Origin of the sequence: Marivita sp., assembly GCF_020055635.1 — a bacterium.
Classification (GTDB): Bacteria; Pseudomonadota; Alphaproteobacteria; order Rhodobacterales; family Rhodobacteraceae; genus Marivita.
On record NZ_JAIPUT010000015.1, the window covers coordinates 1 to 87,260 of the forward strand.

Genomic DNA, 87,260 nt, shown 5'->3' on the forward strand with positions numbered 1-87,260 from the left:
GATAGGAACAGAACAGGACCAGAACAAGAAACTGCGAAACTAACTGCGAAACTCGAAAAACCCGAAAGGACAAAGAGCAGGATGAAGCCGGGAAAACTCAATCAATTCAATATGGTGCGGGTGAAGGGACTCGAACCCCCACGCCAAAGGCGCCAGAACCTAAATCTGGTGCGTCTACCAATTCCGCCACACCCGCATTGTGCTGGTCAGTAGCAAAGCTCCGAGGCCGATGCGAGCAGAATTTTCGTACGAAAATTCTGGGTGCCAAGAAACTTCGTACGAAGTTTCTTAGCTGGCGAGCGTCCGCAAGACCTTTGGCAATATCTCGGGCAGATCTTCTGCGATCAGGCCAGGTCCGAACAGGCGCGCCGCCTCGCAATGTAGCCAGACCGCGGCCTCGACAACGCAAAAAAGGTCTGGCGACGTTTCGGGTGCCGCGAGCCCTGCGACAAGCCCGGCCAGCACATCCCCCGCTCCTGCAGTGGCGAGCCATGGGACCGCGCGGTCGCCGGTCGCGGAATGCACGCTCGCGCCGCCGCCGGGGTGGGCAATGACCGTGTCTTCCCCCTTGAGCAGCACAATGCACCCTGCCCGGTCCGCCGCAATCCGCACCACGTCGATCTTCGACAGGGCGCCACGTCGGGACTGGGCAAGGTCGGGAAACAGGCGGGCAAATTCACCTTCGTGCGGCGTCAGCACCGAGCGGCCATGGCATTGGCTGAACAGGGTATCGGGGTCGTTCTCGAACGAGGTCAGCGCATCCGCGTCGAGCACGACAGCCGCGTTGCGCCGGCCACGGTCTCCTCTTCGATGCGCCAGGGCCGCCGCAACCATGTCCCGGGTCTGGGCGCCCACGCCCATGCCAGGCCCGAGGCAAATCGCCGTCACCCTGTCATCCGCGATCTCGCCGAAGGCTGTCGCACTGTCGCAGGCGCGCAGCATCACCGCATCGAGATGGCAGGCGTTTTCGGTCACTGCATCCTGGGGACAGAGTACCGTGACAAGCCCCGCGCCGGACCGCAGCGCCATCCTTGCGGCCATGCGCCCGGCACCTCCCCGACCCGGCCCGCCGGCCACAACCATCACGTGGCCATAATCGTATTTGTGTCCCTGCCCCTGCATTTTGGCGATCATGCCTCCGGGCCAGACGCGCGGCGGCAAAGCCGTGTTCATGAACTCCGGAGTGACAAGCCGCGCCCGTTCGGCATCGGGTGCGGTGCCGACCATCGCGCGTTCAGCCGCATCCGGCCCCGTCAGTCCGATATCGACGACCCGCAGGTCTCCGCAAAGCTTCGGCCCCAGACCCAGCTTGTGACCGGCCTTGAGGCTGTGAAACGACACCGTCAGATGCGCGGAATTGACCCGTGCAGGCGCGTCTTCGTCCGAGGACGGGATCAACCCCGTGTCGAGGTTCAAGCCGGAGGGACAGTCGATCGCGAGACGCCGTATCGCCGCACCGCGCGTCCAGTCGTCCATCATCCGGACATCGAGAGCCATGGCGAGATCGTCCGGGATCGGGCGGGTCAGCCCTGTTCCGAACACGGCATCGACAAACAGGTCAGGCCGATCACAGCCCCGGATCGCGGCCGGCTCGAATGGCGCGACACGACCCATCGCCCGCCAGAGGTCATGGTTGGTCTTCGCATCGGGCGGAAGCTGTTCGGCGTCGCCATAAAGGAAGACATCCACGTCCCATCCCCGGTCGGCCAGCCGTCGCGCGATGACGAAGCCGTCGCCGCCATTGTTGCCGGGCCCGCATAGGATCAGCGCCCTGTGACGCCCCTGAGCAAGCTCCGGCCATTTGGCGAGCGCTGCCCCGACCGCACCCCGTCCGGCACGCTCCATCAGGTGAAGCCCGGTCACCTCACCCGACTCGATTTGGGCCTGTTCGATGGCGCGCATCTGGGCAGCGGTCAGCAATTCGGTCACGGTTTCGCCTCTCACGATTCAGTTTCGCATAATTTTTATGCAGCTTGCACGTTTTTTAATCGCTTCTTTTCAATCCCGGCGCCACCGGCCCCAACATCCACCCTAGCTGATTGTGGCCCCCAAACAGAAGTGGTCTGACGAGCGCAATGCAGGAGCGAGGGACGTGCCATGAAAAAGATCGAAGCCATTATCAAGCCCTTCAAACTCGACGAAGTGAAAGAAGCCCTTCAGGACGCCGGCATTCAGGGCCTCAGCGTTGTCGAGGTCAAGGGGTTCGGGCGCCAGAAAGGCCACACGGAACTGTATCGCGGGGCCGAATATGTCGTCGATTTCCTGCCCAAGGTGAAGATCGAGGTCGTTCTTGACGATGATCAGGTCGAAGGTGCCATCGAAGCCATCGTCGACGCCGCCAAGACCGACAAGATCGGTGACGGCAAGATTTTCGTGTCCCCGGTCGAGCAGGCCATCCGCATCCGCACAGGCGAAATCGGGTCCGAAGCCCTTTGAGCCGCAAGACTTAGACCAAATACCCCCAAAATATCAGTGAAAGGGAAGAGAGAATGAGCACAGAAGCGCTTCTCAAGATGATCAAGGACGAAGATGTCGCCTATGTGGACATCCGCTTTACCGACCCGCGCGGTAAGCTGCAGCATGTGACCGTGATAGCCGACGAGGTCGATGAAGATTTCCTCGAGGAAGGCTTCATGTTCGACGGCTCCTCCATTGCCGGCTGGAAGTCCATCGAAGCCTCCGACATGAAACTCATGCCCGACACCGAAAGCGCGTATATCGATCCGTTCTACGCCGAAAAGACGGTTTGTGTGCATTGCTCCATCGTGGAACCCGATACCGGCGAAGCCTATGACCGCGACCCGCGTTCGACTGCCGAAAAGGCCGAAGCCTACCTGAAATCTTCGGGTATCGGCGATGTGTCCTACTGGGGCCCGGAAGCGGAATTCTTCCTGTTCGACGACGTGCGCTACAGCAACACCATCAACAAGGTGTCCTACGAGGTCGATGCGCTCGACGCGTCCTGGAACACCGACACCGAATACGAGATGGGCAACACCGGCCACCGTCCGGGCATCAAGGGCGGTTACTTCCCGGTGAACCCGATCGATGACGGCCAGGACATCCGGTCCGAGATGCTGTCGACGATGAAGCGTCTGGGCATGAAGGTCGACAAGCACCACCACGAGGTGGCGTCCTGTCAGCACGAGCTGGGCCTGATCTTCGGCACGCTGACCAAACAGGCGGACGAGCTTCAGAAGTACAAGTACGTGATCCACAACGTGGCACAGGCCTATGGCAAGTCCGCGACGTTCATGCCCAAGCCGATCTACGGCGACAACGGCACCGGCATGCATTGCAACATGTCGATCTGGAAAGACGGCAAGCCGTTGTTTGCAGGCGACAAGTATGCGGACCTGAGCCAGGAGGCGCTGTATTTCATCGGCGGCATCCTGAAGCACGCGAAAGCGCTCAACGCCTTCACCAACCCGTCGACCAACTCCTACAAGCGTCTGATCCCGGGCTTCGAGGCCCCCGTCCTGCGCGCCTATTCGGCCCGCAACCGGTCCGGCTGCGTCCGTATCCCGTGGACCGAAAGCCCGAAGGCCAAGCGCGTCGAGGCCCGGTTCCCCGACCCGTCGGCAAACCCCTATCTGTGCTTTGCAGCCCTGCTGATGGCCGGTCTTGACGGCATCACCAACAAGATCGATCCGGGCGAGGCCATGGACAAGAACCTCTATGATCTGCCTGCCGAAGAGCTTGAAGGCATCCCGACGGTCTGCGGATCGCTGCGCGAAGCCATCGACGAGCTGAAGGCGGACATGGACTTCCTGCTGGCCGGTGACGTGTTCACCAAGGATCAGATCGAAGGCTATATCGCGCTCAAGATGGAAGAGATCGAGCTTTACGAACACACGCCGCACCCGGTCGAGTTCGGCATGTATTACAGCTGCTGATCCCTGCGATCAGGCCACGTTTCGAGAAAAGGCGCTCTTCGGAGCGCCTTTTTTCTTGTGTCGAATTCGCAGGGACTTGCCCCGAAATCGCCCCGCTCCGGCCGCAGGAGCGACAAATCCCGATGGGACATCTCGGGTCGGTCCTGTCATCGGTTTGGGCCGACAACCTGCACAAGTCCGAGGACCATCCCGATGAGTACGGATTTCGAAGACCGGATCGCGCGTCTCAATGCCAAGAACGGCCCCCAGGCGTCAGAGCCCGCCGCTGATCCCCAAGGCGCGCCGCGGAGGTCCCGTCCTTCCCGCTCCACTGGATCGATTGCGACATACATTCTTGTCGGGATCCTGATCCTTGTGGTCATGCCGGTCGGTGCGGCGATGGGCACGATCTATTTCGCCCAGGGCAAGGACAACCTGGCGGTGATGCGCCAGCCTTGACCGCCCGGTTCACGTCAAACCACAGACCAATTCCTCCAGAAAAAGCCCGAAACAGGCCAAATTTCCCGAGTGAGCCTGATTCTGTGCGCATTTCGAACACATTCCGGGCCTTTAAGCTCGTTGACACAGAGTTTCATGAGCCAGAGGAGGTCCGGATATGACCCGTTCGGATGTGACTGCAATCAGCCTTGTGACGGACAAGGCACGTGACGAGATCTGTCAGTCCGTTGTCCCCTCGATTGCGCGCGCCCTGTCAACGCGGCAGGTCTCTTACAAGCGTATGCCCGTGACGCGGGACCATATCGACTGGATCCTCAATGACACCGACAGCCTGACGGTGGCGATCGACGAAGTGGGCTATACCAGCGTCATCGCTGTTGTCGCGCGGGGGCCGGATACGCAGAACCGTGCGGCGCGGCTGGCGCATGTCGCGGCGGACCTGTGCGGTGATTTCGGCGTCCATACCGTCTTCTGGAACGGGTCCCGGCAGCCTCTCCCGGTCGCGGATTTTCTTGCCGCCGGCGATAGCATCCTCGATCATGGTGCCGCCCATGTCCGGATCATTCCGCGCACGGCAAAGGCCTCAGCGATGTCCCGCGCCTTGCAGCACCACCAGATGGCGGAGGCGGAGAACAGGATGATGTCCGCGGTTCGCAAGCAGATGAATGGTGTCACGCTGCAAGAGATCGAGCAGCTCGAGCTCGAAGAGCGACGCGCCAAATCTGCTCCGATGCGGCTTGCCGCCTGGGCGATTTCGTTCACCACCGCATTGATTGCCGCGCCGCTTGCCATCCCGCTGATCGCTCACAATCTCGTGCGCGGCGAGGACGTCCGTTCGGGTGCGATGGCCCTGGGTGTCGCGGGCCTTTACGCGGTTCTGGCCCAGTCCGGCATGGCTCCGGGCCTGGCCGGGATGCTCTGATCCCGCAATCCGACCCACGCCACGCCTTGCATGACGTCGCGCGATGCCGCTTGCCGATCACGTCACGTTTGCTACCCTCCGGCGGATTTTGATTGTTGGAGTGCCCCGCGATGCGTCGTCTGATTGTTGCTGCCTGTCTGTCTGCCTGTGCCGCCCTGCCCGCCTTCGCGGCCGAGTGCATCACGAGCAAGGGGGCTTTCGGCCAATACAAGCAAACCCTTGCGCAACAGGCGGCTGCCGCAGGCGTCGGTCAGCGCGGGCTGACGGCGTTGCAGAACGCGCAATTGTCCGGCATCACCTGGCGGTTTGAATCCAACCCCGGCAACCAGACCGGCACCTTGCAGGGCGATCCGGCCCGGTTCCTGGCCAAGCGGTCGGGCAGCACGGCGGACAGCTTCATCAGCCAGACCCGCAACAGGATCGCGCGCAATCCCAACACCTTCGGCTCTATCGAACGCAATTACGGCGTGCCCGCGGGCATCCTGGCGACGATCTGGGGGCTCGAGACAAGCTGGGGTGGCTATCTTGGCGGCACATCGGTCGTCGATGGCGCGGTCACGCTATCGTCCTATTGCCGCCGCCATCCCCGGTTCGAGCCACATGCGATCGCGGCGCTCCAGATGGTCGATGACGGCATTCTATCGCCGAGCACGCAGGGCGGACCCTCCGGCGAACTGGGGCACATGCAGTTTCTTGCGGGCAACTGGCTGAAATACCGCGTCGACGGCAATGGCGACGGCCGCGCCGATCCCTACAATGCTGTCGATGCCTTGGCCTCGGCCGCGAACATGCTGCGGCTCAATGGCTGGCAGGCGGGCCAGCCGTTCGGCGAAGGCACGCATAATTTCAACGTGTTGTCGGTCTGGAACGACAGCGGAAATTACCTTCGCGCGATCGTCTATTCGGCACAGCGCGCGGGCAGCTAGACCAGGTCCGCTGCGCCCGGAACATCACTCCGGGCCAGCATGAAGGTATGGATCGTGAACAGCACGGCATCGCTTTCCGGCAGCCGCCAGATCACCTGCCGTTCGCTGCGCAGATAGGGCGTCGTCCCGGCTTTCGTCACGGGCCGAGGCTCGGTTTCCGCGCGCGGCTGAAACAGGCCGGGGTCATCGTACCAGAGCGCGTTGAAGCGCCAGATCGGCCGACCCGGGCGCACCCCGTCAAACAGGCGCTGAACCCGTCGCGCGATGTCGTCCGTGTAGGATGCGACCGGGGTATGGATATGGGTCAGCGGATGGCCGATCTTTTCCCGCAACCGCCAGCTTGCCGGGAAACAGAGCACCGCACCGGTCAGAACATGCTCGGACCCGCGTTTTTCCAGCAGGCAGATGTCGTCCTGCACGATCTGGCCCAGAGTTCCGAACGGGTCGGTCGGGTCGATCAGCACCTGCCATCCGTCCGGGCAGCGCACGCTGTCGCCGGATCGCACGAAGCCCGAAGGCAGATGCGCCAGCACCGTTTCCATCAGGTTGCACAGCGCCACTGGATCCGGGTTTTCCGTCGCGATGACCTCGTCGCGCCTGTCCGCCATGAGCGTCCGCCGCAGCGCCATCTGCGGCGCATAGGCTTCGTCCACGACGAACCACGGCGCGTCCCCCAACGGCGCGACACCGGGCAGCGCGCGGGGCGAGAACACATCATAGGGCAAGGTCTTTTGCAGGATCATGGGTGAGCCATATCGAAACCGCAGCGGATCGCAATCCCCGCCGGCGCCTCTCGGGACACAGGGTCTAGGGGTCGAACACGAACACATTCGCCAACACGCCCCTGTGGTCCGACCCAAGCAACGGGCGCGCGGTCGCCGCTCCGCCCATGGGCGCAAAGACATGGTCGATCGGCAAGGGTGCGCCCAGCTTGGACAAGGTCGAAAACAGCGGCCCGGCGCGATGCGTCTGCGTCGTGGCCGACAGGCGCCGCAACACGTGTGACCACGGCACCATGTTGAAATCACCGGCAATGACGACCGGCCCCTCAAGCTCGGCCAGGACCGGCAGAAGGGTGTCCATCTGCGCGGCCTGATCATGAGGCCAGGGCCAGTAGGCATGCAGGCTGACGGCCCAGAACGCACCCTGCGGAGACTCGACATTGATGCCGACAAGGCCCTGTTTTTCGATGCAGATTTCGCCGTCGACAGGCCAACGCGACAGGATCGCGACCCGCGCCCACCTGACCAGTGCGCAGCTTGCCTGATGGGGGTATTCGGCGCGCAGTTCGCGCAGCAGCGACGCATTCCGCGAGGTCACCTCCTGAAGCGTGACGATGTCCGGATCGGCGGCGCGGATGTCGGCCGCAAGGGCCGCGACCTGATCGTTTTCGAACAGCAGGTTCTTCTGGTAGACCGCAACCGTTCCGGAGGGGTGCGACACGTATTTCTGCGCCACGATCTGCGTCATCGCGGCAAGGCACAACACCGCCACCGACCACCGCAGCCAGGCCGGCAAGGGAGACCAGATCACCCAAAGCGCAAACACCACCGCGATCGGGATGCGGAACACGGCAAGACTGTCGCCCGCCGGGTGCCAGGCCCCGGCGAACCCGCCGAAAAACCCGGCTGCAAGGATGAGTGACACAGTGCTCACCATCCACTGCCTTGCTCTCACCATGCTGTGACGCTCCCGACACAATGCTTGCGAAGGGGCGACAGGCCCCACACTCTGATCATAAACACACCGTCATGCGGCCCATCCGGCCCGGACTCGAGGATTTCTGCCATGACCACTGAACGCATCACGTTTCCCGGCCATTCCGGCGACACCCTGTCGGCGCGGCTCGACCTGCCTGACGGACCGCATCTGGCCACGGCCCTTTTTGCGCATTGCTTCACCTGTTCCAAGGACATTCCGGCGGCGCGGCGGATCGCCGCGCGTCTGGCCTCGATGGGCATCGCGGTGCTGCGGTTCGACTTCACCGGGCTGGGCCATTCCAAGGGCGAATTCGCCAACACGACCTTCACCTCGAATGTCGGGGACCTCGAAGCGGCGGCAGAGTATCTGCGGCGGAAGGACATGGCGCCCTCCCTGCTCATCGGGCACTCCCTTGGCGGCGCTGCGGTCTTGCGTGCGGCCAAAGACCTGAAGGGAATCAAGGCGGTCGTGACCATCGGGGCGCCGTTCGATCCGGGACATGTGACGCATAATTTCGCGCATGCGCTGGACGACATCGAAAACGACGGACAGGCGCTTGTCGATCTCGGCGGCCGTCCGTTCACCATCAGCAAAGAGTTTGTGGAGGATGTCAAAGCCCAGAACCTCGCCCCTGCAATCAAGTCGCTGAAAGCCGCGCTTCTGGTGATGCACGCGCCGCGCGACGCTGTCGTCGGGATCGAAAACGCAACAAACATCTTCAGCGCCGCCCGGCACCCGAAAAGCTTTGTCACGCTGGATGACGCCGACCACCTCGTCACCCGGCCGGAAGATGCCGAATATGCCGCCGAGGTAATTTCGGCCTGGGTCGGGCGGTATCTCAAGCTGAAACCGCCTGCCCCGCCGATCGGTGCGCCCGAAGGCGTGGTGCGCGTCTCCGAGGCGGACAAGGACGGCTTTCTCCAGGATGTGCAGACCGGGCCGCATCACCTTCTGGCGGACGAGCCGCTGGCATATGGCGGCTCAAATCGCGGGCCGTCGCCCTACGGGCTGCTGGCCGCCGGGCTTGGCGCCTGCACCTCGATGACCCTGCGCATGTATGCACGGCGCAAGGGCTGGCCGCTGACCCATGTGTCCGTCGATGTCAGCCACGACAAGGTGCATGCACAGGACGCGAGCACGCCCAGCACCGCGAGCATCGACCTGTTTCGCCGCCGGATCACGGTAGAGGGCGATCTGAGCGCGGAGCAGCGCGGCAAGCTGCTCGAGATCGCCGACAAATGCCCGGTGCACAAGACGATGGAAGCCTCGAGCCGGGTCGAGACCGAACTGGTGTGACCGGCGCCGAAACGCGTCGACGCGTTTCGCACACTCCGTCGACGGAGTGTGTCGCGCGCCATTCATAATGGTGTTGAGAATTATGAATTTGTCTCAACACCCTGAATGTGTCAGTCAGGCGCAAACCTCCCGCGACACAGGCCTGTCATGACAAATCCGCTGCAAGAGTTCCTTTCCACCCGCGACTGGCTTCTGGCCGATGGCGCCACCGGCACCAACCTGTTCAACATGGGTCTGGAAAGCGGCGACGCGCCCGAGTTCTGGAACGAAACCCAGCCCGACAAGATCCGCAGGCTCTATTCCGGCGCGGTCGATGCGGGCAGCGACCTGTTTCTGACGAACACCTTCGGAGCCAACGCCTCGCGCCTCAAGCTGCACGATGCGGGTCACCGTGCGCGAGAGCTGTCGCGGATCGGGGCGGAAATCGCCCGCGAGATCGCCGACGCCGCCGGTCGTCCGGTGATCGTCGCGGGATCGGTCGGCCCCACCGGCGAGATCATGGAACCGGTCGGCACACTGTCCCACGCCGACGCGGTCGAGATGTTCCACGAACAGGCCGAAGGTCTCAAGGAAGGCGGCGCCGACGTGATGTGGGTCGAGACCATCAGCGCACCGGAAGAATTCCGCGCCGCCGCCGAGGCGTTCGCGCTGGCCGGTGTGTCGTGGTGCGGCACGATGAGCTTTGACACCGCCGGACGCACCATGATGGGCATGACCTCGGAAGGCATGGCCGAGATGATCGAGACCCTGCCCAACCCGCCGATGGCCTTTGGCGCCAATTGTGGCACCGGGGCATCGGACCTCCTGCGCACCGTGCTGGGCTTTACCGCAACGGGGACCGAAAGAGCGATCATCGCCAAGGGCAATGCCGGCATCCCGAAATATGTCGACGGGCACATCCATTACGACGGCACCCCCGAGCTGATGGCCCGCTACGCCGTTCTGGCGCGCAATGCCGGTGCCACGATCATCGGCGGCTGCTGCGGCACGATGCCAGAGCATCTGCGGGCCATGCGCGAGGCGCTCGAGACAACGCCGAAAGGTGCTGCGCCGACGCTGGACGAGATCGTGGCCGAGATCGGTCCGTTCAGTTCGGACAATGACGGCACGGGCGATCAGAGCGACGCCCCCAAGCGCGAGCGGCGCGGCCGCCGCCGGGCGTGATCGCGCCGGCGTTTACGCAATGCTAACCACTGATGTCGCAAACGCCCCTTTGAGGGGTTTCCAACCCTGCTCAGAACAGGCTCAACTGATCGCCGGCGCGCGGCGGCGGACGAAACGCGGTGCAGTCCAACGGGGGAAAGTCGCCATCCAGCCCAAATCGCTTGCGCGCCTTGGTAAAGCGCTGTGCGATGAGCGCGGCATAGGCCCCCTCGCCCCGTGTCCGTTTGAACCACTGCGCATCATAGACCTTGCCGCCATGCATGTCGCGCAGCTTGGACATCACGCGGGATTTGCGGTCGGGGTAATGCTCGTCCATCCAGGCCTCCCACAGGGGCGCCACTTCGAGCGGCAGGCGCAGCATCGCCCAGGTCGCCGCCTGCGCACCTGCATCGCGCGCCGCCGTCAGGATCGGTTCGATCTCGGCGTCGATCAGCCCGGGCACGATGGGCGACAGCATCACACGCACGGGAATGCCGGCATCGCTCAGACGCCGGATCGTCGCCAGCCGCCGCGCCGGGCTGGGCACACGCGGCTCCATCCGGCGGTTCAGGTCCGGGTCCAGCGTGGTGATGGTGATGCCCACCTTCACCAGGTTCCGCGCCGCCATGTCCGACAGGATGTCGATGTCGCGTTCGATCAGCGTGCCCTTGGTGGCAATGGCGACGGGATGGCGAAACTCCTGCAACACGGACAGGCAGGCGCGCATGATACTGCGATCCCGTTCGATCGGTTGGTAGGGGTCGGTATTGGTGCCGATGGCGATCGGGGCCACCTTGTAGCGCCGCGCCCGCAATTCGCGCGCCAGGACCTCCGGCGCCTCGGGGCGCGCCACCAGCCGGGTCTCGAAATCGAGCCCCGGCGACAGGCCCAGCCAGGCGTGGCTTGGTCGCGCGAAACAGTAGATGCAGCCATGCTCGCATCCGCGATAGGGGTTGAGCGTGCGGTCAAACGACAGGTCCGGCGACGAGATATGGTTGATCACGCTCCGCGGGCGTTCCACGGTAACCTGTGTGTTCAGGACGGGCATGTCTTCGCGCATGTCCCACCCGTCGGAATCGTCGACCTGGCGGAACCGTTCGTAACGTCCCGCATCGCGGCTGTTTGCGCCGCGTCCGCGCCTCTGGTCACGCGCCACGTATCGATCAGATCGGGTCATGCCGCGATCATAGAACGAAAGCGGAACATCGGCAACCACCCGGACCCGTTTGGCGTCCGGCACATGACGGCGCGTCGGTTGCGTTCGCACGCATGTCGGATTCCACCAAGTTGGGATGGCGCAAAACGACGATTAGTCGTCAAAACAATCACTGGCGGGAACGCCAGCGTCTGGAGTGATTTCTATGGCTGACGAAGAAGACGACATCATCCTCGCGGATCTGAACGATGACGAGCTGGTCGAACAGATGTTCGATGACCTCTACGACGGTCTGAAAGAGGAAATCGAAGAGGCGGTGACCATCCTGCTCGACCGCGGATGGCAGCCCTATGACATCCTCACCAAGGCGCTGGTGGGTGGCATGACCATTGTCGGAAAGGATTTCCGCGACGGCATCCTCTTTGTTCCCGAGGTTCTGCTGGCCGCCAATGCGATGAAGGGTGGCATGTTCATCCTCAAGCCGCTTCTGGCCGAAACCGGGGCTCCTCGCGTCGGCAAGATGGTGATCGGCACGGTCAAGGGCGACATCCACGACATTGGCAAGAACCTCGTGTCGATGATGATGGAAGGTGCCGGTTTCGAAGTTGTGGATCTGGGTATCAACAACCCGGTCGAAAGCTATCTCGAGGCGCTCGAGGCGGAAGAGCCCGACATCCTCGGCATGTCGGCGCTTCTGACCACCACGATGCCTTACATGAAGGTGGTGATCGACACGCTGATCGAGAAAGGCATCCGCGACGATTACATCGTTCTGGTCGGCGGTGCGCCGCTGAACGAGGAGTTCGGCAAGGCCATCGGCGCCGACGCCTATTGCCGGGACGCCGCCGTGGCCGTCGAAACCGCCAAGACCTTTGTCGGCCGCAAGCACAATCAACTCGCAGCGGGCTGATTTTGCGCCAATCGGCTTTTTTTGGCCTCGTCTCGCGGCGGGGCCTTTTCTTATGGGACGAACTAACCCATATTTTCAGGACAAGGAGATCAAAATGCCAGTGACCACCTTCGTCTCGATGATACTCGCCGTGATCGCAGCCTCCGGCCTGACGGTCTGGGCCATGGCACAGTTCGGCCTTCTCAAGGTTCTGCCTGCCCTGATCGCCCTGGGGCTCCTGGCGCGTTGGGGCCTGAGCCACGTGCCCGGCGATGACGAGCCTGCCTGACGACACGATCCTGACACATGCCAGACTGGACGCGCGCGGCACCGGGCGCGTGCTGATCATCGCCTGTGGCGCGCTGGCTCGCGAGATTCTGGACCTGCGGGATATCAACGGCTGGTCGCACATGGACCTGACCTGCCTGCCCGCGATTTATCACAACCACCCCGACAAGATCGTCGATGCCGTGCGCGACACGGTTGAGGCGCATCGCACAGAGTATTCCGAGATCTTCATCGCCTACGGGGATTGCGGCACCGGCGGTCTGCTCGAGGCGGCCTGCGCCAGGCTTGGGGTGCAGATGATCGCCGGACCGCATTGTTACAGTTTCTTCGAGGGCAACGCGGCCTTTGCGGAACGCGACGAGATCACGGCCTTCTACCTGACGGATTTCCTGGTGCGGCAGTTCGATGCCTTTGTCTGGAAGCCGCTCGGGCTGGATCGGCACCCGGAGTTGCGGGACATGTATTTCGCGCATTACGACAAGCTGGTCTACCAAGCACAAACCGATGACCCGGCGTTGACCGAGCGCGCCCGGCGCTGCGCCGAGCGGCTGGGCCTGGCATTCGAACGCCGTGTCACCGGCTACGGCGATCTTGAGACCCATATGCGGGCTTGGGCCACGACCTGATCACGGCGGTTTTCCGTCGATGGCGAAACCTGACGGACGCGTCGATGCGGCCTCAGTCGTCCGCGTCAAGCAGGATCGTCGAGACCGGCACCATCGCCACGCTTGCCGCCCGGTCCTGAAGGCTCCAGAGCAGTAGCGCCGACAGGGTGTCCGGTGTCAGACGTCCCAGCATCACGACCGACCCGTCCTGACGCGCGCGAAACGCCGCGCCGTCCAGAAAGCGCCGCTTGGTGCGGGCATCCTGACTCTCGCCGTCAAAATCGCGCAGGATGCTGGCCGATGCCACGTTTTCGCGCTCGGCAATTGCCTGCGCGGTGTTGAGCCCGTTCGGCAGGAAAACAAGGCCATGGCCGCTTTCGGCGGCAAAGCTGGTGGCCTGTTGCGTGGTGTCCCGACCGCTTTGCAATCCGCCGCCGGGCGCTTCGATCAGCGCCACGGCTTCGGGCACCGCGGCCACGGCCCCGGCGAGGATCTGCTCCACATCGGTCGGCTGCGCCGCCTGGGGCAAATCGACAAGGGTCGCCACCTCGTAGCCCGCCGCGCGGTAGGCGGACATCCGCTCCGCCGCATCCGGCTGGCCGGGATCGATCGCAAAGGTCACGGGAAACGGGAAGCCATCCAGAGCATCCGGTCCAAGCGGACCCTTCCCGTCATCGATCAGCACGATCGCCATCCGTGGCAATGACGGGTCACTGTCGACCTCGGCCGCAAAGCGCTGCAACGGCGGACGGGCGTCATCGTCGGTGTCCGTTATGTCCTCGGGCGACGGGTCTGCTGCATCCGCGCCGCCTCCGATCGACGGCAGGCGCGCCGAATTGCCGGGGTTGCGGTCGGTGAGTGACGCGGCGGGCGTTCCGATGATCGGGCGGGACAGCGCCGCGCTGTCTTCCTCTTGCTGATCAACCGTCGAGTCGGGCGTGTCCGGCACCAGCCGCCGCACCTGGGGACGATCGGCCTCGGCGGTCTCGTTGTCCCGAGCCTCCGGCGCCTCCTCTCCGGCATCCGGCGCTGGCGCGGCTGGCTCCAGCGCGCTGTTGACCTGCGGCACGGTCGGGACCGGAGGCTGTGCCGGTTCGGTCGAGATGTTGAGGCCGGTTTCGCTTTCGGGCGCGTTCAGCTCTGGCGCAAAAGCCACCTGGGGCGCGGTATCGCCTCCGGAGCTCGCCGGGGCATCAGGGGCCTCGGCCTCGACCGGGGCGTCCAGCGCCGCGATCGCGTCACCGGTGGCCGGCGCCGGGACCGGCGCTGCAACGGTCTCTTCCGGAGCATCATCCTCCGCCTCGTCCGGCGTTTGCAAGTCGGGCGTATCGCCCTCGGGCGTGACGGCGGTCACCTCGGACGGACGCCGGGCGGGAACGGTTTCCGGCGGGCTGTCGTCTGTCACCACAGCTTCGGCCGCAGTGTCTTCGGTCGCTGTGTCTTCGGTCGCATCGACCTCGGCCGCAGTATCCACGACTGCAGTGTTGTCGGTTGCAGTATCATCTGCCCTGTCGGCTTCGGTTGCATCGGCATCAGTTGCATCGACTTCGGGTGTGTCGACCTCTTGTGCCGCGATCTCGACAGCGGAGCTGTCGGTCCCCTCGGCCTCGGCCTGCTCTGGAGTCGGCGTGTCCTCGTCCATCCCCGGTGCGGCACGCTCCTCGGCGGCAGGCGATTGTTCGGCTTCGGGCTCCGGTTCACGCGTCTCTTCGGCCTCCGGCGCGCGTTGACCCTCGGGCGCGAGCGAAGCCGTGTCCTCGGTGCCCGGCTGACGATCTTCGGTGATCCGGACAGGCGCAGCCGGTTCGATCCCGGGCCGCCCCGGAACCAGTACCGACACCGCAGCCAACCCACCGACCGACAGGACGGTGCCCCAGATGACCCCTGACAAAATCCCTCGTGCCATGCTCTTTGCCCTTGTCTTGCCCTCACTGTGTCCCGGACCTCTCAACGTGTCCGGTAACCCACCCGCGCCCTTGACGCGCCTTGGTCTGCCTGCGCATGTATACCGCGATTGATCCCTGCCCCGCCAGCCCCGACGAAGAAGAAACCCCATGCTGCTGCTCATCGACAATTACGACAGCTTTACCTACAACCTCGTGCATTATCTGGGCGAACTTGGGACCGATGTGAAGGTCGTGCGCAATGACGCGCTAAGCGTGCAGGACGCGATCGGCCTGAACCCGGCCGGCATCCTCCTGTCGCCCGGCCCCTGCGACCCGGACCAGGCGGGCATCTGCCTGCCGCTGACGCTGGCCGCCGCCGAAACGCGCACACCGTTGATGGGTGTCTGCCTGGGTCACCAGACGCTGGGCCAGGCATTTGGTGGCAGAGTGGTGCGACACACCGAAATCGTACATGGCAAGATGGGCGTGATGCATCACGCGGGCAAAGGCGTGTTCGCGGGTTTGCCCTCGCCCTTCGAGGCGACGCGCTATCATTCGCTGGTGGTGGACAAGGACAGTGTGCCCGAGTGTCTCGAGGTGACGGCCTGGCTCGAGGACGGCACCGTGATGGGGCTGAGCCACCGCGACCTGCCGATGCAGGGCGTCCAGTTCCATCCGGAATCCATTGCGTCCGAGCATGGGCACGCGCTGTTGCAGAATTTCGTCAATGACCTGAAAGTACCCGCATGAGCGACGCGATGAAGCCCCTGATCTACGCCGCCTCCGAAGGCCCCCTGAGCCGGTCGCAGGCCGAACAGGCGTTCGAGCTCTTGTTCGAAGGCGCCGCGACACCGGCCCAGATCGGCGGCTTTCTCATGGCGCTGCGGGCACGTGGCGAGGCAGTGTCGGAATACGCAGCGGCTGCGGCTGTGATGCGGTCAAAATGCACGCCGGTCACGGCGCCCGAGGGCGCCATGGACATCGTCGGCACCGGCGGCGACGGCATGGGCACGCTCAACATTTCCACGGCAACGGCCTTTGTGGTGGCGGGCGCAGGCGTGCCGGTCGCCAAGCACGGCAACCGCAACCTGTCGTCCAAGTCGGGTTCGGCAGATGCGCTGACCGAAATGGGCATCAACGTGATGGTGGCGCCCGAGGTGGTGGAACGCGCCATCGCGGAGGCCGGTATCGGTTTCATGATGGCACCGATGCATCACCCGGCCATGAAACACGTCATGCCAGCGCGGCAGGAACTTGGCTCGAAGACGATCTTCAACATCCTCGGCCCGCTGACCAACCCGGCAGGGGTGACCCGGCAACTGACAGGCGCCTTTGCCATCGACCTGATCTTTCCGATGGCCGAAACGCTCAAGGAACTGGGATCGGTCAAGGCGTGGCTGGTGCATGGCGGCGACGGCACTGACGAGATCTCGATCTCGGCCCCGACCCAGGTGGCGGTGCTGGAGGAGGGCAAGATCCGGGGCCGCGAAGTGCATCCCGAGGATGCGGGCCTGCCCGTGCATCCGTTCCGCGACATCCTTGGCGGCACCCCCGCCGAAAACGCCACGGCCTTCCGCGCGCTGCTGGACGGTGCCAGCAGCGCCTACCGCGACGCCGTGCTGCTGAACGCGGCAGCGGCGCTGATGGTCGCAGACAAGGTCACGGATCTGAAAACCGGGGTCGACATGGCCGCCGAAAGCATCGACAGCGGAGCTGCAAAGGCGCGGGTGGACGCGCTGGCGCGGGTGACGCAGGGCGCGTGAGCGCCCCGGTATGGCTGGTGGACGATGCGTCAACGCATCGTCGATTTTCCAAGGGCGGAAAATCCTGGGGCTCTGCCCCAGACCCCGGGATATTTTCGAACCAGAGAAGCAGGGGACATGCGCCATGGTGATGCCACCTGCTGGTTGGGCCCATCTGCCGTTTTTCCGGAAAGACCTTCCGGCGATCCGGGAGACGCTGGCGGACGAGCGACGTGTCGTCCTGCCGCCCGCAGGCCAGGTTTTCGCGGCGCTGGACGCCTGTGCGCCCGACGATGTGCGTGTCGTGATCCTGGGCCAGGATCCCTATCCGACGCACGGCCACGCACACGGGCTGGCCTTTTCCGTTGCCCCTGACGTGACGCCCCTGCCCCGATCCCTGAGCAACATCTTCAAGGAGTTGGCCGAGGATATCGGAGACGTTCCGCCCAATGGAGACCTGCGGTTCTGGGCCGATCAGGGGGTCTTGCTTCTGAACGACGTGCTGACGGTTCCGGCCGGTGTGGCGCGCGGGCATCGCCGACTGGGTTGGCACAAGTTGGTGCCGCAGGTTCTCGACGCTCTGAATGACGCGCCGCGCGCCTTTGTCCTTTGGGGCAATGACGCCCGTGCCCATGCGCCCCGGCTTGCCGGTCACGGTCATCTGGTGCTGCAAAGCGCCCATCCCTCGCCACTCTCGGCGCGGCGCGGGTTTTTCGGCTCGCGCCCCTTTTCCACCGTGAACGCGTGGCTTAAAGAACAAGGGCATGCCCCGATCAACTGGACAGACCCATGAGCGCAACCATTCTCGACAAGATCAAGGCCTACAAGCTCGAGGAAGTGGCCGCCGACAAGGCGCGCGTGCCCTTGGCAGAGGTCGAGGCCGCGGCCAGGGCGGCTGATCCCGTGCGCCCCTTCGGCGCGGCACTGCGCAGCGCGCAGGTCACAGGGTATGGCCTGATCGCCGAGGTCAAGAAGGCATCCCCCTCCAAGGGGGTGATCCGCGCGGATTTCGAACCTGCGAGCCTGGCGCAGGCCTATGAAGCGGGCGGCGCGACATGCCTGTCGGTCCTTACCGACAGGCCGAGTTTCCAGGGCGACAAGTCCTATCTGGTCACCGCGCGCCAGGCGACGTCGCTGCCCGCACTGCGCAAGGATTTCATGTACGACACCTACCAGGTGGCCGAGGCGCGCAGCCTGCACGCTGATTGCATCCTGATCATCATGGCCAGCGTGTCGGACGCTCAGGCAGCCGAGCTGGAAGAGGCAGCCTTCGCCTGGGGCATGGATGTCCTGATCGAAGTTCATGATCGCGCGGAACTTGACCGGGCATTGGCCCTGAAGTCTGCTCTGATCGGCGTGAACAACCGTAATCTCAAGACCTTCGAGACCGATCTTGAGACAACACGTGAACTTTCGAAACATGTGCCGGCAGACCGCATGCTGATCTCTGAGTCGGGCCTGTTCATCCCTGCGGATCTTGCCGACATGGCCGCTCACGGTGCGCGCAGTTTCCTGATCGGGGAAAGCCTGATGCGCCAGCCGGATGTGGCGGCGGCCACCCGCGCGCTGCTGGCCGATCCGGTGGCGGCATGAGCGGGCTGTCGCATTTCGACGCCAAGGGCGACGCGCATATGGTCGATGTGTCGGAAAAGGCCGTCACTGCACGGGTTGCCGTGGCCGAAGGTTACATCAAGATGGCGCCAGAGACCTTTGATATCATTACCGAAGGGCGCGCCAAGAAAGGCGATGTGATTGGTGTAGCGCGGTTGGCCGGGATCATGGGCGCCAAGAAGACGCCCGAGCTGATCCCGCTGTGCCATCCGCTGCCCATCACGAAAGTCACCGTGGAACTGACCCCCGCACCCGATCTGCCCGGTTTGCGCATCGAAGCGACGGTCAAGACCACCGGCCAGACCGGGGTCGAGATGGAGGCGCTCACCGCCGTGTCGACGGCGGCGCTGACCGTCTACGACATGGCCAAGGCGGTGGACAAGGCGATGGAGATCACCGGCATCCGCGTGATGCTGAAAGATGGCGGAAAATCAGGGCGGTACGAGGCGACATGATCTCGGTTTCCGACGCGTTGCGGCACTTGTTCGATTTGGCCCGGCCCCTTGGGGTCGAGACCGTTCCATTGCTGCAGGCGCATGGTCGGGTGTTGGCGCAGGATGTGGCGGCGACGCGAAACCAGCCGCCCTTCGACGGGTCGGCCATGGACGGGTATGCGGTAACGGAGATCGAACCGGGGGCGCGGTTGCGGGTGATCGGTGAAGCTGCGGCCGGGCACGGATTCGATCATTCGGTGACGCCGGGAGAAGCGGTGCGCATCTTTACCGGCGCGCCAGTCCCGAAAGGCGCAAAAGCCGTGGTGATTCAAGAAGATGTCTCCCGCGATGGAGACTGGATCACAATCTGCGACACGCCCGAGGACAATGACCACATCCGCCCTGCCGGTGGGGATTTCCGCATCGGTGATCGGGTCGAAGCGGGGCGCGTGATCGGGCCGAATGACATTGCCCTCATGGCCTCGATGAACATCGCCGAGGTGCCTGTGGCGCGGCGCCCCGTGGTGGCGCTGATCTCGACCGGGGATGAATTGGTGATGCCCGGAGAGACGCCGGGCCCCGACCAGATCATTGCATCGAACACGTTCGGACTGCATGCCCTGATGCGTGAGCTTGGCGCAGAGCCGCGGCTCTTGCCGATTGCAAAGGACAATGAGGCGTCCCTGAAGACCGCGTTCGAGCTTGCCGGGGGGGCCGACCTGATCGTGACGATTGGCGGCGCGTCGGTGGGGGATCACGACGTTGTCGCCAAACTCGCGCCGCAGCTCGGGTTCGACCAGAGTTTCTACAAGGTGGCGATGCGTCCGGGCAAACCCCTGATGGCCGGCCGGTTCGGCGCGGCGATGATGATCGGTCTCCCCGGCAACCCGGTCTCGGCGATGGTGTGCGGGCACGTGTTCGTGGCTCCGGTGGTGCGGGCGATGCTGGGCCTGCCTGCCGCCCCGGCGCCGCGCAAAAGCGTCACGCTGACACAGGACTTGCCCGCCAACGGCCCTCGCGAACACTACATGCGCGCGCGCTTCGAGGATGGCGGGCTGGTCGCCTTCGGCTCGCAGGACAGCTCCCTGCTCAGCATCCTGGGCAAAGCCGATGCGCTGATCGTCCGGGCGCCCAGGGATGGCGTTCGCGCCGCGGGCGAAGTGGTGGAATATCTGCCAATCCGGTGAAATCCTGCCTCTGTTCACGAATTCTTGACACAAAACAGGAACAACAGTAGAACAAACGGTGAGGATCATGCGAGCGGAGGCAGACAATGCTGACCAAGAAACAACTCGACCTGCTGGATTTCATCAGCAGACGCGTGGCGCGCGACGGTGTCCCGCCAAGCTTTGACGAAATGAAGGAAGCACTTGATCTGCGGTCCAAATCGGGCATCCATCGCCTGATCACCGCTCTTGAGGAGCGTGGATTCATCCGCCGGCTGGCCCACCGAGCACGCGCGATCGAGATCGTGAAGCTGCCCGAGACGCTGGCTGCCAGGCAGCCGGGCTTCACCCCGACCGTGATCAACGGCGATCTTCCGGACCAGCCGGCCCCGGCCAATGCCCTGCCGGTAGAAAGCGTGAACGCGATGGACCTGCCGCTGATGGGCCGCATCGCCGCCGGTGTGCCAATTGAATCGATCAATGACGTGCCGCCCTCGGTGGCGGTGCCGGGCGCGATGCTCTCGGGAAGCGGCAAGCACTATGCCCTTGAGGTCAAAGGTGATTCGATGATCGAGGCCGGGATCAACGATGGCGATGTCGTGGTGATCCGCGAAACGGCATCTGCCGATAATGGCGACATCGTCGTGGCGCAGGTCGAAGGTTACGAGGCGACGCTCAAACGCTACAAGCGCAAGGGCGAAAGCATCATCCTCGAAGCGGCGAACCCGGCTTACGAGCCGCGCATCCTGCCGGTTGGCGCGGTGAAGGTGCAGGGTCGGTTGGTCGGGTTGATCCGCACTTACTGAGAACTGCGCACGGTCTTGTCGTTCCAAAGGCGCGCTCCGGACCGGTCGCGCGCCTTTTCCATGTGCCAGTTACCGGTGTCATCGCGGGTCAGTGACAGGCTGCCCAGTCCGGCCAGCGTGGCTGCGTCCAGCACGGTGCAAGTCGCGGCGCCTGGCCGGTCCGGCAGGTCGGTATTGGCGATGACAAGCAGGCCCTCGGTGCAGCCCTCAAAGGCGGCGGCCTCGCGTTTGCCGCGAATGTGACGGATCGGAAAGGCGGTCTTGTCCCAGAGCGCGGCGGCGGCGGGCTGATCCAGCCCCTGCCCGTCATTTTCCAGCCAGACCCCGGCGATGAACCCGGCGCCGGTGTCACGCGACAGCGCGCGACCGTGCGTGGTCATCACCCCGACAAGCGCACCGTCTTCGGCGACGAGGATCGGCGGACGCTCCGCCCTGGACCAGAGCATCGTCGCCAGCAGCACCGGCGCAAGGCCGAACCAGCGCAGACGCCCTTGCCACAGGACGACAAACAGGCATCCCAGCGCGATCAGCGGCAGAACGGCAGGGTCCGGCGTCATCACCGGACGCACGGCGCCCGTCCAACCGGCCATGGCCTGTGCAACGCCCAGGATCCAGTCGAGGCCAAGACCCATGAGGGTGAGGCCGATGGACTCGAGCCCCAGCGGCATCAGCAGGATGCCCAGCACGGCGGCGGGGATCACCAGAAGCCCCATCAACGGCACAGTGGCAAGGTTGGCGATCAGGCCGAACTGCGCGATCTGGTTGAAATGCGCCATGGCGAAGGGTGCAGTGGCGGCTCCGGCCACGGCGGAGGACATGAGTACCGAGGCTGCGCCCCGCAGCAGACGGTGACGCGGCAGGTCATGGCGGCTGTCGCGCAATGCGCTGAAGATCGCGACCAAAGCGGTGGTTGCGGAAAAGGACATCTGGAACCCCGGCCCCATCAGGGCTTCGGGGCGCAGCACCAGCACGATCAGCGCGGCCAGCGCCACGGCGCGCAGCGATATGGCGCGGCGGTCGACCATCACCGCAAAGAGCATCATGGCCACCATGACAAAGGCGCGTTCGGTGGCGACATTGCCGCCCGACAGCGCAAGGTAGATGGCGGCAACCACCAGGGCGCCACCCGCCGCGATCTTCTTGATCGGCCAGCGCAGGCCAACGGGTGTGAGCAGCAGACCAAGGCGCAGAACGGCAAAGACAAAGGCGCTCACCAACCCCATGTGCAGGCCCGAGATCGCCAGAAGATGCGCAAGATTGGTGTCGCGCAGGGCTTGCAGCACCGGCTGGGGGATGGCGCTGCGGTCTCCGGTGATGATCGCGGTGGCAAAGGCGCCGGTATCACCGGGAAGCGCCTCCTGCACGCGTTGCGAGATCGCCATGCGGGTGCGAAAGACAAGGCGATCGCGTCCCGCCTCTTCCCACAGGACCAGCGGCACGCGGGTATAGCCAACGGCACCCAGGCGCAGAAACCATGCGTGGCGGCGAAAATCGAACCCACCCGGTTCGACAGCACCGCCCGGCGGGCCAAGATGGGCGGTGGTCATGATGGTCATGCCCGGCTCTGGCGTCAGGCTTTGTGTCTTGACGTGGATCGACAGGCGCACGCGGTCGGGCGTTTCGGACAACGGCACGTCGGTCAGCCAGACATTGTCGAGCGTGATGCGCAGCGCGTCCGAGGCGGAGCGGTCTATGGCGACCACCCGACCGGTCACCGGGCCATAGTAGCGCCAGTCGATCACCGCGCCTGCGACGTGATGCGCCCGTGTGCCGGCAAGCGCCAGCCCCAAGGCCACCATTGCCAGCGCGCAGATCAGCGGGGCAAAGGCCGACCGGCTGCGCAGATGCCAGACCAGCGCCAGCAGACCCGAGGCAGCGCATGTCGCCAGCACCCAGATGGGCGGCTCGACCCGCAAAGAGAAATACAGACCGATCCCCACCCCAAGGAAGACCGGCACAAAGGGAAACAGCGTGCCGCGCTGCGCCAGAAGCATGTCGGGAAGGACATCCCGGACCCGCGCCATACTTGCCCCCGTGGATGGTGCTGGTTAAGAGAGCCTCAAACTATCCCCTAGAGAGTTATCGAAAGGTAAATGCGCCCGATGTCCGGCCAGATCGTCACCCGTTTCGCCCCTTCGCCCACCGGCTACCTGCATATCGGCGGGGCGCGTACGGCGTTGTTCAACTGGCTTTATGCACGTGGTCGCGGCGGCAAGTTCCTGTTGCGGATCGAAGACACCGACCGCGCGCGGTCTACGCCAGAGGCGACGGCGGCGATTCTCAAGGGGTTGGACTGGCTGGGGCTGAACCATGACGGCGAGGTGGTGAGCCAGGCGGCAGGTGCCGACCGCCATGCAGAGGTGGCACATGAGCTGCTGGCCAAGGGCGCGGCCTACAAGTGTTTTTCGACCCAGGACGAGATCGAGGCCTTCCGCGAGGCGGCGCGGGCCGAAGGGAAATCCACCCTGTTCCAGAGCCCGTGGCGCGATGCCGACCCGGCGACACACCCGGACACGCCTTTCGTCGTCCGTCTTCGCACCCCGCAAGACGGCAGCACGGTGATCCGCGACGAGGTGCAGGGCGATGTGACCATCCGCAACGACCAGCTGGATGACATGGTCCTGTTACGCTCGGACGGCACACCGGTCTACATGCTGGCTGTTGTTGTCGATGACCATGATATGGGGGTGACCCACGTGATCCGGGGGGATGACCACCTGAACAATGCGGCGCGCCAGATGGGGATCTATACCGCGATGGGGTGGGATGTGCCGGTCTGGGCGCATATCCCGCTGATCCACGGGCCGGACGGCAAGAAGCTGTCGAAACGCCACGGCGCGCTGGGGGTCGATGAATACCAGGTGATGGGCTACCCGGCGGCGGGCATGCGCAATTACCTGGCGCGTCTGGGCTGGAGCCACGGCGATGACGAATTCTTTACGGATGATCAGGCAAAAGAGTGGTTCGACCTGAACGGCATCGGCAAATCCCCAGCGCGGTTCGATTTCAAGAAACTGGAGAATCTGAGTGGTCAGCATATTGCCGTGGCCGACGATGCTGCACTGCTGCATGAATTGCAGGCTTACCTTGCGGCAGCCGGAAAGCCGCCTTTGACCGAGGCGCAGGCAGACGGAATGGCTCGTGCGATGTATTGCCTCAAGGACCGGGCGCGCACATTCCCGGAACTGATTGAAAAGGCGCAGTTTGTCCTGGCAAGCCGGCCGATCGAGATGGACGGGAAGGCGGCTGGACAGCTGGATACGGTATCCCGTGGTATACTGGGATCGTTGACGCCGCAGTTGCAAAATGCTAGCTGGTCACGCGACGAGCTTGAAGCCGTCACATCCCGATTTGCAGAAGAGCACGGGACGAAATTCGGCAAGCTGGCGGGCCCGATGCGGGCGGCGCTGGCAGGTCGGGCCGTGACGCCGAGTGTGTTCGATATGATGCTGGTTCTGGGGCGCGATGAAACCGTCGCCCGCCTGACGGAAGCAGCTGCCACAAAGACCGACTGACGCCTGGACGGCGTGGGGTTTGCGAGGCTTGGGATAGCTGGCTCTGGACCTTCGTTCAGGGCAATGAGACGAAGGGACCACGTATGTCTGACACCTCTAAAAACGCGACTTTGACCATTGGCGACGCCTCTTACGAGTTGCCGATCTATACGCCGACTGCCGGGCCGGATGTGATCGACATTCGCAAGCTCTACGGGCAGGCGGGCGTGTTCACCTATGATCCCGGATTCACGTCGACGGCGGCCTGCGACAGCACGATCACCTTCATCGACGGTGACAAGGGCGAATTGCTGCACCGTGGCTATCCGATCGACCAACTGGCCGGGAAATCGCATTACCTCGAAGTGTGTTTCCTGCTGCTTTACGGCTACCTGCCCAAGGCCGACGAGCTCGAGCATTTCGAGAAGACGATCACGCAGCACACGATGATCCACGAGCAGATGCACAACTTCTTCCGTGGGTTCCGTCGTGACGCGCACCCGATGGCGACGATGGTCGGTGTCGTCGGCGCGATGTCGGCGTTCTACCACGATTCGACCGACATCAATAACCCGCGCGAACGCGAGATCGCGTCGCATCGCCTGATCGCCAAGATGCCGACGATCGCGGCGATGGCCTACAAGTATTCGATCGGACAGCCGTTCGTCTATCCGCGCAACGATCTGGATTACGCCGCGAACTTCCTGCACATGTGCTTTGCCGTCCCGGCCGAGGAATATCAGGTCGATCCGATCCTCGCCCGCGCGATGGACCGTATCTTTACCCTGCACGCCGATCACGAACAGAACGCGTCAACCTCGACCGTGCGTCTGGCATCGTCGTCCGGTGCCAACCCGTTTGCCTGCATCGCGGCGGGTATCGCCTGCCTCTGGGGTCCGGCGCATGGGGGTGCGAACCAGGCCTGCCTCGAGATGCTCAAGGAAATCGGGTCGCCCGAGAACATCCCCGACTACATCGCCCGCGCCAAGGACAAGAACGATCCGTTCCGCCTGATGGGGTTCGGCCACCGCGTCTACAAGAATTTCGACCCGCGCGCGACGGTGATGAAGCAGTCCGCGGACGAAGTGCTGGACCTGCTGGGTGTCGAGAACAATCCGATCCTCGCCACCGCGAAAGAACTGGAAAAGGCGGCCCTGGCCGATCCGTATTTCTCCGAGAAAAAGCTGTTCCCGAACGTGGATTTCTATTCGGGCATCATCCTCGAAGCGATGGGTTTCCCGACATCCATGTTCACGCCGGTCTTTGCGCTGAGCCGGACCGTCGGCTGGATTTCCCAGTGGAAAGAACAGCTTGCTGATCCGCAGATGAAAATCGGCCGCCCGCGCCAGCTCTATCAGGGCGAGACGATGCGCGACTACGTCGATATCGAGAATCGCTAGGATTTAAGGAAAGGTCGCCTTCGGGCGGCCTTTTTCACATGGCTCAACTGCGCACGAAACGCCTGGTTCTGAGGAAGGCCCGGATCACCGATCTGGACGATCTTCATGCCGTCTACAGCGACCCGCTGGTCATGCGCTATTGGTCGACACCGCCGCATGCCGATATCGCAACCACGCGTCGCCACCTGGATCGCATGATCGCGGCGTCGGAACCGATTGCCACCTACTTCGTCGTCGAGTGCGGAGGCCACGCCATTGGCTGTGCCGGGGTTCACATGGGGGACGAGATCGGGTTTCTCTTGCGGTCGGACCACTGGCAGCAGGGCTTGATGTCCGAGGCGCTGGGAGCGCTCATTCCGCATTTGTTCGAAGACCTGCATTACCCGCAACTGACCGCAGACGCCGACCCGATGAACGCGGCTTCTGTGGCCACGTTGCGCAGCGCCGGTTTCGTCAAGACCGGCGAGGCGAAGAACACGTATTGTGTCGATGGCGTCTGGACGGACAGCGTGTATTTCACGCTCAAGCCAGAGCGCGGCGCGGCATAGACGGCAGCTCTTAGCGCCCTTCGTACTGCGCCGGGCGCTTTTCGAGGAAGGCCACAACCCCCTCCTTGAAGTCGCGAGTCTGGCCGCATTGTCCCTGCAGCTTGGCTTCCAGCGCGAGCTGGTCTTCCAGATCATTGTCGAAGGACGCGCGGATGGATTGCTTGACGCGAGCATAGGCCGCTGTCGGCCCCTTGGCGAGGTGCAGCGCGCGGGATTTCCAATGCTCGGCAAAATCGGCATCCGGCACCGCTTCCCAGATCATGCCCCAGTCATCGGCCTGTTGCGCTGTGATCTTTTCGGCAAAAAGCGCCGCGCCCATCGCCTTAGCCAGCCCCATTTGGCGCGGCAGGTAATAGGTGCCACCCGCGTCCGGGATGAGACCGATCCGGGTGAACGCCTGTAGGAAGAAAGCAGAATCCGTGGCGATCACCACATCCGCGGCCAGCGCGAGGTTGGCCCCGGCCCCGGCGGCTGCACCGTTGACCGCGCTGATGGTGGGCACCGGGCAGTCATAGATCGCGCGCAGCATCGGCACGTATTCATCGCGCAGGGTGCGTTCCAGATCGAGGTTGGCCGCATTGGCCCGGTCGCCCAGGTCCTGCCCCGAGCAGAAGGACTTGCCCGCCCCTGTCAGGACCACGACGCGCGCCGCCCGGCCGCCTTCGAGAACCGCATCGGTGATTTCGGCCCGCATCTGGGTGTTGAGCGCATTCATCACGTCGGGACGGTTCAAGGTGACCGTTGCGATATCGTCCGTGATGTCGAAGGTGATGGTCTCGTAATTCATGCGCCGGGCACTCCTGAAAGATGTTGACCGCATCAAACACACAAGCGCCCGGTTTGGCAAAGGTCAACGCCGCGTCACGGCTTCGGCCATTCACGTGTCTTTCAGAATTTCCTTAAGCCGCGCCTCTTCATCGGCCGAGAGCCCTGCTTCCGTCGGCGCGACGGCGTTTGACCGGCTGCGGATATAGCCCGCCCCGACCCCGAGCGCGATCAGGAACAACCCCGGCCCCGAAAGCCAGAGGATCATGTTCCAGCCATCGGTGCGCGGCTTGAGCAGGACAAATTCGCCATACCGTGCGACAAGGTAGTCCAGCACTTCCTCGTTGCTGTCGCCCTCGACCAGGCGCTCACGCACCACGAGGCGCAGTTCGCGCGCCAGGTCGGCATTCGATTCGTCGATGCTTTCGTTCTGACAGACGACGCAGCGCAGGCCCTTGGACAGGTCCCGTGCGCGCTGTTCCAGCGCCGGGTCGTCCAGCACCTCGTCGGGTTGAACAGCAAGGGCTGGCATGGCCATCGGAACGGACATGGCCAGGCACAGGATCAGCGCAAGCTGCCTTGCGTGGGCATGCAGGATCCGCAGAAACGTCGTCATTCCGCCGGTACCCCCTGCGGTGCCGCCGCCTGACGACGTGCCCCGGCCGCCACGCGGTAGCGCCGATCCGACAGGGACAGAAGCCCGCCAAGCGCCATCAGGATCGAGCCGGCCCAGATCCAGTTCGCCAGCGGCTTGATGTAGGTGCGCATGACCCAGCCGCCATTGTCCTGTTCATCGCCGATCACCACGTAGATGTCGCGCAGGAAGCGGTAGTCGATCGCCGCCTCGGTCGTCGGCATCTGCGCCACGGGATAGTTGCGCTTTTCCGGGTTGAGGACCGCGATCTGTTCGCCATCCTGACGCACCACCACGTCTCCCATGGTCGAGAAGTAGTTCGGCCCCCGCACCTCGTTGACGTCCTGGAGCTCAAGCTCGAAGGCGCCCACCTGGAACGGTTCGCCGATCTGCGCCACGCGGATGTCTTCCTCTTGCCAGGCCATCAGTCCGGCAATGCCCACCATGGTCACGCCAAAGCCGATATGGGCGGTCGCCTTGCCCCAGTCGGAGCGCGGCAGGCGCAGCAGGCGCGACAGGTCGCGGTTCTTGCCGGTGCGGTTGATCAGGTCGAGCACGGCGCCCGAGATCACCCAGGATGCCAGGAACACACCGACAGGCCCCAAAAGACTGGTGCCGGTCTGCATCGTCCAGAAAAGGCCCAGCAGCAGAACGCTCAGGATGAACCCCGGCAGCAGCTGTTTCAGCGATCGCTGAAGCTTGGCCCGTTTCCAGCTGAGCATCGAGCCCAGTGGCAAGAGAAGCCCGAGCACCACCATGAACGGCGTGAAGGCCATGTTGAAGAACGGCGCGCCGACGCTCAGCTTGGTGTCGAAGAACATCTCGGCCACGACGGGCCACATGGTTCCAACGAAGACCACGAAACAGCTGACGGCAAGGATCACGTTGTTGGCGACCAACGCGCTTTCGCGGCTGGCGACGCCGAAGACGCCCTTGGCCTCCATCGTGCTGGCCCGCGCGGCAAACAGCGTGAGCGCGCCGCCCGTGAAGAACACCATGATCATCAGGATGAACACGCCGCGTTCCGGGTCATTGGCGAAGGCATGCACCGACGTCAGAAGCCCCGACCGCACGATGAACGTGCCGATCAGCGAGAACCCGAAAGCCAGGATCGCCAGCAGGATGGTCCAGCTTTTGAGCGCCTCGCGCTTTTCGACCACGATGGCCGAGTGCAGCAAGGCAGCTGCCAGCAACCACGGCATGAAGGACGCGTTCTCGACCGGATCCCAGAACCAGAAACCACCCCAACCCAGTTCGTAATAGGCCCACCACGATCCAAGGGCGATGCCGATGGTCAGGAAAACCCACGCAGCCAGGGTCCACGGGCGCACCCACCGGCCCCAAGCCGCATCGACCCGACCCTCGATCAGGGCGGCGACGGCAAAGCTGAAGCAGATGCTGAGGCCGACATAGCCCAGATACAGGAACGGCGGGTGAAAGGCCAAGCCGGGATCCTGCAACAGCGGGTTGAGATCCTGACCGTCAAAGGGCGGCACAGCAAGGCGCATGAAAGGGTTCGACGTGAACAGGATGAAGGCAAAGAATGCCACGGCCACGGCGGACTGCACCGCAAGAACCCGCGCACGCAGCGTAGGCGGCAATCCCTTGCCGAACCACGCCGCCATGGCGCCGAACAGTGTCAGGATCAGCACCCAGAGCAGCATCGATCCCTCGTGATTTCCCCAGACACCGCTGATCTTGTAGATCATCGGCTTGGCGGAATGGCTGTTGAGCCAGACGAGGCGCAGCGAAAAGTCAGAGGTCACGAAGGCGTAGGTCAACGCGACGAAGGCAAAACCCGTCAGCAGGAACTGCACGGTCGCCGCCGGTTCGGCCACCGCCATCCACCCCGGCCAGCGTTTATGCGCGCCCACCATCGGGACAACGGATTGCACGATCGCGACGAGAAACGCGAGGATGAGGGCGAAATGACCGAGTTCTGTAACCATACCCGTCATTATAGGGGCAGCGACGCCCACGGCCAACGGGTTTCGGCCTCGGGCGCGGTTCACATTGTCGCAAGCAGCGGGCTCAGCCCCCGCGCCGGAGCCTCTGCCATTCTTCCAGCGCGGCATTGCCATCGGCCTGCACCGGCCCTGTCGGTTCCGGTTCGGCAGGCATGATGTCGGCGCGGCGCGGCATGTCCGGCGCAGCCACGGCCACGCGATTGGCCAGATCGCGCCGAAATTCCTGTCCCTTTGCCTGGTGTCGCGCGCCGAAATAGAAACTCACGATGGCCCCAAGCAGCCACCAGAGCGGCTCGGGCACCAGCGCGAGTCCCTCCATGCGCTCCGAGAACCAGACCGGATCGACCATCGCCGCGACGAAAAGCGCCAGCGTCCCCAGCGCCATCGCCGGACGCGGAACACGGTTGAGCGCATCCATCAGCCGGTCGAACCAGCCCCGCTGCGGCGCATGAAATTCCGCAGCGAACTGGCTCAGTGACGCGCCGTACCGATCGTGCTCGCGGCGGGCCTGCGCTTCGGCGTTGGGGCGGAACACTTCTGCGGTGTCCCGCAAGACATTGCGCCCCGAACCGAAGACCAACGAGAACACCTGTTCGATCAATCCCATGCCGCGACCCTTTGCTGAAATGCCTCTGCCGACAGATGATACCGGGCCGCGATGAAGGTCTCGGCGCGGCTGATCCAGCCGCCTTTGCCACCTTTGCGGCTGCGCGCGTATTTGCGGCTGGCCGGACGACGGTCGGCCAGCGCGAAATAATAGTTCCGCCGCTCGATCCCGTAGGCATCCACGATATGATCCGGCGCAACGCCCGAGGCGCGGGCGGTCGCCGCGATCGTCCTTGGACCGACGACCCCGTCCACGGCCACGTCGAAGCCCATCTTGCCCAACAGGCGTTGCAGGATCTTCACCGCGTTGCCCCCCGCGTTGACATACATGTCAAAAACCGTCGGTTGCAGCGCCTCGGGCAAATCCGCGATTCGCGGTCGTGTGAAATAATGGTCGATGAAGATCTCGACCGCCTGCGCCTCGGTCAGCTGGCGAACGTCTGCGGTGGTCACCTGACCGTCCCCGGTCAGGTCCAGCCCCAGGCGCCGCATCGTGTGAATCGTGACACCATGCTTGGTCGCGCCGCCCGGATCGTCCGGGTCGTTCACATAGCCGCCCTCGCGTGCCACGATCTCGAGCGCGATCGCGCGCACGTCCTGTCCTTGCCGCGCCATGCGCACGCTCCCCGATTGCTCCGTGCCGCAAAGACTGCAAAGCTGTGGTTAACGAAGTGACAAGAGCGCGGCCGGTGCAGGAGGAACGACATGTTACCCGCTGATCTGGAAGATAAAAAAGCGGATGAAATCATACGACTCCTGGCGCTGGAGCCGCATCCCGAGGGCGGCCATTACCGCCAGACCTGGATCGCCGACGAACCCGGCCGGCCCTCGGGCACCTGCATCTATTTCCTGCTCGGCGACGGCGAAACCAGCCACTGGCACAAGGTCGACGCCACCGAGATCTGGCATCACTATGCCGGGGCACCGCTGATGCTGTCGATTGCAGCCGGTTCGGCAGGTCCAGCCACGGATCACCTTCTGGGGCCAGACCTGTTCGGCGACCAACGCCCGCAGATCATTGTCCCGCCGGGCCACTGGCAAGCCGCCCGCAGCACTGGCGGCTGGACCCTGGTCGGGTGCACGGTCAGCCCGGCCTTCCGCTTCGAGGGCTTCACCCTCGCGCCGCCGGGGTTTGACATTCCACGCGCCAGTTGACAAAGCCCGGACATGATCGCCCTGCCCTACCACACCCCGCTGTCGCCGGATCAGCAACGCGCCTTCGGGCTGCCAGACACCTGGACGCTGGCGCTGGCCGACCGGGTGCGCTTCGCCGAACTGGACCCGCTGAACCACGTCAACAACGTGGCCTACCTGACCTGGTGCGAAGGCGCTCGGGTGGCGTATTTCAAGCATGTCGGGCTGTCGACCTACGCGGAGGGCACAGCCGAGCCCCGCATCGTCATCCGACGCGGCGAGATGGACTGGCTGCAGGAGATGGTCGCCGACGAGGACTACGTGGTTGCCACACGCACCATCGGGTACCGCAACACGAGCTTCACGCTGCTGCAGGAAATCTGGTCCGGCGGGACCAAGCGCGCGCGCTTTGAGTGCGTGATCGTTCTTCTTTTCCCCGATGGCAGTGGGCGCATGCCGATCCCGGACCATGTTCTTGAGCATTTCCACCGGGTTGACGGGGTGGAAAGGCGCGTCGACGCGCCTTGATCAAGCGCGTTCGAACGCGCTTGGACACGCGGTTTGCAAACCGCGTCAGACCCTTTCGCACTCAGGAATGGCGTTTCACATAACCCAACAGTGCCTGCGTGCTGCCGTCCTTGCCATCGGCCGGCGCATCGCCACTGACCACCGGCCCCAACGACGTCGCCAGTTCCTTGCCAAGCTCCACCCCCCACTGATCGAAGGAGTTGATCCCGAGGATCACCCCTTCGACGAACACCCGGTGTTCATAAAGAGCGATGATCTGGCCCAGCATCTCGGGCGTGAGTTTCGGCATCATCAGCGTGGTCGACGGCCGGTTTCCCGGAAACACCCGGTGCCGAGCCTGCCGCTCCAGTTCGTCCCCGCTCAGCCCCTTGGATTCCATGATCGCCCGTGCCTCGTCCAGAGACCGACCCCGCATCAGCGCTTCGGACTGGGCCAGGCAATTGGCGATGAGCAGGTCGTGATGGTGGCGCAGGTCCGGCTCGTGGCATTCGGCGGCCACCATGAACTCGCAGGGAACAACCCGCGTGCCCTGGTGGATCAACTGGTAGAAGGCGTGTTGGCCGTTGGTGCCGGGTTCCCCCCAGACGACCGGCCCGGAATGGACCGGCAGGGGCGCGCCATCCATCGCCACTGATTTGCCGTTCGATTCCATCTCGAGCTGCTGGAGATACGCCGGTAACCGCGACAGCCGGTTGTCATAGGGCAACACCGCGCGCGTTGCATGGCCCAAGCCCTGATTGTGCCAGATACCCACCAGCGCCAGAAGCACCGGCATGTTCTCGGGCAGCGCGGCCGCCCGGAAATGGCGGTCCATCGCCTGCCCGCCGCGCAGGAACGCCCGGAACCCAACCGGTCCGATGGCGATCATCAGCGACAGGCCGATCGGCCCCCACATCGAATAACGCCCGCCGACCCAATCGGCAAAGCCCAGCACACGCTCGGAGGGGATGCCCCATTCCGCCGCAGCCTCGGCGTTCGATGACAGCGCGATGAAGCGTCCGTCGGTGCTCACGCCATGGTCCTGCAACCAGGCCCGCGCGGTGCGGGCGTTGGTCATGGTCTCGATCGTGGTAAAGGTCTTCGAGGCGACGATGAACAGCGTCTTTTCCGGATCGCAGCCGCGCAACGTGTCGGTGATGTCGGCGGCATCGACATTGGAGACGAAATGACACCGCGGCCCGTCGCGATAGGGCGACAAGGCCAGATAGGCCATCGCCGGGCCAAGATCCGATCCGCCGATGCCGATATTGACCACGTCGGTGAAGCCCGACGCACGGACTTCGTCCGCAACCGTTTCCATCCGGGCCAGCGTGTCCAGCACATCCGGCATGACGTCCATGCCGTCGACCAGCACCGCGTCGCCATCGAGGTTCCGCAACGCCGTATGCAGCACCGCGCGGCCCTCGGTGTCGTTGATCTTCGCGCCCGCGAACATCGCGTCGCGCCGCGCTTCGACATCCGCCGCTGCGGCAAGGTCGATCAGCACGTCGCGGGTGGCGGCGTCGATCTGCGTCTTCGAATAGTCGAACAGCAGGTCGAGCGCGCTGACGCTGAAGCTCTCCGCGCGGCTCTCGTCCTCGGCGAACAGCCCGAGAATGGACCTGTCCCGCCCCGACTCCGCCGCCTGCTTCACTGCGTCCCACATATCTCTCACTCCGCCCAATGCACCGTGGCCTCGTCGATCACGGCATTGATCGGAGCCTCTTCCGGAAGTTTCCCACGCGCGCTCTCCAGCACCTCGCGCTTTTCCGTGCCGTAGATCAACACGTGTTTGCGTATGGCATCGTTGAGCACCCGCGCGCTGAGCGTGATGCGCGGCTCGGGGGCTCCCGGCGCGCGCATCGGCACGAGGATCGGCCCGCTCGGGTCCAGTGCCCTTGCCAGCTGGTCGGCTCCCGGAAAGATCGAGGCGCAATGCATGTCCGTGCCCATCCCAAGAAGCACGACGGCCAGCGGCAGCTTGTCGACGATCTGCGCTTCAAGTTCGGCCAGGACGTCTTCGGGTTCGTGCGCAGCCACGTAGAGCGGCAAGAGCCGCGCAGCCGCCGCGCGCTCGACCAGCAGCCGTTCCCGGATCAGGCGGGTGTTGGAGCGCTCATCATCTTCGGGCACCCAGCGTTCATCGGTCAGCATGACGTCGACACGGCTCCAGTCGAGATCGGCGGCGCAGAGATCGTCAAAGACCGGCCCCGGCGACGTGCCGCCCGGCACGGCCAGAACAACGCGGTCCTCGTGCTTGAGAAGCATCCGCAGATCGCCCGCCAGCTGGTTCGCAAGATCCATCGCGAGCATCTCGCGGTCCGGATAGGTTTGAAAGTCATAACTCATGGTTTCACCTCCCGCCATTTGCGCCCGTCCCGATGCATCAGCATCAGCGCGTCCTCGGGCCCCGAGCTTCCGGGGTCGTATTCCTTGGGCACGTCGTTGCGCGCCTGCCAGCCCTCGATCAGCGGATCGGTCCAGGCCCAGGCCGCCTCGACCTCGTCGCCGCGCATGAACAGGGTCTGGTTGCCGCGGATCACGTCCATGATCAGCCGCTCGTAGGCGTCAGGCGCCTCTTCGGCATCCGGTCCAAGCGCCTCGGCGAAACTCATGTCCAGGGGCACATCGAGCAAGCGCATGCCCCCCGGCCCCGGTTCCTTGATCGTCACGTCAAGCGTCATGCCCTCGTTCGGTTGCAAGCGGATCGCCAGCACGTTGCGATGCCGCCCGGCATCGGCACCGAAGATCGAATGTGGCGCATCCTTGAACACCACGGCAATTTCCGACGCCCGCGCCTTGAGCCGCTTTCCGGTCCGCAGGTAGAAGGGCGTCCCCGCCCAGCGCCAGTTCGAGATGTGGCACTTCATGGCGATAAAGCTCTCGGTGCGCGATTTCGGGTCTTCCACGTCCTGCCGGTAGCTCGGACCGTTCCTGTCCGCACCATATTGGCCGCGCACGATATGGTGCCAATCCACCGGCTCGAGCGCGCGGATCACCTTGAGCTTTTCATCCCGCACCGCATCGGGTTCGAACTTGGCCGGCGGCTCCATCGCGATCAGGCACAGCAGTTGCATCAGGTGGTTCTGAACCATGTCCCGCATCGCGCCGGACTTGTCGTAATACCCGCCGCGCCCCCCCACGCCCACGGTTTCGGCCACGGTGATCTGGATGTGGTCGACATATTGCGCGTTCCACAGAGGCTCGAACAGCATGTTGCCAAAGCGCACCGCCATCAGGTTCTGCACCGTCTCCTTGCCCAGATAATGGTCGATCCGGTAAATCTGGGTTTCGTCGAAATGCTTGGCCAGCGTCGCGTTCAGCGCCCGCGCGGTTTCCAGATCATGGCCGAACGGCTTTTCCACCACGATCCGGCTTTCGGGCGTTGCCATGCCGAAGGTGTGCAGGCGTTCCGCCAGATCGCCAAACAGCGCGGGTCCGACCGAAAAGTAGAACGCCCGCACCCTGTCGTCGCGCATCTTGCCGTTCAGCTCGACCCAGCCGTCCTCACCCCTGGCGTCGGTGGTGACATAGGACACGGCGTCCAGGAAGGCGTTCAGCGTGCCGCTTTCGCAGTCGCGGCCACCGCCGAATTCGTTGATCGCCTCGGCCACCATGTCGCGGTATTCGCCGTCTTCCATCTCGGACCGGGCCGCGCCGATGATCTGTGATCCTGCGGGCATCTGGCCGGCGCAGAACCGTCGGAACAGGCCTGGCAGGATCTTGCGTCGGGCAAGATCGCCGGTCCCTCCGAAGATGACAAGGTCAAACGGATCGACGGGAATAACGCGAGACACCATGGTGCGGTCCTTCCGATTCTGCTTCGTTGGTCGCTTTGTTAGCGCTAACGACACAGATGTAAACGAATTTCGCAACGACTGGCCGCAGTCTAGCAGCCACAAACAGCACTGCAATCCGGTTGCCGCGGAAAACCGCAAGGCCCCGCCCGCACCGGATCAACGCGCTTGATCCCGGGCCTGCCCCATGTCACGACGCGGCCATTCAAGGAGTTTTCGATGGCACCCCGCAAAATCATCATCGACACGGACCCCGGCCAGGACGACGCCGTCGCGATCCTCCTCGCCCTCGCGTCCCCTGACGAGATCGACCTTCTGGGCATCACCGCCGTTGCCGGCAACGTGCCTCTCGCGCTGACGGAAAAGAACGCGCGGATCGTGTGCGAACTGGCGGGCAAGCCCGAGACCAGGGTGTTTGCGGGCCATGACGCGCCGATCATGCGCAAGCTGGTCACCGCCGAGCACGTCCATGGCAAGACCGGGCTCGATGGGCCCACCCTGCCCGCTCCCACCATGCCCCTGCAGGACCAGCACGGCGTCGATTTCATCATCGAGACGCTGCGCGCCGAACCGAAGGGCACGGTCACGCTCTGTCCGCTGGGGCCGCTGACGAATATCGCGGTGGCGCTGCAACGCGCGCCCGATATCGCCGAGCGTATCGAAGAGATCGTGCTGATGGGCGGGGCCTATTTCGAAGTCGGCAACATCACGCCCGCGGCCGAATTCAACATCTATGTCGATCCCGAAGCCGCCAAGGTGGTCTTCGACTGCGGCGCGCCGATCACGGTGATGCCGCTCGACGTGACCCACAAGGCGCTGGTCACACCCGCGCGCAACGACGCATTCCGCAATCTTGGCACACCGGTCGGCGTGGCCGTGGCCGAGATGACGGATTTCTTCGAACGGTTCGACAAGGAAAAATACGGCAGCGCAGGCGCGCCCCTGCATGACCCCTGCGTGACCGCCTACCTGATCCAGCCCGGGCTTTTCACCGGGCGGCACATCAATGTCGAGATCGAGACCCAGTCCGAACTGACCCTCGGCATGACGGTGGCCGACTGGTGGGGCGTCACGGATCGTCCGGCCAACGCGACCTTCATGGGCGACATCGACGCGGAGGGCTTCTTCACCCTGCTCACCGATCGGCTGGCCCGGCTATGAGATCGCTGCATCTGGCCACGCCCGAGGACCTTCCCAGGCTCTTGCCGTTGGTGGCCGCGTTCCATGAGCACCAGAAATTCGGAACGACGCCCGAACACCAGCACGACGCGATCCTGCCGCTCTTGCAGGGCAGCCCGCATGGCGCGATCTGGCTGATCGGTCCGCGCCGTGCCCCGGTCGGCTATGTCGTGGTGTCCTTCGGCTGGTCGGTCGAATACGGCGGCATGGATGCCATCGTGGACGAATTGTTCGTCCGCAGCGCCGTGCGCAATCGCGGCATGGGATCGGATGCGCTCAACGGGCTGGCAAAGGCGCTCAAGGAGGGCGGCATCCGCGCACTGCATATCGAGGCCGATCAGACCGACGAGACCCTCAAGCGCTTTTACCAGCGCAGCAAGTTCTTCACCCGCGAGGGCTATGCCTACATGTCCCGCGAGCTGTGACGGTCAGCCGATCGACGACACCACGATGATCATCAGGATCGAGTAAAGCATGATCCCCCCGCCGATGAGCCAGACCGGGTAATTGCGCCCGACGCTGGCCTTGGCCAGCTCCTTCGCCTGGAAGATCAGGTCCGGCCACGTGTAGCTGACGAAATCGCCCTGGGTGAAGATCACCATGATGCGGCCCTCGTCATCGACAACCGGCAAGCGGCGAAAACGATCATTCGACATGATGCGCAGCCAGTCGACCACGTCATCCGTGGCGCGCGCCATCCTTGGATCCTTGGTCATGATATCGGCCAATGTGGTGCTTTTGGCGTCCTTGCCCGCATTCACCAGCTTCTTCATCACGTCGCGCTCCGTGGCGATGCCGATGACCTTCTCGTCCTTGTCGACGATCACCACGGAGCCGAAGTTCTTTTCGCTCATCTCGGCCACGGCCTCTGCCACCGTCGCCGTCGGAGAAAAGCACAGCGGTTTGGGCTTGGACGCGAACTCCGGGCGATCCTTCAACGTCATGCCATATGTATTCGATGCTGCCATTCCGGAAACCTCCTTTTTGCCACCTCCCTTTGAGGCTAGCGCCGATCTGACAAAGGCAAGCCACTGGTGATGCAGGACCACCGTCCCTATATCGGGGACATGACCTTGCAGATTCCCTTCGACAACAGCTACGCCACCCTGCCCGACGGCTTTTTCGCCCGGGTAACCCCCGAGCCCGTGAAAGCACCGTCCTTGATTGCGATCAACGCTCCGCTTGCGCACGACCTGGGCATCGACGGGCTGGATGATCCCAACCTCGCGGACGTGTTCGCCGGCAATGCCCTGCCCGAAGGCGCATCGCCGCTGGCACAGCTTTATGCCGGCCACCAGTTCGGCCAGTACAACCCGCAGCTCGGCGACGGGCGCGCGGTGCTCTTGGGCGAGACCGTGGGCACCGATGGCATCCGCCGCGACATTCAGCTCAAGGGATCGGGTCGCACGCCCTATTCCCGCATGGGCGACGGGCGCGCCTGGCTGGGGCCTGTGCTGCGCGAATACGTGGTGAGCGAAGCGATGCACGCGCTTGGCGTGCCGACCACCCGCGCGCTGGCCGCCGTACGGACCGGCGAGCGGGTCGTACGGGAACAGCCCCTGCCCGGCGCCGTGCTGACCCGGGTGGCGCAAAGCCACCTGCGCGTCGGCACGTTCCAGGTCTTTGCCGCACGGGGCGACACCAAGGCGCTGCAAACGCTCTTCGACTATGCGGTCGCCCGGCATTATCCCGACGCAACCGATCCCGCGACCTTCCTGAACGCCGTCATGCAGCGTCAGGCGGCGCTGGTGGCGCACTGGCTCAGCCTCGGCTTCATCCACGGCGTGATGAACACCGACAATTGCAGCATCTCGGGCGAAACCATCGATTACGGCCCCTGCGCCTTCATGGACAGCTACCATCCCGAAACCGTCTACTCGTCGATCGACCGCTTCGGGCGCTACAGCTATGCCGCGCAGGCCGACATCATCGTGTGGAACATGGCGCAACTGGCCACCGCGCTCCTGTCGCTGATGCCCGACCCCGAAGCGGCGGTCGAGCCGTTCACCGCGCAAATCCACACCATGCCGGAAATGATCCGCCGCGCATGGCTGACGCGGTTCGCCGCCAAGATCGGCATTGCGGACCCGACGCCCGAAGATGCGCGGCTGATCACCGACCTGCTGACGCTGATGGAGATCTCCGAGGCCGATTTCACCAACACGTTTCGCGGCCTGATCGAGGGCACCGCGCGTGACCAGTTCAGCGACCCCACCGGGTTCGACCAATGGACCGAGGCGTGGAAGACGCGGATCGCACGCGAGGAAAGCCCGCAGGAATTGATGCGCGCCGCCAACCCGGTGCTGATCCCGCGCAACCACCGGATCGAGGACATGATCGCCTCCGCCGTTGCCGGCGATGACGCCCCGTTCCACCGGCTGAACAGCGCCTATGCCGCGCCCTATGCCGATCATCCGGACCATGCCGACCTGCGCCAGCCACCGAAACCCGACGAGGTGGTTCAGGCCACGTTCTGCGGTACCTGAGCCTTCGGCTTGCGCCGCAGGTTGATCAGCACGATACCGACGGCGACAAGACACATCGCGCCGACAAGGCCGGGGCCCACGGGTTCGTCCAGCAGCAGCCACCCCATCGCCACCGACAGCACCGGCGACAGGAAACTGAACGCGGCGATGTTCGAGGCCGGATAGATCGTCATCAGCCGCAGCCAGAACAGGAAGCCGAGGCTCGCCACGCAGATCGCCTGGAACCCCAGCCCGGCGAAATGCACGGCGGTCGGCACCCGGATCAGCTCGCCGAACAGCGGCGCCACGGCCAGAAGACCCACCGCCGACACCGACAACTGCCAGAACAGCTGACCTTCGGGGTTCAGCTCGGACACCTTTGTCAGCCGCACGGTCAGGGCGATCCCGGCCCAGGAAAACGCCGCAAGCAGCGCCAGAGCGTCGCCCAGCACGCTCCCGGCCTGGCGCGACTGCGGGTCGAACAGCGCCCAGATCACCCCCGCCATCGCCAGCACCAGGCCCAGCACCCGCCGCCAGGACAGGGTCTCGCCGGGCAGAACGAAATGCGCGATCACCGCCAGCCAGACCGGCATCGAGTAGAACAGGATCGAGGCGCGCGACACCGTGGTCAGGTCAAGCGACGTGAAGAGGAAGATGAACTCGATGGTGAAAAACCCGCCCAGAAGCATCCCCGGCCAGAATGTCCGCCGCAGCCCGTCCAACCTGCGCTTGCGCAGCCAGAGCCACACTCCCAGCACGCCCAGGGCCAGCACGGACCGCATTCCGGCGGCGAAGACCGGGGCAAACCCGTCATTCGTGACCTTGATGACCACCTGGTTGAACGCCAGCATCGTGGCGAACAGCACCAGCCCCGTCGCCCCGGCCAGATCGATTGCATCCTTGCGCTCCATGGCCGTCAGGGACACTCCGCAGCAGTCGGGGTCAAGCGGAAATCGCCGCGTGCCTCCCCGCGCCGAGTTACCGGACGCAAAGGTTTTTCCACATCCGCCGGACGAATCGGGCATCCTGACTGCGATCACGGCAATCAGGACGACGGAGTAACGATATGAGTCTCATGGGAACACTGGCCAAGGTGGCCATCGGGTATGCAACAGCGCGCGGCGTGGATCACCTGTCGGGCGGCAAGGGCCTTGGCGGTCTGATGGGTGGGGCCCAGGTCGAAGGGGACAACCCGCTCGCCAAGATGCAGGCCCAGATGAGCGGCATGATGGGCGGCTCCGGCGACGGCAATCCGCTTGCCGGGATCATGGAAAAGCTGCAATCGGGCGGGCTCGACCTGTCGTCGATGATGGGCGGCGGTTCCAGCCAGACCGGCGACCGGACCGGTGGCGACAGCGGCGGCCTTCTGTCCTCGCTGGGTGGTGGCAGCGGTGCCGGTCTGGCGGGCATCCTGGCGGCCGCCGGCGGCATGGCGGCGATGGGCGGCAAGAACATGGGGGGCATGCTCGACCAGTTCTCCAAGTCCGGCGCGGCCGGGCCCGAAGCGGAACAGACCGCCGCGCTCATGCTGCGTGCGATGATCCAGGCCGCGAAAAGCGACGGCGGCATCGACGAGGCCGAACGCGCCAAGATCCTCGACACCGTGGGCGAGGATGCGGATGCCGAGGATATCGCCTTCGTGCAGGACCAGCTTGCCGCGCCGGTCGATGTCGACGCCTTGGCCGGCGACACGCCGGCACCGCTGCGCAGCCAGGTCTATTCCGCCTCGCTCATGACGATCCGGCTCGATACCCAGCCCGAGGCGCAATATCTCGACGCGCTGGCGCGCGCGATGGATCTTGACCAGCCCACGGTGAACGCGCTGCATATGCAGATGGGGGTGCAGCCGCTTTACAGCTGATCCCGACGTACCTTCATGAAGGGTCTTCTTCTGGCGTGTACCGGTGTCCTGATCCTGACACCGGACGCACTTCTCATCCGCATGTCCGGGCTGGACGCCGCCCCCCTTGTCGCGTGGCGGGGACTGGCGATGGGAACGCTGTTTCTCGTCGCCGCCACGCTGACCGGCCAGATGCGCCTGCTGCCGCGCCTTGTCTCGGGGGCAGGTGTCGGGCTGGTGCTGGCGCAATGGGCCAATGCCGCGCTTTTTGCACCCGCCATCGCGATGGCGCCGGTGGCGCTGGTGCTGATCGCCGTCGCCACCGTCCCGATCTGGGCGGCGTTGCTGTCCTGGCTGCTTTACCGGCATCCGACCCGCCCGGCGACATGGATCACCATCGTCGCGGTGATCGCGGGTGTGCTTCTGGCGATGTCCGGCAAGACCGATCTGGCCTTCAGCGCCACTGCCCTGTTCGGCGTGGCCTTCGGCCTGGGCGTGGCGCTCAGCCTGGCGCTCAGCTTCACGCTGCTGCGGCACAACCCGGACTTGCCCCTGCTCACCGCCGTGGGCACCGGGTCGCTGCTGGCCGGGCTGAGCGGCTTTGCCCTGACCACCCCGACCGAGATGGGGTCCGGCACGACATGGGCCATCGCGACGGCAAGCTTTGTCGTGTTGCCGCTGTCCTTCTACCTGATGTCCGAAGCCTCGCGCCTCACCGCCTCGGTGAATGTCAGCCTCGTGTTGCTGCTGGAGACCGTGCTCGGCCCGCTCTGGGTCTGGATCGTGCTGCGCGAACTGCCGACCCCGAACATGTTCCTCGGAGGGGTCATCGTGATCACGGCGCTGGCCCTCTATCTCTGGCATCTGCGGCGCAGGGCGTAATTTTTGACCCCGGCTTATGGCAAAGACGCGTGCAGTTGGCTAAACCCGGCGCAGCATGCAAAGAGGCCCGGCGATGTCCGACACCATCATTTCGCGCTGTGAAGCCCAGGGGCTGCGGCTGACCGACCAACGGCGCACCATCGCGCAGGTGCTGGAAGACTCGCGGGACCACCCGCATGTCGAAGAGCTTTATGCACGCGCCTCGGGCATCGACCCGAACATCTCGATCGCCACGGTGTACCGGACGGTCAAACTGTTCGAAGAGGCGGGGATCCTCGAAAAGGTCGATTTCGGCGATGGCCGCGCCCGTTACGAAGATGCCGAGCGCGATCACCACGACCACCTGATCGACCTGCAAACCGGCAAGGTGATCGAATTCGTCGACCCCGAGATCGAGGCCTTGCAGGAAAAGATCGCCGCCAAGCTGGGCTACAGGCTCAAGGGTCACAAGCTCGAGCTTTACGGCGTGCCGATCAAGAAGTGACGCTGCCGCGGCGCGCGGTGCCGACGGGTCTGGCCTCTGGCCGCAAAGAGGCGTAGCCCAGCCGAATGCAAACCGTGCGCGCCATCCTTCTGATGATCCTCGCGATGGCGCTTCTGGCGCTCAGCGACCTGTTCATCAAGCTGTCCTCGCAGGTCCTGACGCCGGGCCACGTGATGTTCTTTCTCAGCCTGGGCGGTACGCTGGTCTTCATCCTGATCGCCCGGATGCAAGGCGCGACGCTTCTCAGCCGCGATGCGCTGCACCCGTGGGTTCTGGCGCGCAGCGGTCTTGAAATCATAGGCGGCATCGGCCTTGTCATGTCCATCGGGCGGATTCCGCTGTCGCTCTTTGCCGCGATCATGCAGATGGCGCCGCTGGTTGTGACATTGGGTGCCGCGGTCTTTCTCAAGGAACCAGTCGGGCCGCGGCGCTGGATCGCGATCCTGGCCGGGATCGTCGGCATGCTGCTGGTGATCCGGCCCGGTGCCGCGGGCTTCGAACCCGCCGCGCTCTTTGCCGTGATGGGGGTGTGCGGGCTTGGGCTGCGCGACCTGATCACCCGCCTTTCGCCGCCGCATATCCCCTCGATCTCGTTGGCAACATGGGGATTTTCCGCCACCATCCCGATGGGGCTCATCCTGATGCTCGTGATGCAGCAACCGGTCACCGTGACGACCACGACAATCTGGCACATGGGGGTGGCCATCGTCGTGACCGCCGCCGGCTATTATGCCGTGACCCAGGCCATGCGCATGGCCCCGGCGGCCATCGTCTCCCCGTTCCGCTATACGCGACTGATTTTCTCGATGAGCGTCGGAATCCTGATCTTTGGAGAACGCCCGGACGGGCTGACGCTGCTGGGCGCGGGGATCATTCTCTCGGCGGGGCTCTATGCGCTTTACCGGGAACGCAAACTGGCGCTGGCGCGCGATCCGGTGGTGGCGCAAACAGTGCGTTAGCGCTAGCAGGCCCAGTTTACTTTGCGTCCGTCCCTGATATACCGCCGCTGACATGCAGCTGCATCAGGATCAAGCGCTATGAGCACCATCATCGACATCCACGCCCGTGAAATCCTCGACAGCCGGGGCAACCCGACCGTCGAAGTCGACGTCACCCTCGAAGACGGCACCATCGGTCGCGCCGCCGTGCCCTCGGGCGCGTCCACCGGCGCCTACGAGGCGGTCGAAAAGCGCGATGGCGACAAGAGCCGCTACATGGGGAAAGGTGTGCTGGAAGCCGTGGCCGCCGTGAATGGCGAAATCGCGGACGAGATCGTCGGTCTCGACGCCACCGAACAGGTCGGCATCGACATGACGATGATCGAGCTCGATGGCACCGACAACAAGGGCCGCCTTGGGGCAAACGCCATTCTGGGCGTCAGCCTCGCGGTCGCCAAGGCCGCAGCCGATTTCACCGTGCAGCCGCTGTTTCGATATGTCGGCGGCACCTCGGCGCGTCTGCTGCCGGTGCCGATGATGAACATCATCAATGGCGGCGAACATGCCGACAACCCGATCGACATCCAGGAATTCATGATCATGCCGGTGGCTGCGGACAACATCCGCGACGCAGTGCGCATGGGCTCCGAAGTGTTCCACACGCTGAAGAAAGAGCTGTCGGCGGCGGGCATGTCCACCGGGCTTGGCGACGAGGGTGGTTTTGCCCCCGAACTGGGTTCGACCCGCGAGGCGTTGGATTTCATCCTGAAGTCGATCGAAAAGGCGGGCTATACCCCCGGCGACGACATCATGCTCGCGCTCGATTGCGCCGCGACCGAGTATTACAAGGACGGCAAGTACGTCTATGCGGGCGAAGGCAAGACGCTGACCTCGGACGAAAACGTCGCCTATTTGCAGGCGCTGGTGAACGACTACCCGATCCTGTCCATCGAAGACGGCATGTCCGAGGACGACTGGGACGGCTGGGCGTCGCTGACCCAGGCTCTCGGCGACAAGGTCCAGTTGGTCGGCGACGATCTTTTCGTGACCAATCCGACCCGCCTTGCCGACGGGATCGCGCGCGGCTGCGCCAATTCCATGCTGGTCAAGGTCAACCAGATCGGCACGCTGACCGAAACGCTCAAGGCGGTCGATATGGCGCATCGCGCGCGTTACACCAACGTGATGAGCCACCGCTCGGGCGAGACCGAGGACGCGACGATTGCCGACCTGGCCGTGGCGACGAATTGCGGGCAGATCAAGACCGGGTCGCTGGCGCGGTCGGACCGGCTGGCCAAGTACAACCAGCTGATCCGCATCGAGGAAATGCTGGCCGAAACCGCCGAATACGCGGGCCGGTCGATCCTGCGCGGATAGGGTTTCGAATTTTCCTTCGGAAAATCCGACAGGCCGGGCGCTGCGCGCCCGGCTTTTTTGCATATTTGGAAAGAGAAGAAGATCAGGACAGGGCTTAACTGCCCGCCTTCGGATCCTTGTAGATGCCCTGTTCCTTCAGCGCGTCGACAACCTCGGCGGGCATGTATTCCTCGTCATGCTTGGCGAGGATCTCGGAGGCTTCGAACACGCCGTTCACGAAGCGGCCGGTTCCGACCATGCCTTCGTTCTCGGAGAACAGGTCCGGCAGCACCCCGGAATAGGTCACCGGCACGGTGGCGCCACCGTCGGTCACGCTGAAGGACACGGTGGACCCCTGCCCCCGGACAATCGAGCCTTCCTCGACAAGGCCGCCGATGCGGAAGGTTTCGTTCGGCGCGGGCGGCTCTGCCACCACCTGGCTGGGCGAGCGGAAGAAGTTGATCCCGTCGCGCATGCCATAGCCGATCAGCGCGGTCGACAGCACCAGCGCCACGGTGGCCAGGGCGATCACCTGGATGCGCCGTTGTTTCTTGAGCGATTTCAGAGCCACGGAATCCTCCCGACAAAGCCTGCTTCAATATAGACATGGAAAGACCGCGCGCAAACTGCGCCAGATCAATTTGCCGCAGTCTGATTTCACTTTTTCTTCCCTGCGTGGCCCGGCATTGCGTTCGAAGAGCACTGGGCCAGGCCGGGAAACGGTCAAGGGAAGCAGGGCGCCAGCATCAGGCCCGTCGTTTCCGGCAGACCGAGCATCAGGTTCGCGTTCTGCAACGCCTGCCCCGACGACCCCTTGGTCAGGTTGTCGAGCGCCGCCACCACGATGGCGCGGCCGTCGATCCGGTCGCCGGTGACGCCGATATGGCAGAAATTCGATCCGCGCACATGATGCGTCGAGGGGGTTTCGCCGAAGGGCAGCACCTCGATGAAGGGCTCTTTGGCATAGGCCGTGGCCAGGGCGCCGTGAACCGCCTGCGCGTCGCCGCTGACATAGCAGGTTGCAAGGATGCCGCGGTTTGCCGGGATCAGGTGCGGGGTGAACTGAACGCGGACCTCTTCACCCGCCAGGGCGCTGAATTCCTGATCGAATTCCCCAAGATGCCGATGCGTGCCGCCGACCGCATAGGCGTTGGTGCCCTCGGACAGCTCGGCGTGCAGGAGGTTCTCCTTGAGCGACCTTCCCGCGCCCGAGACCGCACATTTCAGGTCGAGGATGATGTCTTTCAACCCGATCACCTTGTCGGCAATCAACGGGCGTAGGACATATTGCCCGGTCGCCGCATTGCAGCCGGTGCCAGCCACCAGACGCGCCCCGCGGATGGCCTCGCGATAGAATTCGGTCAGGCCGTAGACCGCCTCGTGCTGCATCTCGACCGCCGCATGCGGATTGCCATACCACTTTTCGTACTCGGCCGGATCACGCAGCCGGAAATCCGCCGAAAGGTCGACGATTTTCAGGTGTTCGGGCAGTCTCGAAATCACCTCCTGGCTGGTCTTGTGCGGCAGCGCGCAGAAGCACAGGTCGATGTCGGAAAAATCGATCTCTTCCCAGGTCACGAGCTGCGGCAGGTCGAGATGGCGCAGGAAGGGAAAGACCTGCGCGATGCTCTGGCCCGCCTTGGAATTCGCGGCCAGCGCGGCGATTTCCATATCGGGATGGGTGGCGATCAGGCGCAGCAATTCGGCCCCGGTATAGCCGCTGGCGCCGATGATGGCGATTTTTTGGGTCATGACAGACCTCCGATGACAGGGTGGAAGACGGGTATGCGGATCGGCTCAGGCGGGCTCGAACTGGATCCGTCGTCGCAGGAACTGGGTGGCGTGATCGGACACGCGTTTCGGATCGCCGGTGGTCAGGAACATCGCGCTCTGGCCCGATCCGTGCATGTTCGGATGCCGATCAAGATAATCCGCCAAGGACGCGGCCACAAGGTTCGCCTGAGAATAGACCGCCACTTCGGGCCCGAGCGCATCCTGAAACACTTCCTGCATCAGCGGGTAATGCGTGCAGCCGAGGATCGCCGCCTGCGGGGTCGGCATCTTGCGTTTGAGCGCATCGACATGGGACCGCACCAGCGCTTCGGCGAGGATCATGTCACCTTCTTCGATGGCATCGACAAGGCCGCCGCAGGCCTGCGCCTCGACATCGACACCGATGGCGCGGAAGGCCAGTTCGCGCTGGAACGCGCGGCTGCGCACCGTCGCCGGTGTGGCAAACAAGGCCACATGTTGAACCGCCACTTCGCGCGGCGGAGAATTGTCGCCCCATTGCCGTTCTGTCAGTGCCTCGATCAGCGGCACGAACACGCCCAGCACCCGCTTGTCGCGCGGAATCCAGCTTTCCTGCATCCGGCGCAACGCGGCCGCAGAGGCGGTGTTGCAGGCCAGGATCACCAGGTCGCAGCCCGCGTCCCACAGCCGTTCGGTCGCGCCACAGGTCAGATTGTAGACATCATCCGCATCGCGCACGCCGTAGGGCGCGTGCTTGTTGTCGCCCAGATAGACGAAAGGCACGTCGGGCAGGCGCTTGGACACCGCGTCCAGCACCGTCAAGCCGCCCAGCCCGCTGTCAAATATGCCTACCGCCATTGCGTCCTCGCCCCTGCCTGCGGGTCACGACTGGCTGCGCACCCGATGGCGTTCTTCAAATTCGAAGCCGTAGTCATAAGACGGGAACGGCGTTGGAGAAAGCTCATACGTCGCTTTGCGGAGGAAATCCATCAGCTCTCGCGCGTCTTTTTGGCGGCTTTGAATCGCGTGGGCCGGAATGGGGCGGCCGATCACCACGCGCACCGGAGTGTCGAGCCGTTTGCGGAACTCCTTGATCAGGAGTCCCATGCGCAGCGTCGTATGCAGGTGGCTGGCGAGTTGGAACAGCCGGCTGGTGTGGCCGTCGAAATAGATCGGCACAACCGTGGCGTCCGACTTGGCGATCATCCGGGCGGTGAAGGCACGCCACCCCGGGTCCATCGGCTTGGCAAAGGGCCTGGCCGCGGTTGACACGGTGCCGCCGGGAAACACCCCGATGCAGCCGCCCTGCCCGAGATAGCCCAAGGCCTCTTTCCGCGTCGCGATATTCTGGTCCACGGCGGCCCTGGTGTCGTCGAAATCCACCGGCAGAATGATCTTGTCCAGCTCCTCGGCCTTGCGGAAGACCTTGTGCGCCAGGATGCGGAAATCGCCGCGCGTGATCGACAGGATGTGCCCAAGGATCAGCCCGTCGAGAATGCCGTAAGGGTGGTTTGCAATGACGATGAGCGGCCCGGTTCGGGGGATGTTGTCCAGCGATCCGCCGACCACATCGAGGCTCAGACCGTAGAGATCGACCATCACCTCCCAGAAATCGCGGCCCTGTGCGACCTCGTCCTCGTAGCCTGCGGCGCGTTTGATCAGGCTCAACCGCCCGGTCGCATTTTCCATCAGCCGGATCATGGCACGGCCGGGTTTGGACCGGGCGGAATAGGCGTAGGATATATCACGGGCGGCGGATGACGTCACCAAGGCACCTCGGGAAAAGCGGGAACGCGCCGTGCTAGCGCGCCCCGATTTATCCGCAAAGATGTAACAGGAACTTAACGTCCATATGACGCATCATTCCGCCGCTTGCTTGAGGCTTGCCCCTCCTGCGCGCAATACCGCCAGCAATTCTTCGCGGCGCTTTTCGGCGCGGGCGGCATTGGCCTGCTTCACCGGGCCGAAACCGCGGATTTGCAGCGGCAGTTCCGCAAGCGCCACCAGCGCGTCCATCGTTTCGGGCTTGGCCCTGGGCAGCCATTCCGCCATGTCGGCCTCGTATTGCGCGATCAGCGCGCGTTCCATCCGGCGTTCCTCGGTGCGACCGAACGGATCGAAGGGCGTGCCGCGCAGCATCTTCAGTTTCGCCAAGAGACCAAAGCCCTTCAGCATTCCTTCACCGTACTGCTTTTTCACCGGCCGCCCATCCGCGCCGGTTTTCGACAGCATCGGCGGTGCAAGATGAAAGGACATCCTGAAATCGCCGCCGAACTGCTCTCGCGCCTTGACGCGGGTGTCCAGATGCAGGCGCGCGACCTCGTATTCGTCCTTGTAGGCAAGAACCTTGTGATAGCCCTTTGCCACGGCCTCCTTCAAACGCGGGTCAGTCACCTGATCCACCTGCTTTCGATACCGCTTGGCGTAGCGTTTGCCTTGATATTTCACCAGATGGTCAAATCTGAACGCGATCTTTTCATCCAGTGTCTTGGGCAGCGGGATGATCTTGGGTTCGGCCACCCTTGCCGCGTCTTCGGGGTACAGCACCGCCCAACGCCCGATCTCGAAGGCGCGGATGTTCTTTTCCGCGGCAGCCCCGTTCAGCTCGATGGCCTGGGCGATGGCATCATAGCTCAATGGCACCAAGCCCCGCTGCCATGCTGCACCAAGGATCATCATGTTGGAAAAGATCGAATCCCCCTGCGTGGCCTTGGCCAGTTCGGAGGCGTCGAAGAGATCGAGCTTTTCCCTAAGACGTGCCTCAAGCGAGACTTTCAAGCGGTCGGTTGGCAAGGAAAATTCCGTATCGCGTGTAAAATCCCCCGTGATGATTTCGTGGCTGTTCACCACCGCCCCGGTGCGCCCCGTGCGCATCAGACCCAACGTCTTGGCCCCCGCGCTGACCACAAGATCACCGCCGATCAGCGCGTCCGCCTCGCCCGTCGCCACGCGAATGGCGCTGATGTCGCCGGGCGTGTTCGCCAGCCGCAGGTGGATATGCACCGCACCGCCCTTCTGTGCGAGGCCGGCCATCTCCATCATGCCAGCGCCCTTGCCGTCGATCTGCGCCGCCTGTGCCAAGACCGCGCCGATGGTGACGACGCCGGTTCCGCCAACGCCCGTGATGACCATATTCCACGTGCCGTTAATGGAGGGTAAATCCGGATCGGGCATGTCCGGCAGGGTCACATCCGCCGTGGCCGACTTTTGCACCTGCGCGCCTTCCAGGGTGACGAAAGACGGGCAAAACCCCTTGAGACAAGAGAAATCCTTGTTGCAGGACGATTGGTCAATCGCCCGCTTGCGGCCCAGTTCGGTCTCTTTCGGCACGATGGACACGCAGTTCGACTGCACGCCGCAATCGCCGCAGCCTTCGCAGACATCTGTGTTGATGAAGACGCGCTTGTCGGGGTCGGGAAACTGCCCGCGCTTGCGGCGGCGGCGTTTTTCGGCGGCGCAGGTCTGGATATAGACGATGGCGCTGACACCCTGGGTCTTTGCAAACTTCTCCTGCACGGTTTGCAAATCCGAACGTTCTGCAAATTCAATATCTTGCGGGAAGGACTTCAGGTCGACATCCTCTTTTTCGTCATGGACGACCGCGACATGCTGCACCCCCATCGCGCGCAGTTCGGCGGCGATCTGTTGCGGCGACAAGCCGCCTTCGTTCTTCTGCCCGCCGGTCATGGCGACGGCGTCGTTGTAGAGGATCTTGTAGGTGATCGTCGTGCCCGCCGCCAAGGCGGCGCGGATCGCCTGTACGCCCGAGTGGTTGTAGGTGCCGTCACCCAGGTTCTGGAACACATGCGGCGTCTTGGAAAACAGCGACTCGCCGATCCAGTTCGCGCCTTCGGCGCCCATATGGGTGAAGCCCGTTGTCTCGCGGTCCATCCACTGCACCATGTAGTGACAGCCGATCCCGGCATAGGCGCGGCTGCCCTCGGGCACCTTGGTCGATGAGTTGTGCGGACAGCCGGAACAGAAATACGGCAGACGCGCGGCAATCTCTTCGGCATTGTCGGCTTTTCGAGCCTCGTCAAGGGCTTGCATCCCGGCCTTGATGCGATCCGTGTCGCGCCCTTCCTCGATCAGGATCTGGCCCAGTTTCTGGGCGATCAGGATCGGATCGAGCGCGCCGCGGGTCGGGAAAAGCTCGGGTCCGTGCATCGACCCGGCTCCGCCACCCTTGTGCCATCCATAGACCCGCCGGCCCTGACGATCGTCGAAGATGGCTTCCTTGATCTGAACCTCGATCAGCTTGCGCTTTTCCTCGACGACGACGATCAGGTCGAGCCCCTCGGCCCAGTCGTGGAAGCCCTTCATGTCCAAGGGCCAGGTCTGACCGACCTTGTAGGTTGTGAGGCCCAGACGGTCTGCCTCCTCCGCATCGATGCCCAGCAGGGACATCGCATGCACCAGATCGAGCCAGTTCTTGCCCGCCGCGACAAACCCGATCTTCGCGCCGGGCTTGCCCCAGACACGCTTGTCCATCTTGTTGGCGTGCGAAAACGCCTCGGCGGCGAAGCGCTTGTGGTCGATCATCCGCGCTTCCTGGGCGTGCGGCGTGTCGCCCAACCGGATGTTCAGCCCGCCGTCGGGCATGTCGAAGGGCGGCAGCGCAAAGGACATCCGGTCCGGGCGGCCATCGACCACCGCCGTCGCCTCGACCGTATCCTTCATCGTCTTGAGACCGACCCAAAGCCCGGAAAAGCGTGACAGGGCAAAGCCGTATAGCCCGTAATCGAGGATTTCCTGCACCCCCGCAGGTGACACGACCGGCATGTAGGCATCGACCATCGCCCATTCCGACTGGTGCAGCACGGTCGAGGATTCTCCGGTGTGGTCGTCGCCCATCGCCATCAGCACACCGCCATGCCGAGAGGTGCCCGCCATGTTGGCGTGGCGCATCGCGTCGCCCGACCGGTCCACCCCCGGCCCCTTGCCGTACCACAGGCCGAAGACACCGTCATGCGTGCCTTCGCCGCGCAGTTCGGCCTGTTGCGCGCCCCAGAGCGCGGTCACGGCCAGGTCTTCGTTCAGACCTTCCTTGAAGGTGACATCGGCTGCCTTGAGGAACCGCGCGGCCCGGTTCATCTGAAGATCGACTGCGCCAAGAGGCGATCCGCGATACCCCGTGACATAGCCTGCGGTGTTCAGCCCGTTGGCGACATCGCGCGCCTTCTGCATCAGCATGAGACGGACCAGCGCCTGTGTCCCGTTCAACAGGACAGGTGATTTGGTCAGATCGAAACGGTCATTCAGCGTAATCTCGGCTTTGGTCATTTGACGCCTCCCTGCGTGAAATGTAGGGCAAGTTTAGCACGAATTTAGGTCATAATTACTGACCTTGCTACAGATTTCTGTTGAATTTAAAGTGTTCCGAGAAGTTGTCGTTCTGATATTCGTTTGTGTCATGTAGACCGGCGTCAAAGACTGAAAGAGTATAATATGGACTGGGACAAACTCAGAATATTTCATGCCGTCGCCGATGCTGGCAGCCTCACCCATGCCGGTGATGCCCTGCACCTGTCCCAATCGGCGGTGTCCCGCCAGGTTCGGGCGCTCGAGGAATCGCTGAACACGGTGCTCTTCCACCGTCACGCACGGGGGCTGATTCTCACCGAGCAGGGCGAATTGCTGTTCGACGCCACCCGGTCGATGAACAAGCGCATCGAGGCGGCGACCGCCCGCATCCGCGACAGCGAGGAAGAGGTGTTCGGCGAATTGCGCGTGACGACCACGATCGGGTTCGGCTCGCTCTGGCTCGCCCCGCGCCTGCCCAAGCTTTACGAGAAATATCCCGACCTCAACATCGACCTGATGCTCGAAGAGCGCGTTCTCGACCTGCCGATGCGCGAGGCCGATGTCGCGGTGCGGATGAAGGAACCCAGCCAGGCCGACCTGATCCGCAAGCGCCTGATGTCGATCCGCATGCGGCTTTACGCATCGCCCGAATACCTGGCCCAGCACGGTACGCTCGAGAGTATCGAGGACATCGCCAAGCATCGGCTGATCTGCCAGAATCCCCGCGCCGCACAGGTCAGTGCGGGCATGATGCTGGTGCAGCAACTTCTGACCTATGACATCCGCTCGACGCTGACGGTGAACAACTACTTCGGCGTGCTGCAAAGCGTGCTGTCGGGTCTCGGGATCGGCGTTCTACCCGATTACATCATCGAGGATTTTCCCACCATCCGACGCGTGTTGCCAGACGTGGAGTCGATCGAAGTCCCTGTTTTTCTTGCCTATCCCGAAGAGCTTCGCCAATCCAAACGCATCGCGGCGTTTCGCGATTTCGTGCAGGAAGAGATTTTCGCGCACCGTCAGACCCGCAAGGCGCTCGAGGCCGAGTAGCGACGCAACTGTGACCCATGCGCCTCACGCATAGCGGGAATGACATATGTCACGGGCGAAGACTATTGCCATGCAACGGACCGATGACATATTTGGCACATATGAGGTGAAACGCTGATTTGCGCATCATCTTCATACCTCCCTGTTGGACTTCGGCCGAGCTTAATGCTCGGCCTTTTTTTTGCCGTCCATGTTAGAGAGCACACGCGGCCGTCGGGGAATCAGAGGATGGGTCACATCAGAATTCGCTGGGATCTTCTTGTGCGTCCGTTCTGGCTGACGCTTGGTGGCGTGGCCCTTGTACTGGGCCTGATCGGGGTTGTGCTGCCGGTGCTGCCCACGACGCCCTTCATTCTTCTTGCGGCCTTCGCCTTTGGCAAGAGCTCACCCCGACTTCGCGCGTGGTTGCAGACCCATCCTGTCTTCGGCGGCCCGATTCACGATTGGGAAAGCCGGGGCGCCATCGCGACACGCCACAAGACGCTGGCCGTCGTGATGATGGGCGCGACCTTTGTCATCAGCCTGATCCTCGCGCTGCCCGCGCATGTCCTGATCATCCAGGCGGTCTGCCTGGGCGGTGCCGCGCTTTTCGTGCTCAGCCGACCCTCGGCCTGATCGCGGCCCACCCGTCCGCCGATGCCGTTGTGCTGACCGAGGGCATGTCATAAGAAGCCGCAACACGCGTGCCGACAGGACCAGACCCATGCAAGAGCCAGCCATCACCGAAGACCTGATCGCCGCCCACGGCATCAATGCAGATGAATACGCGGAGATCCTGCGGATCTTGAACCGCGAACCGACTTTTACCGAGTTGGGCATCTTCTCGGCGATGTGGAACGAGCACTGTTCCTACAAGTCCTCGAAAATCCATCTCAAGACGCTACCCACCACCGGCCCCCAGGTGATCTGCGGCCCTGGCGAAAACGCTGGTGTGGTCGATATCGGGGACGGGCAAGCCGTGGTGTTCAAGATGGAGAGCCACAACCACCCCTCGTATATCGAACCGTATCAGGGCGCGGCGACCGGGGTCGGCGGCATCCTGCGCGATGTCTTCACCATGGGCGCACGCCCCATCGCGGCGATGAACGCGCTGAGTTTCGGTGAAAAGGACCATCCCAAGACGCGCCAGCTTGTGCATGGTGTGGTCGAGGGCGTGGGCGGCTATGGCAACTGCTTCGGCGTGCCCACCGTGGGCGGTGAAGTGCGCTTCCACGCGGCCTATAACGGGAACTGCCTTGTAAACGCCTTTGCAGCCGGATTGGCGGATGCCGACAAGATTTTCTATTCCGCGGCCAGCGGTGTCGGGCGTCCCGTCGTCTATCTGGGCGCCAAGACCGGGCGTGATGGCGTCGGCGGTGCCACGATGGCGTCCGCCGAATTCGACGACACGATCGAGGAAAAACGCCCCACCGTTCAGGTCGGCGACCCGTTCACTGAAAAGCGTCTTATGGAGGCGTGTCTCGAACTGATGCAGACCGGCGCGGTGATCTCGATTCAGGACATGGGGGCGGCTGGCCTGACCTGTTCGGCGGTCGAGATGGGCGACAAGGGCAAGCTGGGCATTCGGCTTGATCTGGAAAAGGTGCCGCAGCGCGAGGCGCAGATGACCGCCTACGAGATGATGCTGTCGGAAAGCCAGGAACGCATGTTGATGGTGCTCGATCCGGCAAAGGAAACCGAGGCACGGGCGGTGTTCGACAAATGGGACCTCGACTTTGCCATCGTTGGCGAAACAATCGCCGAAGATCGTTTCCTGATCGTACACAATGGCGAGACCAAGGCAGACCTGCCGCTGTCGCGCCTGTCGTCATCCGCGCCCGAATACGACCGCCCGTGGACCCCGTCCGAGGCGCCCGCGCCGCTGGACGATGTGCCCGGCGTCGATCCCATCGACGCGCTCAAGGCACTGATCGGCAGCCCGAACTATTGCGCCCGCAACTGGGTGTTCGAACAATATGACACGATGGTCATGGCCGACACGGTCGAAGGCCCCGGCTGGGGCGCGGGCGTGATCCGTGTGCACGGCACCGACAAGATGCTGGCCTTCACCTCGGATGTGACGCCGCGCTACGTCAAGGCGAACCCGGTCGAGGGCGGAAAGCAGGCCGTGGCCGAAGCGTTCCGCAATCTGTGTGCCGTCGGGGCCAAGCCGTTGGCGACAACTGACAACCTGAACTTCGGCAATCCCGAAAAGCCCGAGATCATGGGCCAGTTCGTCGGCGCGCTGCAAGGCATCGGCCGCGCCTGCGAGGCGCTCGACATGCCCATCGTGTCGGGCAACGTGTCGCTTTACAATGAAACCGACGGGCAAGGCATCCTGCCCACACCCACCATCGGCGCCGTCGGCCTGATCGCGGCGGGCGAAGAGCCGATCCTCGGCCGCGCCCGCGACGGGCACGTGGCGCTGTTGGTCGGCGACACTCAAGGCCATCTGGGCCAGTCGGCGCTGCTGTACGAGGTTTTCAACCGCGAGGATGGCGATGCACCCGCCGTCGACCTGATCGCTGAACGCCGCAATGGCGAGTTCATCCGCGACAACCGCGACTACGTCAAGGCGTGCACCGATCTGTCCGATGGCGGCCTTGCGCTGGCAGCCTTCGAAATGGCCTGCAATTCGCAGGTCGGCGTGGTGATCGACGAAACCGATCAGGGCAAGCTGTTCGGGGAAGACCAGGGACGGTACCTTGTCGCCTGCAATTTCGATCAGGCCGAATGGCTGATGCTTGCCGCAGGACGGGCGGGCGTGCCGATTGCCTCGGTCGGGCGCTTCACCGGCGACCGGGTCAAGCTGGGCGGATCGGACGCGCCGCTGTCCGAGCTGTCCGAGCTGCACATGACCGCCTTTGCCGGTCACTTCGCCTGAGCTTGAACCCTCCGGGGACGCGGCGGGCGTGACGGCCCTGCCCGCTGCGGCCCAAGGCGGCTTCAGATCATCGGAACCATGCGCCCCATTGGTTCCGATGCGATGGCCAGCGCCTCTTCGAGATCGACGCTCTTGTCGAACAGCGCGCGCCCGACGATGGCCCCCGAGACTTTCGGCACGTATTTCAACCGCGAGATCCCGTCCAGAGACCGGGCGATCCCGCGCGAGATCACCGGCGCCCTGGCCACGTCTGCCAGCTGCGTGACAAGCGCCAGCGCATCTTCGGCTTCGCCCAGGTCGGCGTCGATGTCGGTCACGATGATGGCCGCCAGCGGATCGCTGTCGAACCAGCCCAGGAATTCCCGTGGCCTGTAGGCGCTGGCCTGACGCCAGCCGTCGCTCATCACCTGACCCTGGTAGACATCCACCGCCAGCACGATCTGGTCGGGGAAGGCCTTTGCCGCCTGTTTGAGAAGGTCCGGCTGCAACAGCGCCACCGTGCCCAGCACGACCCGCCCGACACCACGATCGACCGCCTCCTGGATCGCCGCCATCGACCGGAAGCCGCCGCCCAGCTGCACCGGCGCGCCGGCCCTGCGGATGATCTCGTCGACAAGATCTCGGTTGCGGTCATCCCCGGCGATCGCGTCGAAATCGGTGACGTGAATCCACTGGGCACCGGCCTTGGCGAATTCGATCGCCTTCAGGACAGGATCGACATGCCAGATCTGCGGTTCCTCGAGCCGCCCGCGGAACAGGCTGACGCAGCGGCCGTTTTGAAGTTCGATCGTCGGGTAGAGGATCATTGGGGCCTCCCTTGGCTGTACGCGGTCAGCCTAGGCCCTGCGGCGCGGCGCGGTGTTCAGAATACGACAGGTGTGCGATGCGCATCGACGCCGGGTGCGATTTTCGGCCGGACATGAAAAAACGCCCCGGATCGCTCCGGGGCGCTCAGGTTCTGCGGGGAAAGGACTACTCCGCAGGAATTTCAGCCGTCCGGCGGCCGCCACCGACAAGGCTGTCGGGTAGCACGAAGGCCACGAGGACGAAGACGGCGCCGATCGCGATACCCAGCAGATCCCCCGACAGCGCCATCAGCCCGTCATAAGACGCGCCCGGCACCGACCCCAGCGTCACCTTTCCACCGGCCAGGTCATCAAGCAGGCCCGAGGCTTTCCACGCCGGGTACGTCGCCATGTAGGCAGCGGCGCCGAAGAGCCCGCCCGCGATGAAGAAGAGCGCATCCTTGCGCCCCGATGCGGCGGCACAGACCCCGGTGCCCGGACAATAGCCCGATGCGGCCCAGCCCGCGCCCAGAAGCAGGCCGCCGATGAAGACGCCGATATAGGCGGCCTTGACCGACATGTGGCCGACGTCGACCAACCCCAGCATCTGGCCGCCGAACATCAGGATCGACCCGGTGCCGATGGCCAGAAGGATGGTTTTCATCAGGTGCAGCCGCCGAAGCGTCAGCATCCCGCCGATCCAGTTGGGGTTCGTCGCCCCGATCCGGTCCAGCACCGCGCCGAAGGCGGCGCCAATCACGATCGCAAGAAGAATGGAGGTCATGGCTCAGCCCCTTTTGTACATCAGCATGGCGGTGGGAATGGCGGCCGCAAAGGCCCCGGCGGCAAAGATGTAGCCCGACAGCGCGGTCTGCATCATGCCCGACATCATGTGTCCCGAGGTGCAGCCTCCCGCAAGGCGCGCACCGTAAAGCACGATGAAGCCGCCGAGGAAGGCGACCGCGTAGCGCATCATCGGCGTGTCGCCGTAATTGGCCCGCCAGATCGCCGGGGCGGCGCGTTCTTCTGCGTCGATCCCGCCGCGCAACCGCGCCGACAGGAACGCGCCCGCCGCCATCGCCAGCACGAAGATGAAGCTGTAGTTCAAGGGGTTCGCCGCGCTCTTGGCGTATTTGCCATCCGATTTCGCCATGTAGGCATTGGTCGAGGTATAGCCGTCCTCAGTCCGGCTGATGAAATCGGGGCTCACCGCGTCGGCCACGATCCCGTCGAGGATCACGAACTGCGTCGACACCCCGATGGGTTTGACCAGCAGCACGGCGGCGAAAAACACCAACCCGAGCAGCAGCCCCCCGGTTTTCCAGTTGAGTACCATCTGTTGCGCTCCTTCATATTCTTTTTCCAGAATATCAAAGAACGGCGTCCGGGGGTTTGATCTGAGTCAACTACATTCAGCTTTGAGAATACGTCATCCAGGTCTGCGAGCGATGAAGTCGAGCAGCGCCGACCGCCCGCTATGGCCCTCGCCCTCGTCCAACTCTGCCTCGTAGGCGTCGCACAGGGCAATGTCCCAGCCCTCGAACAGCGCGGTCAGACGCGCTTCGGTATAGAGATTTTCCTCGGCCTTTGGCCCGCCGGTGCCGTAGTCGAGCTGTTTCGGCGTGTAGCCATGCAGCATGATCAGCCCGCCGGGGCGGACGGCGCGTTTCATGTGGTCGAATAGAGTGGTGCGGTCCTCGGGTCCGACAAACTGGATGAACACACCCAAGACGATGTCGAACGCCGCCTCCGGCCAGACCCAGTCGAACAGGTCGGCCTGCAGAAAGGTTGGAGAGACACCGGCCTTTACGGCAAGCGCCTTTGCCTTGGCAATCGCCGAGGGCGCGTAATCCACGCCCGTCACGTCAAGACCCTGCTGTGCCAGCCAGACCGCATTGCGGCCCTCGCCTTCGGCAATGCTCAGCACCGACTGACCCGGCGCGAACCATTCGGCGCGCCGGGTCAGGAATTGCGCCGGGGCCGTGCCGAAAAGATAGTCAGGCCGGTTGAAACGATCTTCCCACATGGGCGCGACCTTACCCGCCAACCGTGAAAGAGCAAGCCGCGCTTCGGCGATGGCCGATCGTCAAACGGCCCTCCCCGCGTCCGGGGAGGGCCATGACCTGTGTACCGGGTCCGGATCAACCGCCTTGCAGAAGCGGTGTGATCCGGCGAACGGCGGCGCGGCGGTTGGCGCGTTCCGACCCGCTGGTTTCCACCAGAAGGTCGCTTTCGCCGTAGCCTTGCAGCACCATGTTCTCGGGTGGGACATCGAAATATTCGGTCAGGGCAAGCGCCACCGATTCCGCACGCCGGTCCGACAGGGCAAGGTTGTAGGCATAATCGCCCACCGCATCCGTATGGCCCTCGATCAGGAACACCTCACCGGGATTGCGTTCGATGATGTCGCGCATCGCGGTGCCCAGCGCGCGCAGTTCCTCGGCCTCCTCGGCCCGAATCGCGGCACTGTCGGTCTGAAAGTTGATCGTGTTCACGCTGACCTGCGGGACCAGTTCGCGGACCGCATCGATGTTGCGCACCTGGTTGAGCGAGAAACGACGGTTCACCTGCGAAGCGTTCTGGGCCGCAAGCGCACGCTCGAGCGCAGCCTGGTCGGTCCTGTCATCGTAGACCATGCGCGCGCTGCCCGAGCGCTGGTCCGAGGTTTGCGGCAGATCGTTGACAACGACCTCTTCGGTCTGCTGCGTGTCGTCGAACAGGACCACTTCGGTTCCGTCCTGCAAGGTTCGCGTGCGGCGCAGCACCCGGCCATTTGCCGCACGAACCGTTTCCACGACGGTGCCGTCGTCATATCGCACCACGTTGCGCGTGGAGCCGTCATCGTATTCGTAGGTGGTGATATCGGCACCGGGGCGGCGCAACAGCACGTCGTCATTGCGCAAGACGCGGTACTGACCGTCATTCTCGACCACGACGCGGTCGCCGGTGTTCGACACGACCTGATCATCTCCGCTCAGGATATCGGCCAGCACGGCCGCACCGAAGGCTGCGATGCCGCCCTGGATGATCGGATCGAGACCGCCGTCGTCGTCGTCCTCGTCGGTGCGGGCTTCCTCGGTTTCCTGTTCGGACGCATCAGCGGGCGCCTGCGTGACGTCGGTCGCGAAATCCTCGCTGGACTGGCGCACGGTCTCTTGCGTGACGGTTTCCTGAACCGCTTCGGGTTCCGCGCCGGTCGCGTCGGCACCGGCGGCCGCCGCGGCAGCAACCCCTGCGGTATCGGCGGCGGCCGCCGCATCGGCCTGCGCCTGCGGGTCCAGCTCTTCGACCTCGGCGACCGGAGTTTCGGCGTCCGCAGCAGTTTCCGGCGCGCCCGCGTCACCGGCGGTCTCGGCATCCGCGCTTGCGGTCTGGTCCTCTTCCGGGGTGGCATCGGTTTCGGCTGCCACATCTGCTTCTGCTTCGGCGGCTGCACCGCCGGTCTCGGCATCCGCTGCCGGTGCGGTATCCTGCGCCGCCACATCGGTGTCGCCGACCGGCGGTTCGGTGGTCGCGGCAGTTTCGGTGTCGGCCTCCGCCTGCGCATCGGCCTCGAGCGCGGCTGCCAGATCGTCGCCTTCCGCGTCTCCGGTCGGGGTCTCGGCTGACTCAGTTGCACCGGTGACCGGTTCTTCGACTTCCGTCGCAGCCGGGGCCTCGGCTTCTGTCGTGGTCTCTGGCGTTGTCTCGGTTTCTGCCGTGGCTTCGGCTTCCGCCGGGGTGGCGTCATCATCGTCCGTGGCGACATCCGACCCGTTCACGGCAGTCTCGGCTGGCACGTCTCCAACAATCTCGTCGGACGTGTCGGTTTCCGCTGCCTCGGTTTCTGCCGTCTCAATTTCCTCACCCTCGGTTTCCGCCGCTGCCGCAGCCTCGGCGTCCGGGGCCGCTCCGGCTTCGGTGCGGTTTGCCATTTCCAGCAGCCGCTCGGCATCGACCCCGTCCAGAGTGACCCCGGCTTCGTTCAGGTCTTCGAGCATGGTCAGAACTTCGCGCTGCATCGCCGGGTCGCCCTGCGCCGTCTGGACAAGATCGCAGTCCAGCGCGTCCGGCTGTGGGGCATCGGCTGCGCAGAGCGTCTGCAATGCCTGCATCAACTGCGTCATCTGGCCCGGAGGCAGCGCGCCGTTCATCTGCTGCGCCGATATCGGCCCGCCCAGCGCGATGGTCAGCGCCGTGGCCGAAGCCGTCATGAGATTGAGCGGTTTCATCGTGGTCTCCTTGTCCTGTGCCCATCTGGGCTTAAGGAGAGAACGCACCGCGCAGGATTTTGGTTGCTCGGCGCCCCGGCGGACGCCCGCTCAGCGGCCCGGCATCCAGAGGCCGGACAGAACGGCCCTCACAGCATCCCGATCAATCGCGCCTTTTCGCCCGGATCGTCAGGGCGGGATATGGCGATTGCCAGCTCTTCAAGCGACTGGATCGAATGCCCGGCGCGAAAGCTGTCCACATGCGGAAGCATCGCCCGGATGCCGGTCGCCTTGGGCGCAAACCCGTCCCAGCGCAGCAGCGGGTTGAGCCAGATCAGGCGGCGCGACGAGAGATGCAGCCGCTCCATTTCCTTTTCCAGCGCGCCGGACGCGTCACGGTCCAGCCCGTCGGTGATCAGCAGCACGACCGCGCCCTGCCCCATGACGCGCCGCGACCAGTCGCGGTTGAAATCATGCAGGCATTGACCGATCCGCGTGCCGCCCTCCCAATCCTGCGCCTCGGCGCCGGCGGATTTGAGCGCTGCGTCCACATCGCGCGTCGCCAGGTGGCGGGTGATGTTCGTCAGGCGCGTGCCAAACGTGAAGGCATGAACCTTGGCCCAGCCCGCGCCTTTCTCGTTCGCGACGGCGTGCAGGAAATGCAGCACCATGCGGGAATACTGGCTCATGGAACCGGAGATGTCGCAGAGCACCACCAGATTGGGCCAGCGCGGGCGCGGTGTCTTGCGGGCGATAGAGCGGATCTCGCCGCCATGGCGCATGGATTTCATCAGCGTGCGCCGGAAATCCGCCTGCTTGCCCAGCACTGACGCGGTGCCGCGCCGCGACGGGATCGGTTTGACCGGCAGGGTCAGGCGGGCCAGCATGCGCTTGGCCTCGGCCACCTCGGCGGTGCTCATCTGTTCGAAATCCAGCGTCCGCAGCTTTTCCTCGGTCGACATGGTAAGGGTCGACTTGATCTCGATCTCGGTGCCTTCTTCGGATTGCTCGGCCTCTGGCACGTCAGGCAGATTGTCGTCCAGAAGCGCCTGCGCGGCGCGTTTTTCACCGGACGCGGCTGATTTTTCCTCCTGCACGCCGCGAATGGCGGGCAGCATGAAGGACATCATGTGTTCGAGATAGCGCGGATCGCGCCAGTAAAGCCGGAAGACCTGCGCAAAGATCACCCGGTGTTCGGGGCGGTTCACGAAACAGGCATGCAGCGTCCAGAAGAAATCCATCCGCTCGGTGAACCCCGCCGCCTCGACCGCGCGGATGGCGTCGATCACCCGGCCGGGGCCGATGGGAAGACCGGCCCGGCGGAGGGCGCGCGCGAAGTGGATGATGTTCTGCGCCAGACGTGGGTTTTCGGGCAGTTCGAGGGGGATGTATTCGGCCATTACATGGCCGACTGGAGGCTCTGCCTCCAGACCTCCGGGATATTTTTGAACCAGAGAAGCATCATGCCGGTTCGAGAGATGCCTTGGCTTCATCGAGCAGGCGTTTGGCTTCGGATCCCTGCAGTTTCTGGATGTCGTCCTGGTATTTCAGGATCGCGCCCAGCGTGTCGGAAATCAGCTCGGGAGACAGGTCGATCACGTCCAGCGCCAGCAGGCACTTGGCCCAGTCGATGGTTTCGGCGACACCCGGTTTCTTGAAGATGTCCTCGGTGCGCAGGCGCTGCACGAAGGCGACGATCTCGCGGCTGAGCGTGGCGGAGGCTTCGGGCGCGCGGGCGTGCAGAATTTCGAGTTCGCGGTCGAAATTCGGGTAATCGACCCAGTGATAAAGGCAGCGGCGCTTGAGCGCGTCATGCACTTCGCGGGTGCGGTTCGAGGTCAGGATCACGATGGGCGGCTCTGGCGCGGTGATCGTTCCCATCTCGGGGATCGTCACCTGAAAGTCGGACAAGGCTTCGAGCAGGAACGCCTCGAACGGCTCGTCGGTGCGGTCCAATTCGTCGATGAGCAGCACCGGCGCGCCATTGGCATCCGGGCGCATCGCCTCGAGAAGCGGGCGTTCGACAAGGAAATCGGGGCCAAACAGCTCGCGTTGCAGCATGTCGCGGTCGGCAGTGCCCGACGCCTCGGCGGTGCGGATGGCGATCATCTGGGCCGGGAAGTTCCATTCGTAGACGGCACTTGAGGCATCCAGCCCTTCGTAGCATTGCAGCCGGATCAGCTTGCGACCCAGCGAGGCGGCGAGCGCCTTGGCGATTTCGGTCTTGCCAACCCCCGCCTCGCCTTCCAGAAACAGCGGCCGGCCCAGCTTGAGCGACAGGAACACCACGGTGGCGAGCGCCCGTCCGCAGACATAGCCGGTGTCGGCCAGCATGGATTGAACGGCGTCGATACTGTCGGGTGTCTGCATGGGATGCTCCTTTGTCACAGGCCTTGCTGCCCCGTGGCTACCCCCGAGGTCAATAGCGCCAAGGTCGCACGTGACGCGCCTGAATTGACGCGCAACGTGCGACCTGACAGATTTGGCGCATTGATTTCCTAGTGTGCAGGCCCCTGTTCCGTGAGCATCACCGCCGTTCTGTGTGTCCGCAACGAGGCGGCGTTCCTGCTCGACTGGCTGGCGTGGCACCGCAGCGCGGGCGTCAGCGATTTCGTCGTGGTGTCGAACGAGTGCGAGGATGGCACCGATGCCATGCTCGACCGATTGCAGGCGCTGGGCGGGCTGACGCATCTCCGCAACGCCGCACCTTATGGCAAGGGCGGCATCCAGTTCAGCGGGCTGAAGCTGGCGGGCAAGACCGAGGCGGTGAAGAAGGCGGATTGGCTGGTGGCGCTGGATATCGACGAGTTCGTGACCGTTCATGTCGGCGACCGCACCCTTCCCGCGTTGATTGGTGCCCTGCCCGAAGCGACGGCGATCACGCTCACATGGCGCAATTTCGGCAATGCTGGCGTCGTGACCTATGAGGACGCGCCCGTGCCCGTGCTATTCATCCGCACGGGGCCGCGCATCCTTGCATGGCCGTGGCGCGCGGCGATGTTCAAGACGCTCTATCGCAATGACAGGACCTACCGGAACCTTGGGGTGCACCGTCCTCGCAACCCGGTGGAAGACCGCCTGGCGGAGGCGCGCTGGTACGATGGTGCGGGCCGTGCATTGCCCCCCGACATGGCCAATGGCCGCATCTTTTCCGATTACACCCTGCCGCAACATGATCTGGTGCAGCTCAATCATTACCCGCTGGGCGCGGTGGAAAGTTATCTGCTCAAAGCCGACCGCGGCCGCGCGGTGCATAGCGAGGACAGGCTTGGCCTTGATTATTGGGTCGAGCGCAACCTGGGCACCGAGGAAGACCGATCCGCCCTGCCGCTCTGGGATCGAGCCCGGCCGATCCGGGACAGGCTTGCCGCCGATCCAACCCTTAGCGACCTGCACGGACGCGCCGTGGCCTGGCGCAAGGAGCGCCTGCGGCAGCTGTTGCAAGAAGACCGCTACCGCGATCTTTACGGGCGGCTCCTCATGTCACCGCCGTCGCGACCCGTGCCGGTCGAGGCTGCAAGGATGCTGTTGCAGGGCGCGCGGGCAGCGGCACGAAACGACGATCAATCTTCATAGACTCCCCTGCATTTTGGCTCAATTCTGCCAAATTCCGCACGTAGGTCTTGCGGCAATCAAAGACCTGTCAACAGGCGCGCAGATACGAGGACACGTGGATCATGCAGGACGGTTTCGAGCCCTATACAGTCACCCTGACTGATTTGCGTCCGGCGCAGTGGCTTCAGGAAATGAAGGCGCTTGGCGATCAGCATGGCTTCTTCGAACCGCTGGGCGCGCACCACAATGCCGCCTTCATCGAAAAGGGCGACACCCTGCTGGTGAGCTTTGAATCGCTGCCCGCGATCCAGGCCCTGTCCGAACAGGCCCGACCGGTCGGATTCGACCTGGCGCTTGCCAATGACTGGTCCTGCCTGAGCGTCCTCAGCAACCGCGACACGTGGTTCCGCGATGGCGAGGTTTACGGTTTTTTCGACCAGATGACCGATGACGGCTTTTTCGAGGATTTCGACCGGGTGATCTTTTTCGGGGCCGGACCCTGTGGTTATGCCGCCTGCGCCTTTTCCGTGGCCGCGCCCGGCGCCACGGTGGTCGCCCTCGAACCGCAGGCAACGCTTGATCCGCGCGTCACCGAATGGGACGACCGCTTCGTGCAGATGCGCAAGACGGATTTCACCGACCGCTACGGCTTTGCCCCGGACATGCTCGAGGCGGCTGGCAGGGCTTTTGTCCTCTACGATCCCGAGCGGCCGCTTGACGCGATGCATGCCGCGCTGTTCGAACGCGGTGGCATCAAACGCTTCCGTGCCCGGCACCTTGGCGGCGGCATGCAGGCCTATTTCAGCCAGATGGGGACCCTTGTGCCGCTTGTCACAAGCGCTGCGAATGGCACGCTGGACGACAACCTTTTTGCACGGCTTTACCGCAAGCGCCGCGAAAACGTGACTTATTGCAAGAAGCTGTTCGGCGCGCTGGAGGCAAAGGACAAGCCCTACATGGCCGAAGCGGTCTGTGCCTATATCGTCGACGCCTTTGGCGCACCACGCTACCGACGCAAACTCAAGTCGATGCAGCAGGCCCGTATCGGCGAAACCGCGGCCGAGTGAAGCCTAGCGCGTGACAGAAGGTCGTGTTACGCCCGGCGCATGACCGATACGCTGACACTCCGCACCCCCGATGACTGGCATCTGCACTTGCGCGATGGCGCAATGCTGCGCGCCGTGGCCCCGGAAACCGCGCGCCATTTCGCCCGTGCCATCATCATGCCCAACCTTGTGCCGCCCGTCGTAACGGGCGCCGATGCCGCCGCCTACCGCGACCGCATCCTGGCCGCCCTGCCCAAGGGAGCCGACTTCACGCCGCTGATGACGCTTTACCTGACCGAGGACACCGATCCCGACGACCTGGCCCGCGCTTATGCCGACGGCCTGATCACCGCGGTCAAGCTGTATCCGGCAGGCGCCACCACCAATTCCGCATCCGGCGTGACGAATTTCGACAAGGTGCGCGCCGTGCTGGAAAAGATGGCCGAGATCGGCTGTCCGCTTTGCGTCCATGGGGAAGTGACCGACAGCGAGATCGACATCTTTGATCGCGAGGCGGTCTTCATCGACCGCGTGCTTGACCCGATCCGCCGCGCCACGCCGGGTCTGCGGGTCGTGATGGAACACATCACCACCATGCAGGGTGTCGAATACGCCACCGAAGGCGGGCCGGACCTTGGGGCCACGATCACCACGCATCACCTCGTGATCAACCGCAACCACATCCTCGCCGGAGGGATCAAGCCGCATTACTATTGCCTGCCGGTCGCCAAGCGCGAAGAACACCGGATTGCCCTGCGCCGCGCCGCGACCAGTGGCGATCCGACCTTTTTCCTGGGCACCGACAGCGCGCCGCACACGGACGCGAACAAGCTGCTGCCCTGCGGCTGCGCCGGGTGTTTCACCGCGACCAACACGATGTCGATCCTCGCGCAGGTCTTTGAAGAGGAAGGCACGCTGGACAGGCTGGAATCCTTCACCAGCATCAACGGTCCCAAATTCTATCGCCTGCCGGCCAATGAGGGGACCATCACCCTGACCCGGGGCGACCCGGTGGCATATCCTTCCCGGATCGAAACCGAGGACGGCCCGGTCACGGTGTTCGATCCCGGCTATCCGTTGCATTGGCGGGTGGAGCCTTAGCGCCAGCGTCGTTCACCGCTCCATCGCAGCCTTGCCAGACCGGATCCTGTCGCGGAATTTCGCGATTCTCGCGATGCGGGTTTCCGTTCCGCGCGCGCCGCAAGTCTCGGCCTGCGCGTCTTGCCGCCCTCAAGCTTCCCGACAGTCCACTGCACACTCTTTTCCTCTTCCAGGAAACCCGCTAGAGCCATGCAAAAGACGGAGCCCGCATGATCCCCTCATCCTACCCGCCCGCCGAAGACATCGCCCGCCTGACCGCCCGGATGCTGCTCGAGATCGGGGCGGTGAATTTCCGGCCCGAGGATCCGTTCATCCTTGCCTCCGGCCTGCCGTCCGCGACCTATATCGACTGCAGAAAGCTGATTTCCTTTCCGCGCATCCGCTCCACCCTGATGGATTTCTTGACCGTCACGGTGATGCGCGACGCCGGGTTCGAGGCGTTCGACAACATCGCAGGCGGCGAAACGGCGGGCATCCCCTTTGCCGCACTTGTGGCCGAGCGCATGGCGCTGCCGATGACCTATGTCCGCAAGAAGCCCAAGGGCTATGGCCGCAACGCCCGCATCGAAGGGGCGATGACCGAAGGCCAGCGCGTGCTTCTGGTCGAGGATCTGACCACCGATGGCGGATCGAAGCTGAGCTTCGTGGACGCGATCCGGGAAACCGGGGCCACCTGCGGCCATACGGCGGTGATCTTTTATTACGACATCTTTCCCGAGACCACCAAGACCCTTGGCGATCACGGCGTGACCTTGCACCATCTGTGCACCTGGTGGGACGTGCTGGCCGAGGCGCGCGCGCAAGGCGCGTTCGACGACGCGACCCTGACCGAGGTCGAGGCGTTCCTCAAAGCACCCCGCGCGTGGCAGGACGCGCGGGCGTAACCCCGCTGAGGATCTGGCACCCCAGGGTCTGCCGCAGCGCGCCGATAAGGTCGTCCAGCGTTTCGGCCTGCACGTAAAGCCCTCCGGTGCGATCCGCGAGGCAGCGCGCCACCGGCTCTGTCATCATGTCCTGCGGCTGGTCCGGCCAGGCGAAATGCGCACCGCGCACGCGAAAGCCGATGACGTGCACAATCATGTCCGCGCCCGCCGCCAGCTCTGCCGCCAACTGGCACGGCGCACCGCCGCAGGTTTCCTTGCCGTCGGTGACCAGCACGATTTCGCCCGGCCTGGTCTTGTAGTCGAGCACCTCCGCCGCCGCGGCGATCGCGTCGGTCAGCGGGGTTTCCCCCGCCGGCTGCAAGCGGTCGATCTCCGAGAGCATCCGATCGGCCGCATCCGATTCGGGCGGGAAGCGGACCACCACGCTGGCACAGCCGTCCCGCCGTCCGAAGCCGTAGGTCACCAAACCCAGCCGTCGTACCGGCGCGACCTGCGGGATCACCCTGCGCAGCGCACGGCGGGCGTCGAAGATTCGCGGCTCGTCCATCAGGTTGAACCCCATCTCGGCCATCGAACCCGACCCGTCGAAGACCACCATCGCGTCGCGGGTGCAGGTCTCTTGCGCCTGCACCGGGGCCATCCCGATAGCGCCAACAACCACAGCGTTCAGAATCGCTTTCATCTTGCACGCGCCTTTCCCAGGGTCACCTCAGCGTCGCACGCGCCGACAGATGCTGCAAACGCCGGGTCACCTCTGGCAACAGGCGGCTTGCTGCGTGTCACCTGCGTCACAGTGAGTCGAGATCCACACCAGATATTGACCTGAATGGCCCTGATGTCGCAAGATGAAGCGTTGATACCGAACCCGCGGCTTTTCCACAGGTTATACATTTTGCCCTGTGCCGGACATGTCGCTACCTCGGGTCTCGGTGCAGCAGGGGAAAACCATGAATGAAATAACCGCCTTCAATCCAACCGGCGCGGAAATCCAGAACCCCGAAACGATGCCGCACTCGATCGAGGCCGAGCAGCAGCTTCTGGGCGCCATCCTGACCAACAACGATGTATTCGACCGGGTGGCGTCGATCATCGGGCCGCAACATTTCTACGACCCGGTGCATGCGCGCATCTTCGACATTGCCTCGGCGCGGATCGCCAAGAACAACCTCGCCTCCCCGGTGACGCTCAAGGCGTTCATGGAGGATGACGAGGGCCTGAAAGAGCTGGGTGGCCCGGCCTATCTGGCACGCCTGGCCGGGGCGGCGATCAGTTCGTTTGCGGTGCGCGACTATGCGCAGATGATCTACGACCTTGCCGTGCGCCGGGACCTGATCGCACTGGGACGGGACATCAGCGCCAAGGCCGCCAAGGTGGATGTGGCGTCGGAACCGCGAGAACAGATCGTCGAGGCGGAACAGGCGCTCTACAAGCTGGCCGAACAGGGGCGCAGCGAGAGCGGGTTCCAAAGCTTCCTCAAGGCCGTCACCGATGCGGTCAACGTGGCCAATGCCGCCTATCAGCGCGAAGGCGGGCTGGCGGGCATCTCGACCGGGCTGGTCGACATGGACCGCAAGCTCGGGGGCCTGCACAAGTCGGACCTTCTGATCCTCGCCGGACGTCCGTCGATGGGCAAGACGTCGCTGGCGACGAACGTGGCCTTCAACATCGCCAAGGCCTATCGCAAGGGCGTCCGTCCCGACGGCACCGAGGGGACGGTCGAAGGCGGCGTCGTGGGGTTCTATTCGCTGGAAATGAGCGCCGAGCAGTTGGCCGCGCGGATCCTGTCGGAAGCCTCCGAAGTGCCGTCCGAACAGATCCGACGCGGCGACATGACCGAGGCCGAGTTCCGCCGCTTCGTAGAAGCCGCCAAGTCGCTCGAGGCGTGCCCGCTCTATATCGACGACACGCCTGCCCTGCCGATCAGCCAGCTTGCCGCCCGCGCCCGCCGCCTGAAGCGGACGCACGGGCTCGACGTGCTGATGGTCGACTACCTTCAGCTGGTGAAGGGAACCGGCAAGGGCGAGAACCGCGTGAACGAGGTCTCAGAGATCACGCAGGGACTCAAGGCCATCGCCAAGGAACTGGACATCCCGGTGATCGCGCTGTCGCAGCTGTCGCGCCAGGTGGAAAGCCGCGAGGACAAGCGGCCGCAACTGTCGGACCTGCGGGAATCGGGATCGATCGAACAGGATGCCGACGTGGTGATGTTCGTGTTCCGCGAGGAATACTACAAGGAACGCGAGAAACCGGGCGAACACGAGCTCGAAAAGATGGCCGCGTGGCAAGACGAGATGGAGCGCCTGCACGGGCGCGCCGAGGTCGTCATCGGCAAGCAGCGCCACGGCCCCATCGGAACGGTCGAACTGAGCTTCGAAGGCCGGTTCACGCGCTTCGGCAACCTCGTCAAACCCTGGCAACAGGGCGTCGAAGACATGTGACGCGCGGGGCGGGACCGGTCCTGCCCCACATCAAATTCGTCGCATCCCCGAGACAAAGCCGCGCCGGGGTTTTTTCACGCTTGACCGATTGGTCAGACATGCACAAACACCGCGCATGGCACAGTCTTTACTAACAATTGATCTTGGTGCGATCTGCGCCAATTGGCGCGCTCTGGCGCAGATGAACGCGGGCGAAACCGCCGCCGTGGTCAAGGCCGATGCCTATGGGCTGGGTGCCGAACCCGTCGCCAAGGCTCTGGCCGACGCAGGCGCGCGGACGTTTTTCGTGGCGCTGGCCGAAGAGGGTGTCGCGCTGCGCAACGTGCTTGGCCCTGACGTCACGATCTGCGTCTTCGGCGGGCACATGGCGGGCGATGCGGCGCTGATCCGGGATGCGAACCTTGTCCCCATGATCAACTCCATCGACCAGATGCTGCGCCATGTCGAAGCGCTGCCCGGCCACCCCTTTGGCGTCCAGCTTGACAGCGGGATGAACCGGCTGGGGATGGAGCCAGCCGAATGGTCCGCCCTGCGCGACATCGCCCTGAGCCAGAAGCCCGTACTGGTGATGAGTCATCTGGCCTGCGCCGATGAACGCGCGCATGGCATGAACGCCTTTCAGCTTCAGACCTTCCGCCAGATGACCGACGGGATCGACGCACCGCGCTCGCTTGCCGCGACCGGCGGGACGATCCTCGGGCCGGATTACCATTTCGACATGACGCGCCCCGGCATCGGGCTTTATGGCGGCCTGCCCTTTGTCGATGCGCGTCCCGTCGTGTCGCTGGCGATCCCGGTGATTCAGGTGCGCGAGGTCAATCCCGGCGAATCCGTGGGCTATGGCAACAGCTGGGTGGCGCGGGTGCCCGGCAGGATCGCCACGATATCGGCAGGTTACGCGGACGGCATCATTCGGGCGATGGGCCCCAAGGCGCATGTCTGGGCGGGCGAGACCCGCTGCAAGATCGTCGGACGGATCTCGATGGATTTGATCGGCGTCGATGTGAGCGCGATCACCAAGATGCCCGAAACGGTCGAGTTGTTGGGGCGGCATCAATCCATCGACATGCTGGCGGATGCGGCCGGCACGATCGGCTACGAGATCCTGACATCGCTTGGTGGGCGCTATGCCCGTCGGTATGTCGGCGGATGACGCCGCGCCCGTCATGAGCTTTTTCGACCCCTCCCCGGTCCTTCTGGCCTATATCTTCGTCCAGCGTTTCGTGTATTTCGAACTGCTCGCCCTTTTGGCGCTACTGCGCCTGATCGGCGGTCGTGGCATGGCGCGGATGCCTGCGTTGATCACCTTGCTGATCTGCGCCGCCGCGATCTTTGCCACGTTTGCCCCGGCGCTCGGGCTTCAGACGGTGCCGCTTTATGGCGACATCGCAAGAGCGCTGGCGATGGGCGGCGGGCTGGCCCTGCCGCTGGTCGCCTCGGCCATATTCGCCACCAGCCTCGGGATCCCGGCGCGACGGTGGCGCTGGATCGACCTGTTGCATGCCGTGGGTGTGCTGGCCTTTCTGGGCCTCTGGATCGCGACGCGGCTCTAGGACATGGCCGCCCTCAAGTGGATCAACCTGACGCTTCTGGTGCTCTATCCCCTCGCCTGGGCCGCGCCACTGATGCGGGCGGGGTTGCTGCCGCTCTTCGGGCTAAATGAAATCAGCGTGCTGACCGGACTTCAGGCCCTCTGGGGCACCGATATCGTGCTGGCCCTGATCGTGACCGTGTTTGCGCTTTTTGCGCCTTACGTCAAAACCATCGGCTTGGCCCTGATCCAGTTCGGGTATCTGAGCCGCCGCGTCCTGCCCACCCTGACGTTTCTGGGCAAGCTGGCCATGGCCGACGTGTTCCTGATCGCGATCTATGTCACCATCGTCAAGGGAATCGGCATCGGGCGGATCGAGACCGCCTGGGGGCTTTACCTCTTCACCGGCTGCATCCTGGTGTCCCTGGGTATTGGCATCGCCGAGACACGCCGCACGCAGGATTGATCTTGCAGCGGAAACAATTCGGCAGCCTCAGGCCCATTGTTCACATCTTCGGCCTCGCAATGGAAAATGGTTAAAAAACAGTATGTCCTCGGCCGCCTTCGGCATAAACTTGCCGATGTTGCTGACATTTAAGATGGTTGCGCGGGGGTTTGCGATGATTGGTGCGATGCGTTCGCTTGTTGTGTCCACGGGCTGGCTTGCCCAGAGGCTGATGTTCCTGACGCTCGCCGCGAGTGGCTTGGGGCTGTTGGGCTACACGCTGGCCTGTGCTTTCGGACACGCGCCCTGGCTCGAGATGACCGCAACATTCGGGGGCGTCGCCTATCCGCAAGCCGGACCGGTCGTACAGATCGGCCTGACGGCGCTGGTCTTTGGTTTTTGCGCCTTCCTGCCGGCAAATGCCCGGATCATGGCGCTCGAAACCTCGCATCGGCGGTTTCAGATCTGCATGGAAGACGTCGCCCGCGCCTACCGGCTGTCACACGCGGCGGACCGGGACGGCGTGTTCAGGATGCGTTCGGAATTCGATTCGGTCCGCGAGCGCATGGCGTTCCTGCGCGATCATCCCGACCTGGCGGAACTGGAACCGTCGGTTCTCGAGGTCGCCAGCCAGATGAGCCACGTGTCCCGGGACCTGGCCCAGACCTATTCCGACCGCAGCGTGGCGCGGGCGCGCGACTTCCTGATCCAGCGCCAGCAGGAGATCGACGAATTCAACACCCGCCTCGACGCGGCCAAGGCCACCGCCGCCGAAATGCGGGTCTGGATCGACACGGTCGAACTTGAGGAAAGCGTGGCGCAGGCACAGCTGAACCGCCTGCACGCGGAATTGTCCGAGATCCTGCCGGACCTGCAGGGCGCCGAGGACGCGCCGCGTATCCCCGAGCGCAAGGTGCCTGCGTCGGCGAACCCGTCGGATCAGTGGGACGACCCCGGCGGCTATATGGACAATGACGACAACCGGATCGTCGAACTTCTGGCGCGGCGCGCCGCCGAATAAACCAGGACAGGACAGCGCCGCTTGCAGGCCCGCGCGGCTTGCGTCACAAGCGGCGTCATGGCGAAAACCAGCGCAACCTTTGTCTGCCAGACCTGTGGCAATTCCACGACCAAATGGTCGGGGCGCTGCGATGCCTGTGGCGAATGGAACTCGATCGTCGAAGAGGTGCCGCTGGCCGCCGGTCCGGCCGCCAGGACGCTGGGTGCGTCCAAGGGGCGGTCCCTGCCGCTGGGCGACCTGTCGGGCACCGAAGCCCCGCCACCGCGCACCACGTCGAACCTTGCCGAACTGGACCGTGTGCTGGGCGGCGGGCTGGTGCCGGCTTCGGCGCTGCTGGTCGGTGGCGATCCGGGCATCGGAAAATCGACCCTGCTGCTCCAGGCGGCGGCGGCCTTTGCAAATGCTGGTCTCAAGGTGGTCTATATCTCGGGCGAAGAAGCCAGCGCCCAGGTCCGCATGCGCGCAGCCCGGCTGGGCCTGCGTGAAGCGCCGGTCAAGCTGGCGACCGAAACCAACCTGCGCGACATCCTCACGACGCTGGAAAACGAAAAGCCCGATCTTGCCATCATCGACTCGATCCAGACCATGTGGGCCGACAATGTCGCCTCCGCCCCCGGCAGCGTGGCGCAGGTCCGCGCCTCGGCGCATGAGCTGACCAGTTTCGCCAAGCGGCGCGGCACGTCGATCGTCATGGTCGGCCATGTCACCAAGGACGGCCAGATCGCCGGTCCACGCGTCGTCGAACACATGGTCGACACGGTGCTTTATTTCGAAGGCGAACGTGGCCACCAGTTCCGCATCCTGCGCGCGGTGAAGAACCGCTTTGGCCCGGCGGATGAAATCGGCGTCTTCGAGATGACGGGCGGCGGACTGGCCGAAGTGTCAAATCCGTCTGCGCTGTTCCTGTCGGAACGCGGCGACCCGTCACCGGGATCGGCGGTCTTTGCCGGGATTGAGGGCACGCGTCCGGTTCTCGTGGAATTTCAGGCCCTTGTGGCCCCGACGCCACACAGCCAACCGCGCCGGACCGTGGTCGGCTGGGATGGTGGACGGCTGGCCATGATCCTCGCGGTGCTCGAGGCGCGCTGTGGCATCCCGTTTGCCGGAATGGACGTTTATCTCAACGTGGCTGGGGGAATGAAGGTCTCCGAGCCCGCCGCCGACCTGGCCGTGGCGGCGGCCCTGTTGTCCGCGCGCGAGGATATCGCGTTGCCCGCCGAGACGGTGGTTTTCGGCGAAATCAGCCTGTCGGGCGCGCTGCGCCCCGTGGGCCAGACCGAAAACCGGTTGAAAGAAGCGGAAAAACTTGGTTTTACCGCCGCGATCGTGCCAAAGGGTGGGAAATCGGTGCCCCGTGACGGGATGACTGTCACCGAGATCGATGCTTTGGCCAGTTTTGTTGGTGATGTGTTCGGCGCAGGTTAGCGCCATCCAAAGAAAAAGAAGGGCAAGGGACCGATGGAAGGGTTCACCATTATTGACGGCGTGGTCGCCGTCGTCATCGTTCTCTCTGCGCTTCTGGCCTATTCGCGCGGTATCGTCCGCGAAGCGATGGCCATCCTGGGATGGGTCGCGGCGGCGATTCTGGGTTTCATGTTCGGCCCGCAGCTGCGACCGCTGATGACCGAAATCCCGGTCATCGGCGAATTCATGAGCGGCAGCTGCGAACTGAGCGTGATCGGAGGGTTTGCCGCCGTCTTCACCATCGCGCTGGTCATCATGTCCTTCTTCACGCCGCTCTTCTCGTCGCTGGTGCAACGCTCTGCTCTGGGCGGCGTCGATCAGGCACTGGGCTTCCTCTTCGGCGTGGCGCGCGGTGTGCTGTTGGTGGCCGTGGCGTTTTTCGTCTACGAGGTCGTGGTCACGGCGCAAGATGTGGCGATGATCAACGACAGTCGGTCCGCGGTGGTCTTCAGCCGCTTCACCGGCCAGATCGAAAACCAGAACCCCGAGCAGGCGCTTGGCTGGATCACCGCCCAATACGAGCAACTGGTCGGTGTCTGCGAGGCACCTGGCGACAGCGATGCCTGATCAGGATCCGTCGGGCGGACAAAGATCCGTGAACCCGTCGCGGGAACATGATAGTTTCGTGACACCGGTCGCCATGGGCCTTAAGAGGGTGACAACCTCTGCCACGGATTCGGAGTCCCGATTTGTCCGACACCCAGATGCCCCCCGCCCATCCCTTTGACGACGACAAGCTGAAAGAAGAATGCGGAATATTCGGCGTTGTCGGGGTGACCGATGCGGCGAACTTCGTCGCGCTTGGCCTTCATGCCCTGCAACATCGCGGCCAAGAGGCCGGCGGGATCGTCAGCCATCATCCCGAACACGGCTTCAACTCGGCCCGCCGGTTCGGCTATGTGCGCGACAATTTCACCAGCCAGAAACTGATGGAAACCCTGCCCGGCGAACTGGCCATCGGCCATGTGCGCTATTCCACCGCCGGATCCAAAGGCCCGACCCAGATTCGCGATGTGCAGCCGTTCTTCGGCGAATTCTCGATGGGCGGCGCGGCGATTGCCCATAATGGCAACATCACCAATGCCGTCGCCCTGCGCCGCGAACTGATCGAACGCGGATCGATCTTCCAAAGCTCGTCCGACAGCGAATGCATCATTCACCTGATGGCGCGCTCGCTTCAGCGGGACATCCCCAGCCGGATGGAAGACGCGCTGCGTCGGGTCGAAGGCGCGTTCTCGGTTGTGGCCATGACCCGGACCAAGCTCATTGGCGTGCGCGACCCGCTGGGCGTCCGCCCGCTCGTGCTGGGCAGGATCGGTGATGGCTGGGCGCTCAGCTCGGAAACCTGCGCGCTCGACATCATCGGCGCGGAATATGTGCGTGAAATCGACCCCGGCGAAATGGTGGTGATCACCGCCGAACACGGCGTCGAGTCGATCCGCCCGTTCCGCCCCCAGAAATCACGCTTCTGCATCTTCGAACATGTCTATTTCTCGCGCCCCGACAGCATCATCGGCGACCGCTCGGTCTATGAGACCCGCCGCCAGATCGGCGTGGAACTGGCCCGCGAAACGCCGGTCGAGGCCGATCTGGTCTGCCCGGTCCCCGACAGCGGCACGCCCGCCGCGATCGGTTATGCGCACGAAAGCGGCATCCCCTACGGCATGGGCATCATCCGCAACCAGTACATGGGCCGCACCTTCATCGAACCGACCGAGCAGATCCGCAACATGGGGGTCCGCCTCAAGCTCAACGTGAACCGCGCCCTGATCAAGGGCAAGCGCGTGGTGCTGGTCGATGACAGCGTGGTGCGCGGGACCACCAGCCGCAAGATCAAGGAAATGATCCTCGATGCCGGCGCCGCCGAGGTGCATTTCCGCATCGCAAGCCCGCCCACGGCCTGGCCCTGCTTTTACGGCGTGGACACGCCACAGCGCGAAAAACTGCTGGCCGCCACCATGTCGGAAGAGGAAATGCGCGTCCATCTGGGCGTGGACAGCATCAAGTTCATCTCGCTCGACGGCCTCTACCGCGCCGTGGGCGAGGCGTCGGGCCGCGACCCCAAGTCACCGCAATATTGCGATGCGTGTTTCTCGGGGGAATACCCGGTGGAACCATCGGACATGCTGGAAAAGGGCTTCCAGATGAAGGCCGCCGAGTAAATCTCGGCGACCTTCCGCGCAGGCGCAACATCCCGGCTTCCCATTGTCCCCGATGCCCGTCATCTGGCGGCCATCGGAAACAAAGAGGCCTGGACAATGGCGCAAAATCCCACCCCGCCCCGGGTTGCCCGGCAAGCGACCCAGACCACAAGCGACCTTGGCGGCGCACTGACCCTTCTGGGCACCTTCGGACCCCAAGACGACCCGAACGCCCTGCTGAAACTGCGCGGCGGCAAGACCACCACGGTGTCCCGCGGTGACAGGGTCCAGGGACAAACCGTCGTCGCCATCGAAGACGGCCGCGTGGCGCTGGCCCGCAACGGCACCGCCCATTGGCTTGAAATGCCCGCGCCTCGGTCCTGACGCTGCGGCCTGATCTTCTCTGGTTCAAAAATATCCCGGGGGAGTCGCGCTTGCGCGACGGGGGCAGCGCCCCCAATAAAAAACCCCCGTCAATCTCTTGACGGGGGTCATGTATGCCGGCTGGAATAGTCCCTCAGGCGTTGCGCCCGGCCAGCGCCTTCCACGCGCCGGACACGACCAGCGCCGCGATCACCGCCTTGACCGCATCGCCGATCAGGAAAGGCGCGACGAAGTGGGTCCAGTAGAAGCCGATCTCCTGACCGACCCAGCCGGCCTCGACGCCCGTGACCGACGCCACGGCCATCGGCCATGCAATGCCCGGAATGTAGAGCAGCGCGGACAGGACCAGTGTCACCAGCATGGTCGAAAGCGCACCGCGTGCAATGCCGCGCTCTGCCGCCAGACCGGCCAGACCCGCCATCAGGACAAAGCCCAGCAGGAAACCGGCGGTCGGACCGGCAAAGGCCAGACCGTTCATGCCGCCCGCGAAAACCGGCAGCCCCATTGCGCCATAGCCAAGATAGGTGATCAGCGTGGCCGTCCCGAGACGCGCGCCAAAGCTCAGGCCGACGATCAGGATCGCCAGCGTCTGAAGCGTCATCGGCACCGGGAAGAAGGGCACGGAAACCTGGGTCGCCGTGGCGATGAACGCGGCACCGCCGAGCGCCAGCAGCACCTGGCGGAGTAGGGTTGTCTTGCCAAAGGCGGCTTGCGTGAGTGTCATGGCCTGTGTTCCTCGTGTGGCTGTCATTGCCCCCGTTCATTCTGCAAATACAGCACCAAGTCAAGCACTGGCCTCTTGCGGGCAAGGCAGCAAAAAGGCATGTGACTGCGCATGACGGATACATCACGCCCCCTTGCGCTGGTCACTGGCGCCTCTCGCGGTCTTGGCTTTGCATTGGCAGAGGCGCTGGCCGACACGCATCACATCATCGCCGTGGCGCGCACCGTGGGCGGGCTCGAAGACCTGGACGACCGCATCCAGTCCAGGGGCGGCAGCGCAACGCTCGCACCGATGGATATCACCAAGCCCGACGCCATGGCGCAGCTCTGCCGGTCGGTGCATGACCGCTGGGGCCAGATCGCGCTGTGGGTGCATACGGCGATCCATGCCGGTCCGCTGTCGCCGGTGGATCATCTCGACCAGAAGGACTGGCAGAAATCCCTGTCGATTAATCTCGATGCGATGTCCCATCTCGTGCCCTATGTCGGACCGCTGCTCAAGCGCGATGGCAGCGCGGTGTTCTTCGACGACAACCATGCCGGGCAAAAGTTCTTCGGTCACTACGGCACCACCAAGGCGGCGCAGATCAGCCTTGCGCGGTCGTGGCAGGCGGAAACCGCGTCGATCGGGCCCAGGGTGAAGATCCTGTCGCCGAAACCGATGGCGACCCATCTGCGCGCAAGGTTCTATCCCGGGGAGGACCGCAGCGTGCTGTCCCTGCCCGCCGACGAGGCCGCCCGCCTGCTGCCCGAGGTGCTCGGCGCCTGAAGCCGGCGCCGGATGCGTCGACGCATCCGATATTTTGCGTCAACGCAAAATCCGCGCCCGGCCCGCACCGGCGGATGCTTGCCGCAAGGCAGGGCTTGGCCTATTCAGTACAAAAGCAAGGCAGAGCAGATGCGCATACTCATTACCAATGACGACGGGATCAACGCACCGGGCCTCAAGGTCCTGAACGAGATTGCCCACGAGCTGGCCGGACCAAAGGGCGAGGTCTGGACCGTGGCCCCCGCCTTCGAGCAATCCGGCGTCGGCCATTGCATCAGCTACACGCATCCCATGATGATCAGCGAGATGGGACCGCGCCGGTTCGCCGCCGAAGGCAGCCCGGCGGATTGTGTTCTCGCAGGACTACACGAAGTCCTGTCCAACGTGCCACCCGACCTCGTGCTGTCCGGCGTGAACCGCGGCAACAACTCGGCCGAGAACGCGCTCTATTCGGGTACGCTGGGTGGGGCGATGGAGGCGGCGCTCCAGGGCATCCCGTCGATCGCCCTGTCGCAGTATTACGGCCCCGACAATGCCCAGGCCGAGGATCCGTTCGAGGCCGCCCGCGTGCATGGCTCCGAGGTGATCCGGCGGATTATCGCCCATGACCCGGCCGGACAGGACGGCTACCGTCTGTTCTACAACGTCAACTTCCCGCCGGTCCCCGGCGCCGCCGTCAAGGGCACCCGCATCACGCCGCAGGGCATCCGGCAGGGCACGCGCTTTTCCGTCGAGCCGCACAATTCGCCGTCCGGCCGTCGGTTCCTGTGGATCAAGGGCGGCGACCAGCGCGCGCCCACCGAAGCCGGCAGCGACGCGGCCGAGAACCTCGCGGGCTATATCAGCGTGACGCCGATGCGCGCGGACCTGACGGCCTCGGACCAGATCGATGCGATGCGGGACGCCTTTCGCTGATGGAAGACGCGGAACTCAAGATGCAGTTCCTCTATGCCCTGCGCTCACGGGGCGTGACCAATTCGGCCGTGCTGACGGCGATGGAACAGGTCGACCGAGCGCCGTTCATCAAGGGATATTTCGCCGAGCGGGCCTATGAGGACATGCCCCTGCCGATTGCCTGCGGCCAGACGATCAGCCAGCCTTCGGTGGTCGGCCTGATGACACAGGCGCTCGAGATCAGCCCGCGCGACACGGTGCTCGAGGTCGGCACGGGCTCGGGCTACCAGGCAGCCATTCTCAGCCAGCTTGCGCGCCGGGTCTACACCGTGGACCGGCATCAGCGTCTCGTGCGCGAGGCGCGCGAGGTGTTCGACCAGCTGGGTCTGACCAATGTCACCGCCTTCACCGCCGATGGCAGCTTTGGCCTGCCGGACCAGGCGCCGTTCGACCGCATCCTTGTCACGGCGGCGGCCGAAGACCCTCCCGGGCCGCTTCTGGCGCAGCTCAAGGTCGGTGGAGTCATGGTGTTGCCGGTGGGCCAGTCGGACGCGGTACAGCATCTCATCCGGGTGCGTCGAACGGCAAACGGGCTGGAATATGACGAATTGCGGCCTGTGCGCTTCGTGCCGCTTGTCGAAGGGGTGGCCCGCGACGGGTAAAACGGGCATAGTGCGTGATGTGACGACCGGGGAACAACCGGCGCATTTGAGGATATCGACATGGTTGACAGCAGATTTTCGCTTCGTTCCGGTTTTCGATTTGGTGCCGGCCTTTCCCTGCTGGCGCTTCTTGCCGCCTGTTCCGACCCGCTCGACCTGGACATGCGCGGCCTGATGAACGGCGGCTTCAACACCGCCGATGCGGCCCGTGCAACAGCGGCGCCGCGGCCCCAGCCGGACAGTCGCGGGGTGATCTCGTATCCCAATTACCAGGTGGCGGTCGCGCAACGCGGCGACACGCTGGCCGCGCTGGCCGCACGTGTGGGTCTGCCGGCAGACGAACTGGCCCGCTACAACGGTGTCCAGACCGGCGATCCGCTGCGCGCGGGCGAGATCATCGCCCTGCCCCGCCGCGTGGCCGAACCGTCGCCCGCCACCGGTGCGCCGACCACAGGCCCGATCCGCCCGACATCCGAGATCGACATCACGACCCTGGCCAGCGACGCCATCGACCGGTCGCCCGCAACCCCGGCGGCGCAGCGCCCCGCGCCACAGACCGGAACCGAACCGATCCGCCACCAGGTCAAGCGCGGAGAGACCGCGTTCACCATCGCCCGGCTTTACAACGTGTCTGTCCGGTCGCTGGCCGAGTGGAACAGTCTCGACAGCAATTTCACCCTGCGCGAAGGCCAGTTCCTGTTGATTCCCGTGGTCACGCAGGCCCCGCCCGAGCGGCAGCAGGCCACGCCGCCACCTCCGGGCACCGGGTCGCCGACGCCCGAGCCGCCCTCGGCGTCTTTGCCCTTGCCCGAAGAAACCCCCGCTCCGGCAGCCGCCGCGACAGCAGCACCCGCAGCCAACGCCGAACCGGTGGCCAATGTCGGCGCCCAGACTGCGGCCAGCGCGTCTGACGCCGTGATGAGTTTCCCGGTTCAGGGCAGCATCATCCGCGAATACGCCAAGGGTCGCAATGACGGCATCGACATCGGCGCGCCGGTCGGCACCTCGGTCAAGGCCGCAGCCAGCGGTCAGGTTGCGGCGATCACGCGCAACACCGACGGCATCAACATCCTCGTTGTCCGGCACCCGGACAACCTTCTGAGCGTCTATACGCATGTCGACGGCATCTCGGTCGAAAAGGGCGATGCGGTCAGCCGGGGACAGTCGATTGCCAAGGTGGCCGATTTCGACCCCGCGCGCGTGCATTTCGAGGTGCGCAACGGCTTCGACAGCGTCGACCCGATGGATTACCTGCGCTGAGCGGGCGCGCGCCGTCTTGCGGCCGCAAGATTTGTTCCGAACGCGTGTGAGATCATTCCGATGAATGGTCCCGGCCCGGCGCGGTCAGGGCTTTGCCCAGGCGGGGCAGCCGTGCCTTCTTGAGAAGCTGACGCAGGTTCCAGGGGCGGTCCGACAGCCGATTGGCCTCGTCATGGACCAGCGTCACGGCATGGTGCACGGCCTCGGGGGCACTGGCGGCCAGACCGATCAGGAACGCGTCCGGATCGGAACGCGACAGCCCCTCTTCCGCCAGGATGTTGCGGGGGAAATCCTTGGCGTTTTCGGTCAGGATGAGATCGGCATTGCCGGAAATCGCGGCGGCCAGGACATGCACGTCATTGGCGTCCGGCAGCCAGAGACGATCCTGCAACCCCGCCGGCGGCACCGGCACACGCGCCTTGGGCCATTGCGCGGTGACCATGGCGATCTCGGCATCGGCCTGCACCTGCCCGGCCGGCCCCAGCTTGGCCGCGGCGCGGGACCATTCGTCAAGGATGCGTTGCGACCACAGCGGCGTGAACAGGCCCTGCCCGGCCACCGCCAGAAGAACCTCCCGCATCACCGTCGGGTACATCACGCAGGTGTCGAGCAGAACCTTCACAGCCGGAAGAACAATGCCTTGAGATATCCCGATTCCGCCAGCTGTGGCAGCAACGGATGATCCGGCCCCGCCTGCCCGGTATGGATCAGCTGCGCCCGCCTGCCAGCCCGCCCGATGCCGCGCAGACAGGCCCCGGTGAAGGCCGACAGGTCGACCGCATGCGAACACGAACACAGAACCAGGTAGCCATCTTCGGCCACCAGCGGTGCCGACAGCCGCGCGATCCTCTCATAGGCGCGCAGGCCGGGTTCGCGGGCCTTGCTCGAGGGGGCAAAGGCCGGCGGGTCGCAGACCACGAGCTCGTATTGCGCCTGTTCCTCGCCAAGCGCGGTCAGCGCGTCGAAGGCGTCTGCCTTCGTCGTGCTCAGCTTGTCCGCGGCACCCATCCGCGCCGCACCTTCGGTTGCCAGGGCAAGCGCGGCCTCGGACCCGTCGACGCAATGCGCCTGCACCGCGCCATTCGCCAGCGCGGCAAGACCGAAGCCGCCGACATGCGAAAACACGTCGAGCACGCGCGCACCTCCGGCGAGGCGGGCCGCAAAGGCGTGGTTGGGGCGCTGGTCGAAGAAGAGCCCGGTCTTCTGACCGCCCACGAGGTCGGCCATGTAGGTGGCGCCGTTCATCTCGACCGGGATCGGCGCAGTCGGCGCATCGCCCAGCAGCACGGCATCGACATCGTCGAGCCCTTCGAGCGACCGCCCCCGGCCCCCCGCGTTCTTGAGGATCGTCGTCACACCCGTGACCTCGGCGAGGGCCGCCGCAAGCTCGGGCAGCAGGACATCCGCCCAGGCCGCGTTGGGCTGCACCACCGCGATATCGCCGAAGCGGTCGATGATGACGCCGGGCAACCCGTCAGCCTCGGCATGGATCAGCCGGTAGAACGGCGACGGGAACAGCCGCTCGCGCAGCGTCAGCGCCTTGCGCAACCGGGCGGCGAACCAAGCCTGATCCGGATGCGCCGCCTCGGGCGTGTCGAGCACGCGGCCGATGATCTTGGAATTCGGGTTGACCCCCACCAATGCCAGCGGGCTGCGCTCGGCATCCTCGAGCACCGCGATGGTCCCCGGCGAAAGCGCGCGGGTGCGCCGGTCTGTGACGACCTCGTTGGCATAAACCCAAGGATAGCCGCGCCTGATCGCTTGCGGCTTGGTTTTGGGAAGAAGGCGGATTACGGGCAAAGGGGACGGTGTCATACCGCCCCCTTTACGCCCCTCGCTCCCAAGGGGAAAGCCCGTCCGTGATATCAGAGGTCGTTGATTTTCTGAAGCAGGCCGAGATTCGCGTTCACATGGCCGCCAGGCAGCGTCAGTTCATCGGCGAACACGCGGGACAGATGCGCGATGATCCGCGCCTTCTGGGTCTGGCCCCGCGCCTCGGCCGAGATGGCCGTCTGACCGGACAGACCGTTCAGATCGGCGCTGACATCTTTTGTCGGGCCGATCTGCTGCCCCGTCTGCATATCGATCAGGCGGTACTTGAAGTCGATGTCATGCACGCCGCCCACCGAATATCGCGCCTTTTCCGACAGGGCGTGGAACCGGGTGACCTGGACATCCATCCGGACGGGGCGATTCCCGTCGATCCGCGGCGCTGCCGATCGCAGCCCGGTTTCGAAGATGGCCCTCACCTGTTCATGGCGGTCCCCGATCGGCTCACCGCGCCAGACGATATCGCCTTTCGGGTAATAGAGATTGCGCTCGTTGACCTCGAGCGAGCGGGGCACCGAAACCGTGAAGCTGTCGATCCGGACGTCGGGCGGCGCCTCGGCCAGCATCGTGTCGTCGGGCATCGCCGAACGGCTCACCGGGTTGGGTGCGGCACAGGCGCCCAGCGTGATGGTCAGCATCAATCCGGCCAGGATCTTGAAAAGATATGTCACGTATAGCCTCCTTCGCGGGGCGATTGCTCTTTTTTCTCCAGATCAGATTGACCACCGAAAGGGACGGTATCTTGGCCAAATCGGTACATTTTCCGGCAAATGGACACAGTCGGCGGCGGCCTTCTCGCCCGGTCATGGCTGGGCAAGGGTCTTGCAGGCCTTTACTGTTAGCGCTAACTTGACTACATCCCTGAAAAGACAACCTGCATATTTGCGCGGAGGCATCATGGCACACTCGCTGAACGACACGATCAAACGGGTGACCGAACGTGTTCAGGAGCGCTCTGAAAGCGGCCGTGGCCGGTACCTGGAACGGATGCGCGCGGCGGCCTCCGATGGCCCGCGTCGCGCCCATCTGAGCTGCGGCAACCAGGCCCACGCCTATGCCGCGATGGGGCCGGACCAAGACACGCTCGCCACCGAACGGGTGCCGAATATCGGCATCGTCACCGCCTATAATGACATGCTGTCGGCGCACCAGCCGTTCGAAAGATATCCCGACATCATCCGCAACGCCGCCCGCGCCGCCGGCGGCACGGCACAGGTCGCAGGCGGGGTTCCGGCGATGTGCGACGGCGTCACGCAAGGCCAGGTCGGCATGGAGCTGTCGCTGTTCTCGCGCGACGTGATCGCGCTGGCCGCCGGTGTGGCGCTCAGCCACAACACCTTCGATTCCGCGCTTTACCTCGGCGTCTGCGACAAGATCGTGCCCGGCCTTGTGATCGCGGCGGGCACGTTCGGCTATCTGCCGGGCCTCTTCATTCCGGCCGGTCCGATGCCCTCGGGTCTGCCGAACGACGAAAAGTCGAAGGTGCGGCAGAAATTCGCCTCGGGCGAAGTCGGGCGCGACGAGCTGATGAAGGCCGAGATGGCATCGTATCACAGCCCGGGGACCTGCACCTTCTACGGCACCGCCAATTCCAACCAGATGCTGATGGAATTCATGGGCCTGCACCTGCCCGGCGCGTCGTTCGTCAATCCCGGCACGCCGCTGCGCGAGGCGCTGACCGTTGCGGGCACCGAACGGGCGCTCGAGATCACCCAGCTTGGCAACGATTACCGCCCGGTCTGCGACATCCTGGACGAAAAGGCGTTTGTGAACGGCATCGTCGGGCTGATGGCGACCGGCGGGTCCACCAACCTCGTGCTGCACCTGCCCGCCATGGCGCGCGCCGCGGGTGTCGAACTGCGGCTCGAGGATTTCGAGGACGTCTCTTCGGTCACGCCGCTGATGGCCAAGGTCTATCCGAACGGGCTGGCGGACGTGAACCATTTCCACGCCGCGGGCGGCCTGGGCTACATGATCGGCGAGCTGCTCAAGCACGGGCTGCTGCATGAAGAGGTCAAGACGGTCGCCGGGGACGGTCTGAGCCTCTATGCCCAGGAACCCAAGATCAGCGATGGCCGGGTTGTGTACGGCCCCGGCGCGGGAGAGACCCAGAACGACAGGATCCTGCGTCCGGCCAGCGACCCGTTCCAGGCCACCGGCGGTCTCAAGCAGCTTGAAGGCAATCTCGGCAAGGGCATGATGAAAACCTCTGCCGTGGAGCGTGAACGCCACGTGATCGAGGCCAAGGCGCGCGTGTTCCAAGAACAGGAAGACGTGAAAGCGGCTTTCAAGAACGGCGAGTTCATCGAAGACACCGTCGTCGTGGTGCGCTTTCAGGGGCCAAGCTCGAACGGGATGCCGGAATTGCATTCCCTGACCCCGGTTCTGGCGGTGTTGCAGGATCGCGGCTTGAAGGTGGCGCTGGTCACCGACGGGCGCATGTCCGGAGCGTCGGGCAAGGTGCCGTCGGCGATCCACGTGTCGCCCGAGGCAGCCAAGGGCGGCCCGCTGGCGCGGGTGCGGGACGGCGACCTTGTGCGCGTCGACGCGGTCAGCGGCCGGATCGACTGCCTGGCCGAGGATTTCGACCAGCGCGAGCCGGTTACCGCCGACCTGAGCGGCAATGGGCATGGTGTCGGACGCGAATTGTTCGCCGCCTTCCGGGCCAATGTCGGGCTGGCGGAGAACGGCGCCGGTGTCGTTGTTTGATGCATCACTTGAAGATCACCCTGCAAGATACGGAATTTTAATATGATTACTCCCGCCGAAGCCAGCACGGAATCCGAAAGGCTGTGCCGCCTTGCCCCGATCATTCCGGTACTGGTGGTCGAGGATGCCCGTGTCGCGCGCCCCTTGGCCGAGGCCCTTGTCGCCGGCGGCCTGCCGGTTCTCGAAGTGACCCTGCGCACCGAGGCTGCCCTTGACGTGATCCGCGAAATGGCGGCGGTCGAAGGCGGGGTTGTCGGGGCCGGCACCCTGCTCACCCCATCGGATGTGCAGGCGGCGGTCGGTGCGGGCGCAAGGTTCGGTGTCTCTCCGGGAGCGACAGACCTGTTGCTCGATGCCTGCGAGGCGGCGGACCTGCCGCTCCTGCCCGGTGCCGCCACCGCGTCCGAGGCGATGGCCCTGCTTGAGCGGGGATACACCGTGCAGAAGTTTTTCCCGGCCGAGGCAAATGGCGGCGTGCCTGCGCTCAAGGCCATAGGCGCGCCGATCCCGCAGGTGCGTTTCTGTCCCACCGGAGGCGTGTCCCTGAAGAACGCGCCGGACTACCTGGGGCTGTCGAACGTGCTGTGTGCCGGGGGCAGTTGGGTTGCACCGAAGGATTTGGTGACCAAGGGCGACTGGAAAGCCATCGAAGAACTCGCCCGCGAGGCCGCAGCCCTGTCGCGTTGAGCGCAGAACGCGCCGGAGCAAGGCCTTTCGAAACGCCTTGGAGTGGAGACTAAAAAAACGAAATTTTAGCGTAAGTAGCTATTTTTACTGCATAAAAATATAACTCCTGCTTAAAGCAGACGTATCGGATTAACAAATTTACATCATCTGTTTCACAAAAGAGCGCCTTGTGAGCGAATTTTCGGGTAGCGGCACGTCGTTCCTCATCAGCTTTTTTAATAGACCCCGAAACGCGCAACACGCTCTAATCTCTGCGGAAGAGACATAAGAGCCTCCCCTGCGCTTATTGGTCACGTGCACGGGCGCCGGCGACAGTCGCGGAACGCTAATCTTCCTGGAGATCAACTTCTTCACGGCTTTCAGGCGATCCCGAGTATCGTCGCGACCGCGGTGAGGCGATGAAAGTCGCCGAGGGGCTTAAACGCGAAATTGACGTCAATTCTTCGCGCGGATATGAACTGGGTAGCTGTTCTTTGAAAGACACGCTCGATAAGGTCAGTCTCTTGCCGAACGCACAGACATGACGAATGCTTATGATAAGCCGGACCTAGGGGGCGGTAGGCTAGGTTTGCGGAGACCAGCCGTGAGCCTGACATTCAATCAACGCCCGATCAAGAAATGGAAATCAATACGATGCTTCGCAAACTTCCTGGTGAATTGCGACTGCTAAAGCGTCCGACTTTTAACCTGAAACATATCCGGCAGCCTTGAAGTAGTTCCAACACTCTTCCGGAGAAAAGATCGCAGATCTCGGCGATTGCATTGAACATGTCCGTGAAGCTGCGGGCACCGATACGGCGCAGGTGGGCTTTGAGCTTGGAGAACGCCATCTCAATTGGGTTCAGGTCGGGGCTGTACGGGGGCAAGAACA

85 protein-coding genes, 1 tRNA gene and 1 pseudogene are annotated in these 87,260 nt (G+C 64.1%); 52 read left to right on the plus strand and 35 right to left on the minus strand.

Going from position 1 to position 87,260, the window contains the following annotated elements; genetic code table 11:
• Window positions 1-112 precede the first annotated feature (112 nt).
• Both LCF60_RS09365 and LCF60_RS09370 read right to left on the minus strand, forming a co-directional pair.
• A tRNA-Leu gene (locus LCF60_RS09365) sits at window positions 113-196 on the minus strand.
• A gap of 92 nt (window positions 197-288) precedes the next feature.
• Window positions 289-1,944, minus strand: coding sequence for an NAD(P)H-hydrate dehydratase (locus LCF60_RS09370; protein ID WP_363318402.1), 1,656 nt, complete (start codon window positions 1,942-1,944; stop codon window positions 289-291).
• Window positions 1,945-2,097: 153 nt separating this feature from the next.
• Between LCF60_RS09370 and LCF60_RS09375 the strand changes: the two genes are divergently transcribed.
• From LCF60_RS09375 to LCF60_RS09395, 5 genes are all read left to right on the plus strand, one after another.
• Window positions 2,098-2,436 carry a P-II family nitrogen regulator gene (locus LCF60_RS09375; RefSeq protein WP_292291344.1) on the plus strand — a complete coding sequence of 113 codons (339 nt, stop codon included), beginning with the start codon at window positions 2,098-2,100 and terminating at the stop codon, window positions 2,434-2,436.
• 53 nt (window positions 2,437-2,489) lie between these two features.
• Window positions 2,490-3,896 carry a type I glutamate--ammonia ligase gene (gene glnA, locus LCF60_RS09380; RefSeq protein ID WP_292291345.1) on the plus strand — a complete coding sequence of 469 codons (1,407 nt, stop codon included), beginning with the start codon at window positions 2,490-2,492 and terminating at the stop codon, window positions 3,894-3,896.
• Between the two features lie 192 nt (window positions 3,897-4,088).
• Window positions 4,089-4,334, plus strand: coding sequence for a hypothetical protein (locus LCF60_RS09385; RefSeq protein ID WP_292291347.1), 246 nt, complete (start codon window positions 4,089-4,091; stop codon window positions 4,332-4,334).
• A 157-nt stretch (window positions 4,335-4,491) separates the two neighbouring features.
• Window positions 4,492-5,256: a hypothetical protein gene (locus tag LCF60_RS09390; protein WP_292291349.1), complete on the plus strand. Its 765-nt coding sequence runs from the start codon at window positions 4,492-4,494 to the stop codon at window positions 5,254-5,256.
• Between the two features lie 110 nt (window positions 5,257-5,366).
• Window positions 5,367-6,182, plus strand: coding sequence for a lytic murein transglycosylase (locus LCF60_RS09395; RefSeq protein ID WP_292291350.1), 816 nt, complete (start codon window positions 5,367-5,369; stop codon window positions 6,180-6,182).
• Here LCF60_RS09395 and LCF60_RS09400 read toward each other — a convergent pair.
• Both LCF60_RS09400 and LCF60_RS09405 read right to left on the minus strand, forming a co-directional pair.
• The gene (locus LCF60_RS09400; protein WP_292291352.1) at window positions 6,179-6,925 is read right to left on the minus strand and encodes a DUF3445 domain-containing protein; all 747 of its coding nucleotides are present in this window, start codon (window positions 6,923-6,925) and stop codon (window positions 6,179-6,181) included. The genes LCF60_RS09395 and LCF60_RS09400 overlap by 4 nt on opposite strands.
• Window positions 6,926-6,989: 64 nt before the next feature.
• The gene (locus tag LCF60_RS09405; protein ID WP_292291353.1) at window positions 6,990-7,838 is read right to left on the minus strand and encodes an endonuclease/exonuclease/phosphatase family protein; all 849 of its coding nucleotides are present in this window, start codon (window positions 7,836-7,838) and stop codon (window positions 6,990-6,992) included.
• 132 nt (window positions 7,839-7,970) lie between these two features.
• Between LCF60_RS09405 and LCF60_RS09410 the strand changes: the two genes are divergently transcribed.
• Both LCF60_RS09410 and bmt read left to right on the plus strand, forming a co-directional pair.
• Entirely contained in the window at window positions 7,971-9,179 is a 1,209-nt protein-coding gene (locus tag LCF60_RS09410; protein ID WP_292291354.1) for a bifunctional alpha/beta hydrolase/OsmC family protein, read from the plus strand.
• A gap of 147 nt (window positions 9,180-9,326) precedes the next feature.
• Window positions 9,327-10,343 carry a betaine--homocysteine S-methyltransferase gene (bmt, locus tag LCF60_RS09415; protein ID WP_292291356.1) on the plus strand — a complete coding sequence of 339 codons (1,017 nt, stop codon included), beginning with the start codon at window positions 9,327-9,329 and terminating at the stop codon, window positions 10,341-10,343.
• Window positions 10,344-10,413: 70 nt separating this feature from the next.
• Here bmt and LCF60_RS09420 read toward each other — a convergent pair whose 3' ends face one another.
• Window positions 10,414-11,499: a PA0069 family radical SAM protein gene (locus LCF60_RS09420; protein ID WP_292291357.1), complete on the minus strand. Its 1,086-nt coding sequence runs from the start codon at window positions 11,497-11,499 to the stop codon at window positions 10,414-10,416.
• Window positions 11,500-11,683: 184 nt separating this feature from the next.
• On the opposite strand from LCF60_RS09420, the gene LCF60_RS09425 reads away from it, so the two are divergent.
• From LCF60_RS09425 to LCF60_RS09435, 3 genes are all read left to right on the plus strand, one after another.
• Complete coding sequence (locus LCF60_RS09425; protein WP_292291358.1) at window positions 11,684-12,388, plus strand: B12-binding domain-containing protein; 705 nt, start codon at window positions 11,684-11,686, stop codon at window positions 12,386-12,388.
• Window positions 12,389-12,482: 94 nt separating this feature from the next.
• Window positions 12,483-12,656: a hypothetical protein gene (locus tag LCF60_RS09430; protein ID WP_292291359.1), complete on the plus strand. Its 174-nt coding sequence runs from the start codon at window positions 12,483-12,485 to the stop codon at window positions 12,654-12,656.
• Window positions 12,640-13,281 (plus strand): DUF1638 domain-containing protein, encoded by a 642-nt coding sequence (locus tag LCF60_RS09435; RefSeq protein WP_292291360.1) that lies wholly within the window; start codon window positions 12,640-12,642, stop codon window positions 13,279-13,281. The genes LCF60_RS09430 and LCF60_RS09435 overlap by 17 nt, the downstream gene beginning before the upstream one ends.
• 52 nt (window positions 13,282-13,333) lie before the next feature.
• On the opposite strand, the gene LCF60_RS09440 is transcribed toward LCF60_RS09435, so the two are convergent.
• Entirely contained in the window at window positions 13,334-15,166 is a 1,833-nt protein-coding gene (locus LCF60_RS09440; protein ID WP_292291361.1) for a divergent polysaccharide deacetylase family protein, read from the minus strand.
• A 148-nt stretch (window positions 15,167-15,314) separates the two neighbouring features.
• Here LCF60_RS09440 and LCF60_RS09445 point away from each other — a divergent pair, with 148 nt between their 5' ends.
• From LCF60_RS09445 to lexA, 7 genes are all read left to right on the plus strand, one after another.
• Window positions 15,315-15,896, plus strand: coding sequence for an aminodeoxychorismate/anthranilate synthase component II (locus LCF60_RS09445; protein WP_292291363.1), 582 nt, complete (start codon window positions 15,315-15,317; stop codon window positions 15,894-15,896).
• The gene (gene trpD, locus LCF60_RS09450) at window positions 15,893-16,909 is read left to right on the plus strand and encodes an anthranilate phosphoribosyltransferase (protein WP_292291365.1); all 1,017 of its coding nucleotides are present in this window, start codon (window positions 15,893-15,895) and stop codon (window positions 16,907-16,909) included. Before LCF60_RS09445 ends, trpD begins: the two co-directional genes overlap by 4 nt.
• 124 nt (window positions 16,910-17,033) lie before the next feature.
• Window positions 17,034-17,681: a uracil-DNA glycosylase gene (locus tag LCF60_RS09455; protein WP_292291367.1), complete on the plus strand. Its 648-nt coding sequence runs from the start codon at window positions 17,034-17,036 to the stop codon at window positions 17,679-17,681.
• The gene (gene trpC, locus LCF60_RS09460; RefSeq protein ID WP_292291368.1) at window positions 17,678-18,481 is read left to right on the plus strand and encodes an indole-3-glycerol phosphate synthase TrpC; all 804 of its coding nucleotides are present in this window, start codon (window positions 17,678-17,680) and stop codon (window positions 18,479-18,481) included. Before LCF60_RS09455 ends, trpC begins: the two co-directional genes overlap by 4 nt.
• A complete protein-coding gene (moaC, locus tag LCF60_RS09465) occupies window positions 18,478-18,954 on the plus strand; it encodes a cyclic pyranopterin monophosphate synthase MoaC (RefSeq protein WP_292291370.1) in 477 nt (158 codons plus the stop codon). Before trpC ends, moaC begins: the two co-directional genes overlap by 4 nt.
• Window positions 18,951-20,120, plus strand: coding sequence for a gephyrin-like molybdotransferase Glp (gene glp, locus LCF60_RS09470; RefSeq protein ID WP_292291371.1), 1,170 nt, complete (start codon window positions 18,951-18,953; stop codon window positions 20,118-20,120). The genes moaC and glp overlap by 4 nt, the downstream gene beginning before the upstream one ends.
• 86 nt (window positions 20,121-20,206) lie before the next feature.
• Window positions 20,207-20,905, plus strand: coding sequence for a transcriptional repressor LexA (lexA, locus tag LCF60_RS09475; protein ID WP_292291373.1), 699 nt, complete (start codon window positions 20,207-20,209; stop codon window positions 20,903-20,905).
• Here lexA and LCF60_RS09480 read toward each other — a convergent pair.
• Window positions 20,899-22,929, minus strand: a complete 2,031-nt coding sequence (locus tag LCF60_RS09480; RefSeq protein ID WP_292291375.1) for a ComEC/Rec2 family competence protein — start codon at window positions 22,927-22,929, stop codon at window positions 20,899-20,901. The two genes, lexA and LCF60_RS09480, sit on opposite strands and share 7 nt — an antisense overlap.
• Before the next feature lie 78 nt (window positions 22,930-23,007).
• On the opposite strand from LCF60_RS09480, the gene gltX reads away from it, so the two are divergent.
• The 3 genes from gltX to LCF60_RS09495 all read left to right on the plus strand — a co-directional run bounded on the left by gltX (window position 23,008) and on the right by LCF60_RS09495 (window position 26,347).
• Window positions 23,008-24,420, plus strand: coding sequence for a glutamate--tRNA ligase (gene gltX, locus LCF60_RS09485; protein WP_292291455.1), 1,413 nt, complete (start codon window positions 23,008-23,010; stop codon window positions 24,418-24,420).
• Window positions 24,421-24,503: 83 nt separating this feature from the next.
• Window positions 24,504-25,799 (plus strand): citrate synthase, encoded by a 1,296-nt coding sequence (gene gltA / locus LCF60_RS09490; protein WP_292291376.1) that lies wholly within the window; start codon window positions 24,504-24,506, stop codon window positions 25,797-25,799.
• A 38-nt stretch (window positions 25,800-25,837) separates the two neighbouring features.
• Window positions 25,838-26,347, plus strand: coding sequence for a GNAT family N-acetyltransferase (locus LCF60_RS09495; RefSeq protein WP_292291377.1), 510 nt, complete (start codon window positions 25,838-25,840; stop codon window positions 26,345-26,347).
• A 10-nt stretch (window positions 26,348-26,357) separates the two neighbouring features.
• Here the strand turns inward: LCF60_RS09495 and LCF60_RS09500 are convergent, their stop codons facing one another.
• The 5 genes from LCF60_RS09500 to LCF60_RS09520 all read right to left on the minus strand — a co-directional run bounded on the left by LCF60_RS09500 (window position 26,358) and on the right by LCF60_RS09520 (window position 30,934).
• Window positions 26,358-27,134 carry an enoyl-CoA hydratase-related protein gene (locus LCF60_RS09500; RefSeq protein ID WP_292291378.1) on the minus strand — a complete coding sequence of 259 codons (777 nt, stop codon included), beginning with the start codon at window positions 27,132-27,134 and terminating at the stop codon, window positions 26,358-26,360.
• A 90-nt stretch (window positions 27,135-27,224) separates the two neighbouring features.
• Complete coding sequence (locus LCF60_RS09505) at window positions 27,225-27,728, minus strand: cytochrome c-type biogenesis protein (RefSeq protein ID WP_292291379.1); 504 nt, start codon at window positions 27,726-27,728, stop codon at window positions 27,225-27,227.
• Window positions 27,725-29,695 carry a heme lyase CcmF/NrfE family subunit gene (locus tag LCF60_RS09510; protein WP_292291380.1) on the minus strand — a complete coding sequence of 657 codons (1,971 nt, stop codon included), beginning with the start codon at window positions 29,693-29,695 and terminating at the stop codon, window positions 27,725-27,727. The genes LCF60_RS09505 and LCF60_RS09510 overlap by 4 nt, the downstream gene beginning before the upstream one ends.
• Window positions 29,696-29,777: 82 nt before the next feature.
• The gene (locus LCF60_RS09515) at window positions 29,778-30,320 is read right to left on the minus strand and encodes a holin family protein (protein ID WP_292291381.1); all 543 of its coding nucleotides are present in this window, start codon (window positions 30,318-30,320) and stop codon (window positions 29,778-29,780) included.
• Window positions 30,311-30,934: a holin-associated N-acetylmuramidase gene (locus LCF60_RS09520; RefSeq protein WP_292291383.1), complete on the minus strand. Its 624-nt coding sequence runs from the start codon at window positions 30,932-30,934 to the stop codon at window positions 30,311-30,313. The genes LCF60_RS09515 and LCF60_RS09520 overlap by 10 nt, the downstream gene beginning before the upstream one ends.
• Window positions 30,935-31,024: 90 nt before the next feature.
• Between LCF60_RS09520 and LCF60_RS09525 the strand changes: the two genes are divergently transcribed.
• Window positions 31,025-31,474 (plus strand): cupin domain-containing protein, encoded by a 450-nt coding sequence (locus LCF60_RS09525; RefSeq protein ID WP_292291384.1) that lies wholly within the window; start codon window positions 31,025-31,027, stop codon window positions 31,472-31,474.
• A gap of 12 nt (window positions 31,475-31,486) precedes the next feature.
• Entirely contained in the window at window positions 31,487-31,981 is a 495-nt protein-coding gene (locus LCF60_RS09530; protein WP_292291386.1) for a thioesterase family protein, read from the plus strand.
• Between the two features lie 61 nt (window positions 31,982-32,042).
• On the opposite strand, the gene pgi is transcribed toward LCF60_RS09530, so the two are convergent.
• Genes pgi through zwf form a run of 3 tightly spaced genes read right to left on the minus strand, consistent with a single transcriptional unit; the run spans window position 32,043 to window position 35,760 of the window.
• The gene (pgi, locus tag LCF60_RS09535) at window positions 32,043-33,626 is read right to left on the minus strand and encodes a glucose-6-phosphate isomerase (protein ID WP_292291388.1); all 1,584 of its coding nucleotides are present in this window, start codon (window positions 33,624-33,626) and stop codon (window positions 32,043-32,045) included.
• Window positions 33,627-33,631: 5 nt separating this feature from the next.
• A complete protein-coding gene (pgl, locus tag LCF60_RS09540; protein WP_292291389.1) occupies window positions 33,632-34,309 on the minus strand; it encodes a 6-phosphogluconolactonase in 678 nt (225 codons plus the stop codon).
• Window positions 34,306-35,760: a glucose-6-phosphate dehydrogenase gene (gene zwf, locus LCF60_RS09545; protein ID WP_292291391.1), complete on the minus strand. Its 1,455-nt coding sequence runs from the start codon at window positions 35,758-35,760 to the stop codon at window positions 34,306-34,308. Before zwf ends, pgl begins: the two co-directional genes overlap by 4 nt.
• A gap of 216 nt (window positions 35,761-35,976) precedes the next feature.
• On the opposite strand from zwf, the gene LCF60_RS09550 reads away from it, so the two are divergent.
• Window positions 35,977-36,918, plus strand: coding sequence for a nucleoside hydrolase (locus LCF60_RS09550; RefSeq protein WP_292291393.1), 942 nt, complete (start codon window positions 35,977-35,979; stop codon window positions 36,916-36,918).
• On the plus strand, window positions 36,915-37,361 hold the full coding sequence (locus tag LCF60_RS09555; RefSeq protein ID WP_292291394.1) for a GNAT family N-acetyltransferase: 447 nt from the start codon (window positions 36,915-36,917) through the stop codon (window positions 37,359-37,361). Before LCF60_RS09550 ends, LCF60_RS09555 begins: the two co-directional genes overlap by 4 nt.
• A 3-nt stretch (window positions 37,362-37,364) precedes the next feature.
• Here the strand turns inward: LCF60_RS09555 and LCF60_RS09560 are convergent, their stop codons facing one another.
• Window positions 37,365-37,904, minus strand: a complete 540-nt coding sequence (locus tag LCF60_RS09560; RefSeq protein WP_292291395.1) for a CBS domain-containing protein — start codon at window positions 37,902-37,904, stop codon at window positions 37,365-37,367.
• Window positions 37,905-38,003: 99 nt separating this feature from the next.
• Here LCF60_RS09560 and LCF60_RS09565 point away from each other — a divergent pair, with 99 nt between their 5' ends.
• Window positions 38,004-39,422, plus strand: coding sequence for a protein adenylyltransferase SelO (locus LCF60_RS09565; protein ID WP_292291456.1), 1,419 nt, complete (start codon window positions 38,004-38,006; stop codon window positions 39,420-39,422).
• Here the strand turns inward: LCF60_RS09565 and LCF60_RS09570 are convergent.
• A complete protein-coding gene (locus LCF60_RS09570; protein ID WP_363318403.1) occupies window positions 39,398-40,327 on the minus strand; it encodes a DMT family transporter in 930 nt (309 codons plus the stop codon). The genes LCF60_RS09565 and LCF60_RS09570 overlap by 25 nt on opposite strands.
• A 140-nt stretch (window positions 40,328-40,467) precedes the next feature.
• Here LCF60_RS09570 and LCF60_RS09575 point away from each other — a divergent pair, with 140 nt between their 5' ends.
• The 5 genes from LCF60_RS09575 to eno all read left to right on the plus strand — a co-directional run bounded on the left by LCF60_RS09575 (window position 40,468) and on the right by eno (window position 44,922).
• Window positions 40,468-41,262 carry a DUF533 domain-containing protein gene (locus tag LCF60_RS09575; RefSeq protein WP_292291396.1) on the plus strand — a complete coding sequence of 265 codons (795 nt, stop codon included), beginning with the start codon at window positions 40,468-40,470 and terminating at the stop codon, window positions 41,260-41,262.
• Window positions 41,263-41,277: 15 nt separating this feature from the next.
• Window positions 41,278-42,123 (plus strand): DMT family transporter, encoded by an 846-nt coding sequence (locus tag LCF60_RS09580; protein ID WP_292291397.1) that lies wholly within the window; start codon window positions 41,278-41,280, stop codon window positions 42,121-42,123.
• A 73-nt stretch (window positions 42,124-42,196) separates the two neighbouring features.
• Window positions 42,197-42,607, plus strand: a complete 411-nt coding sequence (locus tag LCF60_RS09585) for a Fur family transcriptional regulator (protein WP_292291398.1) — start codon at window positions 42,197-42,199, stop codon at window positions 42,605-42,607.
• 65 nt (window positions 42,608-42,672) lie between these two features.
• Window positions 42,673-43,566: a DMT family transporter gene (locus tag LCF60_RS09590; protein ID WP_292291399.1), complete on the plus strand. Its 894-nt coding sequence runs from the start codon at window positions 42,673-42,675 to the stop codon at window positions 43,564-43,566.
• A gap of 78 nt (window positions 43,567-43,644) precedes the next feature.
• Window positions 43,645-44,922 (plus strand): phosphopyruvate hydratase, encoded by a 1,278-nt coding sequence (eno, locus tag LCF60_RS09595; RefSeq protein WP_292291401.1) that lies wholly within the window; start codon window positions 43,645-43,647, stop codon window positions 44,920-44,922.
• A gap of 94 nt (window positions 44,923-45,016) precedes the next feature.
• Here eno and ccmE read toward each other — a convergent pair whose 3' ends face one another.
• From ccmE to LCF60_RS09620, 5 genes are all read right to left on the minus strand, one after another.
• Window positions 45,017-45,466, minus strand: a complete 450-nt coding sequence (gene ccmE, locus LCF60_RS09600) for a cytochrome c maturation protein CcmE (protein ID WP_292291458.1) — start codon at window positions 45,464-45,466, stop codon at window positions 45,017-45,019.
• Window positions 45,467-45,624: 158 nt separating this feature from the next.
• Window positions 45,625-46,653: an N-acetyl-gamma-glutamyl-phosphate reductase gene (gene argC / locus LCF60_RS09605; protein ID WP_292291402.1), complete on the minus strand. Its 1,029-nt coding sequence runs from the start codon at window positions 46,651-46,653 to the stop codon at window positions 45,625-45,627.
• 45 nt (window positions 46,654-46,698) lie between these two features.
• A complete protein-coding gene (gene murI, locus LCF60_RS09610) occupies window positions 46,699-47,511 on the minus strand; it encodes a glutamate racemase (RefSeq protein WP_292291403.1) in 813 nt (270 codons plus the stop codon).
• A 24-nt stretch (window positions 47,512-47,535) separates the two neighbouring features.
• Entirely contained in the window at window positions 47,536-48,420 is an 885-nt protein-coding gene (locus tag LCF60_RS09615) for a lysophospholipid acyltransferase family protein (protein ID WP_292291404.1), read from the minus strand.
• 93 nt (window positions 48,421-48,513) lie between these two features.
• The gene (locus tag LCF60_RS09620; protein WP_292291406.1) at window positions 48,514-51,936 is read right to left on the minus strand and encodes an indolepyruvate ferredoxin oxidoreductase family protein; all 3,423 of its coding nucleotides are present in this window, start codon (window positions 51,934-51,936) and stop codon (window positions 48,514-48,516) included.
• 165 nt (window positions 51,937-52,101) lie between these two features.
• On the opposite strand from LCF60_RS09620, the gene LCF60_RS09625 reads away from it, so the two are divergent.
• The 3 genes from LCF60_RS09625 (at window position 52,102) to purL (ending at window position 55,870) form a co-directional block, all read left to right on the plus strand.
• Window positions 52,102-53,007 (plus strand): LysR family transcriptional regulator, encoded by a 906-nt coding sequence (locus LCF60_RS09625; RefSeq protein ID WP_292291407.1) that lies wholly within the window; start codon window positions 52,102-52,104, stop codon window positions 53,005-53,007.
• A 228-nt stretch (window positions 53,008-53,235) separates the two neighbouring features.
• Entirely contained in the window at window positions 53,236-53,622 is a 387-nt protein-coding gene (locus tag LCF60_RS09630; RefSeq protein ID WP_292291409.1) for a YbaN family protein, read from the plus strand.
• A gap of 88 nt (window positions 53,623-53,710) precedes the next feature.
• A complete protein-coding gene (gene purL / locus LCF60_RS09635) occupies window positions 53,711-55,870 on the plus strand; it encodes a phosphoribosylformylglycinamidine synthase subunit PurL (protein ID WP_292291410.1) in 2,160 nt (719 codons plus the stop codon).
• A 62-nt stretch (window positions 55,871-55,932) separates the two neighbouring features.
• Here purL and LCF60_RS09640 read toward each other — a convergent pair whose 3' ends face one another.
• The 7 genes from LCF60_RS09640 to LCF60_RS09670 form a co-directional block, all read right to left on the minus strand.
• On the minus strand, window positions 55,933-56,676 hold the full coding sequence (locus LCF60_RS09640; protein WP_292291412.1) for a 1-(5-phosphoribosyl)-5-[(5-phosphoribosylamino)methylideneamino] imidazole-4-carboxamide isomerase: 744 nt from the start codon (window positions 56,674-56,676) through the stop codon (window positions 55,933-55,935).
• A 166-nt stretch (window positions 56,677-56,842) separates the two neighbouring features.
• Window positions 56,843-57,439: a YeeE/YedE thiosulfate transporter family protein gene (locus tag LCF60_RS09645; RefSeq protein WP_292291413.1), complete on the minus strand. Its 597-nt coding sequence runs from the start codon at window positions 57,437-57,439 to the stop codon at window positions 56,843-56,845.
• Window positions 57,440-57,442: 3 nt separating this feature from the next.
• The gene (locus LCF60_RS09650; RefSeq protein WP_292291414.1) at window positions 57,443-57,991 is read right to left on the minus strand and encodes a YeeE/YedE thiosulfate transporter family protein; all 549 of its coding nucleotides are present in this window, start codon (window positions 57,989-57,991) and stop codon (window positions 57,443-57,445) included.
• 93 nt (window positions 57,992-58,084) lie between these two features.
• Entirely contained in the window at window positions 58,085-58,681 is a 597-nt protein-coding gene (locus tag LCF60_RS09655; protein WP_292291416.1) for a class I SAM-dependent methyltransferase, read from the minus strand.
• A 115-nt stretch (window positions 58,682-58,796) separates the two neighbouring features.
• Window positions 58,797-60,866 carry an OmpA family protein gene (locus tag LCF60_RS09660; protein WP_292291417.1) on the minus strand — a complete coding sequence of 690 codons (2,070 nt, stop codon included), beginning with the start codon at window positions 60,864-60,866 and terminating at the stop codon, window positions 58,797-58,799.
• A gap of 128 nt (window positions 60,867-60,994) precedes the next feature.
• Complete coding sequence (locus LCF60_RS09665; protein ID WP_292291418.1) at window positions 60,995-62,245, minus strand: VWA domain-containing protein; 1,251 nt, start codon at window positions 62,243-62,245, stop codon at window positions 60,995-60,997.
• A 61-nt stretch (window positions 62,246-62,306) separates the two neighbouring features.
• Window positions 62,307-63,215, minus strand: coding sequence for a MoxR family ATPase (locus LCF60_RS09670; RefSeq protein WP_292291420.1), 909 nt, complete (start codon window positions 63,213-63,215; stop codon window positions 62,307-62,309).
• A gap of 150 nt (window positions 63,216-63,365) precedes the next feature.
• Here LCF60_RS09670 and LCF60_RS09675 point away from each other — a divergent pair, with 150 nt between their 5' ends.
• From LCF60_RS09675 to LCF60_RS09690, 4 genes are all read left to right on the plus strand, one after another.
• Window positions 63,366-64,421 carry a glycosyltransferase family 2 protein gene (locus tag LCF60_RS09675; RefSeq protein WP_292291422.1) on the plus strand — a complete coding sequence of 352 codons (1,056 nt, stop codon included), beginning with the start codon at window positions 63,366-63,368 and terminating at the stop codon, window positions 64,419-64,421.
• 101 nt (window positions 64,422-64,522) lie between these two features.
• Complete coding sequence (locus LCF60_RS09680) at window positions 64,523-65,467, plus strand: phosphoadenosine phosphosulfate reductase (protein WP_292291423.1); 945 nt, start codon at window positions 64,523-64,525, stop codon at window positions 65,465-65,467.
• A gap of 39 nt (window positions 65,468-65,506) precedes the next feature.
• Window positions 65,507-66,547: a dihydroorotase gene (gene pyrC / locus LCF60_RS09685; RefSeq protein ID WP_292291425.1), complete on the plus strand. Its 1,041-nt coding sequence runs from the start codon at window positions 65,507-65,509 to the stop codon at window positions 66,545-66,547.
• Window positions 66,548-66,756: 209 nt separating this feature from the next.
• The gene (locus LCF60_RS09690) at window positions 66,757-67,431 is read left to right on the plus strand and encodes an orotate phosphoribosyltransferase (RefSeq protein ID WP_292291427.1); all 675 of its coding nucleotides are present in this window, start codon (window positions 66,757-66,759) and stop codon (window positions 67,429-67,431) included.
• On the opposite strand, the gene LCF60_RS09695 is transcribed toward LCF60_RS09690, so the two are convergent.
• The gene (locus LCF60_RS09695) at window positions 67,394-68,113 is read right to left on the minus strand and encodes a vWA domain-containing protein (protein ID WP_292291429.1); all 720 of its coding nucleotides are present in this window, start codon (window positions 68,111-68,113) and stop codon (window positions 67,394-67,396) included. The genes LCF60_RS09690 and LCF60_RS09695 overlap by 38 nt on opposite strands.
• Window positions 68,114-68,378: 265 nt before the next feature.
• On the opposite strand from LCF60_RS09695, the gene LCF60_RS09700 reads away from it, so the two are divergent.
• The 9 genes from LCF60_RS09700 (at window position 68,379) to LCF60_RS09740 (ending at window position 76,855) form a co-directional block, all read left to right on the plus strand.
• The gene (locus tag LCF60_RS09700) at window positions 68,379-69,869 is read left to right on the plus strand and encodes a replicative DNA helicase (RefSeq protein ID WP_292291430.1); all 1,491 of its coding nucleotides are present in this window, start codon (window positions 68,379-68,381) and stop codon (window positions 69,867-69,869) included.
• A 115-nt stretch (window positions 69,870-69,984) separates the two neighbouring features.
• Window positions 69,985-71,022, plus strand: a complete 1,038-nt coding sequence (gene alr, locus LCF60_RS09705) for an alanine racemase (RefSeq protein ID WP_292291431.1) — start codon at window positions 69,985-69,987, stop codon at window positions 71,020-71,022.
• Entirely contained in the window at window positions 71,009-71,422 is a 414-nt protein-coding gene (locus tag LCF60_RS09710; protein ID WP_292291432.1) for a hypothetical protein, read from the plus strand. The genes alr and LCF60_RS09710 overlap by 14 nt, the downstream gene beginning before the upstream one ends.
• Window positions 71,423-71,425: 3 nt before the next feature.
• The gene (locus LCF60_RS09715; protein WP_292291434.1) at window positions 71,426-71,866 is read left to right on the plus strand and encodes a paraquat-inducible protein A; all 441 of its coding nucleotides are present in this window, start codon (window positions 71,426-71,428) and stop codon (window positions 71,864-71,866) included.
• Between the two features lie 166 nt (window positions 71,867-72,032).
• Window positions 72,033-72,866: a DNA repair protein gene (locus tag LCF60_RS09720; RefSeq protein ID WP_292291435.1), complete on the plus strand. Its 834-nt coding sequence runs from the start codon at window positions 72,033-72,035 to the stop codon at window positions 72,864-72,866.
• A gap of 57 nt (window positions 72,867-72,923) precedes the next feature.
• On the plus strand, window positions 72,924-74,291 hold the full coding sequence (gene radA / locus LCF60_RS09725) for a DNA repair protein RadA (RefSeq protein WP_292291436.1): 1,368 nt from the start codon (window positions 72,924-72,926) through the stop codon (window positions 74,289-74,291).
• Window positions 74,292-74,324: 33 nt separating this feature from the next.
• On the plus strand, window positions 74,325-74,897 hold the full coding sequence (locus LCF60_RS09730) for a CvpA family protein (RefSeq protein WP_292291437.1): 573 nt from the start codon (window positions 74,325-74,327) through the stop codon (window positions 74,895-74,897).
• Window positions 74,898-75,034: 137 nt separating this feature from the next.
• Entirely contained in the window at window positions 75,035-76,492 is a 1,458-nt protein-coding gene (purF, locus tag LCF60_RS09735; RefSeq protein ID WP_292291460.1) for an amidophosphoribosyltransferase, read from the plus strand.
• A 96-nt stretch (window positions 76,493-76,588) separates the two neighbouring features.
• Entirely contained in the window at window positions 76,589-76,855 is a 267-nt protein-coding gene (locus LCF60_RS09740; protein ID WP_292291439.1) for an amidophosphoribosyltransferase, read from the plus strand.
• 133 nt (window positions 76,856-76,988) lie between these two features.
• Here LCF60_RS09740 and LCF60_RS09745 read toward each other — a convergent pair whose 3' ends face one another.
• Window positions 76,989-77,579, minus strand: a complete 591-nt coding sequence (locus tag LCF60_RS09745; RefSeq protein ID WP_292291440.1) for a biotin transporter BioY — start codon at window positions 77,577-77,579, stop codon at window positions 76,989-76,991.
• Window positions 77,580-77,690: 111 nt separating this feature from the next.
• Between LCF60_RS09745 and LCF60_RS09750 the strand changes: the two genes are divergently transcribed.
• From LCF60_RS09750 to LCF60_RS09765, 4 genes are all read left to right on the plus strand, one after another.
• Window positions 77,691-78,347 carry an SDR family oxidoreductase gene (locus LCF60_RS09750; RefSeq protein ID WP_292291441.1) on the plus strand — a complete coding sequence of 219 codons (657 nt, stop codon included), beginning with the start codon at window positions 77,691-77,693 and terminating at the stop codon, window positions 78,345-78,347.
• 129 nt (window positions 78,348-78,476) lie between these two features.
• Window positions 78,477-79,262: a 5'/3'-nucleotidase SurE gene (gene surE, locus LCF60_RS09755; protein ID WP_292291443.1), complete on the plus strand. Its 786-nt coding sequence runs from the start codon at window positions 78,477-78,479 to the stop codon at window positions 79,260-79,262.
• The gene (locus LCF60_RS09760) at window positions 79,262-79,903 is read left to right on the plus strand and encodes a protein-L-isoaspartate(D-aspartate) O-methyltransferase (RefSeq protein ID WP_292291444.1); all 642 of its coding nucleotides are present in this window, start codon (window positions 79,262-79,264) and stop codon (window positions 79,901-79,903) included. Before surE ends, LCF60_RS09760 begins: the two co-directional genes overlap by 1 nt.
• 60 nt (window positions 79,904-79,963) lie before the next feature.
• Window positions 79,964-81,163 carry a LysM peptidoglycan-binding domain-containing protein gene (locus LCF60_RS09765; RefSeq protein WP_292291445.1) on the plus strand — a complete coding sequence of 400 codons (1,200 nt, stop codon included), beginning with the start codon at window positions 79,964-79,966 and terminating at the stop codon, window positions 81,161-81,163.
• 52 nt (window positions 81,164-81,215) lie between these two features.
• On the opposite strand, the gene LCF60_RS09770 is transcribed toward LCF60_RS09765, so the two are convergent.
• The 3 genes from LCF60_RS09770 to LCF60_RS09780 are packed head-to-tail and all read right to left on the minus strand — an operon-like array spanning window position 81,216 to window position 83,664.
• Entirely contained in the window at window positions 81,216-81,785 is a 570-nt protein-coding gene (locus tag LCF60_RS09770) for an RSP_2648 family PIN domain-containing protein (RefSeq protein ID WP_292291446.1), read from the minus strand.
• The gene (locus LCF60_RS09775) at window positions 81,782-82,978 is read right to left on the minus strand and encodes an RSP_2647 family RNA methyltransferase (RefSeq protein ID WP_292291447.1); all 1,197 of its coding nucleotides are present in this window, start codon (window positions 82,976-82,978) and stop codon (window positions 81,782-81,784) included. The genes LCF60_RS09770 and LCF60_RS09775 overlap by 4 nt, the downstream gene beginning before the upstream one ends.
• 50 nt (window positions 82,979-83,028) lie before the next feature.
• Entirely contained in the window at window positions 83,029-83,664 is a 636-nt protein-coding gene (locus LCF60_RS09780; protein ID WP_292291448.1) for a DUF6778 family protein, read from the minus strand.
• Between the two features lie 226 nt (window positions 83,665-83,890).
• Here LCF60_RS09780 and edd point away from each other — a divergent pair, with 226 nt between their 5' ends.
• Window positions 83,891-85,702, plus strand: a complete 1,812-nt coding sequence (gene edd, locus LCF60_RS09785; protein ID WP_292291450.1) for a phosphogluconate dehydratase — start codon at window positions 83,891-83,893, stop codon at window positions 85,700-85,702.
• A gap of 42 nt (window positions 85,703-85,744) precedes the next feature.
• A complete protein-coding gene (gene eda / locus LCF60_RS09790; protein ID WP_292291452.1) occupies window positions 85,745-86,389 on the plus strand; it encodes a bifunctional 4-hydroxy-2-oxoglutarate aldolase/2-dehydro-3-deoxy-phosphogluconate aldolase in 645 nt (214 codons plus the stop codon).
• 682 nt (window positions 86,390-87,071) lie between these two features.
• Here eda and LCF60_RS09795 read toward each other — a convergent pair.
• Window positions 87,072-87,260: pseudogene (locus LCF60_RS09795) on the minus strand (transposase); the annotation flags it as partial.

Bases quoted from the DNA above. Each gene is read 5' to 3' on its own strand.
- LCF60_RS09585 (WP_292291398.1), top strand. From the start codon at position 42,197: ATGTCCGACACCATCATTTCGCGCTGTGAAGCCCAGGGGCTGCGGCTG.
- gltA (WP_292291376.1), top strand. From the start codon at position 24,504: ATGTCTGACACCTCTAAAAACGCGACTTTGACCATTGGCGACGCCTCT.
- LCF60_RS09650 (WP_292291414.1), bottom strand. From the start codon at position 57,991: ATGGTACTCAACTGGAAAACCGGGGGGCTGCTGCTCGGGTTGGTGTTT.
- eda (WP_292291452.1), top strand. From the start codon at position 85,745: ATGATTACTCCCGCCGAAGCCAGCACGGAATCCGAAAGGCTGTGCCGC.
- LCF60_RS09520 (WP_292291383.1), bottom strand. From the start codon at position 30,934: ATGGCGCGGCAAGGACAGGACGTGCGCGCGATCGCGCTCGAGATCGTG.
- moaC (WP_292291370.1), top strand. From the start codon at position 18,478: ATGAGCGGGCTGTCGCATTTCGACGCCAAGGGCGACGCGCATATGGTC.
- LCF60_RS09745 (WP_292291440.1), bottom strand. From the start codon at position 77,579: ATGACACTCACGCAAGCCGCCTTTGGCAAGACAACCCTACTCCGCCAG.
- LCF60_RS09690 (WP_292291427.1), top strand. From the start codon at position 66,757: ATGATCCCCTCATCCTACCCGCCCGCCGAAGACATCGCCCGCCTGACC.
- LCF60_RS09505 (WP_292291379.1), bottom strand. From the start codon at position 27,728: ATGACGACGTTTCTGCGGATCCTGCATGCCCACGCAAGGCAGCTTGCG.
- pyrC (WP_292291425.1), top strand. From the start codon at position 65,507: ATGACCGATACGCTGACACTCCGCACCCCCGATGACTGGCATCTGCAC.
- LCF60_RS09730 (WP_292291437.1), top strand. From the start codon at position 74,325: ATGGAAGGGTTCACCATTATTGACGGCGTGGTCGCCGTCGTCATCGTT.
- LCF60_RS09455 (WP_292291367.1), top strand. From the start codon at position 17,034: ATGGTGATGCCACCTGCTGGTTGGGCCCATCTGCCGTTTTTCCGGAAA.
- LCF60_RS09715 (WP_292291434.1), top strand. From the start codon at position 71,426: ATGGCCGCCCTCAAGTGGATCAACCTGACGCTTCTGGTGCTCTATCCC.
- trpC (WP_292291368.1), top strand. From the start codon at position 17,678: ATGAGCGCAACCATTCTCGACAAGATCAAGGCCTACAAGCTCGAGGAA.
- LCF60_RS09410 (WP_292291354.1), top strand. From the start codon at position 7,971: ATGACCACTGAACGCATCACGTTTCCCGGCCATTCCGGCGACACCCTG.
- LCF60_RS09640 (WP_292291412.1), bottom strand. From the start codon at position 56,676: ATGATCCTCTACCCGACGATCGAACTTCAAAACGGCCGCTGCGTCAGC.
- glp (WP_292291371.1), top strand. From the start codon at position 18,951: ATGATCTCGGTTTCCGACGCGTTGCGGCACTTGTTCGATTTGGCCCGG.
- LCF60_RS09425 (WP_292291358.1), top strand. From the start codon at position 11,684: ATGGCTGACGAAGAAGACGACATCATCCTCGCGGATCTGAACGATGAC.
- murI (WP_292291403.1), bottom strand. From the start codon at position 47,511: ATGGCGGTAGGCATATTTGACAGCGGGCTGGGCGGCTTGACGGTGCTG.
- pgl (WP_292291389.1), bottom strand. From the start codon at position 34,309: ATGAGTTATGACTTTCAAACCTATCCGGACCGCGAGATGCTCGCGATG.
- LCF60_RS09555 (WP_292291394.1), top strand. From the start codon at position 36,915: ATGAGATCGCTGCATCTGGCCACGCCCGAGGACCTTCCCAGGCTCTTG.
- surE (WP_292291443.1), top strand. From the start codon at position 78,477: ATGCGCATACTCATTACCAATGACGACGGGATCAACGCACCGGGCCTC.
- LCF60_RS09530 (WP_292291386.1), top strand. From the start codon at position 31,487: ATGATCGCCCTGCCCTACCACACCCCGCTGTCGCCGGATCAGCAACGC.
- LCF60_RS09620 (WP_292291406.1), bottom strand. From the start codon at position 51,936: ATGACCAAAGCCGAGATTACGCTGAATGACCGTTTCGATCTGACCAAA.
- LCF60_RS09480 (WP_292291375.1), bottom strand. From the start codon at position 22,929: ATGGCGCGGGTCCGGGATGTCCTTCCCGACATGCTTCTGGCGCAGCGC.
- LCF60_RS09760 (WP_292291444.1), top strand. From the start codon at position 79,262: ATGGAAGACGCGGAACTCAAGATGCAGTTCCTCTATGCCCTGCGCTCA.
- LCF60_RS09510 (WP_292291380.1), bottom strand. From the start codon at position 29,695: ATGGTTACAGAACTCGGTCATTTCGCCCTCATCCTCGCGTTTCTCGTC.
- LCF60_RS09495 (WP_292291377.1), top strand. From the start codon at position 25,838: ATGGCTCAACTGCGCACGAAACGCCTGGTTCTGAGGAAGGCCCGGATC.
- LCF60_RS09590 (WP_292291399.1), top strand. From the start codon at position 42,673: ATGCAAACCGTGCGCGCCATCCTTCTGATGATCCTCGCGATGGCGCTT.
- purL (WP_292291410.1), top strand. From the start codon at position 53,711: ATGCAAGAGCCAGCCATCACCGAAGACCTGATCGCCGCCCACGGCATC.
- LCF60_RS09440 (WP_292291361.1), bottom strand. From the start codon at position 15,166: ATGGCACGAGGGATTTTGTCAGGGGTCATCTGGGGCACCGTCCTGTCG.
- glnA (WP_292291345.1), top strand. From the start codon at position 2,490: ATGAGCACAGAAGCGCTTCTCAAGATGATCAAGGACGAAGATGTCGCC.
- purF (WP_292291460.1), top strand. From the start codon at position 75,035: ATGCCCCCCGCCCATCCCTTTGACGACGACAAGCTGAAAGAAGAATGC.
- bmt (WP_292291356.1), top strand. From the start codon at position 9,327: ATGACAAATCCGCTGCAAGAGTTCCTTTCCACCCGCGACTGGCTTCTG.
- LCF60_RS09720 (WP_292291435.1), top strand. From the start codon at position 72,033: ATGCGTTCGCTTGTTGTGTCCACGGGCTGGCTTGCCCAGAGGCTGATG.
- LCF60_RS09395 (WP_292291350.1), top strand. From the start codon at position 5,367: ATGCGTCGTCTGATTGTTGCTGCCTGTCTGTCTGCCTGTGCCGCCCTG.
- zwf (WP_292291391.1), bottom strand. From the start codon at position 35,760: ATGGTGTCTCGCGTTATTCCCGTCGATCCGTTTGACCTTGTCATCTTC.
- argC (WP_292291402.1), bottom strand. From the start codon at position 46,653: ATGACCCAAAAAATCGCCATCATCGGCGCCAGCGGCTATACCGGGGCC.
- LCF60_RS09445 (WP_292291363.1), top strand. From the start codon at position 15,315: ATGCTGCTGCTCATCGACAATTACGACAGCTTTACCTACAACCTCGTG.
- LCF60_RS09525 (WP_292291384.1), top strand. From the start codon at position 31,025: ATGTTACCCGCTGATCTGGAAGATAAAAAAGCGGATGAAATCATACGA.
- LCF60_RS09420 (WP_292291357.1), bottom strand. From the start codon at position 11,499: ATGACCCGATCTGATCGATACGTGGCGCGTGACCAGAGGCGCGGACGC.
- LCF60_RS09565 (WP_292291456.1), top strand. From the start codon at position 38,004: ATGACCTTGCAGATTCCCTTCGACAACAGCTACGCCACCCTGCCCGAC.
- LCF60_RS09695 (WP_292291429.1), bottom strand. From the start codon at position 68,113: ATGAAAGCGATTCTGAACGCTGTGGTTGTTGGCGCTATCGGGATGGCC.
- LCF60_RS09515 (WP_292291381.1), bottom strand. From the start codon at position 30,320: ATGGGATTGATCGAACAGGTGTTCTCGTTGGTCTTCGGTTCGGGGCGC.
- LCF60_RS09435 (WP_292291360.1), top strand. From the start codon at position 12,640: ATGACGAGCCTGCCTGACGACACGATCCTGACACATGCCAGACTGGAC.
- LCF60_RS09375 (WP_292291344.1), top strand. From the start codon at position 2,098: ATGAAAAAGATCGAAGCCATTATCAAGCCCTTCAAACTCGACGAAGTG.
- LCF60_RS09750 (WP_292291441.1), top strand. From the start codon at position 77,691: ATGACGGATACATCACGCCCCCTTGCGCTGGTCACTGGCGCCTCTCGC.
- edd (WP_292291450.1), top strand. From the start codon at position 83,891: ATGGCACACTCGCTGAACGACACGATCAAACGGGTGACCGAACGTGTT.
- LCF60_RS09390 (WP_292291349.1), top strand. From the start codon at position 4,492: ATGACCCGTTCGGATGTGACTGCAATCAGCCTTGTGACGGACAAGGCA.
- LCF60_RS09665 (WP_292291418.1), bottom strand. From the start codon at position 62,245: ATGGCCGAATACATCCCCCTCGAACTGCCCGAAAACCCACGTCTGGCG.
- LCF60_RS09740 (WP_292291439.1), top strand. From the start codon at position 76,589: ATGGCGCAAAATCCCACCCCGCCCCGGGTTGCCCGGCAAGCGACCCAG.
- LCF60_RS09550 (WP_292291393.1), top strand. From the start codon at position 35,977: ATGGCACCCCGCAAAATCATCATCGACACGGACCCCGGCCAGGACGAC.
- LCF60_RS09560 (WP_292291395.1), bottom strand. From the start codon at position 37,904: ATGGCAGCATCGAATACATATGGCATGACGTTGAAGGATCGCCCGGAG.
- gltX (WP_292291455.1), top strand. From the start codon at position 23,008: ATGTCCGGCCAGATCGTCACCCGTTTCGCCCCTTCGCCCACCGGCTAC.
- LCF60_RS09430 (WP_292291359.1), top strand. From the start codon at position 12,483: ATGCCAGTGACCACCTTCGTCTCGATGATACTCGCCGTGATCGCAGCC.
- LCF60_RS09500 (WP_292291378.1), bottom strand. From the start codon at position 27,134: ATGAATTACGAGACCATCACCTTCGACATCACGGACGATATCGCAACG.
- LCF60_RS09645 (WP_292291413.1), bottom strand. From the start codon at position 57,439: ATGACCTCCATTCTTCTTGCGATCGTGATTGGCGCCGCCTTCGGCGCG.
- LCF60_RS09660 (WP_292291417.1), bottom strand. From the start codon at position 60,866: ATGAAACCGCTCAATCTCATGACGGCTTCGGCCACGGCGCTGACCATC.
- LCF60_RS09400 (WP_292291352.1), bottom strand. From the start codon at position 6,925: ATGATCCTGCAAAAGACCTTGCCCTATGATGTGTTCTCGCCCCGCGCG.
- LCF60_RS09700 (WP_292291430.1), top strand. From the start codon at position 68,379: ATGAATGAAATAACCGCCTTCAATCCAACCGGCGCGGAAATCCAGAAC.
- eno (WP_292291401.1), top strand. From the start codon at position 43,645: ATGAGCACCATCATCGACATCCACGCCCGTGAAATCCTCGACAGCCGG.
- trpD (WP_292291365.1), top strand. From the start codon at position 15,893: ATGAGCGACGCGATGAAGCCCCTGATCTACGCCGCCTCCGAAGGCCCC.
- LCF60_RS09625 (WP_292291407.1), top strand. From the start codon at position 52,102: ATGGACTGGGACAAACTCAGAATATTTCATGCCGTCGCCGATGCTGGC.
- LCF60_RS09765 (WP_292291445.1), top strand. From the start codon at position 79,964: ATGGTTGACAGCAGATTTTCGCTTCGTTCCGGTTTTCGATTTGGTGCC.
- alr (WP_292291431.1), top strand. From the start codon at position 69,985: ATGGCACAGTCTTTACTAACAATTGATCTTGGTGCGATCTGCGCCAAT.
- LCF60_RS09580 (WP_292291397.1), top strand. From the start codon at position 41,278: ATGAAGGGTCTTCTTCTGGCGTGTACCGGTGTCCTGATCCTGACACCG.
- LCF60_RS09670 (WP_292291420.1), bottom strand. From the start codon at position 63,215: ATGCAGACACCCGACAGTATCGACGCCGTTCAATCCATGCTGGCCGAC.
- LCF60_RS09655 (WP_292291416.1), bottom strand. From the start codon at position 58,681: ATGTGGGAAGATCGTTTCAACCGGCCTGACTATCTTTTCGGCACGGCC.
- LCF60_RS09575 (WP_292291396.1), top strand. From the start codon at position 40,468: ATGAGTCTCATGGGAACACTGGCCAAGGTGGCCATCGGGTATGCAACA.
- pgi (WP_292291388.1), bottom strand. From the start codon at position 33,626: ATGTGGGACGCAGTGAAGCAGGCGGCGGAGTCGGGGCGGGACAGGTCC.
- LCF60_RS09680 (WP_292291423.1), top strand. From the start codon at position 64,523: ATGCAGGACGGTTTCGAGCCCTATACAGTCACCCTGACTGATTTGCGT.
- LCF60_RS09630 (WP_292291409.1), top strand. From the start codon at position 53,236: ATGGGTCACATCAGAATTCGCTGGGATCTTCTTGTGCGTCCGTTCTGG.
- lexA (WP_292291373.1), top strand. From the start codon at position 20,207: ATGCTGACCAAGAAACAACTCGACCTGCTGGATTTCATCAGCAGACGC.
- LCF60_RS09710 (WP_292291432.1), top strand. From the start codon at position 71,009: ATGTCGGCGGATGACGCCGCGCCCGTCATGAGCTTTTTCGACCCCTCC.
- LCF60_RS09385 (WP_292291347.1), top strand. From the start codon at position 4,089: ATGAGTACGGATTTCGAAGACCGGATCGCGCGTCTCAATGCCAAGAAC.
- radA (WP_292291436.1), top strand. From the start codon at position 72,924: ATGGCGAAAACCAGCGCAACCTTTGTCTGCCAGACCTGTGGCAATTCC.
- LCF60_RS09775 (WP_292291447.1), bottom strand. From the start codon at position 82,978: ATGACACCGTCCCCTTTGCCCGTAATCCGCCTTCTTCCCAAAACCAAG.